Annotated in this window: 125 protein-coding genes, 6 pseudogenes and 3 other annotated features (1 of these 134 cut by a window edge); of the genes and pseudogenes, 36 read left to right on the top strand and 95 right to left on the bottom strand. The window is 33.8% G+C overall.

The window, feature by feature from the left end; translation table 11 throughout:
* The 10 genes from AC3WVA_RS18105 to AC3WVA_RS18060 all read right to left on the bottom strand — a co-directional run.
* Positions 1-181, bottom strand: the beginning of a protein-coding gene (locus tag AC3WVA_RS18105; RefSeq protein WP_098346959.1) for a lytic polysaccharide monooxygenase. 485 nt of this gene lie to the left of the window's left edge; only the first 181 of its 666 coding nucleotides appear in the window; its start codon is at positions 179-181; its stop codon lies beyond the left edge, outside the window.
* 218 nt (positions 182-399) lie between these two features.
* Positions 400-915, bottom strand: a complete 516-nt coding sequence (locus AC3WVA_RS18100) for a DinB family protein (protein ID WP_098346958.1) — start codon at positions 913-915, stop codon at positions 400-402.
* A 255-nt stretch (positions 916-1,170) separates the two neighbouring features.
* Positions 1,171-1,674: a GNAT family N-acetyltransferase gene (locus tag AC3WVA_RS18095; protein WP_098346957.1), complete on the bottom strand. Its 504-nt coding sequence runs from the start codon at positions 1,672-1,674 to the stop codon at positions 1,171-1,173.
* Positions 1,675-1,894: 220 nt separating this feature from the next.
* Entirely contained in the window at positions 1,895-2,332 is a 438-nt protein-coding gene (locus tag AC3WVA_RS18090) for a carboxymuconolactone decarboxylase family protein (RefSeq protein WP_180235638.1), read from the bottom strand.
* A gap of 31 nt (positions 2,333-2,363) precedes the next feature.
* A complete protein-coding gene (locus tag AC3WVA_RS18085) occupies positions 2,364-3,854 on the bottom strand; it encodes an alanine/glycine:cation symporter family protein (RefSeq protein ID WP_098881125.1) in 1,491 nt (496 codons plus the stop codon).
* 130 nt (positions 3,855-3,984) lie between these two features.
* Positions 3,985-5,469 (bottom strand): aldehyde dehydrogenase family protein, encoded by a 1,485-nt coding sequence (locus AC3WVA_RS18080; RefSeq protein WP_098881126.1) that lies wholly within the window; start codon positions 5,467-5,469, stop codon positions 3,985-3,987.
* 18 nt (positions 5,470-5,487) lie between these two features.
* Positions 5,488-6,384: a 4-hydroxy-tetrahydrodipicolinate synthase gene (gene dapA, locus AC3WVA_RS18075; protein ID WP_098881127.1), complete on the bottom strand. Its 897-nt coding sequence runs from the start codon at positions 6,382-6,384 to the stop codon at positions 5,488-5,490.
* A 22-nt stretch (positions 6,385-6,406) separates the two neighbouring features.
* Positions 6,407-7,348, bottom strand: coding sequence for a proline racemase family protein (locus tag AC3WVA_RS18070; protein WP_098881128.1), 942 nt, complete (start codon positions 7,346-7,348; stop codon positions 6,407-6,409).
* Entirely contained in the window at positions 7,345-8,382 is a 1,038-nt protein-coding gene (locus AC3WVA_RS18065) for a proline racemase family protein (RefSeq protein ID WP_098881129.1), read from the bottom strand. The genes AC3WVA_RS18070 and AC3WVA_RS18065 overlap by 4 nt, the downstream gene beginning before the upstream one ends.
* Positions 8,379-9,554, bottom strand: coding sequence for an NAD(P)/FAD-dependent oxidoreductase (locus AC3WVA_RS18060; RefSeq protein ID WP_098881130.1), 1,176 nt, complete (start codon positions 9,552-9,554; stop codon positions 8,379-8,381). The genes AC3WVA_RS18065 and AC3WVA_RS18060 overlap by 4 nt, the downstream gene beginning before the upstream one ends.
* 180 nt (positions 9,555-9,734) lie before the next feature.
* On the opposite strand from AC3WVA_RS18060, the gene AC3WVA_RS18055 reads away from it, so the two are divergent.
* The 4 genes from AC3WVA_RS18055 to AC3WVA_RS18040 all read left to right on the top strand — a co-directional run bounded on the left by AC3WVA_RS18055 (position 9,735) and on the right by AC3WVA_RS18040 (position 13,303).
* Entirely contained in the window at positions 9,735-11,396 is a 1,662-nt protein-coding gene (locus tag AC3WVA_RS18055) for a sigma-54 interaction domain-containing protein (RefSeq protein ID WP_098881131.1), read from the top strand.
* A 73-nt stretch (positions 11,397-11,469) separates the two neighbouring features.
* Positions 11,470-11,742, top strand: coding sequence for a (2Fe-2S)-binding protein (locus AC3WVA_RS18050; RefSeq protein ID WP_048525929.1), 273 nt, complete (start codon positions 11,470-11,472; stop codon positions 11,740-11,742).
* Positions 11,739-12,071: a (2Fe-2S)-binding protein gene (locus AC3WVA_RS18045; RefSeq protein WP_098881132.1), complete on the top strand. Its 333-nt coding sequence runs from the start codon at positions 11,739-11,741 to the stop codon at positions 12,069-12,071. Before AC3WVA_RS18050 ends, AC3WVA_RS18045 begins: the two co-directional genes overlap by 4 nt.
* A complete protein-coding gene (locus AC3WVA_RS18040) occupies positions 12,068-13,303 on the top strand; it encodes an NAD(P)/FAD-dependent oxidoreductase (RefSeq protein ID WP_098881133.1) in 1,236 nt (411 codons plus the stop codon). Before AC3WVA_RS18045 ends, AC3WVA_RS18040 begins: the two co-directional genes overlap by 4 nt.
* Before the next feature lie 24 nt (positions 13,304-13,327).
* Here the strand turns inward: AC3WVA_RS18040 and AC3WVA_RS18035 are convergent, their stop codons facing one another.
* Together AC3WVA_RS18035 and AC3WVA_RS18030 are read right to left on the bottom strand one after the other, a co-directional pair.
* The gene (locus AC3WVA_RS18035) at positions 13,328-13,636 is read right to left on the bottom strand and encodes a YxcD family protein (protein WP_000447759.1); all 309 of its coding nucleotides are present in this window, start codon (positions 13,634-13,636) and stop codon (positions 13,328-13,330) included.
* On the bottom strand, positions 13,624-14,073 hold the full coding sequence (locus AC3WVA_RS18030; protein WP_098881134.1) for a hypothetical protein: 450 nt from the start codon (positions 14,071-14,073) through the stop codon (positions 13,624-13,626). The genes AC3WVA_RS18035 and AC3WVA_RS18030 overlap by 13 nt, the downstream gene beginning before the upstream one ends.
* Positions 14,074-14,332: 259 nt before the next feature.
* Here AC3WVA_RS18030 and AC3WVA_RS18025 point away from each other — a divergent pair, with 259 nt between their 5' ends.
* Entirely contained in the window at positions 14,333-15,097 is a 765-nt protein-coding gene (locus AC3WVA_RS18025) for a DUF1836 domain-containing protein (RefSeq protein WP_048525933.1), read from the top strand.
* A 234-nt stretch (positions 15,098-15,331) separates the two neighbouring features.
* Positions 15,332-15,937: an undecaprenyl phosphate transporter UptA gene (gene uptA, locus AC3WVA_RS18020; RefSeq protein ID WP_098346948.1), complete on the top strand. Its 606-nt coding sequence runs from the start codon at positions 15,332-15,334 to the stop codon at positions 15,935-15,937.
* A 51-nt stretch (positions 15,938-15,988) separates the two neighbouring features.
* Here uptA and AC3WVA_RS18015 read toward each other — a convergent pair whose 3' ends face one another.
* Positions 15,989-16,462 (bottom strand): DinB family protein, encoded by a 474-nt coding sequence (locus AC3WVA_RS18015; protein WP_098346947.1) that lies wholly within the window; start codon positions 16,460-16,462, stop codon positions 15,989-15,991.
* A gap of 141 nt (positions 16,463-16,603) precedes the next feature.
* On the opposite strand from AC3WVA_RS18015, the gene AC3WVA_RS18010 reads away from it, so the two are divergent.
* Positions 16,604-16,828, top strand: coding sequence for a hypothetical protein (locus AC3WVA_RS18010; RefSeq protein ID WP_061664649.1), 225 nt, complete (start codon positions 16,604-16,606; stop codon positions 16,826-16,828).
* A gap of 39 nt (positions 16,829-16,867) precedes the next feature.
* Here AC3WVA_RS18010 and dltD read toward each other — a convergent pair whose 3' ends face one another.
* From dltD to AC3WVA_RS17970, 8 genes and pseudogenes are all read right to left on the bottom strand, one after another.
* Positions 16,868-18,049, bottom strand: coding sequence for a D-alanyl-lipoteichoic acid biosynthesis protein DltD (gene dltD / locus AC3WVA_RS18005; protein WP_098346946.1), 1,182 nt, complete (start codon positions 18,047-18,049; stop codon positions 16,868-16,870).
* Between the two features lie 543 nt (positions 18,050-18,592).
* The gene (locus tag AC3WVA_RS18000) at positions 18,593-20,215 is read right to left on the bottom strand and encodes a peptide ABC transporter substrate-binding protein (protein ID WP_098346945.1); all 1,623 of its coding nucleotides are present in this window, start codon (positions 20,213-20,215) and stop codon (positions 18,593-18,595) included.
* A gap of 20 nt (positions 20,216-20,235) precedes the next feature.
* On the bottom strand, positions 20,236-21,237 hold the full coding sequence (locus AC3WVA_RS17995) for a C40 family peptidase (RefSeq protein WP_098346944.1): 1,002 nt from the start codon (positions 21,235-21,237) through the stop codon (positions 20,236-20,238).
* Positions 21,238-21,276: 39 nt separating this feature from the next.
* Positions 21,277-22,338, bottom strand: a complete 1,062-nt coding sequence (locus tag AC3WVA_RS17990) for a dipeptide epimerase (protein WP_142321064.1) — start codon at positions 22,336-22,338, stop codon at positions 21,277-21,279.
* Between the two features lie 154 nt (positions 22,339-22,492).
* Entirely contained in the window at positions 22,493-22,819 is a 327-nt protein-coding gene (locus AC3WVA_RS17985; protein WP_098346942.1) for a DUF3870 domain-containing protein, read from the bottom strand.
* A gap of 259 nt (positions 22,820-23,078) precedes the next feature.
* A complete protein-coding gene (locus AC3WVA_RS17980; RefSeq protein ID WP_048525943.1) occupies positions 23,079-23,435 on the bottom strand; it encodes an FtsB family cell division protein in 357 nt (118 codons plus the stop codon).
* 375 nt (positions 23,436-23,810) lie between these two features.
* Entirely contained in the window at positions 23,811-24,401 is a 591-nt protein-coding gene (locus AC3WVA_RS17975; RefSeq protein ID WP_098346941.1) for a DJ-1/PfpI family protein, read from the bottom strand.
* Positions 24,398-24,481, bottom strand: a pseudogene (locus tag AC3WVA_RS17970) (ankyrin repeat domain-containing protein); the annotation flags it as partial. The pseudogene AC3WVA_RS17970 and the gene AC3WVA_RS17975, both read right to left, overlap by 4 nt.
* 170 nt (positions 24,482-24,651) lie before the next feature.
* On the opposite strand from AC3WVA_RS17970, the pseudogene AC3WVA_RS17965 reads away from it, so the two are divergent.
* A pseudogene (locus AC3WVA_RS17965) lies at positions 24,652-25,083 on the top strand (cytidine deaminase).
* 260 nt (positions 25,084-25,343) lie between these two features.
* Here AC3WVA_RS17965 and AC3WVA_RS17960 read toward each other — a convergent pair.
* From AC3WVA_RS17960 to AC3WVA_RS17950, 3 genes are all read right to left on the bottom strand, one after another.
* A complete protein-coding gene (locus AC3WVA_RS17960; RefSeq protein WP_000789031.1) occupies positions 25,344-25,574 on the bottom strand; it encodes a hypothetical protein in 231 nt (76 codons plus the stop codon).
* A 196-nt stretch (positions 25,575-25,770) separates the two neighbouring features.
* Positions 25,771-26,034, bottom strand: a complete 264-nt coding sequence (locus AC3WVA_RS17955) for a hypothetical protein (RefSeq protein WP_048525946.1) — start codon at positions 26,032-26,034, stop codon at positions 25,771-25,773.
* 201 nt (positions 26,035-26,235) lie between these two features.
* The gene (locus AC3WVA_RS17950; protein ID WP_098520473.1) at positions 26,236-27,000 is read right to left on the bottom strand and encodes a class I SAM-dependent methyltransferase; all 765 of its coding nucleotides are present in this window, start codon (positions 26,998-27,000) and stop codon (positions 26,236-26,238) included.
* Positions 27,001-27,197: 197 nt separating this feature from the next.
* Here AC3WVA_RS17950 and AC3WVA_RS17945 point away from each other — a divergent pair, with 197 nt between their 5' ends.
* Entirely contained in the window at positions 27,198-27,479 is a 282-nt protein-coding gene (locus tag AC3WVA_RS17945; protein WP_098346937.1) for a hypothetical protein, read from the top strand.
* Positions 27,480-27,539: 60 nt separating this feature from the next.
* Here AC3WVA_RS17945 and AC3WVA_RS17940 read toward each other — a convergent pair whose 3' ends face one another.
* From AC3WVA_RS17940 to AC3WVA_RS17930, 3 genes are all read right to left on the bottom strand, one after another.
* The gene (locus AC3WVA_RS17940; protein ID WP_098346936.1) at positions 27,540-29,336 is read right to left on the bottom strand and encodes a Xaa-Pro dipeptidyl-peptidase; all 1,797 of its coding nucleotides are present in this window, start codon (positions 29,334-29,336) and stop codon (positions 27,540-27,542) included.
* Between the two features lie 201 nt (positions 29,337-29,537).
* A complete protein-coding gene (locus AC3WVA_RS17935) occupies positions 29,538-30,914 on the bottom strand; it encodes a sensor histidine kinase (RefSeq protein ID WP_098881137.1) in 1,377 nt (458 codons plus the stop codon).
* A complete protein-coding gene (locus AC3WVA_RS17930) occupies positions 30,907-31,554 on the bottom strand; it encodes a response regulator transcription factor (RefSeq protein ID WP_098346934.1) in 648 nt (215 codons plus the stop codon). Before AC3WVA_RS17930 ends, AC3WVA_RS17935 begins: the two co-directional genes overlap by 8 nt.
* 121 nt (positions 31,555-31,675) lie before the next feature.
* Between AC3WVA_RS17930 and AC3WVA_RS17925 the strand changes: the two genes are divergently transcribed.
* Positions 31,676-32,089, top strand: coding sequence for a hypothetical protein (locus AC3WVA_RS17925; protein WP_098346933.1), 414 nt, complete (start codon positions 31,676-31,678; stop codon positions 32,087-32,089).
* 68 nt (positions 32,090-32,157) lie between these two features.
* Here AC3WVA_RS17925 and AC3WVA_RS17920 read toward each other — a convergent pair whose 3' ends face one another.
* From AC3WVA_RS17920 to AC3WVA_RS17890, 7 genes are all read right to left on the bottom strand, one after another.
* On the bottom strand, positions 32,158-32,655 hold the full coding sequence (locus AC3WVA_RS17920) for a DinB family protein (protein WP_098881145.1): 498 nt from the start codon (positions 32,653-32,655) through the stop codon (positions 32,158-32,160).
* Between the two features lie 101 nt (positions 32,656-32,756).
* On the bottom strand, positions 32,757-33,215 hold the full coding sequence (locus AC3WVA_RS17915) for a GNAT family N-acetyltransferase (RefSeq protein ID WP_098881138.1): 459 nt from the start codon (positions 33,213-33,215) through the stop codon (positions 32,757-32,759).
* A 283-nt stretch (positions 33,216-33,498) separates the two neighbouring features.
* Complete coding sequence (locus AC3WVA_RS17910; protein WP_098881139.1) at positions 33,499-34,203, bottom strand: alpha/beta hydrolase; 705 nt, start codon at positions 34,201-34,203, stop codon at positions 33,499-33,501.
* Positions 34,204-34,373: 170 nt separating this feature from the next.
* Complete coding sequence (locus tag AC3WVA_RS17905; protein ID WP_098520474.1) at positions 34,374-35,750, bottom strand: 5'-methylthioadenosine/adenosylhomocysteine nucleosidase; 1,377 nt, start codon at positions 35,748-35,750, stop codon at positions 34,374-34,376.
* A 20-nt stretch (positions 35,751-35,770) separates the two neighbouring features.
* On the bottom strand, positions 35,771-36,769 hold the full coding sequence (locus tag AC3WVA_RS17900; RefSeq protein WP_098881140.1) for a phosphotransferase: 999 nt from the start codon (positions 36,767-36,769) through the stop codon (positions 35,771-35,773).
* 15 nt (positions 36,770-36,784) lie between these two features.
* Positions 36,785-37,537: a WecB/TagA/CpsF family glycosyltransferase gene (locus AC3WVA_RS17895; RefSeq protein WP_098520476.1), complete on the bottom strand. Its 753-nt coding sequence runs from the start codon at positions 37,535-37,537 to the stop codon at positions 36,785-36,787.
* 12 nt (positions 37,538-37,549) lie between these two features.
* Complete coding sequence (locus AC3WVA_RS17890; protein ID WP_098881141.1) at positions 37,550-39,133, bottom strand: M3 family metallopeptidase; 1,584 nt, start codon at positions 39,131-39,133, stop codon at positions 37,550-37,552.
* Between the two features lie 186 nt (positions 39,134-39,319).
* Here AC3WVA_RS17890 and AC3WVA_RS17885 point away from each other — a divergent pair.
* Positions 39,320-39,619, top strand: a pseudogene (locus AC3WVA_RS17885) (Lrp/AsnC family transcriptional regulator); the annotation flags it as partial.
* Positions 39,620-39,652: 33 nt separating this feature from the next.
* Here AC3WVA_RS17885 and AC3WVA_RS17880 read toward each other — a convergent pair.
* Positions 39,653-40,513, bottom strand: a complete 861-nt coding sequence (locus AC3WVA_RS17880; protein WP_098346924.1) for a DegV family protein — start codon at positions 40,511-40,513, stop codon at positions 39,653-39,655.
* A gap of 214 nt (positions 40,514-40,727) precedes the next feature.
* On the opposite strand from AC3WVA_RS17880, the gene AC3WVA_RS17875 reads away from it, so the two are divergent.
* A complete protein-coding gene (locus AC3WVA_RS17875; RefSeq protein WP_098881142.1) occupies positions 40,728-41,159 on the top strand; it encodes a GNAT family N-acetyltransferase in 432 nt (143 codons plus the stop codon).
* Between the two features lie 234 nt (positions 41,160-41,393).
* The gene (locus AC3WVA_RS17870) at positions 41,394-41,567 is read left to right on the top strand and encodes a hypothetical protein (RefSeq protein WP_098346922.1); all 174 of its coding nucleotides are present in this window, start codon (positions 41,394-41,396) and stop codon (positions 41,565-41,567) included.
* Positions 41,568-41,687: 120 nt separating this feature from the next.
* Here the strand turns inward: AC3WVA_RS17870 and AC3WVA_RS17865 are convergent.
* Both AC3WVA_RS17865 and AC3WVA_RS17860 read right to left on the bottom strand, forming a co-directional pair.
* A pseudogene (locus tag AC3WVA_RS17865) lies at positions 41,688-42,176 on the bottom strand (GNAT family N-acetyltransferase); the annotation flags it as partial.
* A 270-nt stretch (positions 42,177-42,446) separates the two neighbouring features.
* On the bottom strand, positions 42,447-43,226 hold the full coding sequence (locus AC3WVA_RS17860) for a BC_2878 family exosporium-associated protein (protein ID WP_098881143.1): 780 nt from the start codon (positions 43,224-43,226) through the stop codon (positions 42,447-42,449).
* A 223-nt stretch (positions 43,227-43,449) separates the two neighbouring features.
* On the opposite strand from AC3WVA_RS17860, the gene AC3WVA_RS17855 reads away from it, so the two are divergent.
* Complete coding sequence (locus AC3WVA_RS17855; protein WP_001062733.1) at positions 43,450-43,770, top strand: hypothetical protein; 321 nt, start codon at positions 43,450-43,452, stop codon at positions 43,768-43,770.
* Positions 43,771-43,824: 54 nt separating this feature from the next.
* On the opposite strand, the gene AC3WVA_RS17850 is transcribed toward AC3WVA_RS17855, so the two are convergent.
* The 5 genes from AC3WVA_RS17850 to AC3WVA_RS17830 all read right to left on the bottom strand — a co-directional run bounded on the left by AC3WVA_RS17850 (position 43,825) and on the right by AC3WVA_RS17830 (position 49,353).
* A complete protein-coding gene (locus AC3WVA_RS17850) occupies positions 43,825-45,360 on the bottom strand; it encodes an MDR family MFS transporter (protein ID WP_098881144.1) in 1,536 nt (511 codons plus the stop codon).
* 23 nt (positions 45,361-45,383) lie between these two features.
* Positions 45,384-46,091: a cytoplasmic protein gene (locus AC3WVA_RS17845; RefSeq protein WP_098346918.1), complete on the bottom strand. Its 708-nt coding sequence runs from the start codon at positions 46,089-46,091 to the stop codon at positions 45,384-45,386.
* Positions 46,092-46,109: 18 nt separating this feature from the next.
* The gene (locus AC3WVA_RS17840) at positions 46,110-46,820 is read right to left on the bottom strand and encodes a bactofilin family protein (protein WP_078417979.1); all 711 of its coding nucleotides are present in this window, start codon (positions 46,818-46,820) and stop codon (positions 46,110-46,112) included.
* A gap of 13 nt (positions 46,821-46,833) precedes the next feature.
* Positions 46,834-47,457 (bottom strand): YhbD family protein, encoded by a 624-nt coding sequence (locus tag AC3WVA_RS17835; RefSeq protein ID WP_048525972.1) that lies wholly within the window; start codon positions 47,455-47,457, stop codon positions 46,834-46,836.
* 159 nt (positions 47,458-47,616) lie between these two features.
* Positions 47,617-49,353, bottom strand: a complete 1,737-nt coding sequence (locus AC3WVA_RS17830; RefSeq protein WP_098346916.1) for an ABC transporter substrate-binding protein — start codon at positions 49,351-49,353, stop codon at positions 47,617-47,619.
* Positions 49,354-49,454: 101 nt separating this feature from the next.
* Between AC3WVA_RS17830 and AC3WVA_RS17825 the strand changes: the two genes are divergently transcribed.
* Positions 49,455-50,681, top strand: a complete 1,227-nt coding sequence (locus AC3WVA_RS17825; RefSeq protein WP_349303213.1) for an MDR family MFS transporter — start codon at positions 49,455-49,457, stop codon at positions 50,679-50,681.
* 64 nt (positions 50,682-50,745) lie between these two features.
* Here AC3WVA_RS17825 and AC3WVA_RS17820 read toward each other — a convergent pair whose 3' ends face one another.
* The 8 genes from AC3WVA_RS17820 to AC3WVA_RS17785 all read right to left on the bottom strand — a co-directional run bounded on the left by AC3WVA_RS17820 (position 50,746) and on the right by AC3WVA_RS17785 (position 56,027).
* On the bottom strand, positions 50,746-51,414 hold the full coding sequence (locus AC3WVA_RS17820; protein WP_349303212.1) for a YjgB family protein: 669 nt from the start codon (positions 51,412-51,414) through the stop codon (positions 50,746-50,748).
* Between the two features lie 23 nt (positions 51,415-51,437).
* The gene (locus AC3WVA_RS17815; RefSeq protein WP_349303211.1) at positions 51,438-52,283 is read right to left on the bottom strand and encodes an aminopeptidase; all 846 of its coding nucleotides are present in this window, start codon (positions 52,281-52,283) and stop codon (positions 51,438-51,440) included.
* 204 nt (positions 52,284-52,487) lie between these two features.
* Complete coding sequence (locus AC3WVA_RS17810) at positions 52,488-52,883, bottom strand: cytosolic protein (protein WP_141539502.1); 396 nt, start codon at positions 52,881-52,883, stop codon at positions 52,488-52,490.
* Between the two features lie 77 nt (positions 52,884-52,960).
* A complete protein-coding gene (locus AC3WVA_RS17805) occupies positions 52,961-53,203 on the bottom strand; it encodes a GlsB/YeaQ/YmgE family stress response membrane protein (RefSeq protein ID WP_000638306.1) in 243 nt (80 codons plus the stop codon).
* Positions 53,204-53,375: 172 nt separating this feature from the next.
* Positions 53,376-54,341 carry a nucleoside hydrolase gene (locus AC3WVA_RS17800; RefSeq protein WP_098346912.1) on the bottom strand — a complete coding sequence of 322 codons (966 nt, stop codon included), beginning with the start codon at positions 54,339-54,341 and terminating at the stop codon, positions 53,376-53,378.
* 77 nt (positions 54,342-54,418) lie between these two features.
* Positions 54,419-54,607, bottom strand: a complete 189-nt coding sequence (locus AC3WVA_RS17795; protein WP_000621879.1) for a DUF3970 family protein — start codon at positions 54,605-54,607, stop codon at positions 54,419-54,421.
* Between the two features lie 69 nt (positions 54,608-54,676).
* Positions 54,677-55,462 (bottom strand): class I SAM-dependent methyltransferase, encoded by a 786-nt coding sequence (locus AC3WVA_RS17790; protein ID WP_492322071.1) that lies wholly within the window; start codon positions 55,460-55,462, stop codon positions 54,677-54,679.
* A gap of 196 nt (positions 55,463-55,658) precedes the next feature.
* On the bottom strand, positions 55,659-56,027 hold the full coding sequence (locus AC3WVA_RS17785) for a hypothetical protein (protein WP_098346909.1): 369 nt from the start codon (positions 56,025-56,027) through the stop codon (positions 55,659-55,661).
* 477 nt (positions 56,028-56,504) lie between these two features.
* On the opposite strand from AC3WVA_RS17785, the gene AC3WVA_RS17780 reads away from it, so the two are divergent.
* The 7 genes from AC3WVA_RS17780 to coaW all read left to right on the top strand — a co-directional run bounded on the left by AC3WVA_RS17780 (position 56,505) and on the right by coaW (position 62,239).
* The gene (locus AC3WVA_RS17780; RefSeq protein ID WP_071757182.1) at positions 56,505-56,657 is read left to right on the top strand and encodes a YqbF domain-containing protein; all 153 of its coding nucleotides are present in this window, start codon (positions 56,505-56,507) and stop codon (positions 56,655-56,657) included.
* A 287-nt stretch (positions 56,658-56,944) separates the two neighbouring features.
* The gene (locus AC3WVA_RS17775) at positions 56,945-58,147 is read left to right on the top strand and encodes an MFS transporter (RefSeq protein ID WP_048525982.1); all 1,203 of its coding nucleotides are present in this window, start codon (positions 56,945-56,947) and stop codon (positions 58,145-58,147) included.
* A gap of 151 nt (positions 58,148-58,298) precedes the next feature.
* Positions 58,299-58,598, top strand: coding sequence for a hypothetical protein (locus AC3WVA_RS17770; protein WP_048525984.1), 300 nt, complete (start codon positions 58,299-58,301; stop codon positions 58,596-58,598).
* Positions 58,599-58,767: 169 nt separating this feature from the next.
* Positions 58,768-59,130 carry a hypothetical protein gene (locus AC3WVA_RS17765; protein WP_098346907.1) on the top strand — a complete coding sequence of 121 codons (363 nt, stop codon included), beginning with the start codon at positions 58,768-58,770 and terminating at the stop codon, positions 59,128-59,130.
* 532 nt (positions 59,131-59,662) lie between these two features.
* Positions 59,663-60,862, top strand: coding sequence for an LL-diaminopimelate aminotransferase (locus AC3WVA_RS17760; RefSeq protein WP_141539503.1), 1,200 nt, complete (start codon positions 59,663-59,665; stop codon positions 60,860-60,862).
* 56 nt (positions 60,863-60,918) lie between these two features.
* Positions 60,919-61,317 carry a 3-hydroxyacyl-ACP dehydratase FabZ family protein gene (locus AC3WVA_RS17755; RefSeq protein ID WP_098346905.1) on the top strand — a complete coding sequence of 133 codons (399 nt, stop codon included), beginning with the start codon at positions 60,919-60,921 and terminating at the stop codon, positions 61,315-61,317.
* A 91-nt stretch (positions 61,318-61,408) separates the two neighbouring features.
* The gene (gene coaW, locus AC3WVA_RS17750; RefSeq protein WP_098346904.1) at positions 61,409-62,239 is read left to right on the top strand and encodes a type II pantothenate kinase; all 831 of its coding nucleotides are present in this window, start codon (positions 61,409-61,411) and stop codon (positions 62,237-62,239) included.
* A 6-nt stretch (positions 62,240-62,245) separates the two neighbouring features.
* On the opposite strand, the gene AC3WVA_RS17745 is transcribed toward coaW, so the two are convergent.
* The 7 genes from AC3WVA_RS17745 to AC3WVA_RS17715 all read right to left on the bottom strand — a co-directional run bounded on the left by AC3WVA_RS17745 (position 62,246) and on the right by AC3WVA_RS17715 (position 66,527).
* Positions 62,246-62,755, bottom strand: coding sequence for a 2'-5' RNA ligase family protein (locus AC3WVA_RS17745; RefSeq protein WP_098346903.1), 510 nt, complete (start codon positions 62,753-62,755; stop codon positions 62,246-62,248).
* Between the two features lie 117 nt (positions 62,756-62,872).
* Positions 62,873-63,352: a CcdC family protein gene (locus AC3WVA_RS17740; protein ID WP_098520481.1), complete on the bottom strand. Its 480-nt coding sequence runs from the start codon at positions 63,350-63,352 to the stop codon at positions 62,873-62,875.
* Positions 63,353-63,388: 36 nt separating this feature from the next.
* Positions 63,389-64,060 carry a DUF4052 family protein gene (locus tag AC3WVA_RS17735; RefSeq protein ID WP_492322070.1) on the bottom strand — a complete coding sequence of 224 codons (672 nt, stop codon included), beginning with the start codon at positions 64,058-64,060 and terminating at the stop codon, positions 63,389-63,391.
* Entirely contained in the window at positions 64,057-64,929 is an 873-nt protein-coding gene (locus tag AC3WVA_RS17730; RefSeq protein WP_098520482.1) for an ABC transporter ATP-binding protein, read from the bottom strand. Before AC3WVA_RS17730 ends, AC3WVA_RS17735 begins: the two co-directional genes overlap by 4 nt.
* Positions 64,926-65,306, bottom strand: coding sequence for a GntR family transcriptional regulator (locus AC3WVA_RS17725; RefSeq protein WP_098346899.1), 381 nt, complete (start codon positions 65,304-65,306; stop codon positions 64,926-64,928). The genes AC3WVA_RS17730 and AC3WVA_RS17725 overlap by 4 nt, the downstream gene beginning before the upstream one ends.
* 124 nt (positions 65,307-65,430) lie before the next feature.
* Positions 65,431-65,919, bottom strand: coding sequence for a DinB family protein (locus AC3WVA_RS17720; protein ID WP_098520483.1), 489 nt, complete (start codon positions 65,917-65,919; stop codon positions 65,431-65,433).
* A gap of 14 nt (positions 65,920-65,933) precedes the next feature.
* Positions 65,934-66,527: a DUF4825 domain-containing protein gene (locus tag AC3WVA_RS17715; protein ID WP_098520484.1), complete on the bottom strand. Its 594-nt coding sequence runs from the start codon at positions 66,525-66,527 to the stop codon at positions 65,934-65,936.
* A 440-nt stretch (positions 66,528-66,967) separates the two neighbouring features.
* Between AC3WVA_RS17715 and AC3WVA_RS17710 the strand changes: the two genes are divergently transcribed.
* From AC3WVA_RS17710 to AC3WVA_RS17685, 6 genes are read left to right on the top strand one after another with little or no spacing between them, the layout of a single operon-like run.
* Positions 66,968-67,108: a YrzI family small protein gene (locus tag AC3WVA_RS17710; protein ID WP_048526242.1), complete on the top strand. Its 141-nt coding sequence runs from the start codon at positions 66,968-66,970 to the stop codon at positions 67,106-67,108.
* 27 nt (positions 67,109-67,135) lie between these two features.
* Positions 67,136-67,279 carry a YrzI family small protein gene (locus tag AC3WVA_RS17705; protein ID WP_098346896.1) on the top strand — a complete coding sequence of 48 codons (144 nt, stop codon included), beginning with the start codon at positions 67,136-67,138 and terminating at the stop codon, positions 67,277-67,279.
* Between the two features lie 28 nt (positions 67,280-67,307).
* Positions 67,308-67,451 (top strand): YrzI family small protein, encoded by a 144-nt coding sequence (locus AC3WVA_RS17700; protein ID WP_098346895.1) that lies wholly within the window; start codon positions 67,308-67,310, stop codon positions 67,449-67,451.
* 26 nt (positions 67,452-67,477) lie between these two features.
* The gene (locus tag AC3WVA_RS17695) at positions 67,478-67,621 is read left to right on the top strand and encodes a YrzI family small protein (protein ID WP_076538351.1); all 144 of its coding nucleotides are present in this window, start codon (positions 67,478-67,480) and stop codon (positions 67,619-67,621) included.
* Between the two features lie 27 nt (positions 67,622-67,648).
* Positions 67,649-67,789, top strand: coding sequence for a YrzI family small protein (locus tag AC3WVA_RS17690; RefSeq protein ID WP_000669812.1), 141 nt, complete (start codon positions 67,649-67,651; stop codon positions 67,787-67,789).
* Between the two features lie 25 nt (positions 67,790-67,814).
* Complete coding sequence (locus AC3WVA_RS17685) at positions 67,815-67,955, top strand: YrzI family small protein (protein ID WP_048525997.1); 141 nt, start codon at positions 67,815-67,817, stop codon at positions 67,953-67,955.
* Between the two features lie 239 nt (positions 67,956-68,194).
* On the opposite strand, the gene AC3WVA_RS17680 is transcribed toward AC3WVA_RS17685, so the two are convergent.
* Positions 68,195-69,280, bottom strand: a complete 1,086-nt coding sequence (locus AC3WVA_RS17680) for an AI-2E family transporter (RefSeq protein ID WP_098346894.1) — start codon at positions 69,278-69,280, stop codon at positions 68,195-68,197.
* 148 nt (positions 69,281-69,428) lie between these two features.
* On the opposite strand from AC3WVA_RS17680, the gene AC3WVA_RS17675 reads away from it, so the two are divergent.
* Positions 69,429-70,250 carry an HNH endonuclease gene (locus tag AC3WVA_RS17675; RefSeq protein ID WP_048525999.1) on the top strand — a complete coding sequence of 274 codons (822 nt, stop codon included), beginning with the start codon at positions 69,429-69,431 and terminating at the stop codon, positions 70,248-70,250.
* 229 nt (positions 70,251-70,479) lie between these two features.
* Here the strand turns inward: AC3WVA_RS17675 and AC3WVA_RS17670 are convergent, their stop codons facing one another.
* From AC3WVA_RS17670 to aacC, 11 genes are all read right to left on the bottom strand, one after another.
* Entirely contained in the window at positions 70,480-70,572 is a 93-nt protein-coding gene (locus tag AC3WVA_RS17670) for a putative holin-like toxin (RefSeq protein ID WP_001289320.1), read from the bottom strand.
* Between the two features lie 195 nt (positions 70,573-70,767).
* On the bottom strand, positions 70,768-71,880 hold the full coding sequence (ssuD, locus tag AC3WVA_RS17665) for an FMNH2-dependent alkanesulfonate monooxygenase (protein ID WP_098880992.1): 1,113 nt from the start codon (positions 71,878-71,880) through the stop codon (positions 70,768-70,770).
* A 76-nt stretch (positions 71,881-71,956) separates the two neighbouring features.
* Positions 71,957-72,805 carry an ABC transporter permease gene (locus AC3WVA_RS17660; RefSeq protein ID WP_098346892.1) on the bottom strand — a complete coding sequence of 283 codons (849 nt, stop codon included), beginning with the start codon at positions 72,803-72,805 and terminating at the stop codon, positions 71,957-71,959.
* Between the two features lie 16 nt (positions 72,806-72,821).
* Entirely contained in the window at positions 72,822-73,808 is a 987-nt protein-coding gene (locus AC3WVA_RS17655) for an aliphatic sulfonate ABC transporter substrate-binding protein (protein WP_492322069.1), read from the bottom strand.
* Positions 73,809-73,826: 18 nt separating this feature from the next.
* Positions 73,827-74,582 carry an ABC transporter ATP-binding protein gene (locus AC3WVA_RS17650; protein ID WP_048526005.1) on the bottom strand — a complete coding sequence of 252 codons (756 nt, stop codon included), beginning with the start codon at positions 74,580-74,582 and terminating at the stop codon, positions 73,827-73,829.
* Between the two features lie 181 nt (positions 74,583-74,763).
* Positions 74,764-75,273, bottom strand: coding sequence for a ribonuclease FAU-1 family protein (locus AC3WVA_RS17645; protein WP_071757165.1), 510 nt, complete (start codon positions 75,271-75,273; stop codon positions 74,764-74,766).
* A 281-nt stretch (positions 75,274-75,554) separates the two neighbouring features.
* Positions 75,555-76,040: an NUDIX hydrolase gene (locus AC3WVA_RS17640; protein ID WP_098880990.1), complete on the bottom strand. Its 486-nt coding sequence runs from the start codon at positions 76,038-76,040 to the stop codon at positions 75,555-75,557.
* On the bottom strand, positions 76,033-77,082 hold the full coding sequence (locus tag AC3WVA_RS17635; protein ID WP_098880989.1) for a hypothetical protein: 1,050 nt from the start codon (positions 77,080-77,082) through the stop codon (positions 76,033-76,035). The genes AC3WVA_RS17640 and AC3WVA_RS17635 overlap by 8 nt, the downstream gene beginning before the upstream one ends.
* 12 nt (positions 77,083-77,094) lie before the next feature.
* Positions 77,095-77,568 carry a tetratricopeptide repeat protein gene (locus AC3WVA_RS17630; protein WP_048526009.1) on the bottom strand — a complete coding sequence of 158 codons (474 nt, stop codon included), beginning with the start codon at positions 77,566-77,568 and terminating at the stop codon, positions 77,095-77,097.
* A 137-nt stretch (positions 77,569-77,705) separates the two neighbouring features.
* Positions 77,706-78,395 (bottom strand): phosphopantothenoylcysteine decarboxylase domain-containing protein, encoded by a 690-nt coding sequence (locus AC3WVA_RS17625; protein WP_098346886.1) that lies wholly within the window; start codon positions 78,393-78,395, stop codon positions 77,706-77,708.
* 12 nt (positions 78,396-78,407) lie between these two features.
* On the bottom strand, positions 78,408-79,208 hold the full coding sequence (aacC, locus tag AC3WVA_RS17620; protein ID WP_128805801.1) for a BA2930 family N-acetyltransferase: 801 nt from the start codon (positions 79,206-79,208) through the stop codon (positions 78,408-78,410).
* A 171-nt stretch (positions 79,209-79,379) separates the two neighbouring features.
* Between aacC and AC3WVA_RS17615 the strand changes: the two genes are divergently transcribed.
* On the top strand, positions 79,380-79,829 hold the full coding sequence (locus AC3WVA_RS17615; RefSeq protein ID WP_098880988.1) for a hypothetical protein: 450 nt from the start codon (positions 79,380-79,382) through the stop codon (positions 79,827-79,829).
* 54 nt (positions 79,830-79,883) lie between these two features.
* Here AC3WVA_RS17615 and AC3WVA_RS17610 read toward each other — a convergent pair whose 3' ends face one another.
* The 10 genes from AC3WVA_RS17610 to AC3WVA_RS17565 all read right to left on the bottom strand — a co-directional run bounded on the left by AC3WVA_RS17610 (position 79,884) and on the right by AC3WVA_RS17565 (position 87,006).
* Positions 79,884-81,131, bottom strand: a complete 1,248-nt coding sequence (locus AC3WVA_RS17610) for a glutathionylspermidine synthase family protein (protein WP_098346884.1) — start codon at positions 81,129-81,131, stop codon at positions 79,884-79,886.
* A 20-nt stretch (positions 81,132-81,151) separates the two neighbouring features.
* A complete protein-coding gene (locus AC3WVA_RS17605; RefSeq protein WP_098346883.1) occupies positions 81,152-81,763 on the bottom strand; it encodes a hypothetical protein in 612 nt (203 codons plus the stop codon).
* Positions 81,764-81,876: 113 nt separating this feature from the next.
* Positions 81,877-82,278: a GNAT family N-acetyltransferase gene (locus AC3WVA_RS17600; RefSeq protein WP_048526017.1), complete on the bottom strand. Its 402-nt coding sequence runs from the start codon at positions 82,276-82,278 to the stop codon at positions 81,877-81,879.
* A gap of 56 nt (positions 82,279-82,334) precedes the next feature.
* Positions 82,335-83,273 (bottom strand): DMT family transporter, encoded by a 939-nt coding sequence (locus AC3WVA_RS17595; protein ID WP_429603969.1) that lies wholly within the window; start codon positions 83,271-83,273, stop codon positions 82,335-82,337.
* 71 nt (positions 83,274-83,344) lie between these two features.
* Entirely contained in the window at positions 83,345-83,866 is a 522-nt protein-coding gene (locus tag AC3WVA_RS17590) for a DinB family protein (protein ID WP_098880986.1), read from the bottom strand.
* Between the two features lie 15 nt (positions 83,867-83,881).
* Positions 83,882-84,382 (bottom strand): GNAT family N-acetyltransferase, encoded by a 501-nt coding sequence (locus AC3WVA_RS17585; protein ID WP_098346880.1) that lies wholly within the window; start codon positions 84,380-84,382, stop codon positions 83,882-83,884.
* A 34-nt stretch (positions 84,383-84,416) separates the two neighbouring features.
* A complete protein-coding gene (locus AC3WVA_RS17580; RefSeq protein WP_098880985.1) occupies positions 84,417-84,962 on the bottom strand; it encodes a GNAT family N-acetyltransferase in 546 nt (181 codons plus the stop codon).
* A 15-nt stretch (positions 84,963-84,977) separates the two neighbouring features.
* Entirely contained in the window at positions 84,978-85,679 is a 702-nt protein-coding gene (locus AC3WVA_RS17575) for a nucleotidyltransferase domain-containing protein (protein WP_048526024.1), read from the bottom strand.
* A gap of 16 nt (positions 85,680-85,695) precedes the next feature.
* Complete coding sequence (locus AC3WVA_RS17570; protein ID WP_048526026.1) at positions 85,696-86,379, bottom strand: DNA alkylation repair protein; 684 nt, start codon at positions 86,377-86,379, stop codon at positions 85,696-85,698.
* Positions 86,380-86,745: 366 nt separating this feature from the next.
* Entirely contained in the window at positions 86,746-87,006 is a 261-nt protein-coding gene (locus AC3WVA_RS17565) for a hypothetical protein (protein WP_098346877.1), read from the bottom strand.
* A 217-nt stretch (positions 87,007-87,223) separates the two neighbouring features.
* Here AC3WVA_RS17565 and AC3WVA_RS17560 point away from each other — a divergent pair, with 217 nt between their 5' ends.
* The 3 genes from AC3WVA_RS17560 to AC3WVA_RS17550 all read left to right on the top strand — a co-directional run bounded on the left by AC3WVA_RS17560 (position 87,224) and on the right by AC3WVA_RS17550 (position 89,699).
* Positions 87,224-88,051, top strand: coding sequence for a peptidoglycan-N-acetylglucosamine deacetylase (locus AC3WVA_RS17560; protein ID WP_492322068.1), 828 nt, complete (start codon positions 87,224-87,226; stop codon positions 88,049-88,051).
* 202 nt (positions 88,052-88,253) lie between these two features.
* Complete coding sequence (locus AC3WVA_RS17555) at positions 88,254-88,916, top strand: DUF3841 domain-containing protein (protein WP_098880984.1); 663 nt, start codon at positions 88,254-88,256, stop codon at positions 88,914-88,916.
* Between the two features lie 111 nt (positions 88,917-89,027).
* A complete protein-coding gene (locus AC3WVA_RS17550; protein ID WP_048526046.1) occupies positions 89,028-89,699 on the top strand; it encodes a TerC family protein in 672 nt (223 codons plus the stop codon).
* Between the two features lie 58 nt (positions 89,700-89,757).
* On the opposite strand, the gene ltaS is transcribed toward AC3WVA_RS17550, so the two are convergent.
* Positions 89,758-91,731, bottom strand: coding sequence for a lipoteichoic acid synthase (ltaS, locus tag AC3WVA_RS17545; RefSeq protein ID WP_098880995.1), 1,974 nt, complete (start codon positions 91,729-91,731; stop codon positions 89,758-89,760).
* A 531-nt stretch (positions 91,732-92,262) separates the two neighbouring features.
* Complete coding sequence (locus tag AC3WVA_RS17540) at positions 92,263-93,888, bottom strand: ABC-F family ATP-binding cassette domain-containing protein (protein WP_048526047.1); 1,626 nt, start codon at positions 93,886-93,888, stop codon at positions 92,263-92,265.
* A 227-nt stretch (positions 93,889-94,115) separates the two neighbouring features.
* Here AC3WVA_RS17540 and AC3WVA_RS17535 point away from each other — a divergent pair.
* Positions 94,116-94,560: pseudogene (locus AC3WVA_RS17535) on the top strand (stress protein).
* A 192-nt stretch (positions 94,561-94,752) separates the two neighbouring features.
* Here the strand turns inward: AC3WVA_RS17535 and AC3WVA_RS17530 are convergent.
* The 10 genes from AC3WVA_RS17530 to AC3WVA_RS17485 all read right to left on the bottom strand — a co-directional run bounded on the left by AC3WVA_RS17530 (position 94,753) and on the right by AC3WVA_RS17485 (position 111,732).
* On the bottom strand, positions 94,753-95,601 hold the full coding sequence (locus AC3WVA_RS17530; RefSeq protein ID WP_098346873.1) for a P-loop NTPase family protein: 849 nt from the start codon (positions 95,599-95,601) through the stop codon (positions 94,753-94,755).
* A 338-nt stretch (positions 95,602-95,939) separates the two neighbouring features.
* Complete coding sequence (locus AC3WVA_RS17525; RefSeq protein WP_141539505.1) at positions 95,940-99,056, bottom strand: MMPL family transporter; 3,117 nt, start codon at positions 99,054-99,056, stop codon at positions 95,940-95,942.
* Between the two features lie 211 nt (positions 99,057-99,267).
* Positions 99,268-99,834 carry a TetR/AcrR family transcriptional regulator gene (locus tag AC3WVA_RS17520; protein ID WP_001107302.1) on the bottom strand — a complete coding sequence of 189 codons (567 nt, stop codon included), beginning with the start codon at positions 99,832-99,834 and terminating at the stop codon, positions 99,268-99,270.
* 208 nt (positions 99,835-100,042) lie between these two features.
* Positions 100,043-101,203 (bottom strand): GNAT family N-acetyltransferase, encoded by a 1,161-nt coding sequence (locus AC3WVA_RS17515; protein WP_141539506.1) that lies wholly within the window; start codon positions 101,201-101,203, stop codon positions 100,043-100,045.
* Positions 101,204-101,339: 136 nt separating this feature from the next.
* Positions 101,340-102,629: a 3-phosphoshikimate 1-carboxyvinyltransferase gene (gene aroA / locus AC3WVA_RS17510; RefSeq protein ID WP_098346871.1), complete on the bottom strand. Its 1,290-nt coding sequence runs from the start codon at positions 102,627-102,629 to the stop codon at positions 101,340-101,342.
* A 16-nt stretch (positions 102,630-102,645) separates the two neighbouring features.
* Positions 102,646-103,746, bottom strand: a complete 1,101-nt coding sequence (gene tyrA, locus AC3WVA_RS17505) for a prephenate dehydrogenase (protein WP_048526244.1) — start codon at positions 103,744-103,746, stop codon at positions 102,646-102,648.
* Positions 103,739-104,839, bottom strand: a complete 1,101-nt coding sequence (gene hisC, locus AC3WVA_RS17500) for a histidinol-phosphate transaminase (protein ID WP_492322067.1) — start codon at positions 104,837-104,839, stop codon at positions 103,739-103,741. Before hisC ends, tyrA begins: the two co-directional genes overlap by 8 nt.
* Before the next feature lie 18 nt (positions 104,840-104,857).
* A complete protein-coding gene (gene aroC / locus AC3WVA_RS17495) occupies positions 104,858-106,030 on the bottom strand; it encodes a chorismate synthase (RefSeq protein ID WP_048526059.1) in 1,173 nt (390 codons plus the stop codon).
* A gap of 53 nt (positions 106,031-106,083) precedes the next feature.
* Positions 106,084-106,303: a binding site (T-box leader), on the bottom strand.
* 9 nt (positions 106,304-106,312) lie between these two features.
* On the bottom strand, positions 106,313-107,389 hold the full coding sequence (locus tag AC3WVA_RS17490; protein ID WP_001273579.1) for a bifunctional 3-deoxy-7-phosphoheptulonate synthase/chorismate mutase: 1,077 nt from the start codon (positions 107,387-107,389) through the stop codon (positions 106,313-106,315).
* A 194-nt stretch (positions 107,390-107,583) separates the two neighbouring features.
* Positions 107,584-107,820, bottom strand: a binding site (T-box leader).
* A 54-nt stretch (positions 107,821-107,874) separates the two neighbouring features.
* Positions 107,875-108,111, bottom strand: a binding site (T-box leader).
* A gap of 108 nt (positions 108,112-108,219) precedes the next feature.
* Entirely contained in the window at positions 108,220-111,732 is a 3,513-nt protein-coding gene (locus AC3WVA_RS17485; RefSeq protein ID WP_492322066.1) for a DUF4020 domain-containing protein, read from the bottom strand.
* A 150-nt stretch (positions 111,733-111,882) separates the two neighbouring features.
* Between AC3WVA_RS17485 and AC3WVA_RS17480 the strand changes: the two genes are divergently transcribed.
* Positions 111,883-112,320 carry a YndM family protein gene (locus tag AC3WVA_RS17480; protein ID WP_048526062.1) on the top strand — a complete coding sequence of 146 codons (438 nt, stop codon included), beginning with the start codon at positions 111,883-111,885 and terminating at the stop codon, positions 112,318-112,320.
* 118 nt (positions 112,321-112,438) lie between these two features.
* Here the strand turns inward: AC3WVA_RS17480 and AC3WVA_RS17475 are convergent, their stop codons facing one another.
* The 3 genes and pseudogenes from AC3WVA_RS17475 to AC3WVA_RS17465 form a co-directional block, all read right to left on the bottom strand.
* A complete protein-coding gene (locus AC3WVA_RS17475; protein ID WP_257192296.1) occupies positions 112,439-112,969 on the bottom strand; it encodes a cysteine hydrolase family protein in 531 nt (176 codons plus the stop codon).
* Between the two features lie 18 nt (positions 112,970-112,987).
* A pseudogene (locus tag AC3WVA_RS17470) lies at positions 112,988-113,518 on the bottom strand (GNAT family N-acetyltransferase); the annotation flags it as partial.
* 13 nt (positions 113,519-113,531) lie between these two features.
* Entirely contained in the window at positions 113,532-113,837 is a 306-nt protein-coding gene (locus tag AC3WVA_RS17465) for a YfzA family protein (protein ID WP_098346866.1), read from the bottom strand.
* A gap of 100 nt (positions 113,838-113,937) precedes the next feature.
* Here AC3WVA_RS17465 and AC3WVA_RS17460 point away from each other — a divergent pair, with 100 nt between their 5' ends.
* Positions 113,938-114,456: a kinase gene (locus tag AC3WVA_RS17460; protein WP_098880979.1), complete on the top strand. Its 519-nt coding sequence runs from the start codon at positions 113,938-113,940 to the stop codon at positions 114,454-114,456.
* A gap of 50 nt (positions 114,457-114,506) precedes the next feature.
* Here the strand turns inward: AC3WVA_RS17460 and AC3WVA_RS17455 are convergent.
* Positions 114,507-115,343, bottom strand: an 837-nt coding sequence (locus tag AC3WVA_RS17455; RefSeq protein ID WP_492322065.1) for a 3D domain-containing protein, incomplete at its 5' end; no start/stop codon positions are given.

Raw genomic sequence — 115,343 nt, 5'->3', positions numbered from 1 at the left:
ATTGAATTGGTCCGCAGTTTACATTTACCCCTTGCTTACATAAATAAGAACGGCTCGCTGGTGATTCAACGTATCCATGAGCGGAAGCTTTTTCTGAAAAACCGAAAGTTAACAATCCCGTAAGTAATATGCCACCACTTAATATAACTTTCTTCACCTTCTGTAAACCTTTCGTTTTCATTTCGTCATCCCCTTTCCCATAATAAAGCGAAAATAACTATAGTTGGCTAGTCATCTTCTCTACATCCATTATAAGTCGAAGATCATAACGAAAAGAACCCTCTAAAAACTTTCTCAAATTCATTTAGCACATTAAATAAATTTTATTGATACATTCAAATAACACCGCTAGAGAAATATAGACGGTGTTAAATAAATTACGAAATTGGCAAAGTTAGTCTAGTTATCAAATAGCCCTCTCCCTCTCAGATTTGCGGAAACTGGCTCCTTTCCGATTTCACGTGCCCATATAGATAACTGGCCGATATGATGGATTTCGTGGACGATGACATGACGTATTAACTCTCCGTGTGTACATTCAATGACTCGGCGCCTAATTGGTGCGTCTCTTGAGCTAATCGGCTCTTCATTGAAGTCAGCTTTTGAAAGTTTCCGAGAATCCATTTCATTTGTCCAAGAGGTCACAAATGGCTTCACTTTCCCGTGGTATTGAGCTGAAAGATTTTTCACTTTTTGTAAGCTGGCATACTCTTTAAACAATGGCTCCTCAGGCACTGATTCACCACGCAACCCTAAGATCCACATATATTCCACATCTACAATATGAAATAGGGTATGTAGTATACTGCCAAATCCACCGACCCGTTTCTTTACCAGTTCTTCGGTCGATATGTCTTCGCACCATGTAAACCAATCATCACGAACTTGCCAGTTATATTGAAACAGTTTCAACATCACAGCAACCTCCATCTTTTAGATTAACATTTTATATTCACCAAAAGACTTCAAAATTCCTATTTAAGTAATACCTCTTATACAACTGTTAAAACCTTATACAAATTGGTCCTCAAATTGAACATTCAATATGAAGTTAATGAATGAAAAGAAAACCCCTATTATACAGGGGGGTTTCAATCTTTTTACAAATCAATACTCAGACCTAATAACAGATTTTTCGTTTGAAAATATCCCTCTTTTTAAATAAAAATACTAAATCATTTTATAATAAATAACCGTTGCATCTAAATTACCCTTTGGAGATATTGCGTATTCTGGTATTTTTCCAACTTCTTTATAGTCTAATGATTTATACAATCTATTAGAAGGGTCTCCTTCTCTCGTATCTAGCACTATAAGAGACCTATTTTCTTGCTTTGCTCTTTCCTCTGCTTTTTGCATAAGCGAACGTCCAATGCCGTTACGTCTAAAGTTCGGGTGAGTCATTAACTTGCAAATTTCAGCTCTATGAATCCCATTAGGCTTTGTAACTAAATGTAATTGAATACTCCCTGCCACTTCATTATTTATTTTAGCAACATACAAGATCACTTCTGGTGCTAAAACAGTTTCCCAATACTTCGCTGATTCTTTTTGATCCAGTGGAGGTAAAAAACCAATTGACGCCCCATCATCTACAACCGTTTTCAAAAGTTTAGAAAGCTCTTCCACATCATCTTTTATTTGCTTAATTTCTTCAATTACTATATTTTGCATTACTAATCCCCCTTTTGTTTCATTGTACCAATTTTAAACGAAGGAACAATGAAATACTAAGATGAAATTATTAGAATCTATAATTGGTAAAAGCATATACAAAATTCTTTCTGATGTAGAGAAATCAATTTATAAAGACATAGAATAATTAAAGTGAATACAAATTTAATTTCACATAAAAAAACGTTTTAAACATAAAGTTTAAAACGTTTTTTTCTATTCAATGCTTTTGATTTTTCAGTTCTGTTAAACATTCCTGTACTAAAGTTACCGCTTGACTCATTGCAGCTCCGCCAGCAAATGCTGCTGATACACCACATGCTTCCAAAATTTCTTTATCTGAACACCCTTGATCAAGGCAACCTTTTGTATGATAAACGGTACAATATTCATCTTGCGTTGCTAGACTAATTCCTAATGCGATAAGTTGTTTTTCCCTTTTTGTTAAAGCACCCTCTTGAAAACAAGCTTGCGTGAATGCATTATATGTTTCAGCAATTTCAGGAATTTGGTTTGTAAAACTACCGATCCCTTCTTTATAATGATGTAGAACGTCATTTACTGAACTATATTGTTCGTGTTCCATCTTATTATTACCCCCATTCCAATTATGTGTACCTATTGTAGTATGTGATGAAAAGAAGGCAATATACATCACCAGAAAAGAATGAATATTCAGTTTATTATAATTATAATTTCAGACTATCATCCACTACTGATTGTTCTTTATAGTTTTTCCTTTCAATCTCTTTACTTCTCTCCTCCCAAAAAACTAATCCTTCAATCCCAGCTTTTTTAGGATCAAATACTGGATCTTTCCCTTCTTTTTTCTGTGCTTCATAATCTTTTAACACTTTTAATGCGATTTTACTTAATAGTAGAATCGCGATTAAGTTTAACCAAGCCATACTACCAATTCCTAAATCTCCAAGATTCCATAAAAGCGACGCTGATTCTACGCTACCGATGTAAACCATAATTAAAAATCCAATTTTTAAAACTGGTTTTAACCAGCCATGTTTAAGCTCACGATCTAAATAAGTAAGTGTCGTTTCAGCGATATAGTAGTATGCGAGTAAAGTTGTAAATGCGAAGAAGAAAATTGCGATTGAAATGAATAACGGACCAAACCCAGTCATAACAGTTTCAACTGCTTGTTGAGTATAGATTGGACCAGCATCAACATTCCCTATATTCTTTACAATAGCGCTTTTTCCTTCAGGTATAACATTATACATACCTGTTATTAAAATCATAAGAGCTGTTGCTGTACATACAACAATTGTATCGATATATACAGAAAACGCTTGAACTAACCCTTGTTTTGCAGGATGGGATACTTCAGCAGCAGCGGAGCTATACGTCGCTTCTCCAACGCCAGCTACATTTGAAAATACAGCACGCTTTACGCCCCATGCGATTGCTGCACCGACGATTCCGCCAAACATTTCATTTACACCAAAAGCACTAGAGAATATTAAAGCGAACATACTAGGAATTTCTGTTACATTCGCAATTAATACGATACATGTAACAATTACATAACCAATTGCCATAAATGGAACAAGCATTTGCGAAACGCCAGCAATTCTCTTAACACCGCCAAAAATGATTGCTGCTAATAATACGACTAACAATAAACCAGTTATATATTTACTAATACCGTTAGAGTTTTCAAATCCAACTGCGATACTACTAGATTGAATACCTGGTAATAAAACGCCATATGAAAGTGTTACAACGACTGCTACAATAACTGCAAACCATTTCATTTTCAAGCCTTTTTCAATGAAATATGGTGTACCACCGCGGTATTCATTTCCGACTTTACTTTTATACACTTGAGATAATGTTGATTCAACAAATGCACTTGCTGCCCCTAAAAGAGCCATTATCCACATCCAAAATACAGCCCCAGGTCCGCCAAAAGCGATAGCTGTCGCGACCCCTGCAATATTACCTATTCCAACCCTACCTGATAAAGCTAAACAAAATGCTTGAAAGGATGAAATTCCCGTCTCCGAGCTTTTCCCTTCAAATAATAGTTTAATCATCTCTTTAAAATAACGAATTTGTAGAAAACGAGTTGCAATTGTAAAATACACGCCTGCTCCTAATGCAAAAACAACTAACCCAATACTCCATACTTGCCCTACTAACCACTCTACTAATTGCTCCATCCAAATCCCCCTTATCATTCTTTTGAAAGCTATTTTATATATAAGAAAACGGACAACTATTATGAAATCTTCCAGTTGTCCGCATCTCTTATTATTTCATCACTCTATTTATTAATAGTTAGATTCTCTATTACTTTATATTCACCCAAACACTTTTCACTTCTGTATAGTTATCAAGCGCATATGAACCTAACTCACGACCGATACCAGATTGTTTAAATCCACCAAATGGTGCAGCTGCATTTTCTAAATTATAATCATTAATCCATACTGTTCCTGCTTTTAGTTTATTGGCAACTTGGTGTCCTGTTTTAATATTTTGTGTCCATACGCCTGCAGCGAGTCCGTATGAAGAGCGATTTGCTCTTTCGATTACCTCTTCCGTTGAATCAAATGGAAGTACAACGACAACTGGCCCGAATATTTCTTCCTTAACTATCGTCATATCGTCAGTAACATCTGTGAATACCGTTGGCTGTACAAAATACCCTTTTTCAAATGCATGTTCACCACCAGCAGCAACAGTAGCACCTTCAGCTTTCCCTTGTTCAATGTAATGTAGCACACGCTCTTGTTGCTTTTTAGATACGAGCGGACCCATTTCCGTCTCCTTCTCCATTCCTGCTCCAAGTTTCACGTTATTCGCCATTTTCACTAGTTCATTTACGACTGTTTCGTAATGTTTTCGGTGAACGAACACACGAGAACCGGCACTACAATTTTGGCCATGATTATACATAATACCTTGGAATGCACCGTTAATCGCCTCTTCTAAATCAGCGTCTTCTAAAATGATATTTGGTGATTTACCTCCAAGTTCTAACGTTACATGTTTAATAGTTTCTGCAGATTGACGCATAATATATTTCCCTGTAACAGTTGAACCTGTGAAGGCTACCTTATCAATATCATGATGGTTTACGATAGCGGCTCCTGCTACAGGACCAAAACCTGGAACAAAGTTTACGACACCATCTGGAAAACCTGCTTCTTTAAAAAGTTTCGCTGTATATAATAACGATAAAGGCGTTTGTTCTGCTGGTTTTAATACGATTGTACAACCTGTTGCGAGTGCAGCTCCCATTTTCCAAGAAGACATGACGAGCGGAAAATTCCAAGGAATAATTTGACCTACAACACCAACAGGTTCATGGCGTGTGTAATTTAAGTAATCTTTTGAAATCGGAATTGTTTGCCCGATAATTTTCGTAGCCCATCCCGCATAATAGCGATAATTTTCTACAGTCGCTGCAATATCATCATCCAGTGCTACTTGATATGGTTTCCCGTTATCTAAAGCTTCTAACTGCGCCAATTCTTCCCCATGCTCTTCAATTAAGTCTGCTAATTTATAAATAAGGTGCGCTCTTTCAGCAGTAGTCATGTCTGCCCAAGGTCCTGATTCAAATGCAGATCTTGCTGCTTTAACTGCGGCATCAATATCTTCTTCTTGCGCTTCGCATACGACAGCTAGAACATCTTCTGTTGCTGGATTATATGTCTCAAATGTCTTCCCGCTAATGGAAGGAACAAATTCACCTTTAATAAACATTTTAATTTCTTCATTTAAAAACGCTTTTACTCTTGGTCTTAGTTCAATGTTTGTCGTTAACATATAGACCCTCCTCCTTATTTAAACAGCCGCATGAGCTGCAATTTTTGAAATAATCGTTTGAAGTTTTTGATCTTCTTCTTCAGTTAATCCAAGTCTTGGATAACGAGAAGGTCCCCCGGCTTGCCCGTGTAATTCCATTGAACGTTTAACGATTTGTACATATTTTCCTGATCCTTCAAGAAACTCACAAAGTGGTAAAATAGCATCGTTAATTTCCCAAGCTTTTTCTAATTCACCATTTTGGAAATGCTCATACATTTTCGTAACAAGTCCCGGGACGATATTTCCGGCTACCGAAACCCATCCTGTCGCACCGACTAAATAAGATTCCATAACTAAATCTTCAGATCCACAGAATACTTGAAAAGCACCTTCGCCTTGTCTTACTAGATCTCTAGCTTTTCGAATATCCCCGCTAGATTCTTTAATATGTGTAACATTCTCACATTCTTTTCCAATGCGTAACATGAGCTCCGTACTCATATCAACACCAGATGTAAACGGGTTATTGTATAACATAATTGGTATATTTACAGCGTTTGAGATTTCTTTAAAATGAATATAAATTTCCTCTTCTTTCGGTTTACAATAGTACGAGTTAATAATTAATGCACAGTCCGCTCCATGTGTTTCCGCATGTTTCGTATATTCAATCGTTTCTTTCGTCGTTTCTGCTGCAGTTCCTACAACAACTGGAATACGTCCATCAACTTCTTTTAAAACTGTTTCTACCATTTTAAATCGTTCTTCTTTTGATAAACTAACAAATTCCCCTGTACTTCCATTAATAATAATGCCAGCTACTTTTTGCTCAATAAAATAGTTTACGTTTTGTTTTACACCGTCCCAATTAATTTCTTGCAACTCATCCATCGGTGTGATTAATACTGGAAATGCCCCTTTAATTTTTTTCATATTTATCTCTCCCTTTACCATTTTATTTTAATAAAAATCCTGTCGGAAACGGATCTGTAGGGTCTAATAGAAATGTCTGCATCCCTGTAATAAACCCTCTACTTTCAAAACGGAAAATGTAACCCGTTTCTTCCTTCTTCACTTTTTCAACAGTTATAAAGCTATTAAATATACTTTCATTTATAAAAGGTTTATCCGCCATATAATCATTTTTAAATAATGTATGAACAAAAGACACAATAGTAGAGACAAACCCTGGCGAACGTACGATGAAGTTATCTTCATGAAATGTAATCGACTTTATATGGTTCTTTTCTTTCTGCGAAGAATCTACTAAAATAAGTCTTTTAATAAGTGATTGTTTTTGTATAGCTTGTAGTGTAGCTTCTCCCCATTTTTTTAATTCAGAAATATTTTCAATACGAATTTCTGGCGAATACGCACCTTTTTCTACAACTGCATATACTTTATCTGCCTGGATGAGAGAGTAACTTAAATTACCTACTTGTAAATTTTTCTCAATCATATAACATAGTTTGCTTTCAAACGAAACAGACACAACTTCATCATTCTCTACATGCGCAAGGACTGAGAATATGCCAGATAACGTTTCGATTTTGTATTGATTCGTCTCTCTTTTTTTTAAATACCCGCTTTCTAGTAACATCGTTATGACTGCGACAATACCTCCATAATGAAGAGGAATGGATCCTTCATGATTAAAAAATAATACAGCTGCATCGACTTCCGAATGAATAGAAGGAACGACGATACATCCATTTATACCGATAAAACCACGTGGTTCATTTAATAAAAGCTGCATTTCATCTGCTAATTCATTTGAGAATTGTTCGTTTAATTGTTCTAAATTGTAGTAGTACTTACATGGTACATCTTTCATTACACGAAATGCCTCGCCATTTACGTGTACGTCTACTGCTGTATACATTTTTTGAATGTTCATTTTACATCCTCCGTTTCATGTTCCATCGGCGGAATTAGCAAAAAGCCTTCTTTCAGCGGATCCTTTTCATTGTAAAAAAATCTATGCATACCCATAAGCCAGGCTGAACCTGTAATTTTCGTTACGACAGCTTCAATATTTTCAACATTTGTCGTATTGATGACGCTTCCTTTAAATAGAGAGCCAACGATACTTTCGTGAATAAACTCTTCATTCATTTCGATTTTTTGATTTGCGTATAATACAGCTAACTTTGCTGATGTTCCTGTACCACATGGAGAACGATCAATTCCTCCTGGCGGAACGACAACTGTATTTTTTACATGAGCGCTTTCATGAGTAGGATCTGTATAAAATTCAACATGAGTTAATCCTCTAATAAACGAATACTGCGGATGAATGATTTCAAATTTCTCATTTATGATATTTCTAATATGAATTGCCTTATCAATAATTGTAGATGCATTTTCCGGTACTAACTCTAACCCTACTGATTTCGCATCGATAATGGCATAGAAATTTCCTCCATACGCAATATCAGCCTCTACAGTTCCAATGCCTTCGACGTCTACCGTAATGTTTTTCAATAAAAAAGCTGGTATGTTACAAAAGGAGACTTCTTTCGCTTTTCCATCTCGAACAAAGATATCCACTTCAACTAGGCCGGCTGGCGTATCTAACTTTAACGAAGTAATTGGCTCAACTACCGGAATTAAACCTGATTCAATTAAAGCTGTACATACACCAATTGTATCGTGACCACACATTGGTAAATATCCGCCTGTCTCTATGTATATAACACCAATATCGGCATCAGGGTGACATGGATCTGTTAATAGTGCTCCGGACATTACATCGTGACCACGCGGTTCATTCATTAACAATTTGCGAATCCAGTCATACTCCTTTTTCATATGTAACATCTTCTCTGCCATCGTCTCTCCAATTAACTTTGGCAGTCCGCTAATCAATGTTCTCGTTGGATTCCCGCCCGTATGTGTATCAATTGTCGTAAAGACTCTTTGTGACCTCATCCGTTTAACACCCTTTCTGTAAAACGACTCAAACGAAGTGGCTCAAAAGGAATGATTGTTTCTTTTTCATTTAATAACTCTTCAATCACTTTCCCAGTAACTGCGGCAAGACTAATGCCGTCCCCTTCATGCCCTGCTGCTATAAAGTAATTCGGGATATGTTCCACACGTGAAATGATTGGCAAATGATCTTCCGTCCACGGACGTAATCCAGCGTATGAACGAATCACCATCATATCCGCCATTTTCGGATAAAAACGAATTGCTCTGTTCGCAATACATTTAATAACCTCGTTATTTATCCCCGTATGAAATCCTACAAACTCTCTACTACTACCAATTAAAAAATTTTGGCTTTCTGTCGGCTCAAATACAAGAGCTACCCCATATTTTTCAGTTAAAGCATCCACTTTTCGTTTTCCGCCAAATTTAGAAATTAAATAACCAAATTCCATTACTTTACGGCAACCAACGTGTTGTTGCCTTGAAGCTACAATAATATGCCCTTTTCTCGGTTCAATTGGTATATTTACATCAAGCATTTGTCCGATTTTTGGAGCCCACACACCAGCTGCGTTTACTACTTGCTTCGCAGTAAACGTCCCATTTGTCGTTTCTACAATAAAGGAACCGTCTATATCTCTTTTCATTTCTTTTACTTCCGTATGATTAAATGCTTTCGTACCAAATTTCTTCGATTCTGCGAGAAGTGAAAAAGCGAGAAGATATGGATTTACTGTCGAATCCGTTGCACATTCTAACCCGCCTAATAAATCGTCCGCGAAAAATGGTGATTCTGCTCTTATATCTTGTCTATCAAGCATTCGAAACGGTAATCCAGCTTCTTTTTGACGATTTACCCATTGCTGCGCTGCTTCCATCTCTTCATCCGACTCACATACGAGAATACTTCCTGGCGCCCTATATTCAAATGAGTGCTCTAACTCTTCACTTAAATCAGTTACTAATTTTTGACTTACTAATGACATTTGACTATCAAACCCTGGGTCTTTATCAATAGCCAAAATATTTCCATCACACCGTGAAGACGTCCCACTGACAAATTCTCCTTTTTCAATAATTGTTACGTCTCTTCCATATTTTGATGTGTAATAAGCGATAGAACATCCTATAATACCACCGCCTATTATTAAAACGTCACAGTGCCTCACGTAGCACCCCTCCCTTCTTTTTAATCCTCACTTTCTTTTATGCAATTGACGTGCCAACTCTACATATATACACTTTTTATAAATAATATTTTTATTTGTAAAAATATTTTAAATTTATCACAAATAGGTGTATTATTTTTTTATCACTGTCAAAATTTTTATACATAACAGGAGGACAATATGGCATTCTCATTTCCCACAATAAAAGAATTTCTAAAAACTTTATCCGTTGAACATACAAACAGCATGCAATATATTGAGCGCGTTAACGAAAACTATTATTTCCGCCCTTCTACTACAGACAAATACAACTGTGCAATTATTTATGAAGATGATTCATTTACCGCTTTAATTGACGCGTTTTCTCATGAAATGGTCGTTATCGTAATAAACGGCAATAAAGAACCTATATGCTGTATAACGGCTCAGCAAATCATTCCGTTTCTAGTTAAGTCTTACAATGAACTACAATCTTTCTATAACACCGTAATGCAAACAACTGATTCTTCCGTTACAGTCATCGATGATAAAGAATGTGTTCGTACTTGGACAGATGGCGCTGAAAAAATTTTTACAGTCAATCATAATGAAATTATTGGACAACCTATCACTCGCTTTTTTGACTATAAAGATTTGGAGATCCTACAATCATTACATGACGGAAAAAGCATAATCGCTCAGTTCCATCAGCCTCGACCAGATTTGTTTGTATTAATTAATTCAAATCCAGTGTATTGTAACGATGAAATTATTGGAGCTGTCGTTTCAGAAACTGATGTTACAAATCAAGTCGCTTTAAATGAAAAACTATTTAATATGTCACATGAAATGCACCGATTAGAACAAGAGGTCGCAAAATATAAAGATGAATCAGACCCTTTCCTTGCGATGAATGGAAAGAGCCCTGTCATACAAAGAACGATACAATTAGCTAGAAAGGTTTGCTCGGTGAAATCAACTGTTTTAATACTCGGAGAAAGTGGTGTTGGAAAAGAAGTATTCGCGAAAGCAATCCATGAAGCAAGCGAAGCAGCTAAGGCACCTTTCATCTCAATTAACTGCGGCGCCATTCCAGAAGCTTTATTTGAAAGTGAATTATTCGGGTATGAACGTGGGGCGTTTTCTGGGGCAAATAGTAAAGGTAAGAAAGGTAAAATAGAGCTCGCGCAAGGCGGTACATTATTCCTTGATGAAATAGGAGAAATGCCGCTCGATATGCAAGTAAAGCTTTTGCGTGTACTACAAGAACGAAAATATTACCGTGTTGGTGGAGAAAAAGAGATTCATATTAATTTCCGCATTATCGCTGCTACAAATCGTGATTTACAAGAGGAAATGAGAAAAGGCACGTTCCGAGAAGATTTATACTATCGCTTAAATGTAGTTAGCTTGCATATTCCACCGCTGCGCGAAAGACGCGAAGATATTATAGAATTAACCTATTCTTTCTTAAACGATTTTTCAATCAACTATAGCAGACCAATTCGTGACTTACCTTCCAGCATTATGCATGAACTGCTTCATTACAATTGGCCAGGTAATATTCGCGAACTTCGTAACGTTGTTGAAAGACTTGTCGTATTTGCGACTGACGGTATTATAAAACAAGAATATTTACCATTTCATACAACTGAAACGTTAGAAAATCCTACAGCTCATTCCCTATTACTCAGCAACAATCATACAATCCTTTCTTTACAAGAAGAAATGGATGAACATGAGAAGAAAGTCATTGAGAGGGCTTTACGCATATTAAATGGGAATAAATTAGAGTGCGCGAAACAACTCGGTGTTACGAGAGCTACTTTATATAACCGTTTAAAAAAGCTTGGATTACAATAACCGTTCCCCTCCTCTATATTGGCATAGTTTTTGCATAATAATTTGTGCAAACCGAACTAGAGGAGGAATTCATATGACGAATAAAGATCACTTAATTGTTTGTCGATGTGAAGAAGTTACATACGGTCAACTTCAATCGACAATTGCTGAATATAAATGCTCGGCAAGAGAATTAAAACTAAGAACACGTGCTGGCATGGGATTTTGCGGTGGCCGCACATGTAGAATGATGATAGATCGAATGATTGAAAGTGCAAATCCTGACGTAACTACTAATGAAATTCCATTAAAATATCAACCACCAGTGCGTGCAGTTACCTTTGGAGCGGTAGGTGAAAATCAATGAATAGAATTACCCATCATCCTGTTTTAGGGAGTTTAAATAATAGTAAGCGCATCACTTTCAAATTTAACGGGCAACAATATGAAGCATATGAACATGAAACGATTGCGGCCGCTTTACTCGCAAATGGAATAAGAACTTTAAGAGTGCATGAAGATAGCGGGACGCCGCGAGGTATTTACTGTAATATTGGACATTGTTCTGAGTGCCGCGTCACAGTAAATAATCAAACGAACGTACGAGCATGCTTAACTGTTGTAGAAAAAGATATGATTGTTGACAGCGGCAAACAGCATCCAAATATCCTGAGAGAGATGGTGAAAAAACGATGAATGATGTCATTATTATCGGTGCTGGACCAGCAGGTTTATCAGCCTCCATCTCTTGTGCTCGTTTTGGACTAAATGTACTTGTTATTGATGAATTTATGAAGCCTGGCGGAAGGTTGCTCGGTCAATTACATCAAGAACCTACTGGAGAATGGTGGAACGGCATAGAAGAATCAACACGCCTTCACGAAGAAGCAAAATCACTTTCAGTTGATATTCGCTGTGGTATTTCTGTCTATAATTTAGATAAAGATGAAAGCACTTGGTTCGTACATACGAATATCGGTACGTTAGAAGCACCTTTCGTTTTACTTGCTACCGGAGCTGCCGAGTACTCCATTCCCCTTCCTGGTTGGACAATTCCAGGAGTTATGTCAATCGGGGCAGCACAAGTAATGACAAATGTACATCGCGTTCAAGTTGGGAAAAAAGGAATAATTATTGGTGCTAACATTTTGTCATTCGCTATTTTAAATGAATTACAATTAGCAGGAATTAAAGTGAAACATATCGTACTTCCTGAAAAAAGTGAATTAAGTCAAAAGGCTGGTGAACCAGAAGAAGTATTAAATTCTCTCTTACATGCCGCCCACCTTGCCCCATCACCGTTATTACGTATAGGTAGTCGATTGATGAAATATAATTGGGTGAAACAAGTTGGATTAAACTTCTATCCAAATAAAGGTATGAAAATAAACGGCACACCTCTTCACCTTCGAAAAGCAGCTCTAGAAATTGTCGGAACAGATCAAGTTGAAGGTGTACGCATTGCCAATATTGATACGAAAGGAAACATCATAACTGGATCGGAACAAATATATGAGGCAGACTTCGTTTGTATTGCCGGTGGCTTATACCCTCTTGCTGAGCTAGCTGCTGTAGCTGGCTGCCCTTTCCGTTACATTCCGGAATTGGGTGGACATGTTCCACTGCATTCCGAAACAATGGAAACCCCTCTTCCCGGTTTATTTGTAGCCGGCAATATAACTGGTATTGAAAGCGGGAAAATCGCAATGGCACAAGGGACTGTTGCTGGATATTCTATCGTAAAACAGGCAAATAAAAAAGCCCATTCGGTTGAACTAGACTTACAACAAGCGATCCAACATGTACATACCGTACGTCATCAAGCTGCCATACAATTTAACCCGATGATTAATGTCGGTAGACGGAAAATGAATGAAATTTGGCGTGATTATTCCCTTACATATGCACATACTAAAAAGAGCTGCTGAGATTTCTCTCAACAGCTCTTTTTCCTACTCATCTGAGTTATTAAATTTCGCTAATGCGTAAATGCCTTCTTCATCATCTAATTCAAGTTGTAATCTTGCTGCAAATGAATTGACATTATATTCTCTGTCAAGTAATAAGCGCAATGCTTCGATTAAGTTCGCTTGAATTAAAATTTGCTGGCGACCATTTACCTCTACTTCAGCAGAGAAACCATAGTCATCGTCGTACATGAGTTCAACTAAAACTTCTTCTGGACCAACTTGTCTTTTTTCAGCGATATATACACAAAGCGCATTAATCAGTTCTTGTTCAGAAATTTTTATTGTTTCCATGCTACTTCATCTTCCTTTTTCTTACGTTGATCTTTGAAGTATTTAAATGCACGAACTGCTAACATTACGATACCAGCCATTACTAACATATTTACCATAAACGCTAATACAGAACCAAGAGCTCCCATATTTGCAAATAAGCTACCCAATAGTAAACCACCAAGACCACCTAGTAATAAACCTTTCATAAAGCTTCCTTTATTACTTTTTGGTGCTGTGTTTGTTGCTTTTGTTTTTGAATCCGTTGTCGTTTTTTGTGAATTCACGTTATTATCTTTTTTGTTCAAATCAACTTTTGACTTTTGACCAGAAGTTGGTGTGTATGATTTTTTACCAGATTTGTAACCCTTCGCTGCTGCGTGGTCTACAAACATAAAGCTACTAGCTCCAAAGATAACCATGAATGCTGTCATGACTGCTACAAGTTTTTTCAACATATTATATCCATTCTCCTTTTATATAGATATATGTGAAATCTACCTTTCTAGTAAATTCAGAATGATAGATTTGTTTTTAAAAACATTTTAAAGGTTCTTATGAACTTATTATATGAACTTTTGTCGAAATATGCAAGTATTATTTACTTCCGACAGTTTGGTGACAAAGGAAAAATTAAGCAAAACAGAATTGACTTTAAATGAAACAAAACATATTATAGGTTCATAAGAACTTTTTATTATTTTTGGAGGTGAAAAGATGGAAACATTTCATCTCACACGAAACGAAATGGCTACCCTTCTTCTATCATTAAGAGGATGGAATACGAAAAAGCCTCTCGGTATTTTACAAGAAGCTTGGGCAAAGACACATAAAAAAGATATTGAAAGCGGACAAAGTGTAACTGCTTTTATTACTACCGCACTTTCACCTATTTTTGAAAAACTAATTAAGATTGAAGATACGGACGTTGGTTTTTCATTAAATGAAATAGTTGCGCTTGGAAATCAAATTGAAAATACAAGTTTCTCCGTAACGGCCATGCAAAACTGGGTGAAACGAGATATAAAAGAAATGATTGGCTCTCCTCAAAAAGGAAAAAAATATTCCATTGAACAAGCAGCCTTACTATTCATTGTCGAAGATTTAAAAACAGCACTTGATTTTGAATCCATTCGTAAGCTATTACGCCTTATCGTAAATGACCCAGCCGATCGAAGTGATGACTTAATCAATCCTGTTCATTTATATGGAGCATACTCTTCTTTATTTGAAGAACTCAATCAAGGGAATTGCTTACAACTAAATGCAACAGATACAATCCATACAATTGAAAACATCGTAAAAGAAAAAGCTGATAAAATCGCAAGCAAGTTCGATCAAGTTAACAACGAACAACGCGAAGCAATTCGTAACGCCATTATTATCGCCACACTTTCTGTACATACCGCTTATGTACAAATGTTAGCGAAACGTTACGTAACAGCAACGTTATTTTTACAGAACTTAGATGTAAAGCCGTAAAAAATAGGAGCAGAAATGCTTCTATTTTTTTATGAAAAATTCTTAATCATCTTGTCATTATCTCTTCATGAAAACTGAACTTATATATTTTACTATAATACTTATGTGAGACATAAAAGAATTGAAATAGCAATCCCCTATACAAATAAGGTATAATCTACACATAGTGAATCTTTTATGTTATTAAGTATTAGGTTCACCTATTCAAAAATACATAAACTAGAAGGTGCAACAATGGTAAGTAGTTTTATTCACTCAGTATTAACGTTTTTTGAAGGATTAGGTTATTGGGGCATTATGCTTGGACTTATGATTGAGATTATCCCAAGTGAGATTGTCCTTGCTTATGCGGGATTCCTAGTATTCAATGGTAGTATCTCATTTGTAGGTGCAGTTGTATTCGGTACAATTGGCGGCGTTATTGCTCAAATCTTTATTTATTGGCTTGGACGATACGGTGGACGACCTATATTAGAACGATATGGAAAATATATTTTCATTCATAAAAAACATATAGATGCAGCTGAAGATTGGTTTAACCGTTACGGAACTGGTGTAATTTTCACTGCACGCTTTATTCCAGTAGTACGTCATGCGATTTCAATTCCTGCTGGTATTACAAAAATGCCATTATTACGTTTCACTACATTAACAGCACTTGCAATCATTCCTTGGTCTATCATTTTCATTTATTTAGGTGAAAAACTAGGTCAAAATTGGGAGAATATAAACGATATTGCGGGACCGTATGTGAAGTCTTTCGCAATTGGCGGCTTCATACTTATCCTACTATACTTCATCCTTAAAAAATGGACAAAAAAACGTAAAAATCTTGCTTAAGATAATATAAAAACCGCTATACATTCATTACGAATGTTAGCGGTTTTTATATTAGACTTGATTATGTATTAAAAATCGGATTATTTCTTCCTTATGCTTTAAGTCATGCTGAATGAGTGATGAAAAATAATGATTTAGCCTTACTTTTTTAGTACCAATTTGAAAGTCATCATTAAAATTATAGACAGGAATTCGCTCAATTTCATCTACTAATTGTTTACGAGTATAGCTAAACTGGTTAATAAGTTCTTCTCTTGAAATACCTGACCTCGCATATATAATTGCACTCTTATTCATTTCCTCTACATCTGTTGGAATATAAGGTATTGATTTGGCACTTAGAAAATAAGGAATTCGATACTTTATTACAAAATCATCCCAAATAATAAAATGTGAAATCACATCTGCAATTCCCCACGAACCATTTTTAAATGATTGAAACCATATATCATCATGTACTTCCTTCAATGTTTGACACCATTCTATTATATTTAACTTTTCTTCTAAAATATTTTCTTTCTTCATTATTCATTCCTTTCTCGCACTTGTAATTCATTCATATTAATATCTTCTAGAAATTGAATAAACAGCCTCCATATTTATGTGGATAAGCAACAATTCACTCGTCCATTTCGTATATTATCTCAAAAAGGAGTGATTCCCCTTATGCATTGGCAACAAAAAATACAATACTTAATCGGACGCCCTATCGGTATTTCCTTCCTAAATGGGCAAGGAACTTCTGGTGTATTATGTTCAGCACATGATGGTCAATTATATGTGTATGAATACCTTTACCAAGCTCAGTTCGCAATGAAGCATTATGATTTCAGACAAATTCAAGATATACATGCCTTTCCGAATTGCCCACATCAAAATCCTCTATACTAAAAAAAGGAACAGCTTATAGCCGTTCCTTTTTCTCCACACTTATTTCTCAGTATAAAAGTTCTGCACTGCTTCATCAAAATAAATCCAGCCTTTCCAACCTAAATGAATTGTATCTTTTAAGAAATACTTATCATATTCATGGCCAGAGAAATCAACTACTGGGTATCCTGCTTTCTCAACTTGTTCCCGAACTTTTTTATAATACACTTCACGGCGTTCTTTAGGGAAACCAGCGTAATCATACCACGGTCCGTTTACAGGTACAGAAATGAATAGTGGCTTAACATTTTTCTCTTTAAAAATATTTAAAACAATTTGTAAGTCATCATATTCAGGTGATTCTTCATACGATTCATTTGCTCTAAAGTTTTTTAAACCTTTTAATTTTTTCTTTAAATTATGTTTATAGTAATACGGATTTTCAATTCCGAATGTGTTTGTAGTAGATTCCACTTTTCCTTCTTCTTCTGCATGTTTACGTGCATCTACCCAAGAAATTGAACGTAATCCCATATTTGTTTTTTCTTTCATCGGTTCAATCTTAAATAAGGAGTTAAATAAATCTCTATGATCTAAAATATTACGATGCAAATAAGCAAGTGGTTTAACTAAACCTGCTTTTACGTTATGTTTCGTATCATTATATACAATACCTTCTAATGAATTTTTTAAAATATCATCTTCTTGAACAACTTTATAATCTAATAGTCGTTTCGCAATTTGCTTCTTCATTTCAACATTTATTTTATCATTAAAAATAAAATGATATGCTTGTTGCTTAGAGAAATTGTTCGTAAAATCCCCTTGTGATACCCCAGTCTTTGTAAACCATTGTGGTGATAAAACAAAGACTACCTTTTTACCTTCTAATCCATCCATAGTAGACGTCATATTTAATATATGAGCTAAACTTTGCGTACCGCCAATCCCCATTAAATATGGCGTAAAACCTGCCGGATTTACTTTAAAGTAATTAGATGGGTGATATGCATCCATTCGCAAAAATTCAGATGAACCATACATCGGTAAATACTGTGAATTCTCTAACATTTTTTGCTGTAAGAAAACGCTTTGTAGTTTTTCTTTTTGTAAGGAAGTTGCTGCATCTTCTACCTTCTTATCACTAATAAGTGATACTAAACTTTTCGATGGGATTAATATGATAATGAAAAAAAGCACACACGCTAAAATTATCGGACCAAAAGCATGCTTCATTTTCATCGTCTCTTCCTCTTTCTATTGCTATTAAATTGTAACCCTTGTTTTTGACACGCCATCATTTCTCTCCTTTTTCTCTATACATGTTCCATTCTATTTATCTATTATATACATGTATGTATTTCTTTCCTTGTTCTATTAAGTCCTATACAAATAGCACAAGAAAATGTTTCCATAGAAACACGTTAATTATACAAGATTCTACATAAATTTCACACTGAAATTTATGTGATAATTTTATTTTTCAAAGATAAAAAAACATAAAAAAGTCTTTAAATTAATCTTAAGAAATAAAATTACATAATTATATGATTTTACATACGCATAACCCCGTTTTAAAACTAGAACGGGGTTAAAAATAAGAAAGTTTTATTATTCAATGTAACTAGAGGTTCAACAGTTAAATTAAGAAAGTCCAATAATATTTCATTTCATAAAATCAATGTTTATTGTCCTCATTTCATTCCATAAGCATCATTCTTGTTACTTAACAGAAGGTATAAAAAAACAGACTATCACACATGTGAAGTCTGTTTCTCCATAATTTTATTTTTGTACATCAGCCCATTTTAAACTTGTTGCCGGACCGAATTGATGTACATATAAATCTTTCACATATGGCTTTTGTAAGTATGATAACCCGCGCTGGAATACTGGTGCAATTACTGCGTCATCAAGTAACATTTTCTCAGCATCTTGCATCGCTTTCCAACGAGCTTTTTCATCATTACCTAATTCTGTTTTAATCTTCTTAATTAACGCATCATATTCAGGGTTTGCATATTCTGTGTTGTTCACACTGCTTCCAGAAAGGAACACTTCTAAATAAGTCATTGGATCTGGATAATCTGGTAACCAGCGTGATAATGACATTTCATATTCTTTCTTCTTCTCTAACGCTAGTTTTTGCGTATGCGGTTGTAATTTTACATTTACCTTTAAGCCTGGTAAGTTTTTCTCTAGCTCTTCTTTAATGTATTCGCCTACTTTTTTAAAGTTTTCTAAGTCATAGTTTAATAACTCAAGCGTCACTTCATTTGTACCTGTCTCTTGCTTCGCCTTTTCCCAATATTCTTTCGCCTGTTTTACATCAGTTTTATTAAACTCACCTGCCGTACTTCTAAAGTCTTTTTTATCTGGACCTTTTAAAAATCCTTTTGGTACGTAATAGTTAGCAGCAACTGAACCATCATTTAAAAATGAAGTCGCAAGTCCTTTCTTATCAAACACTGTACTTAGCGCAAGACGTGCATTTTTATTTTTAAGAATCGGTACATTTTCATTGAATCGGAAGAAGTACATAACCGGATCTGTATATTGTTTCAGCTCTTTATTATTTTTATATTTATCGACGAATTCTGTAGAAATGACAGCTCTATCAACTTTATCTGTTTCATATAAATTTACCGCAGTTGAAATTTCTTTTACAATTTGATAGTTTACTTCATCTAGCTTCACTTCTTTTTTATCCCAATACTTATCATTTTTCTTCATTGTAAAACTCGCTTCATGCTTCCACTCCGATAATGTAAATGGCCCATTATATACCGCTTTATTTGCTTCTAATCCGTATTTATCACCTTGTTCTTTCGCATATTTTTCGTTAATTGGATAGAAGGATGGCAAAATAAGTAGTTTCGTAAAATACGGTACAGGATGTTCTAACTCTACAACGAACGTTTTATCATCCTTTGCTTTTACTCCTAATTCCTCTAACCCTAGTTGTTTCTTATTTATTTTCTCCGCATTTTTCACATCGTACGCAATGTATGCATATTGAGAAGCTGTATCCGGATTAATAAGCTGCTTCCAAGCGTATACGTAATCTTGTGCTATTACTGGGTCTCCGTTAGACCATTTCGCATCACGTAAGTGGAATGTATATGTTTTCCCATCTTGACTCACTTCATATTTTTGTGCTCCAGCTTCAATCACTTCATCATTTTTCGATAAACGGAATAATCCTTCCATTACGTTATTTAAAACGTTAAACGATACCGCATCTGTTACTTTCCCTGAATGTAAAGACGGGATTTCACCCGTTTCTAGTAACTGTAATACTTTTTTCTCATCTTTCGGCTTTGTCGTTGTTTTTTCTTTTGCGCAGCCAACTAAAAATGAAGAAGCTAATAAAGTACTAACTAATGAGTAACGAACAACTTTTTTCATTTGAAAACCCCCTCTACTTTTTAAGGTAAGTAACGACGAGCACCAGCGTATTCTTCTATATATCCTGGTGTATTTAGCGGTATAATCTCTACTGATCTTTCAGCTCTCGGCGAGTGAATCATATTTCCGTCACCAATATACATCCCCACATGATGAACACTACCTTTTCCTTGATCATGTGCAAAGAAGATTAAATCTCCTTTTTGTAAATTCTCTTTATCAACTGCAACTCCATTTCTCGATTGCGGACCTGAATCCCGCGGAATTGTAATACCGTGTGATTTATAAATCGTATGTGTAAATCCAGAGCAATCAAATCCGAAGCCACTTGTACCAGCCCATATATACGGTAATCCTAAAAACATTTTTCCTGTATTTATTAAATCATCGGCCGCCGGAGTTGGAATATCATTTTGCGAACGGTAAACTGTGCCATCATTTTTTCGTAGCCAAGCTTTCTGTCCGTTTGGTAACAACACGCGGTATGAAATCGTATCTTCACTAAGTAATGGCAGTCGCGTATTATAGCTCACTTCAAGTGATTTATGTTTTTCAGAAGGATTTATATATAAAATGGCTGTCGGTTTCGTTACTAATACGAAAGGTTCATTTGTTTTATCTGCAAATTCTTGATTATATGTTAACTGTTTTTCGGGCATCCATCCTGGGTATCCCTCTTCATTTCGAGGTGTTGGCTGACCATGGACTAACACTTTCACCCAGTCTCCTTTTTTATCCACAACTGTTACTTCTTGACCTAATAGCGCTTGCGTTTCTAATTTATTTGCATTTGTTAACCAAAGTTTCTCATCAAGCGTCATCGATTTCGTCCACTTCCACAAATCAACTGGATTTGTAGCACTCGGCGCATCAATTGGTCGTAATGAATCCGGCGTGGTCCAAAGTGTTGCGGCAGATACATCGATAAACGCCTTACTATCTTTCTTTTCTTCAGCATGTGCTGATGTAAACGATGAAAATATAAATAAAGTTGTTAAAAATGCAGTTCCTACTTTTTTCATACATATCCCCCTTAAAAGATAGTTTACTAGTCGCTTCTCCTAAGATTTACTATTCACTGTCGATTGAAGATTTACCTTTGAACCAGAATACGTCATTCCTTCTGGTTCTTCCATTAACCAAAGCGGTGCATCGAGATCGAAGTAATGAATATTAGGATGAGCAGCTGCTAAATGGGCTACAGCACTAACAGAAAGTGAGGATTCCATCATACTTCCGACCATGCATTTTACACCAGCTGTTTCAGCGATATCGGCAATACGCCACGCTTCACGTATACCGCCGCTTTTCATTAATTTAATATTAATTAGGTCTGCATATCCTCCTTGAACGATTTTCAATGCATCACTTGCTGAAAATATGCTTTCATCTGCCATAATAGGCGTTTGCACATGATCTTTGACGTACTTTAATCCATCCCAATCTTTCGCATGAACAGGTTGTTCAATAAATTCAATATTTAAATTTCGATTTTCCATCTCTTTAATGATAGAAACTGCCTCTTTTGGATTCCACCCTTGATTTGCATCTAATCGTAACGTCGTATTTTTTGGTACGCTATTTCGAATCGCCTCAATACGTTCTAAATCTAAAGGAGCAGATTTCCCCACTTTAATTTTTAAAGTTTGAAATCCTTTTTCTACATGTTGCTTTGCCTCTTTCGCCATAATGAAAGGCTCATCTACACTAACGGTAATATCTGTATGAATTTCTTTCTTCCCGCCTAATAATGCGTAAAGTGGAACGTTTTGATATTGACAATACACATCATATAAGGCGATATCTACCGCCGCTTTTGCACTTGGATTTCCAATACAACTCATTTGAATGCGCTGTAGTAACTGCTGAAATTGAATAATATCTTGACCAATTAAACAAGAACGCATCGGCCCTAAAATGGCTTCTTCAATCCCGCTTGCGAAATCACCCGTAATAACTGGCGTTGCAGCTGCAGCACCTTTGCCAACAATCCCTTCATTTGTATGAACAAATACATCTATACTTTCTATTTCGGTTACGGTACGAAGAGCTGTTTTAAACGGTGTATGAAGATTAACACATCTACGATTTACTTTTACATCTGTAATTTTCATATTGTTCATCCTTTCGTTGTCTAACAAAGTGGAACTTGAATCTTTAAAAACAAATTATGTTTTTACGTACAATTCATTTCCTCTTTCACTTACTTTAAATGCAAGAGATTAATGTAAAATAAAAAAATCCAGCCATAAGAAGATTCTTACGGCTGGATTTTGTCTAGGAATGTGTAGACAAAGCAGCGATTTGATTATATTTTTTCTGCGCATCTTTTAACGCTACAAGTAGTGCCTTTTGAGACGAACCGAAATAACGATCTTTTATTTCCATTACTAACGTTGGATCATTAATATTTTTATGTAGAAACAAATATTTAACGAATTGAGATGTTAATGTAATTGTCGCTGAGCAATCTGCATCTACAATTTCCCCAGTTTCCTTAACAAGCACAAACGCTACAAAATAGCTTTTAAACTTTTCAGTAATGGGATTATTTTGAGGTGCTTTCGCATCCCCTACGACATAAATTGTATTTGAAGCATACACAGCTATCTTCCTTTCTAATACGAGATAACGGTTTTCTTAATAGTCGTATGAGTGATTAACTCAACGTTGATTAAAAAATGTATCCGCTTACCTTGCATTATAATACAATTGACAGAATTTTAACAACATTTATTTCGGTATATATTCCATAACTATAAAAACAGCTCACACTCTTCATTTTTACAGTATGTGATTCTTTCTTGTACCATGCTATTCGTACATAAAAAAACAGTTAGCTATCGCTAACTGCTCAATTACACTACTTCGGCAACACAAATATAGTTTCATTTGACTTAGAAAATTGATATTCTTTTCTCGCAAACTTCAAAATTTCTTCCTCATCGTCTGTTAAATTTTCTATGTTAGTCTTTAAAGACGCCTCATTTTTCTTTAAAGAAACCAATTGTTTTTTTTGATTCGTTATTGTATCTTTTTTTTCTACGATTATTTCTTGTTGTTTCGTTAAAATAAATTGAACGTACAAAGTAGCCGCCGCAATAAAGATAAACATGAATATAAATCTTCTTAGTTTTTTCTTATTAATTGCTCGATTCTCATTAAACTGTGATAGTTCTTCTTGTATATTAGGAACATTTATTCGCTTGAGTTTCCTCATTATGAAATCCCCCTAACACATATATTTTCACTACCATCGGCATGATCTCTTACTAACTTTAATTCTATTCTTATAAAATAAGCTCCTTCACAAAAATATCTCACAAATTAACCAATTAAAGATAGCATTCGACGACATTTCCATATTTACATTGAATTTTTTTATGTATGCTGACATAAAATAGTAGTTTCTGTTATTCTTTTTCTACTATTGTAGAAGAGTTTTTTTACAGACAAAATATCTCCTTATTTTAACATGCTTACAAGGAGGAAAAAGATAAAACTGGAATTATTGTTTCAAAACTAAGGTTATGATCATAAATCATCAGTTAAGAAACTTAGCTAAATAAAAAAGCCCAAATTGGGCTTTTTTATTTTACAAATCTATATCATATTCCATGCTTTTTGCCGTATCCTCAGCAATCTCCACACCTAACAAATTTTTCACAATATGAAATGACATGTTAATACCAGCTGAAATACCTGCAGATGTAATAATGTGACCTTCATCTACAAATTTCACATTCTCCATTACTTCTACATTCGGAAAATCTTTTTTGAGAGTTTGAATACTAGCCCAATGCGTTGTTACTTGTAAGCCTTCCAGTAAACCAGCTTTCGCCAGTAATAGCGTACCTGTACAAACTGAAGTCATAAGTTTTACTTCTTTCATTTGCTGACGAACCCAATTTATTATAATATCATTTTTCACTTCGTTTTCCCGAACACCTTTACCACCTGGAATGATTAAAATATCAACTGGTGGTAAATTTTCAATGCTATAATCTGGCTTTACCTTTAATCCGTTTCTTGCTGTAATCATTTCTCCATCTTGGCTAACTGTATATACAGTAAATGGTTTTTCTTCATCAGCTTCGGTTACAGAAAAAACTTCAAATGGCCCTGCAAAATCTAACACTTCTACCTCGTTAAATAAAAATATGCCTACGCTCCATTTATTTATCATACGTTCACTTCCTGTTTTATATGATGTAAAAGGTGATCATACCCTTTTTCTAAAGCAATATCATATGCTGCTATCCCATCTTTCAAAATATTTAAGTATACTCTTCTATATGTTCTATTGATTATGATATTTTCCTGTTAAAATATCAGTTTACATAATAATATTATCTAGATGAAATCTATCTTTTATTTTAAATATTAAAATTTTCTATTAAAATAAAATTAATCATGTTTAATACGGAGGAGAAATTATGTTACAAGTAATGCCTTTAAATAGTGAAGACTATGATTTAATTACAGCTGCTGAAAGAGTCATTGAAAAAAACTATAAATACGGCCGTCATCATATCGGTTCCGCTGTACGAACTAAAACGGGTAATATTTATGCAGCAGTGCATGTTGAAGCAAATGTTGGAAGAATAACAGTTTGTGGTGAAGCTATGGCGATTGGAAAATCTATTTCAGAAGGCGATTATGAATTTGATACCATTGTAGCGGTCGCTCACCCACACCCCCATGAAGATATAGAAAAATGTTGAGTTGTTGCTCCATGTGGTATGTGTCGAGAATTAATAAGTGATTACGGAAAAAATACGAACGTTATACTTTCATATAATGGTGAACTTGTGAAATGTAACGTAATGGAATTATTACCTAAAAAGTACACAAGTGAAGTAGAGTAATTATTCATACTATCAACATATCAAATAATATTATTCCAATAAAAAACAATCCATTTTAAAAACGGATTGTTTTTTTATTTCTTTTTTATGCAGTTTATTTTATTTTTATATTTTCAATAACGATGCAATTATCGTTAACAAAAATGAAATCCAAATATCCGAGTACGAATTGCAGTGTATTTTTCATTCGAAAACCAAAATCCAACTTACCCTTACATTTGAAAAACATTAATATAAAACCTCTAAAATCAGCACTCTTATCATACCAATCTATAACAATTCTGTCTTCTTCCCTTACCTGTTTCCTTTAAAACATATGATTTTAAAACTAGCGCCGTTAATGAATCCGTTAATGTTTTATATGATAAATTAGATAATGCTAATAGATCGTTCGTATATAACATTCTATGCTTCTCTAATAATAATAGTACTAATCGTTCAGACGGTTTTAATGCCTCGTCACTTTCTAGTATAAAGTCTATATTTTTCATTTCTCTAATTAATACTCCTTATATAAAAAAATAATAAAACGACTAATTTAATATAAAAATAATACATAACAAAATTTGAAGTATATTAAAATAACATCGTTTTAAAACACTATTATACTATAACATAGAAAAAGCATTTCCCGAAATAGGAAATGCTTTTTCTATGTTACTTATAGGTTTCTTCTCAATTAACACCTTAAATATTTCTTGCAATATGCGGCTTACTGTAATGACTTGTTCCACCACCGCCTACTACTACTTTACCGCCTTTTTCAAAAATTAATAATTTACTTGAACCATCTGCAAGAAGTACTATTACTTCAGCATTGTTACTTGTTGCTACATAAATTACATAGCCACTTTTTGATATACATGTTTCCCAATTTGCATCAAATTCTGATCTTAATACACGATTGGAATACACTTGATTTTCAACTCTATCTTGTGCTTCGTTTTCCAAAATTTATCCCCCCTACTTCTCCAAAATATCATTTACAAAAATAACGGTTCTATTTAAAATAGTAACTCTCTTTAATATAAGTAATATATGTAGTTAGTAGAAGGATGCTTGGACAACTGGAACGTAATACCATGTAAATGATATACAATTGAAACAAGGCAGCCGATATTATATCGACTGCCTTGTTTCATCCATAATTCTTTATTTTTCGTTTCGCACAGCTTCAAAAGTAAACATTTGATTTGCATTTGACGGTTCTTTTTCATAAACATAGTCAGCAGAGCAAGTAATGTTAGAGAAACCTATACTTTCTAACAGAAGTTTAAACTCTTCTATTCCATACCAGCGCACCGCAAAGCGTTGTAGTTCTGTTTGTACTAACTGTCCTTTACTCCATTTTTCATATTTTAAATATGATAGAGTAACTTGGTTCAGCCAATCTATTTCAATTGATTTATTTTCTAATGTAATTCCTTCTCCGCTCGGCAAAGAAAAAGTCGATGTATGAATTTCCCCAGTCTTCCAGTCATGCGGAAGCATAATATCTACGATTAATCGCCCGCCTGGATTAAGATGTTCATAAAAACATTTCAATGCGTTTATCGAATCCGTACGATTCTCAATTAAACAAAAAGATCCAGTAGGAATGATAATTGCTTCGTATTTATGTGGCAGTGAAAATTGTTGTAAGCTTCCTTCATATAAATTAGGATGTAAACCTCTCTCTTTACATCGTACACGGCACGATTCTAGCATTTTAGGTGAATAGTCAATTCCATCTACTTTAAATCCAGCCTCTAGAAGTGGGATAATAACACGCCCTGATCCTACCGCTGCTTCGAGAATTCTTCCCCTACAATTTTTTAAACGTTCTTCGTAATACTCAATATCACCATTTAAAGAATAACCGACAGGCTTTGTGTAATCATAAAGTTCCGTGCAAAGTGTACTATAAAAACTAAACATTTATTTTCTCCTCCGTTTTTTACGTACGGAAGATTTTCATTCAACTAATCTTCCTGTACCTTTATTTTTAATAAAAATTCGAAAGAGCTGACTGTCATAATATATCACTCGCTTCCCATAAAATATAATTGTATTGTATAATATTCTATTAAAAATTAACATATGGAAATTCAGACTTTTTCCGAAAGGAGGATGTGATGAATTCATTAATTGGATTTATTTTTCTTCTTATATCTTTTAATATACTCATTTTCTTAATAGCAAAGAAGTATGAACAAATATGGAAAATAGCCAGTGGACTTTTCATCCTTTCTTCCCCAATTGTTTTCTTCGCCGCTTTGCACGTTATTGGTGAAAAAGTAGGGGATGGATTCGCTGGAGGTTTTGCTGGCCTTACCTTTAGTGGCCTATTGATCATAAATGCAATTTTTTTATTTATTGTAAGCTTTTTTGTATCTACCAATAAACATTCACATTAAACTCCCCCTTTTCAAAATGTAAAGAGCTTACTAGGCAGTAAGCTCTTTATCCATAACTATTTATTTCACAATTGGCAATGTCACTTCACTTACTTTTACTGTAAGCTTCGTGCCCGCTTTCGGCCTAATTGTATAATCATAATCACTAGCAATTAAAACGACCCCAATTTGATGCCCCGCTTTAAATATATAATCATCTGGCTGCATGTCCCATGTAAATGTATAATCTTTACCTGGTTGAATCGCTGTTGAATTTTCTATACTCTTTAAGTTTTGTGGATCCATCCAGCCTCTCGTTACGATTTCCGGCTTCGTTCCTCCGTAATCAACAAGTAAAGCAGTTAAATTTGATACAGATCGATCAATATTTCCTGTAATTGAAATCTTTGGTGTACCGCTTATACGTGTATCTTTTTGCAGTACAGGCATTGTATACACTAACCGATTAGCTACTTCGAGTTCTGGATTTGCTATTAATTGATTTGATTTCATTTTTGCATCATCTACGAATGAGAAAACTTTATTTGCAGAGCCCATACTTAATGGCAAATTAACTGCTTTGTTACTTAAATACATACGAACTTTGGACGGCACCGCTGATGTATCCGGCCAGTTTTTTAATTTTTCCCAAGTTTTATTTTCACGTTGTACATCTACCATTGGTTCATTCATAATTCCATTTTCAATGCCATACAACCAATAATCGAGCCATTTATTTTGTGTTCTTTGCCAGTCATTCGTTGATGTCCCACCATGTCCACCTTGGTGTAACCACATTTTACGAGGAACATTATTTTCTCCAAGTGCATCCCACCATTGCGCGAACTGCTTCGTCTTAACATTCCAATCATTTAAACCATGAACAACAAATACGCTTGCTTTAACGTTTTTAGCATCTTTTACATAATTACGTTTATCCCAAAAATCATTATAATTACCAGTTTTCCGGTCCTGTCCTACTGTTAACTCTTTTATTACTTGTCCGCAAACTTCAGGATTTTCTCTTGTTAATACTGCTTCTGCCATATTATCTGTATCTTCCCCTTGGTATCCACCTGGTGCAATGACTGCACCATTTGCACGATAATAATCATACCAACTACTAATCGCCGCGATTGGAATAATTGTTTTTAATCCTTCAACACCAATCGTCGCAACTGCATTCGGTAACGTACCATTATAAGAAACCCCTGTCATACCTACATTTCCTGTAGACCAATCAGCCTTAACTTCCTCACCATTTTCTGTATATGCTTTCGCACGTCCGTTCACCCAATCAATGACAGATTTCGTTCCTAGTATTTCTTGTTCATCTCCAGTAGTCGGGCACCCATCTGATTTTCCAGTTCCAATACTTTCACCTAAAATAACTGCATAGCCTCTTGGTACATAATAATTTCCGTATGAACCAAGATTAACAGCTCCATACGGTTTGCCTTCATACGCATACAATTCTTCATCTACATTATATACAGGAACATCTTTTAAACCTGCTCGATATGGGCTCATTTCATATATAACGGGCACTTTCACATTAGGGTCTGTTTTGGGCCGCATAACTTTTACTGACACTCTGTCTTTTTTACCATCTCGATCACTATCAACTTCCGTCTCTACAAATAGATTTTCAATGATTGCTTCATCAAGCGAGTAAATCGGTTTTGTCATCCCGTTTTCTAATTCGATCTTCGTATTGGATTGTAACCCTTCAGAAACTTTCCCATTTAACTTCACATCATTCTCTTTTATGTAATTTGTTTCTTTATTGTCTGCATACGCAGTCATACTAGAAACTCCCGATGTAACTGATAAAGATAAGATTGTTGATAATGTAATTGCTATTTTCTTTTTCCCCATACTCTTTCCTCCCCACATATTTCTCCTTTTACTATACAATAAAATTACTGAAAATTCAGTTTATATTTTATACAAAAACTTGAGAAATTTGTAGAACACTCTTCCAACGAGCTTTCAAGATTATATATCCTGATTTACCACTCTCATATAATTAATAAAAAACATCGCCTAATAATAGACGATGCTTCTAATAGTATTGGATTACTCTTTCTTCATATTTATATAAAACCGTATCTCTCCCTCTATAGTAGAAACTCCATAGCCAAAACCATGACTTTCTAAAATACTTTTCACGATCGCTAAACCTAGTCCTGTACCGGAATGGTCTTTACTACGAGAAGATTCTAGGACGTAAAAAGGTTCCCAAATTTTATCGATATCTTTCATCTGTTCCGCATTCATACCATTTTGAATTTGAAAATATACACTTTCATTTCGTTCTTCTAAAGTAATTTTTATATGTTGATTTGCTGTATATTTTATCGCATTTGAAATTAAATTTTGAAACACCATTCTCATTTTATTTATATCTGCATAAATAATTGCATCGCCAGCATTATAGTTCACATGCAAATCAATTTCTTTCGATTCCAGTTCAATCTTATGCTTATCTAATATACTTTGGACTAGTGATATGATAGGAAATTGTTCCTTTTGCAAAACATCTCTCTCTAGTTTAGAAAATCGTAATAACTCTTCAATTAAGTTCGAAATGAGATCAGTTTGTTTAATAATAGTATCTATGTATGTACCATCATCTAAGCCATCTTTTATTCCCATAGAATATGCTTTCACTAATGCGATTGGCGTTTTTAATTCATGTGTCACATCACCCATAAATCGTTTTAAATGTTCATTTCGATCTGTTAAATCTTCATGTGCCTCATGTAGTTTGTCACTCATGATATTAATACTAGTAGCTAAGTCTCCGATTTCATCATTTGTTTTCACTTTTGCTCGTTCAAATTTCAAATTTGAAATATCTTCTGCCACTTCACTTAATTCTTTTAATGGTTTGGTGATTGTTGTTGAAAGTATCCATACAAGTACGATAATGAGAAAAATCGTAATGCCTAACATGTACAAATAAAATGAATTTAACGTTTTTATTACTTCGTTAGAATGTGCAATCGAAACCCCTACCAAAATCAACTTATCGTCTTTCGCAATGTATTTCACAAAAAAGCTAGATTTCATCTTCTCTTGATCATATATTTTATTCGATTGTCCGACGTTCTTTACTTTCATTATTTCTTCTTTTGTAATCCAAAGTTTATTAAGGGCAACTCTTTTCCTTGTAAGTTGCATACGTAACTCATCATTTATATGATCTTCTGAGTCTTTTATTGATGTATACGCAATCGTAACATTCCCCTCATTTTCAATGCTGGTAATTGATTCATCCAATTGTTTGCTCGGTATGGACTGTATTTGTGCTGTTATGCCTTCTAAGCTTTCTCGCGTCTTGTAAATATTATATTTCGGTAAAAGATAGTTAATTAATAATAAAGATATCGTAAAAATAAGAATAACAGTTAAGGAAATGCTGAAAAATAGCTTTTTTCCAAGTTTATTCACTCTGTTCCTCCAAACTATATCCTAGCCCGCGGTGCGTTTTTATAATATTTTCTCCAACTTTTTTACGTAATCTTCTTACATGTGTATCAACAGTTCTCTCTTCACCAAAATAATCAAATCCCCATACGATATCTAACAATTTTTTACGAGTTAAAATTATGCCTTTATGATTTAAAAAACACTTTATTAATTCTAGCTCTGTTTTTGTAATATCTAACTCTTTGTCATTTTTATAAACTTTATTTTTAGCGAAATCTATTTTCAAATCTTGAACTTGAATGACATCATCATGCTGTATTAGCTTTTTCGCTCTAGTTATTAATACGCCTGGATGAAATGGTTTTTTTACGTATTCATCTGCCCCGCTTTGAAGCGCTGCTAATTCATCTTCGCTCTCACTTTTCGCCGTAAGCATTAATACTTTAACGCTTGAGTTCTTTTTTATTTCCTGACAAACAGTAATACCACTATGTTTTGGCATCATCCAATCTAAAATAGCTAAATCAATTTTCTCTTCATAAAATATTTGAAGTGCTTCCTCTCCATCTTTCGCTAATAAAACTTCGAAGCCTTCTTTCTCAAAATAAGCCTTTAAAATCCTTAACATATCTTGTTCATCATCTGCGATTAATACTCTCATACATAATCCTCCATTACTTTTAAACAAAAACCAATTGTATTATACAACTTCTTTGTTACATCAATGTAACAGAAAAATATTTGAACCTTTTAAGGGTATAGTAAAGACGAGGTGTTGTACTATGCTGAAAAAAATCGGGGTCATTACTCTAATTTGTTTTTTATTATCGACAAATGTGTTCGCAAATAGTAATCAACAAATTGAAGTATTTGATTGTCAAAAAGAAATGGTCGTTCAAAAGCAATCTTTAGATCCAGTTATTCAAAAAGAAGCTATTCAATACGCTAAATCCATTACTGGCCCGTTCAAAAACTTAAACGTCGTTCCAAAAGATGGTCACATGATAAAAATCCCTTTATCTAAACCAGTTTCTATTACAAATCAATGGTTACATACAACAATTGATGAAGTACTTATTCTTCTCCCGCTTAATCAAAAGCCTTATATTATGCTTTACGATGATGAAAATAACCCGCACTTTTATTATGTGAAAGGTGATCCGAAGGGATTATTGAAAGAAATGAAAGTTAAATAATAATAATAATAATAATAATAATAATGTAAGAAAGATCCCACAAATATCATTTGCGGGATCTTTCTTTATCAGTTAGCAACTGCATTTTCATTTAAAAAATGAATAACCTGTCTTTTATGATGGTTATCATGATCTACAAATTCTTTAATAATATATATAAGAGAATACGGCGTTCCAGTATGAGGACAATGTGATACTCCGTTGGCAGTTAAAGGTTTCTTGAGATTTTCATCAGGCAGTGATCTAAGTTCTTTTACAAGTAACTCTCTTTTAGCTTTTGCTTCTTCAAGAAGTTTCATCTTAGATATACCTGATTTAGCATAATTAGATGCTAGTTTATTATATGTATCAAAATCAGGAAACTCCATTCCCTGTCCACCTCTCACTGATGATAATGTATCACGTAAAAGATAGTCGTCCCAGTTCATAATATGTGATATGATCTCGCTAATAGTCCATTTCCCCTCTGATATTGGAGCCACCCATAATTCTTCTTTCATACCTTTCAATGTATCTATCCAAATTGAATATTCATTGAAATCCTTAATAATTTTATTTTCTCCCATAATCCAATTCCCCATTCTCATAATAGATTCAAATAAATTATACCATCAATCCACCTAGGATAGAACAAACGTCCTGTCTTAGGTGGATAAATAATAATTCACTACGTCCTTTTATATAAGTTCAAATAATGGCTCGCTCCTACAAATTTTATCCCTTTCACAAATCCACTCGAAGTATAAAATTTGTCACCCTGTTCTGTCTCTGTATGTAAAACCACAATATTAAAATGTGTTTTCGCATCGCTTAAAATTCTCCCTAACAATAAACGCCCTAATTCTTTCCTTCGATATTCTTTTGCAATATAAAATCTCCTCACCCTACCAATCTTATAATTTTCTGTATACGGATCCTCATTTAGCCCTCCTATTCCAATTAACTTTTCCCCTTGAAAAATACCATATAAACATTCACCAGTTTTATTAAATGTGTTTATTTTATTTTCATAATCACTTATTAGTTTTACTAGGAAATTAAATCCTTCTTCTCTACTTTCTTGAACAAGATAATCGTGCTCGTATTTGATTAAATCTTCAATTTGTTGAATATGTATATCTTTCAAGTAAATTCCCCCTTAATATAAAAATACGTAAAAATGCTCTAGAATTATCTATTCTGAGCATTTTTATGATTGTTACTTTATTCAATTCGTAGAATGGCTACTCTTCACCCCAGATGTAAATCGATAATATAATTATCTAATTTCTATACATTTAAAGCTATTAGTACTCAAAAATCATGAATAAAGCCATTTAAGTAAATACATTTATAATATCTCTCAAATATTGTATTAGTTTATATATTCGCCATCCTTCTCTAGCAGACTCAAGATAAATTATAATTTGTTAATTGATATGTTTGTTTAACCACTGTTCAAATATCTTTAACTGTTCTGCAGTATGAAAATAATGTTCACCCGTCTCCATGATTTCTAATTCACAACGATGTTTTTTTCTAAAATCGTTAATAGTTTCAAATTCGCACAGTTCATCCTTGGCCCCGTACATAATATATGTATCCGTATCCCATGTATTAATAGGATGTTCTTTTACATAACATAAATAATCCCAATATAACTTTTGACCAATCGGTGTCTCTATAGTCATTTCTTTTTGCAAAAGTTCTGGTGATACATTAAACCATTTCATCATATTTTCGATAATTTGTTCCATATTAACTACTGGTGATAAAAATAATGCCTTTTCTATCGCATCATTTTGATAGGCTAAAAGGCTAAAATAAGCTCCGATACTACATGAAAACAAGCTTACTTCTTTCCAATGTTCTTTTGCGTAATTCATAATTATAGATAATTCACTAACACAAACCTGTACTTTGCAAGGTGTATTATCATTTGTTCTTTCTCCATGCTCAGGTAAATCAAAGCTTAATACTTGATAGCCTTTTTGATTAGCTTCTTCAGCTAATATTTGAATAACTGCATCTTCCTTATTTGACATATTTCCATGTACTGCAATAAAAATTTTTTCGCTCTTATCTCCCCATAAAACCGTAGGAATATTACTAATTTTAAAATTATCTTTAAGCATATTTTACTCCGTGGAATAAGACATATAGGAATTGGCAAAACTGCACACTTTATAATCCTCTACTCAGTTTTAAAACAAATCAAACTATTACTGATCTATCACAAATGAATTCTACTCCGTTAGTGAAAGAAGTTTTTTTATACAATTATATAATTTTTTAAAATAACTTATTATTTCTGCACAATAGGCAACATCCCCTTCAACTCCAATAAATCATCTATTACTATATCCGCCTGAGCAAGCTCATCTTCTTGTGCAAAATCAAAATTACATCCAATCGCAATCAAGCCATTATCTTTAGCTGCATTTATATCAGATAAACGGTCGCCAACTACTGCCGCTTCTTTTATATCGTATTTGTTCAAAATACTTTTTACTAAGTCGCTTTTATTAAGTGAGTTTATTTGTTCAATACTAAATGTTTCAGTAATCCATTGATCTAAATCATAATAAGATACAATTGCTCGTAAATATTCAATTAAACCATTACTAGCAATATAAATTGAACAATTATTTTCTTTTATATATGTAAAAATTTCTTTTACGTTTGGGTATAAAGCACCTTTTCCACTCTTAATGTTTTCAATTAGTCTTTCTAAAAAATATGCATCCGTTTGTTCTCTTATTTCAAGAGAATGATCCGGTAATAAAGCTTCCCAAACTTTCGGTAAAGGTACACCCATAATTTCACGGTATTTATCAATAGGTGTTACTGTATCCCATAATTGTAGTGATCTTAAGTGGTCAAATGTATCGTCTAACGATAATTCTAAAATTTTATCAGTTTGAAATAACGTTCCGTCCATATCAAAAATTAATGCTTGTAACATGTCACTTTCTCCTTTTGCTCTATATGTTTTACTCAGTATATTTTTCAGCATCTCAACGATAATTTCTGAACAATAATTTGCGGCAGTTTTCGCGAAGTCATCATATGAAGTTTGAGCTTCATCGTCTGCACTATCAGAAATACATCTTATAACGAGAAATGGTACGTCATTTATGTAAGCAACATGTCCTATTGCTGCACCTTCCATCTCTGTACAATGCGGTGCATATTCGTCTATTAATTTCGCTTTTAATTTTGAATCTTCAACAAAACATTCACCACTTACAATTCTTCCTTCATGAACCTCCATGTGTAAATCACTACTGTTGCATGCTGTACGTGCTAACTCAACTAATTCCTTACTTGCGACAAATTCTTCTTGGAACGGGAATAAGTTTTTCATTTGTGTTTTACTTACATCATGATGGGTAACATTCGTTGAAATAATGATATCACCAACTTTTACATCTCGGTGTAACCCTCCAGCAACACCCGTATTGATGATAGCATCTACATCAAATTTATGAATTAATGTTTGCGTACATGCGGCTGCATTTACTTTCCCTACACCAGAACGTGTAATAATTACTTCTGTTCCCATAAATTCTCCAACGTAAAATGGCATTCCCGCAATCGTCTGTTCCTCTTGTATAGCTAGTTTTTCTAAAAGTAAGTCTATTTCAATTTGCATTGCTCCGATAATGCCGATTCTGTTCATGGATGTTGTCTCCTTTTTTCTTATAAGTCTGCCAATATATTATGTAATGCACTATAATTTTCAGCTATCCAATTCATTTCATCCGCAAAACGTGAAGGTGGTACACTATGCTGATCCATATTGGCATGAATCCACCATGTACTCTCCATATACCAAAGCATTTGAATTGCCCGAACAATACTCCCTACTGGAAAGTCTAATTTATTACGGTATCCCGCTAAAAATGATGCAACAAGACTCTTATTTAATACTCCATCATGTAAGGCACAAGATATAACCGCACGCCCAATGTCTAACTCTATATAATCATAATCCATACGATCAAAATCTAGAATTGCTGAGACTTCATCGTTATGGAATAAGAAATTATCTACCCATAGATCACGGTGCACCCATCCTTTTTTACTACTATAAAATTGATCTATTTTTACTAATTGTGTTGCTTCTTGCTGTAATTTTATATGGGAGAGAATATGTTCTTTTCCTAACTGTTCTGCATCTTTTCTTTTATCTTCCCAATGTTTCAACCTTTCCTCTTTAGTTGGTGGAACAAATTTAGTTTTTTCTCCTTCTATTAAAGAGCCATCATTTAACAAATTATGCATTTGACCTATTGTCTTACCAAGAGAGTAGATTTCCTTTTCATTCACTTTTCCAGGTGAGATTAAATTACCTTCTTTATGTTCTAAAACTATAAATCTTTCATTATTTTTTGATATATGCATTATATTATTTTTATAAGTTAAAAGCCTTGGACAACTTACACCATTATTATGTAGTCTTTGTTGTTGATGTAACGCTTGTATTAAAAGTTCCGGGTTATACATTTTGTATCGTTCTTTATTATATTGCTTTAATACAAAAGATCCTGCATCCGTTTCGAGTTTCCACTTTAAATTTAGCCAACCACGATGAATAGGTATTGCATTTCGAATTTTAAACTTAAATAAAGACTCACACTCTACTTTCAGCTCTTGAAAAATTTTTTTAGCTTTTTCATTAGATAACGGCTCTATCATCTTGTTTATCCTTTCTTAACTTGGTGTTCCTTTCATCCTCTCTACCATAACTGAAATTAAAAATTTAGGAAGTACAAGTTGTCTCTTTAACCGTTTCGGCTGTGAAAGTAACCTATACAGCCATTCAGTTCCAGTATCCCTCATAATTTTGGGTGCTCTTTTTACAGTACCAGATATTATATCAATCATGCCTCCGATACCAATAGATAGCGGAACGTTTAATGTTTGCATGTTTTCATAGATGAATTCTTCTTGTTTTGGTGAACCTAGTCCTACTAGTAGTAAGTGCGGCTTAAATTGCTTAATTTTTATTTTTACTTCTTCTATTTCTTCACCATTTATAAAACCATGTTGTCCTTTAAACTGTGCTCCTGGGAACTGCTCATTTAATTTTTTTATTGCCTTTTTATTACTTTCTGGCGCAGCTCCAAAAAGAAAGACACGATATTCATTGTCATTACAATACTTTATTAACTCATGAGTAATATCTGCCCCAGTAACACGTTCTTTCAAAGTTCCTTTTAATATTTTCGAGCCTATTATGACACCAATCCCATCCGCTGTTATTAAATCTGCAGAAAGTAACATCTTTTTAAACTGTTTTGATTTAGCCGTGCTTTCCTTTGCAGACATAACAATTTCAGGATTTGCAGTTACTACAAACCTTGGTTTCTCTTGTTGTTCATGTAGCCAACCTTTTAATAAACATATAGCTTTTTCATATTCTAAAGTTGAAAAAGGGATTCCCTTTATAAGTTGGTGATTCACTATACTCTCTCCTTACATAAGCCTCAAATATTCATCAATATCTTTAGAAATTTGTCTAAAAGCTTTATCCCAAAATGCATAGCTTGTTATATCTATTTCAAAATGTTTTTTCATAAGCTCTTCCACTGGAGCTTTTCCTGTTTCTCTTAAAAACTCTTTATATTTCGAATGAAAAATACTTTTACTTTCTTGAGCTATTTCTAATAAACTAAAACTAGCTAAATATCCAAATGTGTATGGATAATTATAGAAAGGAACATCTGCTATATAAAACTGAACATATTTCATCCAAACAAATGGCTGATATTCTGATAATGCATTCCCGTATGCTTGTTCTTGCGATGCTATAGATAATTTCTCGATTTCATCAGCACTTAAAGAACCTTCTTTACATTTTTCATAAAAGTTCTTCTCAAATTCAAACGATGATCGTATTGCCATTACATAATTAAAACAGTTTCTTATTTTCCAACTAAGCAATGACTTTTTCATATCTATACAATCTGTTATTTGAATTAGATAGTTTAAGAGTACCGTTTCAAAGAAAATAGACGCTGATTCAGCCGTACTCATTGGCAAATAATCATCTAAAAAAGAAGTAGATTGTTCAAAGCTCATACTATAAAAATGCCAAGCATGTCCTAGTTCATGTGCAAGTACTCTTACACTATCAATACTTCCATCATAACGCATTGAAATTCGCGATTCTTTCTCACTGAAGAAAGGAGCGCAAAACCCTCCTGGTGCTTTATTGTCTCTCGGCTCCGCATCTACCCATTCATTCTCTATTGCATTCCGTGCAAATTCTGCTAATTCTTTATCTATATTTTCAAACGCATCGTATATGTTTTGAACTGCTACTGAAAAAGAGATATGAACCTCATTATTTTCCTTTACAGTCATAAGTTCATGCCATGTAATCGAAGCTTCTTCCTTCTTATAGACGTTTACAATACTCGCTAATTTATCAAGGTTCTCTTCTGCCACATTCCACATTTGTAATAATACATTTTCAGAAATGCCATTCGCATGTAAAGATTGAGTTAAAATATCTATGTCTTCTAATTCATTACTCTTTGTATTACGTAATCTCCCTATTTGATTCAATACGGTAGCAAAGATTTCTTTTTCCTTATGTAAGGCATTTCTTAATAACTCGAATACTTCTACTCTTTCCTTTTTATTATTACTATGCATTGCAATATTATTTGCTTGGCCAAATGATAATTGCTTATTATCGTGCTCTATTTCTATCTTATTTCTTAATTGTATGTACATATTTTCCCCTGCACTTAATTCATCTTTTATTAACCTAGTATTATCGGTAATTTCCACTTCACTTTGTGTTATTACCTGCTGTACTTCGCTTTTTAGTTCCTTTACCTTCACAGTCAATATAGTATTGTCAGATGAAACACTTTCTTCAGCCGATCGGCAATACAAATAGTATTCTGCTTTTTCAATAGCTTGTATAAGTTTTGAAAGGACACCTACATCTTTTGTCTCATAATATTGTTCTTTCAGTTCCACTATTGGAGTTAGAATTTCCTCAACCGGATACAATCGATCTAAATCCCACCTAGTAATTTCATGCATTTTTATAGCCGCCTCCTATTTTTACAAATAGTTACAGATATTTCTCCCTACACAATTATATATGAAACGAGAAAATTTTAATATCTTTTAATATTTAGATTTCTATAGACGCAGTTTTATTTATACACTTTTCTTCTGCTACTGAAACGTACATAACATAAACAGATAAACAATATAGTTACTTGAATAATTGAAAAATATACCGCACGTATATCATTAGATGCAGTTGAAAAATCAATTCAAGCATTTTTAAGAATTGAAAACTTAAAGATTCCTTGTAAAAAATTTGAGGAGAAAATTTACGAAGAATATAGAATACTCGAATGTCATTGAGTAACAGGTGAAAGTAGCTATTACTTAAAAGTAGCGGTTCACTCTATGAAAGAATTAGAGGAATTAATTGATATCGTTATACCATATGGAACAGTTAAAACGTCGATGATTTTATCTTCACCGATACCATATCGACCGATTATTACTGATTAATAAGAAAAAAGGATTGATCAAAAGATCAATCCTTTACTCTACCTCATTTAAGAAGAACAATGTTAACGCACCAGGTCCTGTATGCGCACCAATTGCTGCTCCAATTGTATTTACGATAAATACTTCACAGCCAAATCTTTCTGTAATTAATGCTTTTAAAGCTTCAGCTGTTTCTAAGTCATCACCATGAGTCATAGCGATCGTTTGACCTTTAAGGTCTTTTCCGCGCTCTTCCATAATATCTACAATTCGGCTTAGTACTTTCTTTTTTCCTCTTACCTTTTCAAGTGGTACAAGTTTTCCTTCTTCCACGTTTAAGATGGGCTTAATGTTTAGTAAACCACCGATAAAACCAGCTACTTTACTTAAACGCCCACCTCTCACTAAATACTGTAAGTCAGCTACTGTGAAGATATGTTCTATATGGTTCATTAGAAAATCAACACGTTTTAAAATATCTTCTTTTGATGCGCCGTCTTTCGCCATTTTAGCAGCTTCTAATACGACAAGCCCTTGACCAAGCGAAGCACATTTCGTATCAATAATTTCTAAATCTAAATTAGCATATGTCTCTTTCACTTCTTCTTTAATAACAACTGACGATTGATATGTACCAGATAGTTCAGATGAAAAAGCTAAATATATACAAGGATTACCTTCTTTTGCATAAGAAACAAATTTTTCTTGGAAAGTTTCAAGTGATGGCAATGACGTTCTATAAACTGCGCCTTCTCTCATGTTTTGCAATAATGTAACTGACTCTAATGTAACTCCATCTAAATACTCTGTTTCTGCTTCATCATAAACACGGAGTGGAATTAAATCAATATCATATGCTTGCAGCAATTCTACCGGTAAATCCGCCGCACTATCCGTAATGATTTTAACACCCATTTTTAAACCTCTATTCTGTTATAAATATAAAAAATATAAAATAAAAATAGTACTTTTAAATTATATACGTAAAACTTAAATGAAGAAAGGAAAACACTTTATATTGTATGCACTATTCTTCAAAACTTGAACTGTTATTAAAAATCATCTAAATTTAACCGCTTTACATTCTGTATAATAAAAATATATAGAATTTTCCAAAGGAGTGATACAAATGAATATTCAACTAGCCACCTCTAATGATTTAGAATGGATTAATAAACAATATGACTCAATAGGATTTGTACGAAGTGATTTAAAAAGGGATATAGTCGCAATCATTACATACAACAATGAATATGCAGGTGTTGGACGATTAGTAAAAATAGATGTAGATACTTTAGAAATGGGCGGGATTTTTATTCTCCCTCAATTTAGAGGTTTACACTTAGCTGGGGAACTTGTTTCGTTTTTAGTAGAAACTGCGAAGAAATTACAAGTACAACATGTATATTGTCTTCCATTTGAGGAATTAGAAAACTTTTATGAGAAATATGGCTATACTGAGGTCGATACTACGAAAGAAGCGGTTCATCCAATTATTCTAAAAAAATATAATTGGTGTTTAGATCATTATGATAAGCATGTTTTATTATGTAAGCTGTAATTGTGCCTAAAGAAGACGTATATAAAAATATAAATCACTATACAACTCACTTTATTTGGTTACTATCAGCTTCTACAAGTTATACAATTACTACATACGTTTCCTTTTTCTCCTCACATTACTTTCGTATAAAAGATTATTTTGTTTAAAATTACCTTAAATCGTATTCCAACAAACTAATCAGAAGGCGAATTCCTATATAATACAATTAAGTGATAAAAAGGAGCGTTATTCATGATAGATGTAGTAAGACTCGTTATCTTTATTGTAGTTGCAATTGGTGCCATTTTTAACATTTACGTAGAATGTAATAAACCTAAAAAAAGTATATTCTCAATCGTTTTTTTATCAGTACTCTTTATCGGAGCCTCAGGTTTAATCAAAGATATTTTATCTAAACTTTTATAGTTATTTGATTAAAAACTACTGTTTCGTCAATAATGTAAATTACATGATTGTATTTCTCCATTCTCCTTTGGAGAGGAGCAGTTAGCTTTTGCTAGCTGCTCTTTTATTTAAAAAAAGATTTCATCTAGTATCCACAAAATAAGCATCATATGCCTTATCAAAAACATATCCTAGCTTTTCTGCTAGTTTAGCAGATGTAGTATTTGCTGCATCCCAGTTTGGATAAATTCCTTTCTCCAGACAGTCCAAAATTAACGCCGCGCTAACTATAGTCGCCAATCCTTTTCTTCTATGATTTTGATCAGTTGCCACTTCAATTTCAATGCCATTATCATAAATACTATATGATGATGCACCGCATACAACTTCTCCGTTATACAAAATACTATACCCTATACCTCGGCTTAAATAAGCTTCTACCGATTGAAATTGACTTGTAAAATCTTCTGAGACCTTATGTAATGTAGGGTTATTTACAATATGTTCATCTATTCTTCGTAACTCGTATCCTTTTGGAAGCGCTGATATAAAAGATTGTAATTTTGAACGATCAAAAACTTCCGCATTACGTTTGAATTTATACCGTAAAAACTTATCTATTTTTCTTTTATCATTTACATTCCTGCTTTCTTTAGAATCATGCACTTCTACTTTTTTATAAGTCCTTTTATTCTACATATAAGCAAACGTCTACTACACTCCATATATTTATAAATTATTCGTAAATATAAAATTATTATAACATCTAATAATAGTAAAGGACTGTCCAGTAAAAAGGTTTACATATAATATACTTCATAATAATTCGCAATCTATATATAATCTTTTATTATGTAAAAACCCTCAACATTAGTTTAAGGGTTCTTTTAAATATATATGTTATAACTCATTCTTATTAACAAATGATTCTGTTCCTCCATTTTTATATATTTTAGTCACTTTAACAACTGATGTGTACGTATTATCGTCATTCGATATCATCTTTTTCATCTCTTCTATCTCAGTATTACCTGCTTCACTCTCGATTTTCAAACAGTTCGAGATGTTGAGGTACCCACTCGATGCGAAAAGAATAATAATCGTAAGATCAGGGAAATTAATGAACAGTATTCCAAACTTTAAAGGATTCGCAGCCGTATCAGATAAAACTAAACGAAAGTTTAATAGTTCAGGCACTTGAACAAAATCTTTAGAAACAATCGCTTCACCCATTACAGTAATTTGTTCTACGACATTCCCCATCTCATCTATAAATTCAGTACAACTAGGTGCATCAATTGTTTTTGCTTGTAGTGATACATTCAATTCTGGATTGTGAAAGTCGAAAAAGAGCGTACTTCCCTCCGTTAAACATTGCGGACACACATTTCCAAGAAGACAAAAATCCTCTTCAATAAATTTAACTTTCGTTTTACAACTACAAATTTTTCCTATTCGAATTGCATCAATCCTAGAGCAATCTACAAAGATAACCTCATCTTCCTCTTGTACAAATGATACAATCCCTTTTCTCTCATTAAATGAAAGGAAATAGGATACAACAATTTCATTTCCACCTATTACGATACTTTCCACTTTAGTAAACGGTTCTAGACTTTGTAAAAATTCACATATGCTTTTTTGACCACATTGACAATTTCGTTTCGGCTCACAACCCACTTACACTCCATCCCTTCCCTATATGTTTTATCTAATACATATATTATGAGCGGAGTATGAGAAAAGCTTGGACAATATAACTTTAACGGAAGGAATTTACACTAACACCAAGGAAGCATACATTTTTTTCGCTATAAATACATATAACAATTTCATCTTTCATGAAAAAAACGTTATAATGAAGTGTAGCCTCTACGATTACGTTATAAAGGAGATTAAAACAATGGCTAAAATTAAAGTATACCAAGCAAAAGAAGAAAATATGGAAGCAGTAAAAAACATCATTGATGTTGAGGAACAAAACCCAACTGCTGAAAACTTACAAAATCTATACGCATGTGTATTAGATACTGAAGATATGGCATTGCCTGAATCATACATTGAAGAAGATATCTTAATTGATTCTATTGAAGTTATGGTTAACGCTTCTCAAAGCAAAGTAAGAGACTTAGGTGCTTACGATGTAATCGAAGTTCAAAACAAAGGTAAGAAAACACAAATTTTATTATTAGCAGACGAAGAATACGAAATCATCGAAGGCTAATCTAAATCCGTACATACGAAAAAGCTCCCTTCCAATTGGAAAGGAGCTTTTTCATTACGCTTTTGATGTTTCGCTCTTTTTATTCGTTTGTTGTTTCTTAATTATCATACGCTCATTTCCCATAAAGAAAATAAATATGAATGCTAAACCAGCTGGTACCAATGCCCACATAAATGTTTGGACAATTGAGCTAGAAAGAGCGTCAATAATTTTATCTAATATTTGCGGCGGAATTTGGGATCTTGCCGATTCTGATAGAATAGCTCTTGAATCTCCTAAAGCGTTTGTATTCATTCCCCCGCTCATACCTTTAAATGCTTCTTCTAATTGATCTTGGAAACCTGTTCTTTGGATCATTCCGAAGATTGTAATACCTAATGTCATTCCTAATGAACGAATGAAGTTACTCGTTGAAGTCGCAGATCCTCTCTGTTCCATACCGAAGTTGTGAATAGCTGCCATACTTAGTACAGAGAATGAGAATCCAACTCCAAATCCGATAATAATCATATACACTGTTAATAATGCACGACTTGTTTCTGGTGTTAATGTGCTTAATAAGAATAGTCCAATTAGCATAATAACCGCAGAAATAATCATAATGTTTCGGTAGCTAAGCTTCGTCGTTAAAAATCCACCTAATTGCGCCGTTACGACTGAGCCTAACATCATCGGTAAAAGTAATAATCCCGAGTTTGTTGCACTCCCGCCATATACACCTTGAATGAATAACGGTATGTACACAGTTGCTGACATAAACGCAGCACCGTAACATAATGCAATAATAGTACTCATGCCGAATAATCGCTGTTTAAACATTTCAAATGATATGATTGGCTCTTCTACTTTTCGTTCAATATATATAAATGCAATAATTAAAATAGCGAATCCACCAAATAAACTTAAAATAAAACTAGAATCCCAATCATACTTTTGTCCACCTAGTTCGAGCGCAAACATTAAACAAACTACTGCACCAACTAAAGTAATTGCACCAAACCAGTCAATTTTTTGCTTTCTATGAACTCGTGACTCTTTATAAAAGAATGTAATAAAAATAAGTGCTAAAACGCCAAGCGGTAAGTTAATATAAAATACCCAATGCCAGCTAATGTAATCTGTAATATACGCACCAAGTAATGGACCAAAAATACTGGATAAACCAAATACCGCTCCGAATAATCCACCCATTTTCCCGCGCTTTTCTGGAGGGAAAATATCAAAAACGATAGTAAACGCGATCGGCACTAATGCCCCGCCACCAATACCTTGAATGGCACGATAAATACCTAACTGCGTAATATTTTCAGCAGTACCACAAAGTGCCGAACCAATCATAAAGACGATTAAACCGAAAATAAAGAATCTCTTTCTACCATACATATCTGATAGTTTACCGAATATCGGCATACCTGCCATTTCTGCGACCATATAGGCAGAAACGACCCATACAAAGTTTTCAAGGCCTCCTAAGTCACCAACGATCGTTCCCATCGCTGTTACGACAATGGTATTATCCATTGATGCCATTAAAATACCTAGCAATAAGCCCGCCACAACAAAGCCGAGCTTATTATTCTTCTCAACCATAACCTTGCTCTCCCTCGTACTACTTATATTTGTTTATGTTCTTTTACAACTGCATTACCTTTTTGGTTAAAGCTAGTATGATATTCTACAACACTAATTTCACACCCTGGGCCAATAGTAACGTTGTTTCCTCTTACTACCTCAGCGATAGTATGCTCTAAATAAATTTCATCTCCTTCAATGATAGACGTTTGGAGGCTTCCAGTATGACTTGTAAATGGAATAAATCTCGCTTTTTTACGAACAGAAATCTTTTTACCACCGATTTCTCTCACTTTGCTCCCTTCATAACGAAGTGAAATTTCAATATTTTCAGCATTAAGTAATCCATCACTTTCAAGACCACCCGTTAGTGATAATTCTTCAACTTCAATATCTCCTTTTACATTTAAAGCGCCTTTCACATCTACGAAATCACCAGTAAACTTTCCCTTAACTTCTATCATCCCTCTTACTTTTGTTTTTTCAATATTTGCATCACTATGCATTTGTGTGTTTCCATATACTTTTACATATTCCGCAGTTACATTTCCTTGTACTTCACTATCACCATACACGACATAGTTTTTCACTTTCATATTACCGCGTACTTCACTCGTGCCGTACGTTTTAAATTCATTACAGCTCATATCATTAGAAATTGTTCCTTCACCGCGTATCTTCACTTTGTTATAATCCCCGCCTGCTGAACTACCAGAACCATTGACAGTAAGACTATGTGAATGTTCCATATTACTTACTCCCTTCCATTAAACCTGCTTAATTTCCTTTACATTTGCACTTTTATCAACAGTAAGAACACCGGTATATTCAATGAGTTCAATTTCACAATTCGGTCCTACTGTAACATTGCTTCCTCTTACCGTTCTTATGTGAGCATAATCAATTTCGATATTGTCACCTTCTAACAGTTCAGCTTCTAATTGTAAACCAAATACTGATTTAAACAGTCTACTAAAAGTACCCATCCTATGTTTTACTTTAATCGTTTGACCACCAATTTCTTTCGCTCGGCATGTACCGTGAATATTTATATTTATTTCATCCGCGCTTAATAATCCACCAATTGTAAACTGTCCATCAGAAGAAAAAGTATCCACTTCACAGTTGCCATCAATCGTCGCTTGACCATTGATTTTAAATTCTTCACCAGTGACATTCCCACCTATCGTACCTTTTCCTGCAATTTTCAAACTGTTTGCCTTCACATCTTTCGTAATAGTTGCTTTTCCATCAATTCGCATCGTTTCAGCATGAACTGTGCCGTCGACTTTACCAGATCCGCTAATTCGTGCACTGCTACTTTTCAAATCACCAGTAACTGCACCGTAACCGTTACATTCAAATTTTTCACATTCAACATTTCCATTCACAGTCCCTTTTCCATTTAATTGCACTTTATGAAACTCTCCGCCATTCGATGAACCGTAACCATTTATAATTAAATTTTCTGTACGCATAATTTCTCCCCCGCTACAATAGTTTCGTTTTTAATGCTTCGGTATATTTCATAATCGCTTCGCGTAAAACAATTTTGGTGCCTTTTTCAAAAATTAAATCGTCTACGTTTGAAACTAAGAAACAAGTAGAAATCCCTAACTTTCGGACGATAATTAAATCACAAGTTTTATGCTTTATTGCTTCATAATTTTCACGTAAAACTTGCAAGACCATTTTTCCTTCTTCTAAACTAATCTCTCCTGATTGTAGTAATTCTTCAAGCATATACACATAAAGAATATCCACAAATTGAAACTCTGTTATTTTATTCGTTTGTTCTATGAAGAATTGTAAAACTGGCTCTGATGCAATCCCTTTACGTAAAAGGTCTTCCTTTGTTAAAAGGATTTCTCTTACACTCGGTGAAAACATATTCGCTAGTTCATCGAGTGATAAATCCTCTTTCATCGTTTGGATTTTATCAATACGCTCTAATATCTTTTCTTTTGGAAAAAATGTTTCTTGACCCGTGAATGTTGACTTTCGTACAAACCAATCTTCCGGTATTAAATTTTTTCTTTTCCATCTATATAACTGTCCGTATGAAATACCAGTTAGTTCTAATAAATCTTTTTTTGAAATTAAATCTGTACTCAACTGTATAACACTCCTTCCTAACAACAATGTAACATAACACTGTTACGTTGTAAATGGACTTTTATCATAAGTAACGTAACAATGTGTAAAACAACCTTGTTTCACACACAAAAACAGGGTTCTCACGCATCTTATAAAATGCGTAAAAACCCCTATATATCAACATGTAAACCATATGTCATAAAAATTAATCCATCCTTGTGAATTAATCATTATATTTTGTACTTTTTCATGAGAAATTACTTGTTGTTTGTTGCGATATAAAGGAATAATATGAATATGACGTAACAAAGTGTCCTCAATATCACGTAACAATGTAACTCTATTCTCTAATAGTTCTTGTTTAAAATACGGGGACAACGTTTTATGAAAGTCCATGCTGCTTTGCCCATGTATAAAACTGTTTTTTGTCAGAAACATATATAGCAGACTATCTTCTATTCGCTCGCTAATTGTTGCACTATCATGCATCATATCAGCCTTTTGTATCGTACTCATTTCCAATAACTCTTCTATTTCAAGAAAATTAGTTTCTACATAAATCCCGTACTTCGCACACTCTTTCTGTATCCATTGTGCATCTTCTACGTGATCTCGTCCTGTAAATGTATAGAGTTGTAGCACTTCATTATGATACATACTTCTCTTAATTAAACTTTCTATATCTTCCTCAATTTCTACTATGCTTTCCTTTGCTAATATTAGTTTCTTCGCTACTTCTCCACGTTCTCCGCCGAGTTCTTGAACAATTTTATCGCCATGAATAATTTGATGTAGCGCCTTTCGCAATAGCTCATCTTGCATTGGCCCTTCTTTTACAAGATTACACGTTACATATGTCACGTTCGATTCAAGCCGAGAAATTTCTTTATTATGTTTTTCTTTATCTTTATACTGCGCCTTTACTAACACGTCATATGTATTTACACTTTGCTCCACATTCAACAGTTCAATTCGATCAAGGAAAGGTCTTTCGCGATAATATAAATCATGTACTTCTAGTACAAATAAATATGCATTCTTCTCTCGTAATGTAAAAGGCCCTGTACCAATGAAGGTTCCTGCTTCATCTTCCTGCACGATAGAACATTGTTCTGCGCTAAGCATATGTAAAAACATCCTATTTTCTGTATGTAATCCAATTTCAACAACATATTCATCCACTGCACGGACACTTTCAACATGTTGCAACATCCATGCGTGTGGGTTGTTTTCAGCTTTCATAAATCGATTCAATGAATATATAACATCATGTGCGGTAAATCGTTTTCCATTATGAAGATAAACACCTTTTCTTAAATAAAATGTCCAAACCTTGTCAGCAGCATTATATTCCCAGTGAAAAGCAAGCCTTGGTTCTATAGAGTTTGTTTCCTCATTTATAGATACGAGTGTATCAAAAATATGTTTGACCATATGACATTCTGATCGCATCGTAGCGTAAACGGGATCTAAAGCGATGTCCAGGTTCATTTGTACTTGTAAACGAAGGACATCTTTTCTTCCTTCAGGTGTCCTTTCTATTTGATGACCAAATATGGAATCTACCCAAACTTCATACTCTTTCTTTACTATAGGAAATTGTGAGCTGTAGCGTTCCACAAATGAGATTCCACTTTTCACATCACCTTTTTTCGTTAGTTCTTTTCCTCTTTCTAAAATTAATGTCATCGGTTGCTTTTGAAATATTAATTTAGAACGATTCCCTCTCCCGCGACCAGGAAACCAAGTGATCCAATGTAACTCTTCTAATTTTTTTATAATTAATTTACTATTACGCTCTGTACAAAATAATGTTTCTGCTATCATTTGTACGGTTACTTCTAATTGTTCTCCTTCTCGTCTCCCTTTACCATAGCCATACCATAGTTCAATATATTGATCTAAAATAAACATCATAATCCCCCTAAAAGGTGAAAAATACCCCCTTTTGTTTCTACCCTTTTTCCATTTCTCCTTTCATCTTATCATTTCAATATAGAAAGGAGGCATTAATATTGAACAATCTCTTACTACGTTATAACAAACCAATTATTATAAGACTGGGCGGCGAATTATTAACCCGAACAACTGAGTCCATGTTAGCTCTCATAATGATTATTTACGTTAATAAAATGTTAAACGGTAATATAATAATAACCATGCTCATTTTCGGTCTACAACCTCTTTCAGACATCGTATTTACGCTTATTGCTGGGGGAGTTACTGATAAATATGGGCGAAAGAAAATTATGTTACTCGGCTTATTGCTGCAAGGCGTTGCAATCGGCAGCTTCATCTTTGCTCAATCTGTTTTTATATTTGCATTGTTATATGTCATAAATGGAGTGGGCCGTTCCTTATATATTCCCGCTCAACGTGCACAAATTGCTGATTTAACAAAACAAAAACAGCAAGCAGAAATTTTTGCTCTTTTGCATACCATGGCTGCAATTGGTTCCGTAATTGGTCCAATAATAGGTGCTATCTTTTATCGTACTCACCCTGAATATTTATTTATAATGCAAAGCATTACACTTATGGTATATGCAGTAGTTGTATGGACACAGCTTCCAGAAACCGCTCCAGTACTTACAAAGCCTAAGCAAAAACTTGAAGTATCATCTCCAAAACAATTTGTACACAAACATTACGCCGTTTTGGGACTTATGATTACTACACTTCCTATTAGCTTTTTTTATGCACAAACTGAGACAAATTATCGCATTTTCGCTAAAGATATATTTCCAGATTTCGTATTCATACTCGCTTTTATTTCAACAAGCAAAGCTATTATGGAAATCATTCTACAAATTTTCCTCGTGAAATGGTCTGAACGATTTTCCATGACGAAAATTATACTTATTTCTTACATCTGCTTTACGATAGCTGCAATTGGCTATGGATTTTCAGCAACAATCTTTTCACTATTTTTCACATTACTCTTTTTAGTCATTGGTGAAAGTATCGCTTTAAACCATTTACTTCGATTCGTTTCAGAAATCGCTCCTACAGATAAGCGTGGATTGTATTTTTCAATTTATGGGTTACATTGGGATATATCCCGAACGTGCGGTCCTGTACTTGGCGCGGTTTTATTAAGTCAAGTAGATGGTAGCATGCTATTTTATATTTGTGCTTGTTTCTTAATAGTCGGAGGCATTATGCAAGCACTGTTTATCAAAAATATAGAACGTAATAAAATAAATAAAAACGTTTCGGAGCATACTACTCATATTTTATAGGATGCTTTCTTTATAAAAAGAAGGATGTCACAAAAGTCTCGAGACTATTGTGACATCCTTTTTATTACCCTGCCATTTTATTAATACTATCTTCTGGCGAAAATACCGAAATATGATTTACCTTACCAGTCGATTTTGGAATAATGAATTTTAACTCAAACTGATTGTTTACTTTATATACATATATTTTGTCTTCCCCATTTACTTTAACTGAAGTTGGTTTTCCTAATGCTTTCTCTATATCTTGTAATATAATTAATTTTAGTTCAGCATGATAGGAGCGTACATCAAAAACTTGTGATCCTTTATTAAAACCGAAGGAAACATTTTTATTTGTAAAAGTTGCGTACATTCCATTACCTGCTTGTTCCGTTTTATCCGCTTTTCCCCACGTTTTTTCTATTTCTTCAATATCTCCTGTATGTGCTGCGAACGGAACGTTAGGTACTTTTCCTTCTTTCGCTAATTCAAACAATTCTTTAACGTGGTTAATTGATTTTTGATTGATTACTGTATCTTTCGAGCGTGAATCTGTCTTTGGTTTTGTTGATCCTTCATTATTTGATTTTGCATCAGGTTCATTCTTTTCTTCAGAAGAATTATTCTGTTCGTTTTTACTATTTTCTGATGTTTGGTTTGTTTCCTTTTGTTCATCGGTCACTTTACATGCTGCTAATGCAAATAGGCATGTAAAAGCGAGAAATAACATAGCTATCTTTACATACACTTTCATACATTTCAGCTCCCTATTATAATTCATTTCGATAACCAATCCATTACACTACTTTTCAAATTGTGTTTGTTCCAAAAAGTAAATGCTTCACTCTCTCCCCATGATTGTACAACATATTCTACAAAAGCTGTTCCTAAAAAATAACCAAGTCGATTGTATCCAAAATATTGTCCGCCAGATAACCGGAACCACTCTTTCTCTTTTTCTAACGTCCACCCTTCTATATAATCTTCCAAAAAACGTTTCTTTATATGTTCTTCATTTTCTATATAGTATTGTAACCAACGTTCACCATCATCGTTATATGAGTAATACACTGATTCATTTAAACCTTTCATAATTTGTTTTGATAAATATGTTGCAACACCCTCGCGATACAAACTAACTGCTGCATCGGTCCACTCGGCTTTACTCCAATCCATCCCACCATTTTGTAACTTAACATTATGATATATATGGCCTATTTCGTGAGCGACAATAACACGAAGATGATTTACATCTGGAGATAATTTTTCTGCTGCAAAAAATATGTCTCCAATGATTTCCCTTTCTACAAATGCATTAGAGCCAAAAGCTCCAACAAATAAATGAAACTTCATATTTACATCAAGATTATATTTATTATGATATTCATTCGTTATCTCTTGAATAATACTCGGTAATGTTTCTGCAATGATACGAATATCTTCTAGTTTCGCCGGATATTGTTTAATGGCATTCGAAAGACGTTCTCTCGTTTTAGGACAATGATAGTTAAAGTATTCTTCAAATACCTCAGGATGCGAAATGAAATATTGATTAAGAACTTCTAATTCTACATCGTCACTTCCCCATAATTTAAAAAAACTTGGAATTGTATTATTTATCATTTTTCCCATCTCCTTATATATCCCTTCTCGTCATGTATACCGCAATCCTTCCTTAAACGTAGAAAAAGAACCAAAGAGAGATGAGCAAAGAATTTTTATAGTTCTCAATTGTAAACAAATACTTCAATTCCTATTTACCTTATATATTGTGCTTTAGAAAATGAAAAAAGCTGTCCAAAAAGGACAGCTTTACATATGTATTTTTTACACTTCGATTGACTTACCATCTTCAACAATATGATAAAGTAAGTGAGCTAAATGATGAATTGGGCCATACTCTTCCTCTTCTTCATCTGTTTCACCTTGGAACTCAAGATCATTTAAGTATAGTGCTAAAAATTGATAGTATAGTTTTAAATCAAATCCGTAGCACGCAGTTGGCTCTTCATGATCGCCTTCGTATTGTAACATTAAGTATTGATCGTTTCCTTCTGTATCTTCTGCATCAAAGAATACGAAGAAGCCAACGTTTGTATCTAAATCAAATAGATGACGAGTGCCTTTTTCTGTTGCTTTGTTGAAGTCCTCTTCACTTAATTTATGTACTGTTGTCGCTTTAGCATTATCTTCTTGATGGAAATTTACTGTAAATGTTTTCAATGCTGACACCTCCTGATTGTATAATACTAGCATAACATATAAAAAGGACTGCTTACAAATGTAAACAGTCCTTACACTCATTTTCGCATTGCTCGTAATAAGAAGCTTACAATGAAAATTAAAATGATCGCACCGATTAAAGCTGGAATAATTGCATATCCGCCAATGACTGGACCAAAACTACCAAGTAATTTCGAACCAACCCAAGAACCGATAATACCAGCAATAATATTACCAATTACACCACCTGGTACGTCTTTTCCAGTAATTAAGCTCGCAAGCCATCCTAATATACCACCGACGATTAAAGACCAAATCATATAATAACCTCCTTTATATTTCACCAATCAAAATATAATAAGAAACAATTGCTTATCCTTAGTTATGTTACATTTTTCAGTAGTTATTCATACAGATCAACTATTAGATTATTTCAAAATAATGAACCACCAGTTTTTCTACTCGAGGTTGATGTTATTCGTAATACACATATTAAGGACAGTCAGGCTTTAATATTGTCCGCATAAACTCTTCTTTAAATGCAGGATAGTTAAAACCAATTGCAATTTTTTGAATTGGTCTATTATCAAATGTTGTTGGCTCGGCTATTTTTCTAAAGTCTGCCACACTTTGTCCTCTAGTTACGTCATTTGTCGTACTAATCCAAACTGCTGACTTTTTATATTCAAAAATATTATCATTAATAAAAGAAATGAACGGAAGTAAATCATGAATTGGACTTCCAGCAATACCCGGGTATTCTTTTTTATAAAAGTTCTCATAATAAAAATCAATCATCGGTTTAATAAGTTTCGCCTGCCCTGTTCCTTTTTTATTAATAATATCCACCATTTCAGGAGTAATTAGTGCTTCTTGCGTTACATTTAGCGGATAAATAGTTGTATTCTTTGCATACTTCATTACAATATTTGCGGCAATTGGATCTCCATAAAAATTTGCTTCTGATACAGGAGTAACGTTACCAGGAAATAAAAAAGCACCGCCCATAATATAATACGAACATACCTTATCCATTACATTTGGATATAATAAAAATAATGTCGCCAATGTTGTTAATCGGCCTGTCGCTACAATAATAATATCTTCTGGACAAGGTTCAATTAATTTAATTAATTCACAAAAATTTTCCCGTTTACAAATCCTCATATCAGGTGGAATAATTGGGCCTAGGCCGTGTTCCCCATGAATTTCAGGGAAAAACAAAGGTTCTTCAGCAGTCATCGGCCTTGCTGCACCCTCAATGATTTTTACTTCTGTAGCATAGTACCTTTCTAAAAAATACACATTTTCCGTTACGATTTCTCGCGATACATTTCCATACTCAGCAACAATACCTATAATATCTAATTTACATGTTTTATTTGCATAAATTAAAGCTACCGCATCGTCAATACCAAAGTCTCCAAAAAAGATGATTTTCTTATTAACTATCCTCACCCCTCTTCAACATAATCTACTATTATTATTATGTGAAAAAGACAAGGCTGTGAAACGGTGCAAAATAAAAAAGCCGCCTATTTATTGGCGACTTCGATCTTTTTATAAGATAAATATGCTAATACATTTTTACTTGAATCGTATTTCGGATTATTTCCTTTTCTCGGTTCTCTCATATGAGTTTTTTCAAATCCAGGAATGTCCGGCATTTTCTCCATAAATTCAAGCATTTCTTCTTCAGTTCCTTCAATACGTACGCGAATCATTATTACTTTTCCTCAATTCTCATTTTCTCTGTACTAAGTATAACGTACTTTAAAAAGACTGCAAGAAATTTATCTTTTTAATGTCACGCTTTTTTTACATACAAACAGTGCCATTTCAGTATAAAATGAATCTATTTTATTATTTTCAAATTGAATATGAAAGAATTCTTGCATTTCAACTGGTGTTTTCATCATACATTCTGTTAACTTCATACGTTTCTGCAACGGTACATTCATCATATCGCACCACCAGTCAAATTCAAATTTCTTGTCAAAAGTAAGACACGACTGCATTTGCAATCCATTCTTTTCTAACAAGGCAATCCATTCTGTTTTTTTTAATGCACGTTCATGACTCGGGTCCCGCTTTTTTTCTATAAAATTATAAAATGTATCGTATTCATTATTTTCCGGTGAAACATTATCTATTAAAATAAACAACCCATTATCTTCTAACGTACGATTTACTTCATAAATAAACTGTACTGGATTCGTAAAATGATGTGCTGCAATCCGGCATGTTATCGTATCAAATGAACGATCAGTAAACGGTAAACTTTCAGCGTTTCCAGCGACAAAAGATACATTTTCATGCCCATTGCTTATAATGAAATTTTTCGCATTCTCTAACATTTTTTCTGTTAAGTCTAAAGCAACTACTTCTTGAAACAATGGAGCTAATACATTCGCAACATGCCCACCGCCTGTAGCAATATCAAGAAGACGATTATTATGACGAGACTCAACTTGTTGAACTACAGATTGTAAATCTAGTCCTTTAGCATGAATTTTACTTTTCACATACTTTTCCGCATTATTACCAAACTGCTGTTTCACAAGCTCTTCTTTACTCACATTATCATCTTCTTTCTATTGTTATTTACATATAGGATTCATGTAATAATTAAAGTTCTCTTTATGTATTTTCAAATCCTCTTTTCGACTCATTTCTTACTATGCTATCGTATCATCAACCTAATATAGATTTTCCGTTTTATTATGAAACAAAAAAGGCTACGGGAACCTGTCCCCTAACCTAACTAAATATCTATTACATTTCTACTTTTTTATATACATCTATATAATATAAATCCTCTTTCAACTTCATAATAACGTCTACTTCGTTATAAGTAGCCTCACGAGCATGTAAACCAAATTGATCAATGCCAATCCATATCCATCCAGGGGTATGATATAGAACATCTATGTTAAAATAATCTAATTTAGTAAGCTCCGATTTAATAAATTTATCTTTATTCGCGATTTGTTTATCTATTAAACCATATTCTTTTCCATTTTCCAATAACGATATAATTTTCCCTATAATCGGATGTTCACGAACAATAAAATGATATTCCTTTTCCTCCACATTCGCCACAATTAAACGAGAATCAGGTAAATCAGATCTTAAATTCGACATCTTTATTTATTCACCTCCTTTATGAGTTTCACCAATATAATAACAAATGAATATTCAAATAAAATTAATATAATGTAAAAAATAAAAAAGCTGACTCCCTTTTAGAAATCAGCCTTTTTATTTTGATCATCTTTATACTTTTACAAACGATTATAATGTTTCTTTTTCCTCATCATTACCGGAAACTAAATTCCCAATAGCATCAGTAGTTACTTCGACCACAAATTCACAAATACCTGCGACCACTTCTCCAATCACTTCATCCATCTTTTTACCCCCTTATTTTATGTAACTTATTTGTATTATAGAAGGATTTACTTATTTCGAACTATCGGAAAACGTGACAACAACATTACAGTTTTGTAAGCTTTTTCAATTTGTTTAGCTTCTATCCTTTGAAACTCGAAGTATGAGTAACAAGCATATAGGTCATCATAATAGTATGTAAATTCAACTATGCTAAAGGGGGCGTGTAAAATATACTACGTAAAATTAATTAAAGGTCAATCTTTTTATGCTTTTGATCATCGTTTCTTTATATCTGAAGAAGAAGAAGTTTCCGAGAAAGTTTATAACTACTTAAGTCGTAATGAATTTTTTGAAGTACGTAAAGAAGAATATTCTGCTTAAAACATAAAAAAACATCAAGAAATTATCTACTTGTGATAATTTCTTGATGTTTTTATTTTATTTATCCTTACTTTCAATGAACATTTAATCTTACGTTTTTTACATTTTGACTTACTTGTTTTATCAATTAACACATCAAATTTTTGACAAATCAAAAAGATTGAAATCCACTCGTGAAACACGTAATATAGACTCTGACTCTAAAAAAGTTCGTTACTAATTATACATAAAATAAGGAGGTTTTATATACGAGTTTTTCATTTTAAAAGACGGAGAGGTTTTATATTATGTGGCGCAACAAAAATGTTTGGATTGTTTTAATTGGGGAGTTTATTGCTGGTCTAGGGTTATGGCTTGGTATTCTTGGTAACCTTGAATTTATGCAAAAATATGTCCCTTCGGATTTCATGAAATCCGTAATATTATTTATCGGATTATTAGCAGGTGTTCTAGTCGGTCCCATGGCTGGACGCGTCATTGATCAGTATGAAAAGAAAAAAGTTCTTCTTTACGCTGGATTCGGTCGCGTTATTAGTGTTATTTTTATGTTTTTCGCTATCCAATTTGAAAGCATCGCCTTTATGATTGCATTTATGGTTGCTCTTCAAATTTCAGCAGCATTTTACTTCCCTGCATTACAATCTGTAATTCCACTTATCGTACGTGAGCATGAGTTATTACAGATGAATGGTGTACATATGAATGTAGGTACAATCGCTCGTATTGCAGGTACTTCACTAGGTGGAATTCTTTTAGTTGTAATGAGTTTACAGTATATGTATGCCTTCTCAATGGCAGCGTACGCTTTATTATTCTTCTCAACTTTTTTCCTACAATTCGAAGATAAGAAATCAACAACACCAAGTAAACAAGCTGCAAAAGATAATAGCTTTATGGAAGTATTTCGTATATTAAAAGGAATTCCTATTGCTTTTACAGCACTTATATTAAGTATTATCCCTCTATTATTTATAGCCGGATTTAATTTAATGGTAATTAACATAAGTGAAATGCAACATGATCCAACGATTAAAGGGTTTATTTATACAATTGAAGGTGTCGCATTTATGTTAGGGGCCTTCGTTATTAAACGTTTATCTGACCATTTCAAACCTGAAAAATTATTATATTTCTTTGCAGTTTGTACCGCTTTTGCACACCTATCATTGTTCTTTAGCGATATAAAATGGATGTCTCTTACATCATTTGGTTTGTTTGGTTTTAGTGTCGGTTGCTTCTTCCCTATTATGTCGACAATTTTCCAAACGAAAGTGGAAAAAAGCTATCATGGCCGCCTCTTCTCATTCCGTAATATGTTTGAGAGAGTTATGTTCCAAATCGTTTTACTCGGCACAGGTTTCTTCTTAGATACGATTGGACTACAATATATGGTACTCATTTTCGGTGTTATTTCATTATTAATTATTTTCATATCGCTATCTAAGCAGAAACAATATGAAAAACAACCTTCACAATCTGCAAATTTATAACATAATTAAAGAAGCATGGATTATTAGATTAATCCATGCTTCTTTATTATATAAAACCTTCTTTCTTACGCTTATTGAAATTATTTAAAGGAGTACCCCCTCTTATTTTCGAATACAGTACATTAACAAGATATATACAGGAGGTGTGAAAATGTCTGATGGTATGCAGTTATTTATTATCTTTATTTTTGTATTAGCTCTGTTTAGTATCATAAACTTTTTAGCGATTTCCTTATCTGGACATAACTTTAAAAGAAGAATTATCGCAGGTTTCATATTTTTATTACTGACTCCTATTATCTTTTTGACTATCACAGCATTCGCTTCTATATTCGATAAAGCTGGATTTGGAGCTGGTGGCCTAGCCTTCATTGTTGCAATTATATATATTTTAAATGGAATTGTGATCCTACTTTCCTCTTTATTATTCCTCAAAAGAGACATAACATAGACTATAGTACTCGGTATGAATCTAACTTTCCATTAGATTCATGCTTTTCAATTCCCTCTAAATTTTTATATGAAATTAAATAATTCTTTATAAAAATTTAAACTTTTTTTATTACAATATTCGTATCGTATTCGCACGTTTATTAAAAATGAAAAGAAAGGAGTACAAAATGAAAAAGGTTTTATTAATTATTCCAATATTCTTCGTTCTACTGAGTGGCTGTAGCAATAATGATATATACGGCTCTTGGGAAGTCGTTGATAACAAAAATGGGCTTTGCCCTGCATCTTATAAATTTGAAACAGTTGTAAAAGAAGAAAAGAAAGAAAAAATTGTTCAAAACTTAGTGGAAATGCAAACAACGAAGCAAAAAGAAGATTTATACAAAGGTTCCTTTGTCAAAAATTCTAATGTATATCACATTGATTATGGTAACTCGTTTACATCAGATCAAACTTTACAAGTTATCGATGGCAAATTAAATGTATACTTTTATGCAGTGGAAAAATTATGTACATATAAAAAGATATGATTACACTTCATATAAAACGCAGAAAATATTTTCTGCGTTATTTTTATTTTACAAAGCTAACTCAAAATATTCCCCCTTTTAAATCTTTAAATTCAAATGTATTATTATATAATAACAATATTTTAATGTGAGGTGCTTTTTTTGAGAAGTTTAAGTTCATTAATTGTATCAACAATCTGTTCCATTATCCTAATCTTATGGAGTACATTTTTATTTTACGAAAAATTCACGACAGGAAATTCATACTATTGGCTCATTGGTATATTAGGCCTCGTTTTCGTGTTCTTTTTCATCCAAAATATGCGGGATATACTTAATAAAAACTATAAAACATCCTAAACCATCTAGAAAGATATAATAGACAGTCCAGTTAACCAATCCTTATTTACAGCCTCCTTTTCAAAAAAGACTAATCCCTCCTCTAAATTTGTCAATCGTTTTAATTTTCATAAAAAAATGATAAAATGTAACCATGTGTTTTCAGAATAATTAAAAACGAAGATAGAAAGCACTGTTTTTAGGAGGGGTTTTGATGACTTACACGTTAGCAACTAGAATGAAAGCATTCCAATCTTCTATATTTAGTGAATTAGGGGTTTATAAAAAAGAAAAAATTGCAGCAGGTCACAAAATGATTGATTTAAGTATCGGGAATCCTGATATGCCGCCTGCTGACTTCGTAAGAGAAGAAATGGTACATACAGCAAGTGAAAAAGAAAGCTACGGATACACATTAAGTGGGATTCAAGAATTTCACGAAGCTGTAACTGAATATTACAATAACACTCATAATGTTATATTAAATGCCGATAAAGAAGTTTTATTATTGATGGGTTCACAAGATGGACTCGTTCATTTACCTATGGTTTATGCGAATCCGGGAGATATTATATTAGTTCCTGACCCTGGATATACAGCTTATGAAACAGGGATCCAAATGGCTGGTGCAACATCCTATTACATGCCTTTAAAGAAAGAAAATGATTTTTTACCTAACTTAGATGCTATCCCTGTAGAAATCGCCGATCAAGCAAAGATGATGATTTTAAACTTCCCAGGAAATCCAGTTCCAGCAATGGCTCATGAAGGTTTCTTTAAAGAGGTAATCGCATTCGCGAAAAAGCATAATATTATCGTTGTCCATGATTTTGCTTATGCTGAATTTTATTTTGATGGTAAAAAACCAATTAGCTTCCTCTCTGTACCTGGTGCTAAAGAAGTTGGCGTAGAAATCAACTCTTTGTCAAAAAGTTATAGTTTAGCAGGTAGCCGTATTGGTTATATGATTGGAAACGAAGAAATTGTTCGTGCACTTACGCAATTTAAATCAAATACAGATTACGGAGTATTTTTACCAATTCAAAAAGCAGCATCAGCTGCACTAAGAAATGGCGCTTCGTTTTGCGAGAAAAACCGCCGTATTTATCAAGAACGTAGAGATACTTTAGTTGATGGATTCCGAACATTTGGTTGGAATGTTGATAAACCAGCTGGTAGTATGTTTGTCTGGGCCGAAATTCCGAAAGGCTGGACTTCTATAGATTTCGCTTATGCGTTAATGGATCGTGCGAATGTCGTTGTTACACCAGGTCATGCATTCGGACCTCACGGAGAAGGCTTTGTACGTATTGCACTCGTTCAAGATAAAGAAGTGTTACAACAAGTTGTTGAAAACATTAGAAATAGCGGTATTTTTTCTCTTGAAAAAGTAAATGAATTAGTTAAAAATTAATGGTAGCTCCCCTGCTTAACTGTAGCAGGGGTATTATTCATTGGAGGTACTTTCATATGCATATTACAGACACACTTCCCCATCGTTATCCATTTTTAATGATTGATAAAATAACAAATGTAAAACAAGGTGAATCCGTTACAGGATATAAACTTATTACAAATAACGAGTGGTTTATAAATGATAGTCAAAAACATATGCCTCATATGTTAATTGTAGAAGCGCTTGCTCAGCTTAGTGCATTTGTACAAACGAGTGAATCTGAAGGACTAGGCTTCCTCTCCTCATTAGATGGGGTTGAATTCCACGGAAAAGCATATCCTGGTGATAAACTGGATTTACATTATGAGCTAACTCGTAATCGTCGAGGTTTTATTCTCGGTACAGGTACTGCAACTGTTAACAATCAGCCGATTGTAATGATAGAAAAGCTATTAATATATAAAGCAGAATAGAGACGATGTAATTCTACTGGAATCTATATCTTACAAATTCGTTTTACTAACATGAACAACGTAAATAAATCACTTGGTTAGGGGCAGGAAAATGGAAAGTACTATCGGTATCGATGCTGGAGGAACATTAACGAAAATTGCTTATTTGAACGAACAAAAGCAATTAGCTTTTGAAAAATTTTATTCAAATGAACAAGATAAAATAATAGATTGGCTTAAGAAAAATACTCGTATAAAACAAATATGTATTACAGGTGGTAAAGCAAAACAATTACAGCAACTACTTTCAGACTCATATAAAATTGTAGAACTAAACGAATTTGAAGCTACTCTTGTAGGTGTACGATACATATTAAAAGAAGAAAAATATGATTTAAACAACTTTATTTTAACAAATATCGGTACAGGTACTTCCATTCATTACGTTTATAATGACAAATATGTTCGTGCTGGTGGAACTGGTGTTGGCGGAGGTACTATTATGGGGCTTTCAAAATTATTAACAAATATAGATCATTTTGAAGATCTGATTCCTTTAACAAAAATAGGCTCTAGAAAAGAACTAGATATTACGGTTGGAGATATTTATGGTGGCATTCTCTCACCTCTTGATAATAGCTTAACTGCTAGCAATTTTGGTAAAGCCGCTATTTCAGAATCAAAATATAATAGCTCAGATATACTTGCTACTGCACAAGGACTTGTTGGTGAAGTCGTTACTGCATTAAGCCTTCAATTCGCCGAAACAAAAAACATTGACCCTATTATTTACATTGGTTCGACTCTATGTAATAACGTGCACCTTCAAAATATTATTAGTAGCTACACAAAATATCAAAATAAAACACCCATCTTTTTACAAGATGGTGGTAATAGCGGTGCGATTGGTGCTCTACTTCATGTTTCAGATAAAAAAAGCTGACACTTGTCAGCTTTTTTGCAGCGGTACTTCAAACTCAATTATCGATTCTCCTTTCTCTCCAATTCTCTCTACACTAATTCTATCAACTACACATTGTAACTTTTCAGGGAAACTATGAATTTCCTTAGCTACTTCAGTAGCTAACTCGGCACTTTCTTTTCTCCCGACTGTTACATGCGGTATGTACGGAATATCTTCTTTCAAAAATTGTAATAAGGCTCCTGTATATAGCAAGTCATGTAGTTCTTCAATTTGTTTTTGCCCCTTTTCAACTCGTAAAAATAAATATTCCCCTTCACCCGTAATTTGATTCGCAAATTCAATTTCTATCTCTTGTATCCCTTTTGATAATTTTAAAATATGTAACTTCAGCTCATCATTTGAAATCGAGCTTTCAAATGGGAATATAACTGTAATATGCGGCGGAATTAAGCCGAATAAAGGATCATGTTTTTTCCTAATGTCCTCTATTTCATTAATAGACATGTCGTTTAGAAAAAGTAAAATTGTACGCATTTTTATATCCCCTACTTTCTCTTTTTATATTCATCATATTGTATGGTAGCTTGCACTTCAACAAATGATTTCAATTACATATAAAAAGAAAAAACTTCTCAAAAGAAAAGTTTTTTCTTATATAACATGATTATTATTTTCCCGCCAAACTTTCCTAAATTTTATATAACAAGCAATTCTCCACGGAATGATATACGATACTGCAACAACATAAAATAATAAACCAATCATTTGTTTATCTAAATCTACAATATATTGCCTTAAACCATACCTTAAAATAACCAGTAGAATGAAAGTAATTAAAAAAGCTACACTTTTTTTCGTATAAATATTCCCATCATCTCTTCTTTCATAATTTGTTAAAACTATAAGTGGTGCGGCGAGAAGAATTCCAATCGATACTGCTATAACTACTTGTAATATAGCTGGATGTACGGGACCAAAAAACCATAAAACACCCGGTGTTAAAAATAATAATGGCCACAAAATACGTATCCCAGTTCCCGTTATAGGTTTATACATAGATCGATAACGACGCCAAAATATTAGTAGTGCAATGCATAAAAAAACTGTAATGAGTGAAGATGTGTCTCCCATTTGCTATCCTTCTCTCTATAGTAATCTAAAACTATTTTAAATCGATTTTTCGAATGATACTTTTCGAATAAATATACTACTAGTTATGATATAAAGCACAGTTAATCCAATTGAAATAACAGTAAAATATGGAATATCTACTGAGGATACATCACTCGTAAATAATAAACTGGTTACTCCCGCCTCTCCATAAAGCACACTATTTGTTGATAAGAAAAGCGTTCCACCAATCATAAGACCAATCCACTTAAATCGTTGCTTTAAAACTACTACCACTTGAAAGAAACATGCTGTTGTAATATAAAATAAAAATTGCAAAATAAACTGTTGTATCGATTGCTCCCCAAAATTAACATTTACTACGTTATATTTTAAATCTTGTAGAAGCATAACTTGAAGCAATGAAAATAATGCAGATTGAAGTACAATGTAACAAATTGCTCCGATAAAATATTGTATTCTTGTAACACCGAATGAAATAGCTAAACGAAATAGCTCATCTTGTATGATGAAAACACTCCCTACTATAAATAACATAATTGCTATTGAAGGGTTATTTATAATTTCAGGTAAATAACCAATGTTTGTTCCATATAAATGAGCAGCATTTAAAGCCCCTTTTATTAATAAAGCTACAATCCAAAATATTAAAATTGCTTTATAATGAAAATTTATATGTAACTTCAACTGCTTCATTAACATCGTCATTTCACTTCACCACCAGTTATGTGAATAAATAGTTTTTGTAATGTAATTCTATCAATTACTAAACCTTCTTTTTCAAGAGAGGAATAGTCTTCATTAGAAAGTTCTTCCCATATAACAGTAATGCCTTTATTTCCATAGACTTCTCGATTTATTACTTTCTTATTGATTGCAAACTTATCTACTTTATCTTTTTTTCCTGAAATAATATGAGCTTGTTGTAATAAATCTTCCACTGATGATTGAACAACTAGTTTTCCTTCTTTTATAATGATTACTTCTTCAATCACATGGGTTACTTCTTCTACTAAATGTGTTGATAATATAATTGTTCGTGGATACTCAACGTAATCTTCTAGTAGTAAACTATAAAACAACTCACGATGTGCTGCGTCTAAACCAGTAGTTGGTTCATCAAAAATAGTAATTGGCGCCCTACTCGCTAGTCCTTGAATAATTCCTACAACAGTTTGCATGCCGTGTGATAGTTTATGGTATTTTGCTGTCATATTAAGTTGAAATTTATCGGCAAGTTCTTCTGCATACTTTCCATCCCAGTTTTTATAAAACATACTGCACATCTTAAAAATTTCTTTTACTTTATAACTGAAATGCGCTTCTTCTTTCACTCTCACAAAACAAATATTTTGCATCGCTTTACTATTTTCAAAAACATGTTCACCAAATATTGATACGCTACCACTACTTGAAGTAATTTGACCAGCAAGCAAATTTAATAGTGTCGTTTTTCCTGCTCCATTTCTACCAAGCAAACCATATATTTTATGCTCTTCCAATGAAATCGTTACTTCATTTACTGCTACTTTCTTTTTATATTTTTTCGTTACATCTTTTGTTTCAAGTGCAATCATCCCTCTTTCCCCTCCTTCGTAATTTTTTGAATCATCTCCATCAATTCATCTTTGGATATTTCTAATACTTTTGCTTCTTCCCATACTTTAGGTAAATATTCGGTCATAAAAGTATTTTGTCTTTTTTTAAGTACGACTTCTTTCGCTCCCTTTGCAACAAACATCCCAATCCCTCTCTTTTTATATAGAATCCCTTCATCCACTAATACGTTTACCCCTTTAGCTGCAGTAGCTGGATTTATTTGTAACATCTTCGCAAATTGATTTGTTGATGGTACTTGTTCTTCTTCAAGTAATATGTCTTTTAAAATATCAGATTCAATCGTTTCTGCAATTTGCAAGTATATTAATTTATTTTGCTCCAGAGTAGGTTTCACAATTTCACCACCTTAGGTTCATAGGTTAATTACTTATGTAATTAACCATATCACATAAAAATATTTATTTCCATAAATTTCTTATACAAAAAAAGAGAGTCATTCGTTTAAGAATGACTCTCTTTTATAATTTAGAAGTTTCAACTCTCGTTCTCAAATTCTTTTCATTTATTCCATTTTGACAAAAGTGAAACTGTTGTCCCTTTATAGAATTCGTACGATCTACTACTTGCCCTAAATGATAGCTTGTATGCTCCACTAAATGTAATACACTATGAAGATCCATATACTTTTTTTCTTCCCATGCTTGTATATATGCTTTTCCCCATTCATCAAATACTTCTTTAACGTACTGTAGCAAAACTTCAGTACGTTGTCGTTTTACTGGAAAATACTCCTCGATTCCCTTTTCAAAAACTATATTTGGATCTTTATAACGACTAGTATTTCTCTGTATATGTTCACAAATATGTAGTACGATTCCACCAATTGAGTTAACAGAAGCTCCTTCTTTCCACAATTCATCTTCACTAACGAACCTAATTGCTTGTACTAACTTATGTAAATAATGCTCCTTCATTCTATGATAAGTAATTTTGTATACTAACTCCACCTTTTCTCCTCCCATCATTTCAACTGCTGCACTGGATATTTAGTAAATAAAGATTTCCGAAACTCTTTATCATGTATAAGCATTGTAATTTTTTCATTATTATCGTTAAGGAACTTTACTACTTTCTTTTTATCCCATATATCATTTTCTTTTGGAAAATCATCAAATTTTTCATACAGTATTGATAGTATTTCTTTTCTTTTTATCATGAATTTTTTATTTTCTACTTGAAACTCGTAACCTTTTGCATTTGGTACTAAAACTGCTAGATAAGTAATGTTAAAGAGAAAATTCTTCTCCATCGTATCCTTATTATCAAACCAATACGTCTCAACCATTTCTTCTGTAAGGGTTCCATTTCCTTTTGCACCATAGATCACCTTTATACTTTCATTCTCTAAACTAATACTTTGAAATGTATCACCACCGGGTAAATGATTAACAATTGCAACCACATCTGAGTTATTACCAACATATGTTCCAGCATATTTCTTAAAGTCACCAGGTTTCACATCAGATATTTCTTTTATTCTTTCTCCGCTAGAACAAGCAGTAATAAATAAAAAAATTGTTAGCATAACAACTACAATACGATGCATATATTTCATTTAGCATCCCCCATTTTTATCGATATTTCGTTAATTACAATACACCTTCTCAAAACCCTTTAAAATATACGCATTTTAATCAAAATTAAAAATTTTCACTTTTTCTGTTTACAATTATCCATTAATTGTATATACTTACTAACGTAAGAAAAATATTCTAAAAGGAGGTCGAAGGAAATGATGAAATTACAATTGCATGCTTTAACTTTAGCGTTAACTGCACCTGTGTTTTCTGGACAATTAAATATGAATTCGACCAACCTAATGGAGAATTGAAAATCGTACATTATTTCGATTAATTCATAAATTCGCCACAGGAGGTCGTATACTTTCCTGTGGCTTTTCCACGCCCTGCCATAGGAGAACTATATCTTCCTGTGGCTTTTTTGTGCGATTTTTTAGCCTCTTACATCATTTTTTTAAGAAAGGAGCAACATTCGATGACTATTAGCGTATTGTTTTTAAGTATTACGATTCAAAGAAATAAAATTTCTAAAGATGAAATGTTTCATAATGAGCAAATAGAAAAAGCTATGAATGATGTTAAGGAGCGCCAAGTACTTTATTGTGATCACATGTAATTCCTTTTCGAAAGGAGGAATTCATTTATGACTTTTCATATTTTCTTTTTTACGACTGTACTTCAGAAGAATACTTTAACTGAAGCTGAAATCAATCGTAAACAACAAATAAAACAACTGACTGATAAACTGACTGACATTAAAAGTTCATATTATACACATATGTATTAAAAATATATTTTTAAGGAGCACTTTCCTAATGAAATTTAAAGCATTCTTTTTAACGATTACCATTCAAAAACGTAAACTTTCACAGAAAGAGATTTTACGTAAACAACACATTCAATCTATTATGGACGAAGTGAAAGAACGTCAAGCTTCTTATTACAACCGTCTTTTCTAAATAACTTTTAAAGGGGCAATACACTTATGAAATTTAAAGCATTCTTTTTAACTATCACCATTCAAAAACGTAAGCTTTCTCAAAATGAGATTTTGCGTGAGCAACACATTCAATCTATTATGGACGAAGTGAAAGAGCATCAAGCTTCTTATTACAGTCGTCTTTTCTAAATAACTTTTAAAGGGGCAAATACATTTATGAAATTTAAAGTATTCTTTTTAACCATTACGATTCAAAAAACTAAGTTCTCCGACAGCGAGATATTACATGATCATCAAATTAATAAAGCTATGGAAGATGTAAAAGAACGCCAAAGTCACTACTGTAGCCATCTATAATTCCTTTCGAAAGGAGGAATATATCATGAAGTTTCACCTATTCTTTTTAACAATTACAATCCAGAAAAAAAACTATACTGATGCTGAATTAAAACAAGAACAACAATATAAACAGGTTATAGACGAAATTCGAGATCGTAGAAGCAAATACTACTCTCACCTATAATTCTTTAAAAATATAAAACTTGAAAGGAGTCGATTATGATGTTGATAGCACGCTCTAGGGAAATGATTTGGATAGTTCAGAGGGATTCCACATAGTTTTTGAGGCTATATCATACAATTTTCCCGCTACATTTGATATGTAATAAATATATAATAAAATTGTATCACTACACTTTTTAAAAATGATTAACAAACAAAAGATACACCACTAAAAAAGCGGTGTATCTTTCTCAACATTTACTATTTTCGGTTATTTCGTTTCGTCTTAAACAGTCTCACTAAGTTCGATACAACTGTTTTCGTTACTGCGTAAACTGGCACTGCCAAAATCATTCCGATAATTCCCGCAAAGTTACCTACCCCTAAAATTAAAATAATAATTGTTAACGGGTGGATATTTAATTTTGAACTCATAATACGCGGTGAAATGATGTTACTTTCAAACTGTTGTACAATTGTTACGATAATAATTACAGACAACGCTTGCATCGGAGATACGAACAGACCTACGATAACAGCTGGTGCTGCACCGATAAATGGACCTAAGTTAGGAATGATATTTGTAAATGCTGCTATAATTCCTAAAACGAAAGCGTATGGTAAATCGATAATTAAATAACCGACAAAAGTAAAAGCACCTACAAATATACAAACGAGCGCTTGCCCTTGAATATATGCAGATAATGTTTCATTCGTTTCCTTAATGATACGAAGTCCTTCTTCACGGTAAGACTCAGGTAATAAACTAACTGCTTTCCCTGGGAATGCATGTCCATCTTTAAACATATAAAATAAAATGAACGGTACTGTGAATATCACTAATGCAACGTTCGTGATAATACCAAATAAAGCCGTTGCACTCGACGTAATTGTGTTTGGTATATCCTTTAAGTACTCAATTACATTTTTTTCAATTGTTTCAATGGAAACATAGTTTTGTGTAGATAACCATTCAAACAATCTATGATGGGATAAATCTTGTATGTATAGTTTTCCCTCTTTAATATAACCTGGCATATTTTTTACTAAATCCATTAACTGTTGTGAGATTGTTGGAACAACTACCCCAACACCAACTGCAATTAATGTTATGATAAAAAGATATAACAGTAAAATCGCTAAATTTCTAGGTACTTTTTTATTCTCCAAAAAGACTAACAATGGGTTAAATATGAAGTATAAAAATAACGCGATTAAGATTGGGAAAAACAAAGTTGATATGAAGATACCAATCGGTTGAAATAAAAACGATATTTTTGTGCAAATAAATATGATCGCTACAACCATTAGCACTTCTAATGTCCAAAAGTGCACTTTCGATTTCAAAAAACTTCCTCCTTTAAACTAGCACTTCTCTTTATTGTACCAAAATACTCTACAATTTCACATAATATTTTCCTTTACAATATTCCAAAATGCCAATAAATACACTACAATGAGATTACATACAAATTTGCAGGTAAAGGTGATAAAAATGACACAATGCATCATTTGCAGAAAAGATACGAAAGAACTTAGTGAACAATATGTCATCCCAGAAATATTATGTGGATATTATTTCACAAACTCAATTTGTGATACTTGTCATGAACAAATGACAACAAATATTGATCGTCCCTTAATTCGGCATAAATTAAGCCAATATAAGATTGAGCAAATGAAAAAACAAATTGACTCCCCCCTCTATACGAATGAGCATGGAGAAGAACTTGCGGCTGCTGAGACAGATGTTGTTGAAGTAAGTGATGAAATACTTTATTCCAACGCATTAATTATGAAACTATGTAAAAAGCACGATATTTCACTACATAACGAAATTTGGAAAGAAGAACGTGTAACGAAGGTAGCTAGCTCTATTCAACGTGAATTACTTTTAGATAACCGTAAATATAAAATGAGTGTATTGAAAATGGCGTATACTTTCGCTGTACAAACTGTTGATGGCTATTTTGAAGATCCAGATGCGATTGATATCTCTAACATTCTATCAAACGCCGATTTCATGGAATTAAAAGAAAAGAGCATCGTGCGCGATTTAAGCAAAAGTTCTTTATGGAATACATTAAATACAAATAGTGAAAACCATTACTTTATTTTATTAAGTGATAAAGATGGCCTGTTCTGTTTCATTCGTCTATTTGATATCTTTGATGTTGTCGTTCATTTATCAGAAAAGAGATATGAACTTTCATCACCAATTGTCGGTGTAAATAATGTAAGTAAGCAGGAATTTTATGTCCAAACTTTAAAACAGTATATGGATGGGCTATTTAAAGAAAAAACCCCTTCTATTTAATCGAAATCAGAACATACGGTCTCCTTTCTTGATGAAAAGACACTGTGTTATAATAAGTATGAAAAGAACAATACAATCACATAAACTAATTATTAATTGTATATAAATAAAAAAAGACTAGTGTGCGGCTACACACTAGTCCACGTAACTTAGCAGATTGGATTGTTCATTTATCCTATTTGTTTCTTACAAACAAAACAACCCACATTCTATTGGCATAGGTGGGTTGTTATTTTTTGAGCTTGTCTATTAAAACGACGACGAACGTTAACAATGCAACGAGAAACAGTCCACCCTGCAGTAGCAACGCTATTTCACTCACGTATTATCACCCCCCTCCTACTTGGAGAAGTGATAATTGAACAACCAACCGTACCTTAAGTTACTATTTAATTTTACCATATTTTCTAATAGTTTACGATGAAAACCCGCAAGTGAAATACTTGCGGGTTTTTTATCCCGTATTAACAGACAATAAACAGAATGAAGCAAAACATAGGTGAAACTTTAATCCTCACTATTTTTTTAATGCATATGCATCCGCAATCATTTCACCAACAATTTTAGTTCCTTGTTTCTTTTCCTCTTTCAATAAAGGAAATAACAGTTCTGCCACCTCATACGCTTCTTCTAAATGCGGATATCCTGATAAAACAAACGTATCAATTCCTAACGCTTCATATTCTTTTATTCTTTCTGCTACTGTGCGCGGATCTCCTACAAGGGCAGTACCTGCGCCCCCTCTTACAAGCCCAATGCCAGCCCATAAGTTAGGACTTATCTCTAATGACTCTCTCGAACCTTTACTTAAATGTGTCATCCGTTTTTGCCCGACTGAATCATATCTTGCAAATGTTTTTTGAGCAAGCTCAATTGTTTCATTATCTACATATTGAATTAACTTTTCAGCCTCTTCCCATGCTTCTTCTTCTGTTTCTCTTACAATTACATGTAATCTGATGCCGAATCGTACCGTACGCCCCTTCTCTTCCGCAAGTTTTTTTACTTCCTCTATTTTCTCTTTCACTTGCTCTGGTGGCTCTCCCCACGTTAAATATACATCACTGTGTTCCGCTGCAACTTCTTTACCTGCCGCAGACGATCCGCCAAAATAAATTGGTGGATACGGTGTTTGAACTGGAGGGAACACAACTTTACTATCTGTAACTTTAATATGTCTTCCTTCTAAAGAGATCGTTTCACCTTGTAAAGTCGATTTCCAAACCTTTAAAAATTCATCCGCCGCTTCATACCTTTCATCATGTTCAAGGTATAATCCATCCCCTTGCAGTTCGACTGGATCTCCTCCAGCCACTACATTAATAAGTAACCTCCCATCTGAAATTCTATCAAATGTAGATGCCATCCTCGCTGCTACCGTCGGTGACATTAGTCCTGGTCTAACTGCTACTAAAAATTTTAATTTCTCAGTCTCAGCGGCAAGTGCCGATGCTAATACCCAAGGATCTTCACAACCTTGACCTGTTGGAAGTAACACACCTGTATATCCTAAATAATCCGCTGCTTGTGCAACTTGTTTATAATAACCATATTCAGCTGCTCTTCCTCTTTTTGTCGTTCCTAAATATCGACCATCTCCATAAGCTGGAATAAACCATAACAATTCCATACTATTACACACCCCTTAATTGTTTTGAAAAATCCACTAAAACACTCTATATAAATTACCCCTAATAATTTATATATTAATTCACTGTCTCTCCTTTAAAATTATCTCGCCATCTTAAAAACTTCACCTCTAGTAAACGTACGAGTGAATCAGAAAACTTCCCAACGAACGCAAAGATAATAATACCGACAAATACAATGTCTGTATTTGAAAATTGCCTTGCATCCATAATCATATAACCAATACCTTCTGTAGATCCCATAAGTTCTGCTACTACTAAACTCACCCATGCAACTCCTAATGATAACCTTGCCCCAAGTAATAGGTTCGGCAGTGCTGCTGGTAAAATTAGTTTCGTAATTAATTTTCTTTTACTAAACTCTAGCACTCTCGCAACATCAAATAATTTTGAATCTACACCTCGTATTCCTAAAAACGCGTTTACGTATAAAGGAAAAAACGCACCGTCTGCAATTAATAATACTTTCGATGTTTCTCCAAAACCGAACCATAATACGAAAAGTGGTGCCACAGCTAAATGAGGTACAGTTCTTAACATTTGTACTGACGGATCTAAATATTGCTCACTTCTCGTTGAAAATCCAACAATCGTTCCTAAAATAATTCCTAAACTCCCGCCGATAAAGAAGCCAGCCGCAGCCCTGAATACACTGATACTTAAATGACCGAATAGCTCTCCTGTTTTTATCAGTTCTTGAAAAGCTAGAAATATATCCAATGGCGTTGGTAATACTGTTTTAGAAACTAGATCGAATACGCCCGCTAACTGCCAAATAATTAATACGATAATCGGTATCGTAATCGCTCTTACTATCACTTTTACATTCGTCTTTCGCACTTTCTTTACATTGTTTTTGCCGATCGTTATACTTGCTCTTTTCATAACAGCTTTCGTATTCTCCAATTTACAAAACCTCTTTTCATTTCGCCTTTACTGCTTTTTCTACGAAAGAATTATCTACAACTTTATCTGTCTTGATTTCTTTCTTTATAGAACCGAGTTTATATTGAAAATCCGCTGTCTTTTGCTGTTCCTCTATTATTTCTTTCGTTACTGGAACTAAAATTGGTTTATCATGAGTAAACACTTCTTTTACAATTTCTGCATCTATTTTCTTTGCAGAAGTATATATTTTTATTGCTTCATCAATGTTTGACTCTTGCCATACACGTGCTTTTTCATAAACTTCAAGGAATTTCTCAACTAATTCTGGATGCTCTTTCGCAAACTTTGTTCTTGCAATTAAAAATTCCGGAGAAGAAACATTTAATCGTTCACCATCTGTAATAACCTTTGCTCCTTTATTTAACATATGTAATGAAATGAATGGATCCCAAATGGCCCATGCATCTACTGATCCTGATTCAAATGCGGGCTGCGCTTCATCTGGTTGCAGTTGAATGACATTTACATCTTTCGCATTGATACCTTCTTTTTCTAATGCTCGATACAATAAATTAAATGCACTACTTCCTTTTGCTACGGCAATTTTTTTACCTTTTAAATCTTTTACGCTCGTAATTTTGCTATCTTTTTGTACTAGAATACCAGTTCCTTTCCTCGCATAACTTGTATTAGCAATTTCGGTAAATTCAATACCAGCTGCCTGCGCGGAAATAACCGGGGAGTTTCCAACTTCGCCAAAGTCTAATCGATTTGATGCGATCGCTTCAAAATAGGGAGGTCCGCTTTGAAACTCTGTCCATTTCACTTTAACTCCTTCTTTTTTAAACTCCTCTTCAAACCATCCTTTTTTCTGTGCTAATAATAGCGGGCTTAACCCTTGCTGTATACCAATTTGAATTGTTACATCTTCTTTCTTGCTACTTGCTGTGCTTTTTTCGCATCCTAATAAAAACAAAGATATAGCTAATGCAATAGAAAGAACTTTTCCTTTTTTATTCATATATAATCCACCCTTTTCCTATATACTCGTTTGAATCAGTCCACCGTGTTCAAACTGTTGTAATACTTTCGTACGAATTTCTTGGAATAATTCCGAGGTTTTACTACGTGGATAAGGTAAATTATTTTCAATCACTTTATGTATTTTTCCAGGCTTTGCACTCATGAGGATAATTCGGTTTGAAAGATATATCGCTTCGTCTATATCATGAGTGACGAATAACATTGTCGTTTTCTTCTGTTCCCAAATATTCAACAGTACTTCTTGCAAATGACTTCTAGTAAAAGCATCAAGTGCCCCGAATGGTTCATCAAGTAATAATACGTTTGGATCTCTTAATAAGGCTCTCGCAATCGCAACACGTTGTGACATCCCGCCTGAAATTTCTTTCGGATAAGATTTTTCAAAACCGTCTAATCGAACGATTTCAATCCATTCCTTTACCTTATCTTTTACATACTTATCTTTTAACGACAAATCTGCAGCAATATTTTCTTCAACTGTTAACCATGGAAACAAGCGATGTTCTTGAAAAATAAATCCTTGTTTCTTACTTGGTTTTACGATTTTCTCCCCATCGATGATAACTTTACCTTCAAATTCGTTATCTAATCCCGCAACAATTTTCAAAAGCGTACTTTTCCCACAACCACTCGGGCCGATTACAGTGACAAAATCGCCTTTCTCTAATCGAAAATTAATATCTTCTAGCACCTGAACCGTACCAGTTTGTTTCGAAAAATATTTTGATACCCCATCAATTGAAACAGTCACAATTTCCCCTCCTTGAAATGATTCATCTAAATGAACAGATTCAGTATTTATATAATAAAAAAACCAAAGGCATTTCATTTTGTAATGAAATGCCTTTGGTTTCTCCAATCAGCTATTATAGAATTAACTACATATTATACAAATATTTCCGATAAGTCAACTGGGTTTTAATGAACGATATTTATTTTTTATAAATTGTAGCAGTTTCTATAATGATTTTGGGAAGTAACGTTTGAATTGTATGTAACACTGTATGCAGAGATTTTTGTACATATCCATCTTCAAAGTGTTCTAACGGCTCAGGTAATTCATCCTCATCCAATATGAAAAATTCTCCACTTGGAAGTACCATAATATCAAGGATTAAATCTTCAAAGGATACCACTTCATCCGTTATACAAGTATTCTTTACAATATTAAAATAAGAACCTAGATAACTCCCCTCCTGATCTCTCCAAACGTATAAATTATATGGCTGATTCCTCCAATAGTATGCAATTGTACAACTTCCTTCCGGGATCGTTAACTTCGTATCGTTTGCTGTCATAGTAAAAGAGTACTGTACTTCATGATACAAAACAATTTTATCTGGCTGCGTTTCTATTAGTAAACAAGCATGATCTACAGTTGTAGCATCATAGCGAATTTTTCTTTCAATAACTTCAATTCCTAACGGACATAAACAACTCAATTTTAAAATTCCCCCATTTATTTTAGTTCTTTCATTATATCTCTTTATATTTCCACTTAGAAAGCGTTCAGCCAATTCATTACTTGTTTTTAAAGATATAAAGTGAAACTTTAATCAGCCCTCACCAATCAGACTTTTATGGGCAGCCCGACCCCCACCTAACTTCTTTGCTTTCGCTGAATTTTGAGGTGGGGGTCTTACTGCCCATTAAAGCGGGATAAAATCATTTTCTACCTCACAAAGAAACCCCTTCTAAATTAGAAAGGGCTTAAATAACATTATTATTTTATAACCCATGATTTATACGCCTTTACTTCTAAACGAAACTTAGATTCTGTTAACCACTCCACAGCACTACATACAAGAGGAGATGAATTATCTTCAGTAATACTTTCTATCGGAATCCATCTAGCTCCTATTGAATCTTGCCCTTCAAATTGTTTCAGTACTTTGAATTCACCTTCGCATCTTTCAACAAAGTAAAAAACTGCGATATGATGAACATGTGTGTACTCCTTGAATTTTGATGGAAATTGAAAATCAACTGTACCTATTTGGTTTACTACCTTCACTTTCAGCCCAGTCTCTTCTTTCATCTCTCTATGAAATCCAGCTAGTAATGATTCTCCTTCTTCTAAACTACCACCAGGTAAATCATACCGATTTCTATATGGACCTTTAATTTTATCAACTACTAATAAATTATTGTCTTCAATACAAATGCCGTATACCCCAAACGCACGATGAAAATTAGTAGAATTATTCACGCTTCAACTTCTCCATAACTGCATCATAAAACTTCCGTTCCTCATCAACATTTAAGTGAACACGACTTACTGTTTTAGAAAATCCATATAATAATTGCGCCTTCACTGACCCTTTTAGTGTTATTTCAAATGTCGGAGGTTCCTTTATAAATTCCATCACGGTTGCATCAAGAACTTCCTTCTCTTTCTTTAAAGGTTCTCCTTTATAAAACGTAATTTTATCAATTTGTGTAAATGGTATAATAATTTTCTTTCCTAATCCGATTTGCATGATTATCTTTTCTTCCGCAACTATAATTGGATTTTTTCGCATTGCTTGTATTTCAGCTAAAAAATAAAACATTGCATACACGTTTAAAATAAGTAAAATCCATGCTATTACTGGATTCCATTGATGAAGCAAATAATGAAAACCGATACTTTCTATTAAGGTTGCATGGATGATCATGATATATACACCTATTGCACCAGTCTTTTTATGATATGAGTATACGCATTCACCTTCTGGTACTTTTACACGCCACGATAAAAATGCATAATAGTTTAACTTACACTCTGTTACAATAACATCTACCAATTTATTTCTTTTCATAGTAGCATGAAACGCTGCATCAATTGCATAAGAAAATGACGAATACTCTCTTTTATATTCTTTATATTTTCTTATAATGTTAGGAAGCATTCTAACGATTTTATAAAGAAGGAATAACTCTACGCATACAAAAGCAATTTCTCCCGCAACTATAATATAAGTAACATATGAAAAATCTAGTAAATATTCACTTGGAATAATAAACCTTGCAAATATATAACCAGCTATTACGACAGGAAATATATACGTTAATGAGTATCTTTTTCGAATGATAAAGAAATACGTAATGACCGGAATTACAAACATACAATCTAACAAAGAACCAAGTACTACTTCTTTCGGAGCAGCTGGTACAATTGGAAGGGCATACAATACATAGTTTGATAATAAGATGAAAGATATTAATCCAAACCAAATACCTTTTCGCCTTCGTGATAATGCGACATTCATACGTTCACCCTCTTATTTAAAAACCTCATCTAAATGGTCTTTATAAAATGAAATAGCACGCTCAAACTCTTTTACTTCCTCTACTTTTACGACTGTTTCAAGTAATAATTTCATTGCGGATTCATGTTCGTTTACGTTATATTTTGCTAATGATAAAAATACTTTCATTGGATCGTTCTCTGGAAATTTCTTCACCCCAGCTTCTAATACTGCAATCGCCTTTTCATACTCCCCTATACAACGATATGTACTCCCTAGACCAATATAAGCACCACAAAGTGATTCACCATCAAGTCCATTTGCGATTGCCTGTTCATAATACGGCATAGCCTCTGTTTCAAGCCCCATTACATCATGTATCCAGGCGCATTGATATAGTACTTCTGCATCCTTCGTAAAATTTGTTAATCCTATAAGTATCTCTTTGGACTGCGCATATTTCTTTTCATTTCTTAATTTAATAGCTTGCTTTAATAAATGTTCCATAGAATCCACTCCTCACCAATTATGCTATGTATCCATCTTAAATGGTTAACGTTTGTGCAAAAGTAAAATTCCCATAAATTAAAGTTTCGCTTCTCTCTATATACTATGCGGATTTACTCTTATCCAAATACTTAAAATTATAAAGTGGTAACACGATTACATAGTACTTCTAACCTTTTGACAATTTCTTTCGCTGTTTCATCTTTCCCATTACACGACTTTCCTTTACCGTCTTGTCCAATTACGTAGTGCACTGCTCCGCGCGAATATAAAGAATGTGGTGAATTTGCAATCATTATACTCGCCTTCGCTTCTTGCATTCTATTTTTCGCTCTTTCGAACAGTTCTTCTTCATTTACATCACTTTCAAGCTTAAAACCAACAAGTACCGTTTCTGAATCCCACTCTTTTATTTGTTTTAATACTTTCGGAGCCTTTTGAAAATGAATAATTGGTGCTATATCACTAGAAATTTTTCCATTCATATTAAGAACATTACCATCTTGATCACAAATTTTGTCTACGACCCAATCTGATCCCGCCGCTGCCATAATGACTGCATCGACCTTTTCATGCGTAATTATACTCTTCATTTTATCTTGTAAATCAACAATTCCTTCAAATGGGTGTAATTCCAATTGATTATTTATATCGTTCGGTTTCTCAGCGAAATAACCGTGTAAATATATAACATGTGCTCCTTTACTTATAAGCTCTTCGGCGATTATTCTTCCAATTGTTCCTTTTGCCATATTCGTATGACCACGCACTTGATCCCATTTTTCTAAACAACCACCACTTGTAATTAATACCTTTTTCCCCTTCATTGTAACCATCCCTTACTTATTTTTCTTACGAAACCATTCTGTTCCAAAGTCAACTATATCACGTTGTTTCATAAGACGACACTTTGCGTTTCCTATTTTCCCATTTGTTACAGTTCCCTTTTGTTCAAACGCTACACCAATTTCTACAAACTTATCAGAATCGTAATCCATATCAATAAACTCTTTCCAAACTCTTTCACCATTTTCTATAATAGGCGCTCCTACTTTTATTAACTCACATGCACCAGAACGTACTTCAGATAAATGTACAGACGTATTTGAGTCATATCCAACCCCAATTAATAATATGTATCCGTCTAAATCATATATTTTTCTTAATGGAGACTCCTCTCCTAAACTCATTGATAGTGATTGATTCATCGTTATTTCTACTGCATGTTTTCCCCATGCAGCAAAACTTCCTAATGGATGATTGCTACGTACTACATTCGGATATGTACGAAAACATTCAACTACCTTCCCCATTGCTCTTGTTGGAGTTATATGTGGCTCAAATGCTGGTACATTATCCCGAATAATTTGCCACCACTCTTCAGGTACAGGTGGTCTTGACCAATGTTTCGGATCAGATAAATCCGAAGATTGCGTTGGCATTATAATGGTTCCCTCTTCTGTAATCACTTTCATTAATGCCTCTACTACCGCAACTGCTCCGCCTGATACCCAGCCTATAGAACTTAGCGAAGAATGTACAATAACTGTCATTCCTTTTTCTAACCCTAATTTTCTTAAATCATTTGTAATTGTTTTAATTGTATTTGGCAATGGCGTACTTGCCACTATGTCATTCATTTTCACGATTGTTCCCCCATTTTGTTTTAAACTACTACATACATATATTATCATATTTTTCTTAATTTTTAACTTAATCGTTTTTATGAACATAAAAAATGGTAATATACTTACAAAGATATTGGTTACATTATGGTGTATTAATTTGAAATAACGATAGAAGGTGAACAAATGAAAAAAGCTTTATTCTCTTTTCTACTATTTGGACTCGTCTCCTTAAGCGCATGTGTTTCTTTTCAAAATGAATATGAAGATTATTGGGTATTAGAAAAATCCAGATATAATGAAATTGAATTTGGCCCATCAAATTTATATGAAAAGGCTCAAGAAGATCCCACGATGATACATTACTCAAACGGTAGTATTAGCGAAGGTAAAAGAATGATATATTTAGCATTTGGAACAAAGTACAAAAATGCTAAAATTACAGTAAAAGAAGTGAAGGATGAAAAAGACACAACTATTATCGTCTTTCATATCGAGAAAAGTAAAGGAAAAGATGAAAATCCAGTCATGTATATTGGTGTACCAAAACTTAGAGACTTTATTCAACTTGTAGATGAAAATGGAAACAAAATCTTTGAAATGAAGAAAAATGAAAGCGTTACATCACAGCAATAAAAACACTACAATGAAACAAAGATCTCATCAAAAATGATGAGACCTTTGTTTCATTTATCCTTCAATTGTAACCCCTGTAAACATCGATAAGTTCCCTGTTATTTTCTCACCTACACGTAAAAATAACCCTGCGGCTCTCCCGCTAATACAGTGTGAACCAATTAATAATTTACCAGTATAAGGACCATCCCATGTGTCAATTGTGTAGTCAGGCATTTCTATGTATTGCTGATATATTTTCCGCTGTTCAAAGTAATACGTTGTTTTATCTTCTACTAAAAGCTCATCATTTTCGTATATAGATACCCCTCCGCCTTCACGTCCGTATAAAGGTTTAGAAACATATGATTCATTTTTTTCAACAAACGGTTTATTTGTAAAATAGGTTGGTAGGAAGTATTTCTGTATAATCTCTCGCTCTTCTTCCTCAAAGAAGACTCCTTCTTCGTAAAGTTGCCAAATTAATGCGAGTACACTTTTATTTTGCATAAGAAAAGCAGCTGGCGGATTTATGATTTTCACTCTTCCTTGTGCTATATGATCTAAAAACTGGAGTCCAATTCTTTTCCCATTTTTATCGGTATCTGAAACTAAATATTCAATTGGATATAGTCTATATAAATAATGGATTCGTTCACCCTCTGGCGTATATATGCCATCATCTGCAACGACAATATCTTGTATACCTATATAATCCGTTGATTGATCTAAACAATAGCTTCTTAAAAATTGAACTGTTTGATGGTCTTCATCATGCCAATTATAACTAGTAAAATATATCGTCTCTATAGGACTAATATTATAGTCATGTTTAATTTGTTCCCACGCCTGCACAATATGTTCTTCTATATGGTTCGGATGGTTCACATCATGATAACGGCATAACACTTCATTTGCGACTGATGGCTCTAAATAACCTGTTGGTGTATCACAATTTACTTCTATTAACTTTATATCTTCACCATTTACGATAAAGTCAAACCTTGTAAAATATGAAAACAAACCAGTATGTTTCATTCTCGCAATTTCCCACGTTTCAGCCGGAAATCCTAGTGTTTGAAAATCTTCTGTTGTATTGACAATATATTGATACGTTCTATATAACACATACATAATTTCTTCTGTCGCTTTTGAAATAGCAGTATAAGTGTTTACCGGCATACGATACATACCTGTTGCCATATATTGATTCCATTCTTCTTTTTCTAATAGACTCGGCCACGTAAATCCATTCCGCCCAGCCTCTTCCGCAAGTGAAAACCATACTTTCATATACTCTTTTTGCTCTTGTTCTGTATACATAATCCTACTATCCTTTCGTATTATGATCCGGCTGGCGCTTTTGCATTTCCGATTCCACTGGAACCAGAATTCACTTTCGGCGTTTGAGTCATAGATGATTTCGGCGTATTTGTATCTGGCGTCACTTTATTTGAGGAATTTGGCTGTTGTTTATTTAAATCTACTTTATTGGAAGAATTATTGTTGTTACTGTTAGTTCCGCCGTAATACCCTCCACCACCGCTGCCACCAGTTCTACTTTGGTCTTTTTCACGATATGGAATAATATTATTTGCATACGGTTTCTTCATTATATTTGGTTTTGCTGTATAATTCATATTTGAAGTTCTGCTTGCTAATAAATATCCTGCTACGAATGGAAGTATCGGTAAGTGTGAATTTTCATGATACGATGAAAATGACGGATTCATTTCTTTACATAACTCATCATTTTCTACATTTTCATTAGTAGGAGTTTTATCATCACAATTTAAAGTTTCTTGTTCATTTCCTTGTTTTCCACCATCCGTTTTAGCAGCAGTACTTTCTTGTTGAGCAGTATCTTCTTCATAATCGCCACATCCAGTTAATAAAAAAGATGATACCCCTATCGAAGTAGCAATTTTTATAAATTTACTTTTATCCATTCTCATGTGTTATACACCCAATTTCTTTTATCTATATTTTTCCAGTTACCTATATTATATAATGTAATTATTATTTTTTTCAAACTATACACAACATGTATATTTACATATTTTCAATGCTATTCTTCCAGATAGCATTGAAACCTTTCGACTCCCGGATATTTTTCTCCTAAACTTTGAACCTGAAAACCACTTTTCTTATAAAATTCTACTGCTTCTTTGTCAGTCTCTGCTTCTACATAAGTCAATTGATGCATCCTTACTACTTCCTTTATCATTTGCAACGCAATTCCTTTATGACGATATTGCGGGACGACTGCTATGTGGCATATTCTCGCTTTATTTGTTCCGATTATTTCAATACCTATGCAAGCCTTTTCTTCAAATTTATAAAAAGTCCCTTTATTCCTTCCATAAAATAAGACTGCTTTCTTTAAACTAGTTTCACTTGGCCCAACTGCATACTGTAGTACATGTAAAATTGGATCTTTTTCAATTTGTTCAACACGCTGTAAATTCATTCTTCCATCCCTTTCTATGAAAAAAGACTAGCTCTTTATAAAAAGAGCTAATCTCATTACGCCGTTATTTTTTCTTCTTTTTTCACAACGACGGCTACATAACTGTGTAGTATCATTCCGACAATAACGAGGCTCATACCAACCCAAGATAAAGATGATGGAATTGGCGCAGATAGTAAGATGAGCTCTCCTACTAGCGCAAACGAAACTTCACCGGACTGTGTTGCTTCTACTGTTGCTAGTTTTTGTGGATCATCTTTTACAAGATCTGTCGCAAAGAAGAATAGTACTGTTGCGATTAAACCAGAACTAACTGCTACAATAAAACATTGGAAAACTTGACTACTTGACGGTAGCCCACCTGTTGATACTTCATAACCAGATAGTAAAAACCAAAATGGTAAGCTGGCTAATGTCATACCGAGAACTCGCTGGAATACGTCTAATTCCCCTTTACAAACTTGCATCATTTTTCGGTTTCCAAGAGGATACGCAAACGCTGCAATAAGTACAGGCACTACACATAAAACGGTTTCACGAATTCCTAATGAAGAAGCATGTTCTACTTGCATGAGTACAACACCGCATAAAATAATGCCTGACATAACTAATTCCTTCATTGGAAGTTTTTTATGTAACGGGTCAATTGCAAAAAATGGTGTTAACAAAATTCCTGCGACGATCGTAATTTGCCATGTTGATGCAACGAGCCAACCAGGTCCAAAAGCTCCAGCAAAACTAAGTGGTGCATAGAAGAGGCCAAATCCAATGATACTCCACACTAACCATTCTTTCGGATTATTTTTCATATATTGAAAGAGTTGCTTTAAGTTACCTCTATACATGACAATAAGTAAAAGCATTGGCACCATAAAGTAGTACCGTAATGATGCACTCCAAATCCAACTTCCACCTTCTAAGTCCATCGCCCGGTTTAAAACGAAGGTAAAGGCAAAGAAAAATGATGCCAATATCCCTACTGCAATAGCTTTCATTATAAAACCCCTTGTTAAGTTTCTTCTTAAATACTATACAACAAAATGAATATAATTAAAATTTGCAATCTTTAATTTGGACATAAACTAGCTCTATATAGTTTTCTCAATCGACTAATATGGGCTTGATGGTACCGATTATGATCTGCTATATGCCATATCCCCCATCTTATAGTCGCATTTTCTCCCTTTTCGTAAAAAACTTCTCGTATTAAATCAGCTTCTGTTAGTTTCATGCATTCCTCATAAAACATATGATGCACTGCTTCATAATCTTGCATTAATTGTTGCAACGTTTGTTTTCTTAAACTTGGCAGTTCTCCTACTTCATTTAACATAGGTCCATATTTATTTTCAAGTGCGAATGGAACTGCTTCGCCTTTTAAGCGATATACCCAATGTAAATCAACAACTGCTAAATGTTGAAGTAGTTGTCCAATGCTATTTTCATTATTTTCTGATCCTTTAAAAGACAATTCTTTCTCATCAATACCTTCTAATAACTTTTGCAATCGTTTAAATGTATCTGTAACAGTCGCATACAAAATCGCTACTTGCGGGTTCATATTTTTTTCTAATTGGAGGTCTCTCATAAAAAACTCCCTTTCTTACAAGAACAACACCATATATTCATCGTCACTATATACACCGTTCATTTTTAAAGCTCTTTTTTCAATTCCATACGTTTGAAAGCCCATTGATTCATACAACTTTTTTGCTGGCTCGTTTGTGGACACAACACCTAATGTCAATTGTTCCAAGTTCAGTTCTCTTGCTCTTTCAATTGCCTTACGTATTAACTCACGTGCAAGACCACTTCTTCGATTGCTTGCATCTACATACATTGCAACGATATGACCTTTATGTTTATACGCCTCTTTCTCTTCTGTTAGTAAAGTCACAACTCCAACTAATTGATAATCCTCATTAAAAGCACCGAATGTACAGCTAGTAGCAGCTGTTAAATTATTTTCCACTCGCTTAATCGGATTTTGCTGGCGAATCGCTTCTTCATAAGTTGTTACAAAAGCCTCTGGATTTACTTGTAATGCTTGTAAACGTAACTCCCAATATTGTTTCGCATCTTCTTTCGTAAGTAATCGAATCATATTTCTCCAGCCCCTTTAAGTTAACATAATATTTTTATAAACTACTATTTATAGATTCGTATTCTTCTCTTAACATACTATATCGATAACGATGAATGAACTTCCCTTGACGTAATCGATCATTTCTCATTAATCCTTCACAAATAAAACCAGCCTTTTCATAACTCTTTCTAGCTTGAAAATTATCTTCATCTACACGTAGCCAAACTTTTTCTAATTCAAATTCAAAGAATGCTTCATGTAACATACTATATAAGGCCGCTATTCCATACCCTTTACCCCAGTATTCTTTATTACCAATCGCGATTCCCAGTTCTGCATTTTTATTTGTTTTATCAAAGTTTTTAAGATCTACCCATCCAATATGTATGCCGTTCTCTGTAGTGATTGCTCTTTGTTCATAACCATTTTTTCGATTTATACATGCTTCAATCCATTTTTTCGTATCTTCACGAGTGAACGGTGGATATTGATCTGGTATAACTAAATGTTTCGTTACTTTTGTATCTAATGACCACTGATATCGATCTTCTACATCATTTAGTGTCAGTTCTCTTAATTGAACGAATGGTACATTCACTTTGCTATCCCCTTCTTATTTTCCTATAGAAAACCCTTCGAACATTCTTCCTCCATACTGTTCTAGCGTTTTTTCTACAAAAGTAATTAATTTCATTTTCTCTCCCGTTGTATAAAAACAATCGAAAGCCGCTACAAATTGATCTGCATATTGTTCATCATATTTTCTAAGTACCCTTATAAACCATTTTGAACTTCCCAGCCATTTCCCGTTTACTCTTAATACATATTCATGTAATAAATCAGCTAATAAATTCGCGATAAATAACTCTTCTTCTCTTTTTGATGCACCAATAAAATCATCCAAAGTATCTGTAATAAAATACCGCTTCTGCTTCATCATCTCTTCAGTCCATTTTGCTGGTCCTTTACTTAGTAAATCATTCGCTTCTTTTTTTAATTCCTCTACAATTTCATTTTCCCCTTTTAATACAATTCCCTCTGCAACTAATTGTGGCAACGAAGGTCTTCCGCGATCACAATCCATTTTAAAAAAGGATTTTATCGTTTCAAAATTATGTACAAATACCTCAACGGGCCATCCATTACTATAGAAAGATTCTCTATAACAAGATGACAAACTACGATCTACTATTACAATATCCAGGTCAGATGTTTTTGTCGCCTCTCCCCGTGCAACGCTTCCTCCTAGTAAAGCTACATCACAATTCGGAAATTGTGATGTAATGATGCTTTGTGCTGCTTCCATTGGTTTCATAACCGTTCCCCTTTTCTTATTTCACTTTCTTTTTTTCAGCTCTTTCTCTCGCTTTTTTTATATACGGTTCTGCGTCTGGTGTTTTACATGACGTTGCCCCGTGATCAACGTGTACTTTTCCAATTTCACGTGCAATTTCAATCGCTTTTCGCTCTAAGTCTTCATTACGAATTCCTATCGCAATTAAAGCACTATTCATTGCTTCTCTTTTTCTATTTTTTTCATTATGTATATTTTCTTTAATCTCTTCTAGATAAGGAGAGAAGAAATCATCCTGTAACGTTTTATTTTTAATCGCAATATTTGCTAATAAAGACCAGCCTGCTCTTCCAACCCATTCATCATCACACTTTGTCCATTCTTCCATTCTTTCTATCGCGATTGGCGACGTACAAATAGCCGTCATCAAAACGTCCATTAAACAATAATAATCAACTTCCTGTACCCATTCATTTAACTGTTCTGTCGTAACTTTTTTCGGATCTAATATCATCGTTGCTAATGTCATTGCATCCATATTTTTTGTTTCCCATAATAAAATCGCTAAATCATGATCTTTTTTTATCTTCTTTTTTAACAATTTTAAATTGGCAAAACTAACTCCGAATAGTGGCTCTTTCGCCCCGTGATTTTTATACGTTTTACGATTTTGTTCTGTTCCATATTCCTCTAGTTTCTGCATTACTTCTTCAAGTAACATATGCCCACCTCTTTATCTTTTCTGTTGACTTCATATATGTATGTACGATATATTCTACATTACTTTTTGTTTTTCCTATATTTATTTTTAAAATACGGTATGTGAAATTTTATAGTTACTACAAATAATTACAACAAACATGAAAACCTGTACATTTTACATTTCATCAATTCCAATAGTATAAAAAATAGAAAATAAAGAACTTTTATTGATTTGATTTTCATTTTTTATCACATTTATTTTCAGCCAAAATACTTGCTACTTTTTAATAACTCTCTTAACAAAATTTTCTTATATAAAAATCCCTACAGATGCTGTAGGGATTTTTGCCTAAATCATTTTGTTACGAATTTCATTCAACTATAACTACTCATTTTCTTTTTTCTTCTTTTGTTCCTCAGAAGGCTCTTCCGTTGGATCTGGTTCTTGTTCATCCTTTTTGTTTAACTCATTATTTTTTTCTTTAGCAGGATCTTGTTTTTCATTTTTTTCTTCCTGTCGTTGTTCAGAAGGTTCCTCAGTCGGATCTGGCTCCTTTTCATCTTTTGGAGCTGGATTACAGCCAATTAATAAACCTACTGTAAATATACTTGTCATACATATTGAAAGCATTTTTTTATAATTCAATTAAAGCACCTCCTAAAATGAATATCCCTAGTATTGTTTCCAACTCATAATTAAAATTATCCAATTATTTTTGACGTTTCTTTCGAAATGACATCCCTTTAAAATCTTACATACTTTTGGCCAAACTTTTTTACGATTGTACAAAAGTTTTTTTGCAATTACCTCCCTATAATTGCTAATATAGTAGAGTAGAACTTTTATAGAGAGAAGGAAAATTATGCACAATGGAATTCGAATGACAACTTTAGTGAAAAGGGCTATGCTGGTTTGCGCGGGGGTATTATTTACATACGAAACGGCTTTAGGATCAGCACATACTGCTCTCGCAAGTACAGAGGATGAAGCAAAATCTGTTCAACTTGTAAGTGAAATCCAATCGTCTCTTGCACCGAAAGAAGCTCCAAAACAATATAACGGGCAAGTTAGAAAAGTCGCGTACTTAACATTTGATGATGGTCCTGGAAAATACACAGCTGAGCTTTTAGATATGTTAAAGAAAGAAAATGCGAAAGCAACATTTTTCCTTATTGGTTCAAACGTAAAAGCATTCCCGGATCTTGTAAAACGTGAAGATGCTGAAGGCCACTACGTTGGGATGCACAGTATGACTCATAACTACAAGAAGCTTTACACAGAAGGTCATTACGTAGATGAGATGAAAGAAGATCAAGGCCTAATTGCTGGTGTTCTAGGTAAATCACCAGTATTAACTCGTCCATCTTATGGCTCAATGCCAGGATTAAACGAAGCTCTTCGCAACAAAGTTGTCGAAAATGGCTTAAAAGTTTGGGATTGGACAATTGATTCTTTAGACTGGAAATATAACAAAATGCCAGTTGACGCTGCATCAGCTAAAATTGTAGAAAACGTACTAAATGGTGCTAACAAACCGACAGAAGTTATTCTTATGCACGACATTCATCCACAATCTGTTAAAGCAGTACCTGGAATTATTAAAGGGCTGAAAGAAAAAGGATATGAATTAGAAAGTTATAGTGAGAACGAACACTTCCCATTAAACTTCTGGCACGATAATCGTATGTAATGAAAAAGACTCTATTTCCTCTAGTAGGTTATTGAGTCTTTTTTTATCGAATTGGGAAATTCCCTTACATAGAATACCTATACAAAATTTCACCGTATTAATAATATATGTCTCTTCCTTTTAGCAAGAAACAATCAAATAAATGTAACTTTGAAAAATGTCATGCTATACTATAGCCTAGTTTAAAATAAGTAGGTGTCATATGATAGTTTATACAGTTCAAGCTGAAGCAGCATGGAAACAATTTAAGAAACTTGGTTATTTAGAAGGAAGTAAAGAAAACATTGATCCCGATTTTATATATTCATACGATTGGATGATACGTGTAGCTAAAAACAGATTACCCCATTATGAAGATAACTATCCTATTTGGGTTTGGGAAGCAAATAATTATCCAAACCGAAATCATAAAGCTTGGGGTAGGGAAAATTCAAAAATGGTAATTTTAACACTTGATGTGCCAGAAGAATGGGTACTATGGAGTGATATTAGTTACTGGTGTTGTGCTATGGGTGATAGTTCTAAGTATTTTCATCAAACTAATAAACCAACATTAGAGGACTGGTTTACTTTTATGGATGAAGAATACAAATTATTATTCGATTTCGACTATTTGTTATCACATCCTGATTGGTATAAAGGTAAAGAGGCTTCATTAGAAAAACAAGGTGTTATCGGCAAAATCCCTCTTTCCTTTGTAAAAAAAGTAAGACGTTTTCGTGCTAAGGAAGATAAATCTATTAATGAAATCAGAAGTGATAACTGGGATAATAGAAAAGAAAACCGTATTAAAAAGATGAATCAAAAATTAAGAAAAAGAAAAGAAAAGCAAAAAGGATTGCAAAAGCGACTTATACGAAATTAACATATATATCAAAATACAGTACGAAATTATGGATTGGATATACAAATTCAATCCTATTTTTTTATATTATCAACACTTTAGCACATATTACTCTTAAGGAGTGATGTGTATATGGATTTTCTTTCAGCCGAATATTTGTCCGCCTTACTTGCCATCATTGTAATCGATTTAGTGTTAGCCGGTGATAATGCGATTGTAATTGGGTTAGCAGCAAGGCGATTACCGAAAGATCAGCAAAAGAAAGTTATTATATGGGGAACTATCGGGGCAATCGCAATTAGAGCTCTCGCTACGTTAGTTGTCGTTTGGTTGTTAAAAATACCAGGGCTACTTCTAATTGGTGGTGTACTCCTTATATGGATCGCTTACAAATTAATTGCTGAAGGCAAAGATCATGATATTAAGGCAGAAGAAGGATTTTGGTCTGCTATAAAAACCATTATTATTGCTGATGCATTAATGGGTATTGATAATGTACTTGCTGTTGCAGGAGCTGCGCATGGCAATTTTTCTTTAGTCATCATCGGACTATTAGTATCTATTCCAGTAGTAGTTTGGGGCAGTACATTAATTTTAAAATGGGTGGACCGGTTCCCTGTTATCATTACGATTGGAGCAGCTGTTTTAGCTTATACTGCTGCGAAAATGATTGTAGATGAGAAATGGTTCGCTGGATTTTTCGAAAGTAACCCTTTCATTAAATGGGCATTTATCATTATTATCATTGCTGGTGTAGTATTCTTTGGAAAGATGAAACAAAAAACTAAGGATAACTCTGTATAATGACTACGTTATTTGTACAAATAAAAGCGCTACTCATATGAGTAGCGCTTTTTACTATTTATTTCGTTTCTCCGTCTGCAGTCGTTTTTACCTTCGTTTTATTTTTATCACGATTGTTATAGTTGTACTTCGAACGATCGACCGGTGTAAATCCTTCCGGTGTATAGAATCGTAATAAGTCACCGTTTACGACTTGGTCAGAGTATTTTAATGATTTTTGAACCATTTGTTCATTTTGTTTTATTTCGTCTGTTAATTCTACAGAGTTACCGGTAGCTGTATCATAGTATTTTCCATTCAATGCAGTAACTGTTGGACTTACGAAGTTTCCGTTACGGAATGGAACAACTTGTTTATGCTCTGGTGATAATAAATCAGATCCGAACTGGACATAATTTTTCGTATCTGTACCTAGTAAGTGTAATAGCGTCGGAAGAACATCAATTTCTCCGCCGTATTGATGTTGTACGCCGCCCTTCATTCCTGGGACACGAACGATTAATGGTACTCGTTGCAGCTGTGCATTTTCGAATAAGTTCATTTCTTTACCCATTATTTGAGACATTGCTGCGCCATGATTATCTGAAATACCGTAATGGTCACCGTACATAACGATAATTGAGTTATCGTATAAACCAGATTGTTTCAAGTAATCCAAAAATCCTTTTACAGACTCATCTAAATAACGTGCTGTTTGGAAATACGTATCTACTGAAGAGTCACCTGTTTTAGCTGGTTCAATCGTCGCTTCCTCTTTATCAATCGGATAAGGGAAATGGTTCGATAACGTAATGAACTTCGTATAGAACGGTTGTTTCAATGTTTGTAATAATGGAATGGATTCGTTAAAGAATGGTTTATCTTTTAATCCATAGTTTACTACATCTTTTTCGTTCATATCGTAGTATGACGCATCAAAGAATTTATTAAAACCAAATGATTTATAAATATCGTCACGGTTCCAAAATGTTTTGTAGTTACCGTGGAACACTGCTGATGTGTATCCTTGTTGCCCTAAAATAGCTGGTGCTGATTGATACGTGTTATGAGCTTTATTCGTAAAAACAGATCCTTGCGGTAATCCATACATTGAGTTTTCTAGCATGAACTCAGCATCAGATGTTTTACCTTGTCCTGTTTGATGGAAGAAGTTATCAAAATATAACGTATTTGCATCTTTTGTAAATGAGTTTAAGAACGGTGTAACTTCTTGCCCATTTAATTTGTAATCAATTAAAAAGTTTTGGAATGACTCTAAATGAATATAAATTACGTTCATGCCTTTTCCTTTACCAAAGTACTCAGGATTTGGACTTGCATATGTTGATGCAAGATAATTTCTAACTTCTGTCATATTATCTCCATCAGCTAACGCTCGTTCTGTTGATGCTTTCGCACTTTGAATGCCATCATAAATCGTATAGTTGTATGCCCCTAAATATTTCACAATATAATTACGGTCAAATGTTCTTGTTAATAATTCAGGACGATCAGATTCTGCAAGACCTAAGTTAATGCTGAATAATAAAATACCTGCTACAAATACTAGTGATAATTTATGCTTCGCAACACGAATTGGTTTTGGACTTGCAAATTTTGTTGCGACTAAAACAATTAAAATGATTGTATCTAAGAAATATAGAGGATCATATGCGTGTAGCAATGCAAAAATACTACCACCTAAATCTCCAAAGTTATTCGTTTGTGTTAATGTCGGGAACGTAATAAAGTCGCTGAAAAAGCGATAATATACTACGTTTGCGTATAAAAGTATAGACATTAACAAATTAATAACAATTAACCAAATATAAGCACGTTTCCCCTTTGCGAACAATGCAAGCCCTAAAAATAGAACTGCCGAGCTTAACGGGTTGAAAAACAGTAAAAACTTTTGGATTGTGTTAGATATCCCTAAGTTAAATTCTGTCACATAAGCTGCATATGTTTTTAACCAGAATAAAACAATGGCAAACACGAAAAATCCAAAGTGATTACTTAACACACTTTTACTCTTTAATAAGAACTGTTTCATCTCTCCACCTCTTTTAATCATCCAAGGCTTATTTTTATATAAGTCTGTCTTTCTATTCAATTTTTCATCTCCAAATAGATTTTATTTATTTTACTATATGAAGAATATTAGTAATTATAATTTGAAGCTTTTATTTATTCAACTATTTCTTTTCAAATATTTTGACCTTGGTTTCTATTTAACAAAATAAATTTGTAACATTTTTTGTTTTCTCCCAAGACTCACCCACTAATTATGACACCACATACTATAAACCTTTCTTTACTGTTTCGCAAATAAATATGTCTCCAGTTCTGGAACATTAAAGCAATATAATGAAATTCACTATAGATTGCATTAGTTTTTTTCTGTGTCTATTACACCTCTTCATGTATTTCACAGTTTATTCATACTGTAGCCATTTCTCTATATACAACATCAAAATATCTTTCCGCCCCTAAAGTTATTTCTGTATAATTATTCATAACACATAAAATCAATGATTATAAAAAAACCTCGCTCTCATTACGAGAGCGAGGTTTTCATCATTTATTATTGACCTTTGTACATTGCATCTACTTGTTTTTGAAGTTCTTCATTTTCTAAGAACTCATCGTAAGTAGCCTCTTTATCGATTACACCGTTTGGCGTTACTTCGATAATACGGTTTGCAATTGTTTGTACGAACTGATGGTCATGAGATGTGAATAACATTGTACCTTTAAATGCGATTAAACCGTTGTTTAATGCAGTGATAGACTCAAGGTCTAAGTGGTTCGTTGGATCGTCAAGTGTGATTACGTTCGCACCACTTAACATCATTTTAGATAGCATACAACGAACTTTTTCGCCTCCAGATAGTACAGAAACGTTCTTCTTAACTTCTTCACCTGAGAATAACATACGGCCTAAGAAACCACGTAAGAAGCTTTCTGACTCATCTTGTGGAGAGAATTGACGTAACCATTCAACTAAGTTGTAGTCACTGTTCTCAAAGTATTTAGAGTTATCTCTTGGGAAGTAAGATTGAGATGTTGTAACGCCCCATTTGAATGAACCGCTATCTGGCTCCATTTCTCCCATAAGAATTTTAAATAATGTTGTCATTGCAATATCGTTACGACCGATAAATGCAACTTTATCACCTTTATTTAAAGTGAAGTACACATTATCTAACACTTTTTCGCCATCAATTGTTTTAGAAAGACCTTCAACAGTTAATAAGTCATTTCCTACTTCACGCTCAGGTGTGAAGCCAACGAATGGGTAACGACGTGATGATGGTCTAATATCATCTAATGTAATTTTATCTAATAATTTTTTACGAGAAGTTGCTTGTTTCGCTTTAGATGCGTTTGAGCTAAAGCGTGCAATGAAGTTTTGTAACTCTTTTACTTTCTCTTCTTTTTTCTTATTAGCATCTTGTGTTAATTTTAAAGCTAATTGGCTTGACTCATACCAGAAGTCATAGTTACCAACATAAAGTTGAATTTTACCGAAATCAAGATCAGCCATGTGCGTACAAACTTTATTTAAGAAGTGACGGTCATGGGATACAACGATTACTGTATTTTCAAAGTTCATTAAGAAGTTTTCTAACCATTGAATCGCTTTTAAGTCCAAGTGGTTGGTAGGCTCATCTAGTAATAGAATGTCTGGTTTACCGAATAAAGCTTGAGCAAGTAATACTTTTACTTTTTCTGCCCCAGTTAATTCTGATAATTTCTTATCATGTAGATCTTCACCAATACCTAAACCTTTTAGTAAGATTGCAGCTTCTGACTCAGCTTCCCAACCGTTAAGCTCAGCGAACTCACCTTCAAGTTCAGCAGCACGCATACCATCTTCATCACTAAAGTCTTCTTTCATGTAAATGGCATTTTTCTCTTGCATTACTTTGTAAAGTTGCGTGTGACCCATAATAACTGTTTCTAATACTGGGAACTCTTCATATTCGAAGTGGTTCTGTTTTAATACTGCTAGACGCTCACCTGGCGTAATATGTATGTCACCTGTTGATGGTTCAATTTCTCCAGATAAAATCTTTAGAAACGTCGATTTACCAGCACCGTTTGCTCCGATTAAACCGTAGCAGTTACCTGGCGTGAATTTTATGTTAACATCTTCAAACAATTTGCGATCCGCAAAACGCAAACTAACGTTACTTACTGTAATCATTTGTGTCCTCCTACTAATACCGCTTATTTCAGCGTTTTCTCACCGATTGTCTTAAAAAATCGCATATTACGACTCAATTATTGTAGACTATAGCTATTATATAGTAGAAGCTGGATGAATAGCAACGGTTGATTGCTATTCCTTTCTTTCCAAACTCGAATAAAAGCTTTGTTTTTAATTATATCAAAGTTACATACACACTTTAAGAAGGGTTTATTTTGAAGAAAATATTAATAATTGGAGCATTATGTTTATCTCTTACTTCCTTAACTGCATGTAGTAATAACAATGCAAAAACACATACTGAATCAAAACAAGAGAAAAAAGAAACAAAAATAACTGTTGATTCGATTATCACTGAATTTAAAAACGCTGATCTCCAAGCAGAAAACCCTACCGATCTTCCACAAAAAGAATTCGGCAATCTTCGAAAAGAAGGAAAACGTATTGTCGTACCTTCTTTTCGAAGATAAAGGCGGTCGATTATTCGAAATTACAAAGAAAGAAGATCTAGAAAAAGTAAAGAAATATTAAGATGAATTAGGAAATTCTGCTCCTATGTTATTCTCTCATACACACGCCAATGGAAATTTTCTTTTACAAATGAATGGCGATATGAAAGATGAAGAATTCACAAAATATAAAGATGTGATGGACAAGTTTATAAAATAAAGAAAATCACCTTTTAAAAGAACGGGTTCAGTTTAGGGAGAGAAAAATGTTAATAACCATTAGAAATAACACAATAATTTGTATGCATTTCGCACCCCGTTTCGTATTATAAATAGCAAACTAAAACGCTCAGAAAATATTCTGAGCGTTTTTATTTCCTTCTTCAACTAAAGCACCAGTTAGTGTAAAAAGCTATTTCAACATTTGTATTGTTAACTTATCTTTTAACATTGACCTATATGAGTCAATTTCATATTTTGTATTATTGACTTTTTCTTTTTTCATTTTTAACATATCAAATATTTCTAACTCTAAATTTCTTCTAGCTTCAAGAACTTTTATCGCTCCTTCTACACCTGAATGATTATGTTCTTTCCCATAGCCTTGATTAGTGTAATAGTCGACAATTCCTGTGGACCATTCTGGAGTTCTTTCTTTTAATGCCTTCCTAAATGCAAATTCAAGATTATCTTGTTCTATATACAATAACATTGGATTTAAATTCTCTATGATTTTTGCAACTTTCATTACATAATTTATTATTTTTTCTTTTTGTTCACCATATTTAATCATCCCAATCGTTAATGGATTTTGTATGAAACAACATTCAAAGATATAAACCTTATCGTCTTCTAGAGCAATTTCAGCAAAATCATTCCATTTGTCAGCAATTAATTCAACATTTTTTTCGAATGATAATTCGTATATATCGTTTTTTAAAATATCATTAAATAATTCATCCGAAAACTGGTCGCCAAAATCATTTTTTATCTTTCTGTATGGTAATAAATAATTGCTTCCTTTTTTTAGAGCTCTTTTAAGAAGTACTTCTTTAAAATCTCCACTGTCAGATAATAATCTATTGAATTCAAATTTATTAAAACAAGATACACCATCATAGTCGGCTGGGTGGTTCAAATTCCCCTCTAAAAATAGTTCAACTTCAATTTTATTTTGGCTTAGAATTTCATTTATTAGCTTTGCAGTGGTCGATTTTCCAAATCCAGGTAAACCTTCTACTATTATTAGTTTTGTATTCATAGTTATAAATCCCTTCCTTCAAAGTATGTAACCAAGATTAAAAAAATTACTTACTCCACTGCAATCACTCCTTCAAAATATGATATTCATCATTTCCTTTGAAAAATCCTTCTTAAAGTAACCTGACCGTTAGTTTAAGAACATTTTTTTCACAATCTCTATCATTATTTTAACATAAATTTTCCATTTACCTTTTTAAAAAGATAGTCCACCATTATTTGAGTGAACTATATAAAAAAAGGATTCTAAATCATATGTGATTTAGAATCCCTAATTTGTATGTTATTTTATATTTTCTCTCCTATAACTGAACCAGTTACTTTTAAAAGGGGATTCTTTTATTTCCTTTCACTTAATTTCTTTGCATAATTCTTCATTTTACTCGTTAATCCTATTAAAGCAGGTAACAATATTGGCATTACTATGATAGCTAATAGTAACAGTGCAACACCAACAACAGACGCTACTTGTATAAGCGTCAATACACCTGAAGGGATTAATGCAGCAAATGTACCACCTAAAATAAGCGCGGCCGATAATACAACTCCTCCTATGTGACGAGAGGCATTTACAATTTTTGTTGTTGGGTCTCCCTCTAGCTCATTGTATCGCATCATTACGAAAATGCTATAATCCACACCTAAAGCGACAATCATAATAAAACTAAAGAATGGTACATTCCAGCTTAATGACTCTACATTTAGTAAGTGTGCACTAATTTGTTCACTTATACCAAGTGATGCAAAATAAGCTAATAGTAAAGATCCAATAATGAAGATCGTATTCAAAAATGACCGTGTAATAACGAGTAATACTATCGCAATACCAATTAACATTATCGTAGCTGTACGTAAGAAGTCTTGGCCTGTTACTTCTTTTAAATCGACGTTTCTAGCTGTTGTACCTCCAATTGCTTTTTTCGTCGAATGTAATTCTGTACCATTTAACGTACCGTCTATCGTTTTATTAATTTCTTCAATAATTGGCATCGCTTCTTTTGAATACGGATTTACGTCTAAAATGATTGTCATTTTAGCAGTCTTTCTATCATGTGACATGTACGTATTCAATGCTTTTTGGAAATCTTCTCCCTCTAAAACTTCTTTTGGAATATAAAATTTCTCAGAGCTTTTTGATTCATTCAGTTCTCCTAAATATTTCTGAGCATCCCCTAGTCCGTTACTTACCTTTTTGAGCCCATCTGTACTTTTAGATAGTCCTGATTGTAATTGCCCCATCTGTTCTTGCAAGTCTTTAAGCCCGGTTAATAGCTGGCCTTGCCCATCGTTTATTTTCGTTAATCCCGTTTGTAACTCAGATGACTTGCTCGCAATTTGTTTTGAACCGGAAGCACCTTCATCTAATCCGTTTTTAAGATCAGCTGCTCCTTTTTGCAATTTAGTAACTCCATTATTCATTTCTTTTAAACCGTTATCCACTTTCAATAACGATTGATTTGCTTCTTTAAATGAGCCCATCGCCGCTTTATGCTGCGTTGCTAATTGATTCAATTCATTTGAAAGCACACCTAATTGCTTTTGAGCCTCTTTAGCAATTCCTATCGTCTGCAGTATGTTCGGATCATTTGCTAATTCTGGTTTCGTTTGAATGAAATTGGTCATTAACATTTCAATTTGTTCGTAACCTTTTTTCGCCCCATCAATCGCTTGAGAAATACTTCCGAAGTATTGATCGTAAGAACTTAAACCTTTTTCTAACTGCGTATAACCAGCATGAAGTTGTGACGTTGCATTAGATAAAACATTTATATTTTCATTTACTGAAGTTAATCCACTCTCAATTTGCTGTGCACCTTGTGCTCCATCATTTATGCCATTTGAAAGTTGATTTAATGCTGTTCCTAATGCTGTTACACCGTTTTTCGCTTCGTTTGTTCCATCTATTAACTTTTGAACGTTTGCAAGACTATTTGAGTCTTTACTACCCATTTTATCTTTCGCAGTAGTTAATCCATCATTAATTTCCTTAATACCACCATTGGCATCTTCTAAACCTGTATTTAGTTCTCCAGCTTGTTTATTTATATATAGTTCTTTTATCCTTTCACCAGTTGGACGTGTCGGTGAATATACTTCTGAAACACCTTTCACTTTCAAAATCTTATCAGTTAGTTCATCTAAAGTTTGAAGCGAATTCGACTCATCTAATTTGTTATCCGATCGAATAACTAATGTACTCGGTGAAGAGAAACCGGGTGGGAAATGAGCTTCTATTACGTTAATCCCCATCTTTGATTCATATTTATTATCCACTTCAAATAAATCATTGTAATTTAGTGTGTTAGAGTATTTCATTACGAAAGGAATCGATATCACAAATACAATGATTAAAGCGACAAATGGTCTTGCTACTGAGTTTTTTGCAAAAAATCCCCATAAGCGACTATCCTCATGACCTTTAAACGTTTTAACTGGATAAAACATTCCTTTTCCTAAAAGCACCATAAAAAATGGATTTAACGTTGTTAATACAAGTAATAATACTGCGACACCAATTGCTACTGCTGAAGTAGATTGATACAATTTAAAGCTTGCTAAAGCAAGAGATGCAAAACCAATTAATACTGCTATCCCGCTATATAAAACGGTTTTCCCTGCCGATTTAAACGTTTCTTTCGTGGCTAAAAATGCATTTTCTTGTTTACTTAATTCTTCCTTAAACCTTGTATATAATAAAATGTTATAGTCTGTTCCAACCCCAAACAGTACGACAACTACAAACACTTGTGTAAAGTTGGAAAACGGAAAATTAAATTGATCTACTAGGTGGGCAATAATCCCCATTGAAACTAAATATGATACACCGACTGTAAGAAGAGAAACGATTGGAACAATTGGTGAACGAAATACAATGATTAATACAACTAAAATGAAAATGATAGAAATAACTTCTGTCTTTTTCACTCCCTCTTGAGAGGATGTAAGGAAATCACCCGCTATTAAATCACTTCCTGTTAAGTACGTTTTAACGCCATTCGCTTTAACCTTTTTATGAAGCTCATTTGCAACTTTTGATATTTCACCATATTTTTTATCTACTGAGATTTGCGTTAATATGGTCGTATTGTCTTTAGATATCAACTGTTTTTCCAAATCTTTATTATCTAAATGTGAAACAACTTCCTTAATTCCTAATTGCTCTTTTTCATTTTGTAAAGCATGGATTGTTTTTATTATTTCTTCTTTTTGCTCAGATGTTAACGCTGCTTTACTTCCACTATTAAAAACAGCTATAATTTCATACTTTTCTGTCCCGTCTTTATCCATCTCTCTTATCATTTTGTCAGCAATACTACTTTGTTCAGTATTAGGGATCGTAATGTGCCCTTTTTCTTTCACTAATTTATCCATATTAGGCATCGTTACAATCATTGTAATTGTAATAACTATCCATAATAGAAAAGATAAACTTCTCCAATTTTTTAGCTTACTCAATTTAATCATCTCCTGTTTTGAAAGTTTCACGTTAGTTTCGGAATGAACGTTCATTCCTATCGTTCTATTACATTGTTTTGTAAACTCTATTAAACTAGTCTTCCCGGAATGAATGTTCATTCCCTTAGTTACACAAATATCCTTTCCTAATCTCATATTTTAAATCTATTTAGGAATGAATATTCATTCCTGTCCTTATAAAGCTATAGAATCAAATGATTCTAATAGCATTCCAAGAGCTTTCTTCCAATTCTTTTACTAACTCTTTCGAGTATTCTAATTGTCCTGTTGCAATTACTTTCGTTAATTTTTCAAGTGGTTGATATACAATAATAATTAAAGCAACTGGAGGCAATGGACGAAGAAAACCTTTTGCGATTCCATCTTCAATAATATTCATAAAGAAGCCTATAAAATCGTCAAATATTTGCTTACTCTGTTCGTCAAGAAAATAACTATCACAGTGAGAATTTGTAAATAAAAAAGCATCCACATTGTTTCTCGCAAATTCAAATAAACGGTTGTACGTATGACTAAACTGTTCACGAATATTTGCTTCAACAGGAAAATCTGTTTTTATCATTTCAGAAAGCTCTAACATACTTTTTGAAAATAATGAGTTAACAAGTGCCTCTTTATTTTCAAAATAGCGATAAATAGTACCCGCACCGACTTTTGCCTTTTCAGCGATCATTGGAATTGTCGTACCATCGTAACCACGCTCTGCGAAAAGTTGCATCGCAGCATCAAAAATATCCTCTTGTTTGTTTTTAGCCATTTTTTCCACCTCTATTTTCAGGAATGAAAATTCATTCCGTTTTTAATTATAAATTACATGGATTAAAAGTCAAGTGCGTGACAAAGCATGGTTGCGTTTTAGTGAAAAAATTATATCAGCGATTTTCAGGATATATCGACTTACCGGCAATTAAAGAGAGTGCTGTCCCAAAGTTTTATTTGGGACAGCACAATTTCCTATTTACAACTTAAAAGAAATCATAAATAAACGCTTCTCTTACCGGAACTATTTTCTCAAACGCTTGTATTTCCTCTTCACTTCCGCTTATTAATTCTAATTCATTCAGTTGTAACGGACGTTTATATCCAAACATTATTGTAGATAATGCGTTTATATCTAGCTTTATTCCTTTATCTATTGTTTCCTCTTTCATAATTGTTATTTCATGATTCGCAAGCCTTATTGATACGTTATTCCACGGTGCAAATGAATCTGTAATATGAAAAATTAGTTCTTGTTGTACATCGTTCCAGTTGAATTCATATTGTTTAAAGAATTGCTCCACATCTACAATTCTGCTCATAAAATATGGCTTAATTTCTGCCTTCACTCGCGGCTCTTGTAGTGTATATAATAACGGTTCGTTTTCACTTACTGTCATTTCAAGTTCTTTAATCATAGAATCATGCTGGCAAATAAAGTTCCACAGACCATTTCTCGCTTCATTATGCAGTGGAACAAATTCTTCTACTGTCATTTTGCTATTTTCAACTTTATATAACATGTAGCCAGATGCCGTTTTATTTTTATCGTAATATATCGCTAATGTTAAGTCATCATAAACAGTCTGTAACCACCATTTTTCATCGCGAACTAGCATACCCGAAAAACGTTCTGCAAATGTTTCATAAAGCTTCTCGACCTCTTCTGGATGATTTTCTTTACTGAAACGTTTCACCGTACCATTCACTTGTTTTTTCATAACTAAATCACTCTTTGTCATATGACATATAAGGAGATTCGCACAAAGTTCCCAGCCGTATTTACGGTAAAATGCAACAGCAAATGGATGTAGCATCGATACTGTATATCCGTCTTTTTTCATCGTTTGAAGTGAGTGTTGAAGTAATTCTTTTACATACCCGCTTCTTCTATACTCTGGATACGTCGCTACCCCTGCAACGCCTCCCATTTTATATTTTTCTTTACCTATGTATATATGAAACGGAATAAGGTGAAGTTTTGCAGCTAAATCTTCCCCTTCCATAATACCGTATATTTCATGACTTTCTTTCATTTTTGTAAGTTGTTGCTGCAGTCGTTCTTCTTCAACTTTATATTGAAAGGCGTATTCTGATAAGCGTAATGCTTCTCTAAATTTATCTTCCCTTAATCGTATAACGTTCATATATTTCTCCTCCATTCCTTATTCGAATTGTACCATAATTCGAAATATTAAAGTGCGGTGAATGAAATTATATGGACTTAACGACACGAATTCAATATAAAAAAGCAGATACATCTTGTATCTGCTTCTCATCACTTTATTTAGCTAACTTTTGAAGTTCTTCGAAGAACGTAGGATATGATACGCCTACTGCTTCTGCGTCTTCAATTATTGTTTTTCCTTCTGCGATACATCCAGCGATTGCGAGCATCATTCCGATGCGGTGATCACCGTAACTATTCACTGTATTGCCTTTTAGAACTGATTTCCCGTAAATAATCATTCCGTCATCAGTTGCTTCTATGCGAGCCCCTAGCTTTGTTAATTCTGCTACGACTGTATCAATACGGTTCGTTTCTTTTACTTTTAATTCGTGTGCATCTTTAATTACTGTAATTCCTTCTGCTTGCGTTGCCGCTAATGCAATAACAGGAATCTCATCAATTAATCTTGGAATAATATCTCCGCCAATTTCAATTCCTTTTAATGAAGATGTTTCAATCGTAATGTTTGCAGCTGGTTCTGATGATCCTTCGTTAATTGGCTCTACAGTGAACGTAGCACCCATTTTCTCTAAAACATCAATAATACCTGTACGAGTTGGATTCATCCCTACATTTTGTAATACTAGTTTACTATTTGGAATGATTGCACCGGCTACTAAGAAAAATGCAGCTGATGATACGTCACCTGGCACTTGAACGTCTGTTGCTGTTAGCTTTTGTCCACCTGCAAGTTTTACTGTTTTTCCTTCACGCGTTACTGTAACACCAAACGCTTCAAGCATTCTTTCCGTATGGTCACGAGAAATATGTGGTTCTGTAACAGCTGTTACACCCTCTGCTCGAAGTCCTGCAAGTAAAATAGCTGACTTTACTTGTGCGCTTGCTACAGGCGAAGTGTATTGGATTGCTTTTAAATCTCCACCACGTATTGTTAGCGGTGTAAACGTTCCTTCTTCGCGCCCGTCAATGTTCGCGCCCATTTGTTTTAATGGATTCGTTACACGTTTCATCGGTCTTTTTGCAATAGATGCATCACCTTGTACGCAAGAGAAAAATGGTGTATTTGCCAAAATCCCTGACATTAAACGTATTGTTGTACCAGAATTACCAACATCTAATACAGCCTTCGGTTCTTGTAAACCTTCTAATCCTTTACCAACTACAGTAACTTCATCACCGTTTTGCACGATGTCTACTCCCATTTCTTTAAAACAAGAAATCGTACTTAAACAATCTGCACCAGGCAAGAAACCTTTAATTGTTGTTTTTCCTTCTGCAATCGCGCCGAACATGACAGCGCGGTGTGAAATGGATTTATCTCCTGGAATTGTAATGTTGCCATTTAATCCGTTATTAACAGGTTGTATCGTTCTTTCCTTCACGTTTTCACCTTCTCATTTAAATTGTTTCATAAGTTTGGTATTTTTCTTCTCCAAGCGCTAGCTTTGCTTTCATACGATCTTCTTCTCGTTGGAAGCTAATACGTAATACCCCAAGCAATCCTTCACGCGCTTCTAATATTTGCAAGTTCGTAATACTAATTTCTTCGCGCGCTAAAATGCTCGTAATGTGAGCCAATGCCCCTACTTTATCTAAAACATCGACGTATAAGTCGTGATAGGCAGGAATTGCCCCTCTTTTTCGTACTGGTAAAGAGTCACGGTATTCTTTCGCGTCTGCAAAATAGTTTTGAATCTCGCCTGCATCTCCATTAGAAACTGTATCATATAAATCTTCCATTTCAGAGATCCACTCTTTTAATAATACCATTAAATGCTCACGATTTTGCTTAACAATATCACTCCACATTTTTGGGCTACTAGATGCGATACGTGTAATGTCTTTAAATCCTCCGGCAGCAAGTTGATGAATAAGTGGATTATCTCCTGCATGTTTTTCCACTTGCTTTACTAATCCAGCGGCGATAAGATGCGGAAAATGACTAACAATCCCTGTTACATAATCATGTTCTTCCGTATTTAAAACGAGAAAATGAGATCCTGTTCCTTGTAACCAACACTTTAGTTCTTCCACATGTTCATTTGGCACATGATTCATCGGCGTTAAAATGTAAAATGCATTTTCAAATAAATGCGCTTTTGCACTTTCCACGCCTGTTTTATGAGAACCTGCCATCGGATGTCCACCAATGAAAGAAACTTCCTTTGAAAATAAAGCTTCTGCTTCATTCATAATCGTCCCTTTTGTACTACCAACATCGGTTACAATCACATCTTCTCGTAAACGAAATGACGCTAATTTGTGTAATAACTTCTTCGTTTCTTCAACTGGAGAAGCAAAAACAATTAAATGTGCCTCTTCACATGCATGCTGTAAATCTACCGCTACTTCATCTACTACATGTAATTCTTTTGCACGCTCTACTTGTTCTTGAAATATATCATAACCTGTTATCGTTACATCGTGCTCTTTCTTAATTGCTAATGCGAGAGAGCCTCCGATTAAACCAGTTCCAATTAAAACTACCTTTTTACGCATTTGTCTCATCTCGAGACTTTCTTTTTTTATTTTCAAAGTGTTGTTGTAACACTGAAATCACTCCTTCATTTTGCTCCCTTGTTCCGACTGTAATACGGACGCCATTCGGGAACGGACGAATAATAAATCCTGCATGTGCACAAGCTTCATAAATCTCTCCTGCATTCTCAACCGGTAAGAAGATGAAATTTGTTTGCGATGGATAAAATGGAATTTCATTTTCCTTACAAAAGCTTTCATATTGTTGTAATCCCTCTGTATTTACACGAACTATTTCCTCAATAAACTCATCATCACCAAAAGCAATCATCGCTGCTTTTTGCGCTAATGAAGATACGTTAAATGGCAAACGTACGACATTTAATTGCTCTATTAGCTCTTCCTGTCCAATCGCATATCCAACGCGGAAAGAAGCTAATCCGTACGCTTTAGAAAACGTTCTAAGTACAAGAATGTTTTTATGTTTTTCTAAAAGCGGTAATGTCTCTGGGAAATCTTTTGCTGTTACGTATTCATAGTACGCTTCATCAATGACAATTAACGTATTCTCACTAATACCTTCAATAAATTGATTCAATTTTCGATCATTCACATATGTGCCTGTCGGATTGTTCGGATTACAAATCCATACGATTTTCGTATTATTATTTACCGCTGACAAAATTTCGTCTAAATCGTATACACCGTTATTTAAAGGAATTTCTTTCACTTCACAACCTTCAATAATTGCATGATGACGGTACTGCGGGAATGTCGCACCAGCCGTCACGATGTTATCTCCTGCTTTAAGTACTGCACGACTTATAATTTGAATGACTTCATCTAATCCACTACCGCAAAGCACTTGTTCCATTTGTACATGTAACTTATTTGCAATTGTTTGACGGAGCGTTGTAGCACCTCCGTCAGGATATAAAGCATGTTCCAACCACGATGTTTGCAACTCATCTAAAACACGTGGTGAACAGCCGAATGGATTTTCGTTCGATGCTAGTTTCACAAATGAATGATCTCCGTACACTTCTTTCATTTGTTCAGGTGATTTACCTAGTTTATATGGTTGTAATGACGAGAGTTGATCTTTTACTTGCATGTTAAAACCACCTTTTTATTAAAATTCTTTTGCGTATTTATTATGTTGCGTAATGTTTTGCTGAATTAACTCCATACGATCTTTTCCGAATTGTTCGACTAGTGCATGTGCAAGTTCCCATGCTACAACAGACTCAGCTACTACACCAGCTGCTGGTACTGCACAGCTATCAGATCTTTCAATACTCGCTTGGAATGCTTCTTTCGTATCAATATCAACACTCGCTAACGGTTTGTATAATGTAGGTATTGGTTTCATAACACCTCTTACGACTATTGGCATACCTGTTGTCATACCACCTTCTAAACCACCGGCATTATTCGTTTTTCTCGTGTATCCTTGTTCTTCATCCCATAAAATTTCATCGTGCACTTTACTTCCTGGCTGTCTTGCCGCTTCAAAACCAACGCCAATTTCAGCACCCTTAAATGCATTAATACTCATAATCGCACCAGCAAGTTTTGCATCTAATTTATGATCGTAATGAACGTAACTACCAACACCTATCGGCATACCTTCTGCTATAACTTCAACAATACCGCCAATTGAATCTCCACTACTTTTCGCGTTATCAATCGCATCCATCATCTCTTGTTCTACTTCTTTATCTAAACATCGAACTGGTGAGTTTTCAGTAATTGTTTGAATTTCTTCCATTGATAAGTTTGAAACATGTTTTGCTTTTACTCCGCCAATTTCAAGTACATGTCCTGCAATTTCTACGCCTAATTCTTTTAAAATTTGTTTCGCTACTGCACCAGCGGCTACACGAACTGTTGTTTCTCTTGCAGATGATCGCTCTAGTACGTTTCTTATATCACGATGTCCGTATTTAATCGCTCCGTTTAAATCTGCATGTCCTGGACGTGGTTTTGTAATGGTACGTTTCATTTCTTTACTTTCTTTTTCTGAAATTGGCTCTGCACCCATTACTTTCGTCCAATGTTTGAAATCATCATTTTTTACGATTAACGTTATCGGTGAACCAAGTGTCATCCCATGACGAACACCACTTACAATTTCAACAGTATCCGTTTCAATTTGCATACGTCTTCCGCGGCCGTGCCCTTTTTGTCTTCTTAATAATTCTTTATTAATATGTTCCGCTGTTAATGTTAAACCTGCTGGTACACCTTCTAAAATAACTGTTAACTGCGGCCCATGTGATTCTCCAGCTGTAATGTATCTCATTTCTCTTGCCCCTTTACTATTTTTTTGTACAAAAAAGTCCCTACTGAGCGCTCAGTAGGGACGATGTTTATCGCGGTACCACCCTAGTTGTAGACTTCTTTTGTCTACCTCTCTTCTTCTTTAACGATCGTTAGACCGTCTTTTCCTACAATAGTTCGCGGAAAAGATGCTCCAAGGCTGTAATTCATGCTTACCTTTGTACTGATTCACACCGACCATCAGCTCTCTTTAACAGGGAGATAAGCACTACTGTTTCCTCTTCAGCGCATATATGATATGGAATTAAGATAATTTATTTTTGAAACCTTTTAACTCATCCATGAATCTATGGAATTCTGGAATATCCATTTGTTGTGCAGAATCTGATAATGCAACTGCTGGGTCTGGATGTACTTCAGCCATTACTGCATCTGCGCCAATTGCAAGTGCTGCTTTCGCCGTTGGTAATAATAAATCTCTACGTCCAGTTGAATGTGTTACATCAACGATAACTGGTAAATGTGTTTCTTTCTTTAAAATCGGCACTGCTGAAATATCTAATGTGTTACGTGTCGCTCTTTCGTATGTGCGGATACCGCGCTCACATAGGATAATTTGGTCGTTACCTTGTGCAATGATGTATTCAGCTGCATTAATGAACTCATCAATTGTTGCTGCTAATCCACGTTTTAATAATACTGGCTTGTTAACTTTACCTACAGCTCGTAATAAATCAAAGTTTTGCATGTTACGTGCACCAACTTGAATTACATCAACGTAGTCTAATGCCATTTCAACATCGTTTGGATTTAAAATCTCACTAATGATCGCTAAGTCGAACTCATCTGCTACTTGGCGTAAAATTTGTAATCCCTCTACTCCTAAACCTTGGAAATCGTATGGAGATGTTCTCGGTTTGAAAGCACCACCGCGCATTAATTTTAAGCCTTGGTCTTTCATCGCTTGCCCTACTTGGCGAACTTGCTCTAAGCTTTCTACCGCACAAGGTCCCATGATGAACGTTTGTGTTCCGTTACCAATCAATTCACCTTTTACATCAACGATTGTGTTTTCTTTTTTCTTTTTACGTGATACTAGTAATGCTTTACGGTTATCATCTTCTTGTAATTCTAAGCTAGCTTTGAAGATTGTTTTGAAAATATGTTGAACCGTTGATGTTTCGAATGGTCCCTCATTATTCTCTGCGATCATATCAAGTACTTCACGCTCACGTACTGGATCAAAACGTTTCGTACCTTGTACTTGCTTTTGCTCCCCAATTTTTTGAACGATTTCACCACGTTTATTTAAAAGGTGTAATAGTTGTAAGTTAATTTCATCTACTTGTTTACGTAATTGATCTAATTCATGATTTGCCATTTGGAAATCCTCCTCTAATGTTTTAAAAGTATGGTAAGAGAATGAAAAATTCTCTATTTTCTGAACTGATAAATTATACAAATTTTAAGTGGAATCGATACCTCTTCTTATTTTAAACTAATAATTAGTACAAAGACACTATCTACTAGCTAAAAATCCACTTTTTTGTACAAAAAATCCCTACTGATCCAATCAGTAGGGACGATATTTATCGCGGTACCACCCTAGTTGTAGACTTCTTTCGTCTACCTCTCTTCATTGTTAACGATCATCTGACCGTCTTTCCCTTCATAAAGACAAATACTATCTTCACTACGAAAAAGATGCTCTAGGACTGTAATTCGCTCTTGTTTTTGTACTGGTTCGCACCAACCACCAGCTCTCTGTTACAGTGAAACAACAACTACTGCTTTTCCTTTCAACGCATGAATATTTAATTTTCAAGTTGGACCACTAAAATACAAAAAGTCCCTACTGAATAAATCAGTAGGGACGATATTTATCGCGGTACCACCCTAGTTGTAGACTAACTTTCCGTCTACCTCTCTTCACTGTTAACGATCAATTGACCGCTTTTTCTTCATAAAGACAATACTATCTTTACTACGAAAAAGATGCTCCAAGACTGTAATTCATGATTATCCCTGTACTGGTTCACACCAACCACCAGCTCTCTGTTACAGTAAGACTAACCACTACTGTGATCTCTTCATTGCACTTTGTTTATTCAAATGTTTTTTGAAATTGAATAAGTATGATTCGTATTATAGAACGCTTTTCAAAACACTGTCAACAACTTTTTATATATTTTTTAAAATTTCACTTTCGCCCTACATTTCTTCTTGTAAATTCTCCATAACAATTCCGATGCGAATTATCTCATTATCTATTGCATTTAATACACATTTTTCGGCTCCAAACCGGATTAATACTTCTTTTATTTGAAGGATTTCCGTTTCTAGTAAATCAGCTTCCTGAAGCGTTTGCAGTAAAGTGAAAAATACGTTTGCATACAATCCTTTATACATTTTTATACTCTCTGTCTTTTCAAGTATTTCATTAAATAACTGTTTTAACTCCGTTTGATTCCCTTTTCCACCCACGTCCGAAAACGATTTACATATTATCGATAATCCTCTTTCTACTATTTCATCCATAAATAAAATAATACGTAAAAGCATTATATATTCTCTAGCTGTAATTCCACCCATTTTCGGTCGTTCTCGTAAAAATATACTAAGCCAAGCTGTCCAAAATTTTTGTTGTTCTTTTGCACTTAACGTTTTGATGTAATAGCATAAAAACTGCATAAATTTAATTTTATTTTCTTCATTTTCTCGTATAAGCAACGGATATAACCAATCTGTTTTTTGCTCCCAATACAGTACACATTTAATAAATACAAAACTGAGCCATTTCAAAAATGCTTCCCTCGTGTGCGGATGTAATACTTCCAAATGTTCTACCGCATACTGAATAAATCGCTTCATCTCTGTAAATAAGGGTAAATTGATTTGCGTGTAACATAAACCTGCCCATGCATATTTCGTAATCTCATTTTCCTTCTTTAAATCTAAGTACGGTAACAAATATTTTCGGCACCATTGCTTCTCAATATGATAAAGAAATGTTATATCTGCGACTAAACGAGCTAACATGTAATTTGTCCGCTCTGAACTAACTCTTACTTGTTCTTCAAATAAAAATAAATATTCATACACGTTACGATCGTATAAATGATCATATGATAACAGTTTTAATAATACAGCTGTCATTTTTCCAACAGGATGCTGGATGGATTCATTGTAAAAATCTTGTTTTCCAAGTTTAAAATCTGTATCACTTTTCATTACTTGAGGGAATAGTGAAAAAGCAAACCGTTTCACGTTGCGTATGCTATTTTCGTCTAATTCTTCTAATCGGTTACTAATTTCATATAAAAAGCTGCTAATTAACCAATGAAAAGCAGCATTTCTAACAAATTTCTGTAATAACGGAATAACTTTTTGGATTTGTTCATTTGTCAGTCCTCGGTTATTTCTCCACTCTCTAATACAAACAAACCACACTTCATTACTTATTTCGTGCATGCTCACTAATTGATAAGCAAATGAAATACTCCATTCTGTATTCAATTTACATGCTTTCGATAACATCTCTAAAAAATGACGTTGCTCAAAAACACCATCTTGAGAAAATTGAAGAACTTGCTTCATAATTTCATCGTCTTTCAGCTGTAATAATCCATCAGCAGTTACGTTACAAGTAATACTTTGTTCTGTGGTTTCTTTCTTTTGTACGCTGTATCGATCAGAATGAAAGTGAGGATGCTTTTGCTTCATTACCTCATAACCTTTTGCTGTAGAGGGACTATTGGAATCACAAGTGAATAATAAATCTAACACGAAACAAACATCAAACGCCCTCTCCTCTGCAAGGTCTTTCAGTACGATTTGAATGACTTCTTCTTTTGTTTTTTCTAAAGAAGATGCGAAATGATTTTTTATAAGTTGAAAAACTTCGTGTTTATACGTGACATTTAAAAGAAGCCCCTCTTGTAACAACCATTTCATTTTGTCATCCGCGCTAACGAATATATTTTTATTCATCGCATCAATTGCAATTCGGTTCTGAAGTATGCTGTTTGCTTCTATCATTTCTGTAATATAATAATTTGCTTTTTTCTCATTGTTTTCACATAAATAAGCTAAACACTCTTTTACAATTTGAATTAAAAACGCAAGATCATTTTGCTGAAACTCTTTTTCTACATTTTCCTTATCCCTTTTTTTCAATGCCGTTTGCCTTAGTGATAACATTCGCATCTTTTCTATACCCATCATCATAATTGGTACGGCGTAATAGGCAATATGCGGTTTCATCTTCTCATTCCAAATTTGCTCCACATAAGAAAATGTAGACACTGGTAATCGACTCGATTCCTCAAGCTCTATTGATTCTTGCGTATCATTTCCCCATTTCCGCTCCCGCTTCAACTTAAGCTTTCCGTCCAAAATAAACGTTAGTAACAATAAAGCAATTTCTTTATGCTCCGGAAAAGAACATTTTTGCAGTAAGCAAGAAATTATTTCAATCGATTTACTATCTTTTTCAGCTGTTTCTAATAAAAGAAGTGCCCATCTTGCGAACAATAACGGGTCCATCTCAATTTTCGTTTCACTTAAGTAACTACAAATTGTTCTCCATAATAACGGAGATATTTTAGATTGATTTTTAAAAATTAATTGAAATAATTCTTTTTGATGACTAAAAAGGAATTGTTCCACTAACCATTCTGCAAGTAGTTCATCTACCTCATTATAGTTTGATGTAACTAAAAATAAATTTTGTAATTTCCCTTCTGCTTCAAGCCATTCCACCCATTCATAATCATGAGCAAATTCAACAAAGTAGCGGACTGTTTCAATTTTCTTTATTGATTGTTTTATGTAGGATAATTGTTCCTGCTCTACTGACGGTGGAACAGTTACTATGTCACGGATTCGCATTCGTTTTGTAATATAATTATCCCCCATTAATTCTGCCCATCGCTTCACCGCTTTAACGAGAGATTGATGATTATTACCTTTATTCGGATATACAATCGGCCGGATTCCTAAATGCTCCCAGTGGTACGTATTTTCCCCTTGTGCAACAAAAGCATAACGCCTTGTACTTGGTGGTAAACCAGTCGCTAAATATTTCATTACGGGGTCATTATGGCTATATCCAACGAATAGAACGGTGTAATTCGAGAATAAATCAACTAAAAATCTTCTTGCCCACCCTTCCGTCAAGTAAGCCCTTCCAAAATCACCATCTGTTAAAATTAACGCTTCTTTCTCTTGTTCTATATTGCCATGTATGTAAGCAAGTCCTTTAAACGCTCTACCTGTAGGTAACGCAGGTGCATAATATACGTTTAATTCTCTATTCATTTCATTCATCGCAGTTGTAAAATGTCGATCAAAATTTGTCGTTACAATGCGGACTTCTGTATCTAAAGGAAACAACCTCGGAATCGCATAATGGAGTGGATTCGGCTTTGACTTTTCAGTATGAACTAAATCTCTTGCAACTTGATGTACATCTTTTGTTTTCGCAATTTTACCAAGATAATAATCATGAGGTTCTGTTATTTCACGTTTTTCGACATATAACGTTTTTGCAATTTCATCAACTAGATCATCAAAATTCGGTAAGTTAGATTTCCCTTTCATAGAAACTCCCGCTCCAACAAATAGTACTAACTTTCCTTGTTCCAGATGATCAATTAACTCATCTGGAATTTCTACTTCTGAAGTAATCCACACCAAGGATTCCCCCTTACCTAAAAATGTCATATACTCTCATTTTACTATAACATTTTTTCTTTGTTTTTTTAATATTTAGACAAAAAACAAACGCGAAAAAGTTTTATGTAAATATATTCTTTACAATGTATGAACTCCTAAATTTATTGTAAAACTATGTATAAATCGGAGGTGTAAATATTGAATGGTTTTACTGTAGTACTTATCAAGTTTATATCGTGCATTATCGCATTTAGTATTGGACTCGCTTTATTTTTCCCTGCAACGTTCGTCCAAATTATTTCATTTAGTCTCTTTGTTACAATCGTATCCTATATGTTCGTCGATAAAATCATATTAAACCGAATAGGCAATACTGGTGCCATTATGTCGGATTTCTTACTAACGTATTTAAGTGTATGGATTTTCGGTAATATTTTATTAGACAATTACATGCAAATTGCATGGGGTAGTTTCCTTTCCGCTATTGTCTTTACATTATCTGAAGTAATCGTTCATCGCTTCTCTAACTCACACACAAGGCACCACAACGATAATATTCATATTAATCGCCGTTTTGCATATGGTACGGAATTTGCTGAGGAGCAGAATATATTGGATAAAGATAAGAAGAAGTAACATTTTGATGCTGGAGCGCCCTTTTTAATTATGTGGTGCTCCTTTTTTAGGCTATCATTTTGATACGTGAAATTATATCGACTTATCGACATGATTTCTTCTAATAAAAAACTGCCTCTTATTTAAAGACAGTTTCTTTCAAATCTTTTAATGTAACAACATCAGCAAATGCTCCAAACACTACGTTATGATGCTTTATAATGTCTTCCGCACGTAACACATCTGTATGAAACGTACTATGTGCATCACTCACTAACGTTACTTTATACCCTTCACTAAACGCTCTTCGCGTTGTCGTATCCACACAGTACTCTGTTTGCATTCCTGAAATGATAACATGTTCAATTTCTTTTTCTTGTAATACTTCGTTTAAGTTCGTCTTATGGAATGAATCTGGTGTTGTCTTTTCAACGATACGATCCCCTTCTTGCGGAGCAATCGCCTCATGCACTTTCCAGCCCTCTGTACCTTTTTCTAACGGATGATCTTTTGGTCCGTTATGTTGTACATAAATAACTGGAATATCATTAGAACGACACTCCCCAATAAGTTCTTGCAATATTTCTAAAAACTTTTCCCCGTTATGTACTGGCATTCCCGCTGTATACATACCTGCTTGCACATCAATTACTATTAAAGCTTTTTTCATTTTGTGCAGCCCCCTTTGTTTGTACTCCATCATCCAACAATCCTCTAATTTCCCCTCATGCAGCTCATGTTCCTTTAACATCTTCACCTTTTTAAATCCGCATTTTTCATAACATTTTATTGCTCGTTCATTATTTACTTTCGGGTCCATTGCGATTGCTTCTGCTCCCATGTTCTCCATAATATATGTAATTGCTGCCTGAACGAGTTTCGTTCCAATTCCTTTTTCCCAATAAGTTGGCTCACCAATAAATTGATCCATTCCCCATACATGTTGTGATTCTTCATAGCCATATAAAGCTTTCCACTCAGAATCAACTGGATACATTTGAATATAACCAATCGACATATCATTAAACTCTATTACACACCTTTTTTCATGACTATTGGGATTATGTATGAAATGATTTAGTACCATTTCTACAGATTGCGGATTATCTCGCCCTTCGTAATACTGCAAGACTTCTGGGTCTGTTAACCATTTTGAAATGACCTGCGCATCCTCTTCTTTTACGTACCGTACCGATACATGATCTTTTTGAAATAGCATATAATACCTCTTTTTAATTATTTATATTTTTCCTTTTTGTGAAATCTTTCATTGCACCTATTAATGCGTATGGTAACAATGTAATCGCAAAAAATGCTGTAAACACATTAAAATGAGGAATTTCATATGGAGTAAACCATTCCGTGAAAAATTCAGAATGTAAAATTCTATTTAAAAACTCTCCACTTGGCTTAAAATTTGGTGCCCATCCTGTAATCTCACAAGTAATAAATATTAATTGAACAATTATAAATGCCCCTAGATAGCGAAACCATGTCCGTTTCCAAATCGGCTGCGCCTTATTTAATTCATGTTCCATCTAGCTCCCACCTTTTTATTTCCATCCTATTAATTATACACTTTCTATTCTTTATTTGTTAAAATTTTCTATATAATCATTCATGCTGGGGGAATTCATTATGTCTAATCCTATACTTAAATCAACATTAATCATTCTTAGAGGCAACTCCGCAAGTGGTAAAACAACAATCGCAAAGCAACTACAAGAACATTTCGGACATGGTACACTTTTAGTATCACAGGATGTTGTACGTAGAGATATGCTTAGAGTACACGATACGATGGGTAATTTATCGCATGATTTACTATTTGAAATTACAAAGTACGGAAAAGGAAAATGTGAGTTTGTTATTTTAGAAGGTATTTTAAACAGTCGAAGATACGGTGAAATGTTGAAAGAATTAATACTTTTTTTTGAAGGAAACGCCTATACATATTACTTTGATTTATCGTTAAACGAAACGATTCGACGACATAATACAAGGGAAAAAAGACATGAATTTGGTGAAGATTCCCTACAAAAATGGTATAATCCGCACGATACCATTAAGGTTGCCAGAGAAACTATTTTTACAGATAACTTAACGCAAAAAGATATATTTGATACGATTCTTACTGATGTTGCGATACAAAAATAAAAGCCAGCCTCAATAAAGAGAACTGACTTCTATCTATATAACTATATTTATTAAAGAATTTTAACTTTAACAGTTTGTCTTCCCCAATTCATAGCCTTACTTTTTGAACCCATTAAAACATCAATACGATTTCCTTTAATAGCACTTCCCGTATCACCAGCGATAGCTTCTCCATAACCTTCTACCCAAACTTTAGATCCTAATGGGATTACTTTCGGATCAACTGCGATAATTCTCATATTCGGATTAGCCGTTAAATCATGCCCCATCGCAGTTAAAACGCGTCCACCATAAGTACCATTCTCACTTGGATCCGCTGTATATGCTGTCGCAACTACCGTTAATTCACGTTTAGCAGACTGTATGTTATTTTTAGACTCTTCCCTAGCTTTTGCTATTTCTCTTGCTTTCTCTTCTTCTTTAGCCTTTGCTATTTCTCTTGCTTTGGCCTCTTCCTTAGCTTTTGCTATTTCTTGGGCTTTCTCTTCTTCCTTAGCCTTTGCTATTTCTTGGGCTTTCTCTTCTTCTTTAGCCTTTGCTATTTCTTGGGCTTTGGCCTCTTCCTTAGCTTTTGCTATTTCTTGGGCTTTCTCTTCTTCCTTAGCCTTTGCTATTTCTCTTGCTTTGGCCTCTTCCTTAGCTTTTGCTTCTTCTTGGGCTTTCACATCTTCTTTAGGCTTTACTACTTCTTGTACTTCCGTTTCTTCCTTAGCCTTTGCTACTTCTTGTACTTTCACTTCTTCTTTAGGCTTTACTACTTCTTGTACTTTCGTTTCTTCCTTAGGCTTTGTTACTTCTTGTACTTTCGCTTCTTCCTTAGCCTTTGCTACTTCTTGTACTTTCACTTCTTCTTTAGGCTTTACTACTTCTTGTACTTTCGTTTCTTC

The organism is Bacillus sp. EB106-04-02-XG92, assembly GCF_058791995.1.
This window is presented reverse-complemented; position numbering and strand designations above follow the sequence as displayed.

Excerpts from the sequence above, each read along its gene's own strand:
- AC3WVA_RS17475 (WP_257192296.1), bottom strand. The coding sequence starts at position 112,969 with ATGAAAAAAGCTTTAATAGTAATTGATGTGCAAGCAGGTATGTATACA.
- AC3WVA_RS17485 (WP_492322066.1), bottom strand. The coding sequence starts at position 111,732 with ATGACATTTTTAGGTAAGGGGGAATCCTTGGTGTGGATTACTTCAGAA.
- AC3WVA_RS17880 (WP_098346924.1), bottom strand. The coding sequence starts at position 40,513 with ATGGGTGTTAAAATCATTACGGATAGTGCGGCGGATTTACCGGTAGAA.
- AC3WVA_RS17925 (WP_098346933.1), top strand. The coding sequence starts at position 31,676 with ATGCTGAAAAAAATCGGGGTCATTACTCTAATTTGTTTTTTATTATCG.
- AC3WVA_RS17870 (WP_098346922.1), top strand. The coding sequence starts at position 41,394 with ATGATAGATGTAGTAAGACTCGTTATCTTTATTGTAGTTGCAATTGGT.
- AC3WVA_RS18045 (WP_098881132.1), top strand. The coding sequence starts at position 11,739 with ATGAATAGAATTACCCATCATCCTGTTTTAGGGAGTTTAAATAATAGT.
- AC3WVA_RS17945 (WP_098346937.1), top strand. The coding sequence starts at position 27,198 with ATGAATTCATTAATTGGATTTATTTTTCTTCTTATATCTTTTAATATA.
- hisC (WP_492322067.1), bottom strand. The coding sequence starts at position 104,839 with ATGCAAGTAAAAGATCAACTCTCGTCATTACAACCATATAAACTAGGT.
- AC3WVA_RS17675 (WP_048525999.1), top strand. The coding sequence starts at position 69,429 with ATGACACAATGCATCATTTGCAGAAAAGATACGAAAGAACTTAGTGAA.
- AC3WVA_RS18040 (WP_098881133.1), top strand. The coding sequence starts at position 12,068 with ATGAATGATGTCATTATTATCGGTGCTGGACCAGCAGGTTTATCAGCC.
- AC3WVA_RS17850 (WP_098881144.1), bottom strand. The coding sequence starts at position 45,360 with ATGGTTGAGAAGAATAATAAGCTCGGCTTTGTTGTGGCGGGCTTATTG.
- AC3WVA_RS18100 (WP_098346958.1), bottom strand. The coding sequence starts at position 915 with ATGTTGAAACTGTTTCAATATAACTGGCAAGTTCGTGATGATTGGTTT.
- AC3WVA_RS17695 (WP_076538351.1), top strand. The coding sequence starts at position 67,478 with ATGAAATTTAAAGCATTCTTTTTAACTATCACCATTCAAAAACGTAAG.
- AC3WVA_RS17905 (WP_098520474.1), bottom strand. The coding sequence starts at position 35,750 with ATGAACAGAATCGGCATTATCGGAGCAATGCAAATTGAAATAGACTTA.
- uptA (WP_098346948.1), top strand. The coding sequence starts at position 15,332 with ATGGTAAGTAGTTTTATTCACTCAGTATTAACGTTTTTTGAAGGATTA.
- AC3WVA_RS18010 (WP_061664649.1), top strand. The coding sequence starts at position 16,604 with ATGCATTGGCAACAAAAAATACAATACTTAATCGGACGCCCTATCGGT.
- AC3WVA_RS17845 (WP_098346918.1), bottom strand. The coding sequence starts at position 46,091 with ATGGAACATTCACATAGTCTTACTGTCAATGGTTCTGGTAGTTCAGCA.
- AC3WVA_RS17570 (WP_048526026.1), bottom strand. The coding sequence starts at position 86,379 with ATGTTACTTGAAGAAGTAATGCAGAAACTAGAGGAATATGGAACAGAA.
- AC3WVA_RS17490 (WP_001273579.1), bottom strand. The coding sequence starts at position 107,389 with ATGGCAAATCATGAATTAGATCAATTACGTAAACAAGTAGATGAAATT.
- AC3WVA_RS17795 (WP_000621879.1), bottom strand. The coding sequence starts at position 54,607 with ATGATTCGCGTACGTATTGAAGGAACTGAAGAAGAAATGCTTGAATTT.
- ltaS (WP_098880995.1), bottom strand. The coding sequence starts at position 91,731 with ATGAAACAGTTCTTATTAAAGAGTAAAAGTGTGTTAAGTAATCACTTT.
- AC3WVA_RS18030 (WP_098881134.1), bottom strand. The coding sequence starts at position 14,073 with ATGTTGAAAAAACTTGTAGCAGTCATGACAGCATTCATGGTTATCTTT.
- AC3WVA_RS17930 (WP_098346934.1), bottom strand. The coding sequence starts at position 31,554 with ATGAGAGTATTAATCGCAGATGATGAACAAGATATGTTAAGGATTTTA.
- AC3WVA_RS17815 (WP_349303211.1), bottom strand. The coding sequence starts at position 52,283 with ATGATAAATAATACAATTCCAAGTTTTTTTAAATTATGGGGAAGTGAC.
- AC3WVA_RS17520 (WP_001107302.1), bottom strand. The coding sequence starts at position 99,834 with ATGGCTAAAAACAAACAAGAGGATATTTTTGATGCTGCGATGCAACTT.
- AC3WVA_RS17920 (WP_098881145.1), bottom strand. The coding sequence starts at position 32,655 with ATGGGAGAAAATAAAATTATTAAGGATTTCAATGAATATTCAATTTGG.
- AC3WVA_RS18070 (WP_098881128.1), bottom strand. The coding sequence starts at position 7,348 with ATGAACATTCAAAAAATGTATACAGCAGTAGACGTACACGTAAATGGC.
- AC3WVA_RS17585 (WP_098346880.1), bottom strand. The coding sequence starts at position 84,382 with ATGATTCGATTACTTACGAAAGAAGATGCGAAACAATATTGGGAGTTA.
- AC3WVA_RS17635 (WP_098880989.1), bottom strand. The coding sequence starts at position 77,082 with ATGAATGTCGCATTATCACGAAGGCGAAAAGGTATTTGGTTTGGATTA.
- AC3WVA_RS17990 (WP_142321064.1), bottom strand. The coding sequence starts at position 22,338 with ATGAACAATATGAAAATTACAGATGTAAAAGTAAATCGTAGATGTGTT.
- AC3WVA_RS17900 (WP_098881140.1), bottom strand. The coding sequence starts at position 36,769 with ATGATAGAGCCGTTATCTAATGAAAAAGCTAAAAAAATTTTTCAAGAG.
- AC3WVA_RS17460 (WP_098880979.1), top strand. The coding sequence starts at position 113,938 with ATGTCTAATCCTATACTTAAATCAACATTAATCATTCTTAGAGGCAAC.
- AC3WVA_RS17755 (WP_098346905.1), top strand. The coding sequence starts at position 60,919 with ATGCATATTACAGACACACTTCCCCATCGTTATCCATTTTTAATGATT.
- AC3WVA_RS17605 (WP_098346883.1), bottom strand. The coding sequence starts at position 81,763 with ATGAGAATGGATAAAAGTAAATTTATAAAAATTGCTACTTCGATAGGG.
- AC3WVA_RS17655 (WP_492322069.1), bottom strand. The coding sequence starts at position 73,808 with ATGAATAAAAAAGGAAAAGTTCTTTCTATTGCATTAGCTATATCTTTG.
- AC3WVA_RS18095 (WP_098346957.1), bottom strand. The coding sequence starts at position 1,674 with ATGCAAAATATAGTAATTGAAGAAATTAAGCAAATAAAAGATGATGTG.
- AC3WVA_RS17710 (WP_048526242.1), top strand. The coding sequence starts at position 66,968 with ATGACTATTAGCGTATTGTTTTTAAGTATTACGATTCAAAGAAATAAA.
- AC3WVA_RS17590 (WP_098880986.1), bottom strand. The coding sequence starts at position 83,866 with ATGAGAGACCTCCAATTAGAAAAAAATATGAACCCGCAAGTAGCGATT.
- AC3WVA_RS17995 (WP_098346944.1), bottom strand. The coding sequence starts at position 21,237 with ATGAAAAAAGTAGGAACTGCATTTTTAACAACTTTATTTATATTTTCA.
- AC3WVA_RS17690 (WP_000669812.1), top strand. The coding sequence starts at position 67,649 with ATGAAATTTAAAGTATTCTTTTTAACCATTACGATTCAAAAAACTAAG.
- AC3WVA_RS17805 (WP_000638306.1), bottom strand. The coding sequence starts at position 53,203 with ATGATTTGGTCTTTAATCGTCGGTGGTATATTAGGATGGCTTGCGAGC.
- AC3WVA_RS17960 (WP_000789031.1), bottom strand. The coding sequence starts at position 25,574 with ATGAAAAATATAGACTTTATACTAGAAAGTGACGAGGCATTAAAACCG.
- dapA (WP_098881127.1), bottom strand. The coding sequence starts at position 6,384 with ATGAAAAAAATTAAAGGGGCATTTCCAGTATTAATCACACCGATGGAT.
- AC3WVA_RS17975 (WP_098346941.1), bottom strand. The coding sequence starts at position 24,401 with ATGATAAATAAATGGAGCGTAGGCATATTTTTATTTAACGAGGTAGAA.
- AC3WVA_RS17465 (WP_098346866.1), bottom strand. The coding sequence starts at position 113,837 with ATGGAACATGAATTAAATAAGGCGCAGCCGATTTGGAAACGGACATGG.
- AC3WVA_RS17940 (WP_098346936.1), bottom strand. The coding sequence starts at position 29,336 with ATGGGGAAAAAGAAAATAGCAATTACATTATCAACAATCTTATCTTTA.
- AC3WVA_RS17560 (WP_492322068.1), top strand. The coding sequence starts at position 87,224 with ATGCACAATGGAATTCGAATGACAACTTTAGTGAAAAGGGCTATGCTG.
- AC3WVA_RS18055 (WP_098881131.1), top strand. The coding sequence starts at position 9,735 with ATGGCATTCTCATTTCCCACAATAAAAGAATTTCTAAAAACTTTATCC.
- AC3WVA_RS17615 (WP_098880988.1), top strand. The coding sequence starts at position 79,380 with ATGAAAAAAGCTTTATTCTCTTTTCTACTATTTGGACTCGTCTCCTTA.
- AC3WVA_RS18080 (WP_098881126.1), bottom strand. The coding sequence starts at position 5,469 with ATGTTAACGACAAACATTGAACTAAGACCAAGAGTAAAAGCGTTTTTA.
- AC3WVA_RS17760 (WP_141539503.1), top strand. The coding sequence starts at position 59,663 with ATGACTTACACGTTAGCAACTAGAATGAAAGCATTCCAATCTTCTATA.
- AC3WVA_RS18015 (WP_098346947.1), bottom strand. The coding sequence starts at position 16,462 with ATGAAGAAAGAAAATATTTTAGAAGAAAAGTTAAATATAATAGAATGG.
- AC3WVA_RS17625 (WP_098346886.1), bottom strand. The coding sequence starts at position 78,395 with ATGAAGGGGAAAAAGGTATTAATTACAAGTGGTGGTTGTTTAGAAAAA.
- AC3WVA_RS18025 (WP_048525933.1), top strand. The coding sequence starts at position 14,333 with ATGGAAACATTTCATCTCACACGAAACGAAATGGCTACCCTTCTTCTA.
- AC3WVA_RS17540 (WP_048526047.1), bottom strand. The coding sequence starts at position 93,888 with ATGATTACAGTAAGTAACGTTAGTTTGCGTTTTGCGGATCGCAAATTG.
- AC3WVA_RS17890 (WP_098881141.1), bottom strand. The coding sequence starts at position 39,133 with ATGCATGAAATTACTAGGTGGGATTTAGATCGATTGTATCCGGTTGAG.
- AC3WVA_RS17910 (WP_098881139.1), bottom strand. The coding sequence starts at position 34,203 with ATGCTTAAAGATAATTTTAAAATTAGTAATATTCCTACGGTTTTATGG.
- AC3WVA_RS17600 (WP_048526017.1), bottom strand. The coding sequence starts at position 82,278 with ATGAATTTACAGCGTGTTGAACAAATTGAAAAAGATCCAATTTTACAT.
- AC3WVA_RS18085 (WP_098881125.1), bottom strand. The coding sequence starts at position 3,854 with ATGGAGCAATTAGTAGAGTGGTTAGTAGGGCAAGTATGGAGTATTGGG.
- AC3WVA_RS17610 (WP_098346884.1), bottom strand. The coding sequence starts at position 81,131 with ATGTATACAGAACAAGAGCAAAAAGAGTATATGAAAGTATGGTTTTCA.
- AC3WVA_RS17980 (WP_048525943.1), bottom strand. The coding sequence starts at position 23,435 with ATGAGGAAACTCAAGCGAATAAATGTTCCTAATATACAAGAAGAACTA.
- AC3WVA_RS17700 (WP_098346895.1), top strand. The coding sequence starts at position 67,308 with ATGAAATTTAAAGCATTCTTTTTAACGATTACCATTCAAAAACGTAAA.
- AC3WVA_RS17840 (WP_078417979.1), bottom strand. The coding sequence starts at position 46,820 with ATGCGTACAGAAAATTTAATTATAAATGGTTACGGTTCATCGAATGGC.
- AC3WVA_RS17785 (WP_098346909.1), bottom strand. The coding sequence starts at position 56,027 with ATGTCGAATTTAAGATCTGATTTACCTGATTCTCGTTTAATTGTGGCG.
- AC3WVA_RS17735 (WP_492322070.1), bottom strand. The coding sequence starts at position 64,060 with ATGACGATGTTAATGAAGCAGTTGAAGTTACATATAAATTTTCATTAT.
- AC3WVA_RS17550 (WP_048526046.1), top strand. The coding sequence starts at position 89,028 with ATGGATTTTCTTTCAGCCGAATATTTGTCCGCCTTACTTGCCATCATT.
- AC3WVA_RS17555 (WP_098880984.1), top strand. The coding sequence starts at position 88,254 with ATGATAGTTTATACAGTTCAAGCTGAAGCAGCATGGAAACAATTTAAG.
- aacC (WP_128805801.1), bottom strand. The coding sequence starts at position 79,208 with ATGAATGACATAGTGGCAAGTACGCCATTGCCAAATACAATTAAAACA.
- AC3WVA_RS17765 (WP_098346907.1), top strand. The coding sequence starts at position 58,768 with ATGAAAAAGGTTTTATTAATTATTCCAATATTCTTCGTTCTACTGAGT.
- AC3WVA_RS17705 (WP_098346896.1), top strand. The coding sequence starts at position 67,136 with ATGACTTTTCATATTTTCTTTTTTACGACTGTACTTCAGAAGAATACT.
- AC3WVA_RS17745 (WP_098346903.1), bottom strand. The coding sequence starts at position 62,755 with ATGCGTACAATTTTACTTTTTCTAAACGACATGTCTATTAATGAAATA.
- AC3WVA_RS17875 (WP_098881142.1), top strand. The coding sequence starts at position 40,728 with ATGAATATTCAACTAGCCACCTCTAATGATTTAGAATGGATTAATAAA.
- coaW (WP_098346904.1), top strand. The coding sequence starts at position 61,409 with ATGGAAAGTACTATCGGTATCGATGCTGGAGGAACATTAACGAAAATT.
- tyrA (WP_048526244.1), bottom strand. The coding sequence starts at position 103,746 with ATGCGTAAAAAGGTAGTTTTAATTGGAACTGGTTTAATCGGAGGCTCT.
- AC3WVA_RS17515 (WP_141539506.1), bottom strand. The coding sequence starts at position 101,203 with ATGAACGTTATACGATTAAGGGAAGATAAATTTAGAGAAGCATTACGC.
- dltD (WP_098346946.1), bottom strand. The coding sequence starts at position 18,049 with ATGAAAATGAAGCATGCTTTTGGTCCGATAATTTTAGCGTGTGTGCTT.
- AC3WVA_RS17530 (WP_098346873.1), bottom strand. The coding sequence starts at position 95,601 with ATGAATACAAAACTAATAATAGTAGAAGGTTTACCTGGATTTGGAAAA.
- AC3WVA_RS17775 (WP_048525982.1), top strand. The coding sequence starts at position 56,945 with ATGTGGCGCAACAAAAATGTTTGGATTGTTTTAATTGGGGAGTTTATT.
- AC3WVA_RS17715 (WP_098520484.1), bottom strand. The coding sequence starts at position 66,527 with ATGAAATATATGCATCGTATTGTAGTTGTTATGCTAACAATTTTTTTA.
- AC3WVA_RS17575 (WP_048526024.1), bottom strand. The coding sequence starts at position 85,679 with ATGAAACCAATGGAAGCAGCACAAAGCATCATTACATCACAATTTCCG.
- AC3WVA_RS18035 (WP_000447759.1), bottom strand. The coding sequence starts at position 13,636 with ATGGAAACAATAAAAATTTCTGAACAAGAACTGATTAATGCGCTTTGT.
- AC3WVA_RS17855 (WP_001062733.1), top strand. The coding sequence starts at position 43,450 with ATGGCTAAAATTAAAGTATACCAAGCAAAAGAAGAAAATATGGAAGCA.
- AC3WVA_RS17770 (WP_048525984.1), top strand. The coding sequence starts at position 58,299 with ATGTCTGATGGTATGCAGTTATTTATTATCTTTATTTTTGTATTAGCT.
- aroC (WP_048526059.1), bottom strand. The coding sequence starts at position 106,030 with ATGAGATACATTACAGCTGGAGAATCACATGGGCCGCAGTTAACAGTT.
- AC3WVA_RS17740 (WP_098520481.1), bottom strand. The coding sequence starts at position 63,352 with ATGGGAGACACATCTTCACTCATTACAGTTTTTTTATGCATTGCACTA.
- AC3WVA_RS18065 (WP_098881129.1), bottom strand. The coding sequence starts at position 8,382 with ATGAGGTCACAAAGAGTCTTTACGACAATTGATACACATACGGGCGGG.
- AC3WVA_RS18000 (WP_098346945.1), bottom strand. The coding sequence starts at position 20,215 with ATGAAAAAAGTTGTTCGTTACTCATTAGTTAGTACTTTATTAGCTTCT.
- AC3WVA_RS17685 (WP_048525997.1), top strand. The coding sequence starts at position 67,815 with ATGAAGTTTCACCTATTCTTTTTAACAATTACAATCCAGAAAAAAAAC.
- AC3WVA_RS17630 (WP_048526009.1), bottom strand. The coding sequence starts at position 77,568 with ATGGAACATTTATTAAAGCAAGCTATTAAATTAAGAAATGAAAAGAAA.
- AC3WVA_RS17950 (WP_098520473.1), bottom strand. The coding sequence starts at position 27,000 with ATGTTTAGTTTTTATAGTACACTTTGCACGGAACTTTATGATTACACA.
- AC3WVA_RS17820 (WP_349303212.1), bottom strand. The coding sequence starts at position 51,414 with ATGAAAGTGTATGTAAAGATAGCTATGTTATTTCTCGCTTTTACATGC.
- AC3WVA_RS18050 (WP_048525929.1), top strand. The coding sequence starts at position 11,470 with ATGACGAATAAAGATCACTTAATTGTTTGTCGATGTGAAGAAGTTACA.
- AC3WVA_RS17595 (WP_429603969.1), bottom strand. The coding sequence starts at position 83,273 with ATGAAAGCTATTGCAGTAGGGATATTGGCATCATTTTTCTTTGCCTTT.
- ssuD (WP_098880992.1), bottom strand. The coding sequence starts at position 71,880 with ATGGAATTGTTATGGTTTATTCCAGCTTATGGAGATGGTCGATATTTA.
- AC3WVA_RS17730 (WP_098520482.1), bottom strand. The coding sequence starts at position 64,929 with ATGATTGCACTTGAAACAAAAGATGTAACGAAAAAATATAAAAAGAAA.
- AC3WVA_RS17830 (WP_098346916.1), bottom strand. The coding sequence starts at position 49,353 with ATGTTTATTTTAGATCAATATATTGAACTATGGTATGGCTATGGTAAA.